The 115,343-nt window shown below is 69.0% G+C and carries 104 protein-coding genes and 2 pseudogenes (2 of these 106 cut by a window edge); 43 read left to right on the plus strand and 63 right to left on the minus strand.

What is annotated here, in order from left to right; translation table 11 throughout:
- The 4 genes in view from hypE to AC1RIF_RS18800 are tightly spaced (at most 32 nt apart) and all read left to right on the plus strand, a layout consistent with a single transcriptional unit that may run on beyond the window.
- A protein-coding gene (gene hypE / locus AC1RIF_RS18785; protein ID WP_492602881.1) for a hydrogenase expression/formation protein HypE crosses the window boundary here: on the plus strand, positions 1-545 show its end. It extends 553 nt beyond the left edge of the window; 545 of the gene's 1,098 nt are visible here — the last part of the coding sequence; the start codon falls outside the window, past its left edge; it ends in the stop codon at positions 543-545.
- Positions 546-577: 32 nt separating this feature from the next.
- Positions 578-850, plus strand: a complete 273-nt coding sequence (locus AC1RIF_RS18790) for a HypC/HybG/HupF family hydrogenase formation chaperone (protein WP_492602882.1) — start codon at positions 578-580, stop codon at positions 848-850.
- 28 nt (positions 851-878) lie between these two features.
- The gene (gene hypD / locus AC1RIF_RS18795) at positions 879-2,009 is read left to right on the plus strand and encodes a hydrogenase formation protein HypD (protein ID WP_492602883.1); all 1,131 of its coding nucleotides are present in this window, start codon (positions 879-881) and stop codon (positions 2,007-2,009) included.
- Positions 2,006-2,776: a DUF6390 family protein gene (locus AC1RIF_RS18800; protein ID WP_492602884.1), complete on the plus strand. Its 771-nt coding sequence runs from the start codon at positions 2,006-2,008 to the stop codon at positions 2,774-2,776. Before hypD ends, AC1RIF_RS18800 begins: the two co-directional genes overlap by 4 nt.
- Here the strand turns inward: AC1RIF_RS18800 and AC1RIF_RS18805 are convergent.
- The 6 genes from AC1RIF_RS18805 to AC1RIF_RS18830 all read right to left on the minus strand — a co-directional run bounded on the left by AC1RIF_RS18805 (position 2,760) and on the right by AC1RIF_RS18830 (position 7,555).
- Positions 2,760-3,515: an energy-coupling factor ABC transporter ATP-binding protein gene (locus tag AC1RIF_RS18805; protein WP_492602885.1), complete on the minus strand. Its 756-nt coding sequence runs from the start codon at positions 3,513-3,515 to the stop codon at positions 2,760-2,762. The two genes, AC1RIF_RS18800 and AC1RIF_RS18805, sit on opposite strands and share 17 nt — an antisense overlap.
- A 1-nt stretch (position 3,516) precedes the next feature.
- On the minus strand, positions 3,517-4,275 hold the full coding sequence (gene cbiQ, locus AC1RIF_RS18810) for a cobalt ECF transporter T component CbiQ (RefSeq protein WP_492602886.1): 759 nt from the start codon (positions 4,273-4,275) through the stop codon (positions 3,517-3,519).
- 1 nt (position 4,276) lies between these two features.
- Positions 4,277-4,624, minus strand: coding sequence for a PDGLE domain-containing protein (locus AC1RIF_RS18815; protein WP_492602887.1), 348 nt, complete (start codon positions 4,622-4,624; stop codon positions 4,277-4,279).
- Positions 4,621-5,295, minus strand: a complete 675-nt coding sequence (locus AC1RIF_RS18820) for an energy-coupling factor ABC transporter permease (RefSeq protein ID WP_492603140.1) — start codon at positions 5,293-5,295, stop codon at positions 4,621-4,623. The genes AC1RIF_RS18815 and AC1RIF_RS18820 overlap by 4 nt, the downstream gene beginning before the upstream one ends.
- Positions 5,296-5,420: 125 nt before the next feature.
- Positions 5,421-5,933 carry a hypothetical protein gene (locus AC1RIF_RS18825; protein WP_492602888.1) on the minus strand — a complete coding sequence of 171 codons (513 nt, stop codon included), beginning with the start codon at positions 5,931-5,933 and terminating at the stop codon, positions 5,421-5,423.
- 26 nt (positions 5,934-5,959) lie between these two features.
- Positions 5,960-7,555 carry an ATP-binding cassette domain-containing protein gene (locus AC1RIF_RS18830; protein ID WP_492602889.1) on the minus strand — a complete coding sequence of 532 codons (1,596 nt, stop codon included), beginning with the start codon at positions 7,553-7,555 and terminating at the stop codon, positions 5,960-5,962.
- Positions 7,556-7,827: 272 nt separating this feature from the next.
- Here AC1RIF_RS18830 and AC1RIF_RS18835 point away from each other — a divergent pair, with 272 nt between their 5' ends.
- Positions 7,828-8,319, plus strand: coding sequence for a beta-class carbonic anhydrase (locus tag AC1RIF_RS18835; RefSeq protein WP_492602890.1), 492 nt, complete (start codon positions 7,828-7,830; stop codon positions 8,317-8,319).
- Positions 8,320-8,405: 86 nt separating this feature from the next.
- Positions 8,406-9,005 (plus strand): hypothetical protein, encoded by a 600-nt coding sequence (locus AC1RIF_RS18840; protein ID WP_492602891.1) that lies wholly within the window; start codon positions 8,406-8,408, stop codon positions 9,003-9,005.
- 18 nt (positions 9,006-9,023) lie between these two features.
- Here the strand turns inward: AC1RIF_RS18840 and AC1RIF_RS18845 are convergent, their stop codons facing one another.
- From AC1RIF_RS18845 to abmR, 9 genes are all read right to left on the minus strand, one after another.
- Entirely contained in the window at positions 9,024-9,173 is a 150-nt protein-coding gene (locus tag AC1RIF_RS18845; RefSeq protein WP_492602892.1) for a hypothetical protein, read from the minus strand.
- Between the two features lie 7 nt (positions 9,174-9,180).
- A complete protein-coding gene (locus AC1RIF_RS18850) occupies positions 9,181-10,854 on the minus strand; it encodes an ABC-F family ATP-binding cassette domain-containing protein (RefSeq protein ID WP_492602893.1) in 1,674 nt (557 codons plus the stop codon).
- Positions 10,855-11,104: 250 nt separating this feature from the next.
- On the minus strand, positions 11,105-11,680 hold the full coding sequence (locus tag AC1RIF_RS18855) for a hypothetical protein (protein ID WP_492602894.1): 576 nt from the start codon (positions 11,678-11,680) through the stop codon (positions 11,105-11,107).
- 111 nt (positions 11,681-11,791) lie between these two features.
- Positions 11,792-12,373: a hypothetical protein gene (locus tag AC1RIF_RS18860; protein ID WP_492602895.1), complete on the minus strand. Its 582-nt coding sequence runs from the start codon at positions 12,371-12,373 to the stop codon at positions 11,792-11,794.
- A complete protein-coding gene (locus tag AC1RIF_RS18865) occupies positions 12,373-12,774 on the minus strand; it encodes a YbaB/EbfC family nucleoid-associated protein (protein ID WP_492602896.1) in 402 nt (133 codons plus the stop codon). The genes AC1RIF_RS18860 and AC1RIF_RS18865 overlap by 1 nt, the downstream gene beginning before the upstream one ends.
- A 4-nt stretch (positions 12,775-12,778) precedes the next feature.
- On the minus strand, positions 12,779-13,369 hold the full coding sequence (locus AC1RIF_RS18870; protein WP_492602897.1) for a hypothetical protein: 591 nt from the start codon (positions 13,367-13,369) through the stop codon (positions 12,779-12,781).
- On the minus strand, positions 13,366-15,009 hold the full coding sequence (locus AC1RIF_RS18875) for an alpha/beta hydrolase (protein ID WP_492602898.1): 1,644 nt from the start codon (positions 15,007-15,009) through the stop codon (positions 13,366-13,368). The genes AC1RIF_RS18870 and AC1RIF_RS18875 overlap by 4 nt, the downstream gene beginning before the upstream one ends.
- Positions 15,009-15,299 carry a hypothetical protein gene (locus AC1RIF_RS18880; protein WP_492602899.1) on the minus strand — a complete coding sequence of 97 codons (291 nt, stop codon included), beginning with the start codon at positions 15,297-15,299 and terminating at the stop codon, positions 15,009-15,011. The genes AC1RIF_RS18875 and AC1RIF_RS18880 overlap by 1 nt, the downstream gene beginning before the upstream one ends.
- 75 nt (positions 15,300-15,374) lie before the next feature.
- Positions 15,375-15,950 carry an ATP-binding transcription factor AbmR gene (gene abmR, locus AC1RIF_RS18885; RefSeq protein WP_492602900.1) on the minus strand — a complete coding sequence of 192 codons (576 nt, stop codon included), beginning with the start codon at positions 15,948-15,950 and terminating at the stop codon, positions 15,375-15,377.
- Positions 15,951-16,057: 107 nt separating this feature from the next.
- Between abmR and AC1RIF_RS18890 the strand changes: the two genes are divergently transcribed.
- The 3 genes from AC1RIF_RS18890 (at position 16,058) to AC1RIF_RS18900 (ending at position 20,146) form a co-directional block, all read left to right on the plus strand.
- Positions 16,058-17,809 carry a penicillin-binding transpeptidase domain-containing protein gene (locus AC1RIF_RS18890; protein WP_492602901.1) on the plus strand — a complete coding sequence of 584 codons (1,752 nt, stop codon included), beginning with the start codon at positions 16,058-16,060 and terminating at the stop codon, positions 17,807-17,809.
- Between the two features lie 141 nt (positions 17,810-17,950).
- Positions 17,951-19,633, plus strand: a complete 1,683-nt coding sequence (locus AC1RIF_RS18895) for an NTF2-like N-terminal transpeptidase domain-containing protein (RefSeq protein WP_492602902.1) — start codon at positions 17,951-17,953, stop codon at positions 19,631-19,633.
- A gap of 48 nt (positions 19,634-19,681) precedes the next feature.
- Positions 19,682-20,146 carry a MarR family winged helix-turn-helix transcriptional regulator gene (locus AC1RIF_RS18900; protein WP_492602903.1) on the plus strand — a complete coding sequence of 155 codons (465 nt, stop codon included), beginning with the start codon at positions 19,682-19,684 and terminating at the stop codon, positions 20,144-20,146.
- Between the two features lie 12 nt (positions 20,147-20,158).
- On the opposite strand, the gene AC1RIF_RS18905 is transcribed toward AC1RIF_RS18900, so the two are convergent.
- The gene (locus AC1RIF_RS18905; protein WP_492602904.1) at positions 20,159-21,091 is read right to left on the minus strand and encodes a VOC family protein; all 933 of its coding nucleotides are present in this window, start codon (positions 21,089-21,091) and stop codon (positions 20,159-20,161) included.
- 142 nt (positions 21,092-21,233) lie between these two features.
- Here AC1RIF_RS18905 and AC1RIF_RS18910 point away from each other — a divergent pair, with 142 nt between their 5' ends.
- On the plus strand, positions 21,234-21,845 hold the full coding sequence (locus tag AC1RIF_RS18910) for a TetR/AcrR family transcriptional regulator (RefSeq protein WP_492602905.1): 612 nt from the start codon (positions 21,234-21,236) through the stop codon (positions 21,843-21,845).
- A 19-nt stretch (positions 21,846-21,864) separates the two neighbouring features.
- Here AC1RIF_RS18910 and AC1RIF_RS18915 read toward each other — a convergent pair whose 3' ends face one another.
- Entirely contained in the window at positions 21,865-22,923 is a 1,059-nt protein-coding gene (locus AC1RIF_RS18915; protein ID WP_492602906.1) for a M48 family metallopeptidase, read from the minus strand.
- Between the two features lie 174 nt (positions 22,924-23,097).
- Between AC1RIF_RS18915 and AC1RIF_RS18920 the strand changes: the two genes are divergently transcribed.
- From AC1RIF_RS18920 to AC1RIF_RS18935, 4 genes are read left to right on the plus strand one after another with little or no spacing between them, the layout of a single operon-like run.
- Positions 23,098-24,312 (plus strand): acyl-CoA dehydrogenase family protein, encoded by a 1,215-nt coding sequence (locus AC1RIF_RS18920; protein WP_492602907.1) that lies wholly within the window; start codon positions 23,098-23,100, stop codon positions 24,310-24,312.
- Entirely contained in the window at positions 24,309-25,340 is a 1,032-nt protein-coding gene (locus tag AC1RIF_RS18925) for a phosphotransferase family protein (RefSeq protein ID WP_492602908.1), read from the plus strand. Before AC1RIF_RS18920 ends, AC1RIF_RS18925 begins: the two co-directional genes overlap by 4 nt.
- On the plus strand, positions 25,337-26,074 hold the full coding sequence (locus AC1RIF_RS18930; protein ID WP_492602909.1) for an SDR family NAD(P)-dependent oxidoreductase: 738 nt from the start codon (positions 25,337-25,339) through the stop codon (positions 26,072-26,074). The genes AC1RIF_RS18925 and AC1RIF_RS18930 overlap by 4 nt, the downstream gene beginning before the upstream one ends.
- Before the next feature lie 28 nt (positions 26,075-26,102).
- Positions 26,103-26,702, plus strand: coding sequence for a histidine phosphatase family protein (locus tag AC1RIF_RS18935; protein WP_492602910.1), 600 nt, complete (start codon positions 26,103-26,105; stop codon positions 26,700-26,702).
- Between the two features lie 656 nt (positions 26,703-27,358).
- On the opposite strand, the gene AC1RIF_RS18940 is transcribed toward AC1RIF_RS18935, so the two are convergent.
- Genes AC1RIF_RS18940 through AC1RIF_RS18950 form a run of 3 tightly spaced genes read right to left on the minus strand, consistent with a single transcriptional unit; the run spans position 27,359 to position 29,724 of the window.
- Complete coding sequence (locus AC1RIF_RS18940; protein ID WP_492602911.1) at positions 27,359-28,831, minus strand: peptide MFS transporter; 1,473 nt, start codon at positions 28,829-28,831, stop codon at positions 27,359-27,361.
- A 24-nt stretch (positions 28,832-28,855) separates the two neighbouring features.
- Positions 28,856-29,245 (minus strand): DUF3054 domain-containing protein, encoded by a 390-nt coding sequence (locus AC1RIF_RS18945; RefSeq protein WP_492602912.1) that lies wholly within the window; start codon positions 29,243-29,245, stop codon positions 28,856-28,858.
- Positions 29,246-29,295: 50 nt separating this feature from the next.
- On the minus strand, positions 29,296-29,724 hold the full coding sequence (locus tag AC1RIF_RS18950) for a DoxX family protein (RefSeq protein ID WP_492602913.1): 429 nt from the start codon (positions 29,722-29,724) through the stop codon (positions 29,296-29,298).
- 192 nt (positions 29,725-29,916) lie between these two features.
- On the opposite strand from AC1RIF_RS18950, the gene AC1RIF_RS18955 reads away from it, so the two are divergent.
- Positions 29,917-32,082 (plus strand): phosphocholine-specific phospholipase C, encoded by a 2,166-nt coding sequence (locus AC1RIF_RS18955; protein WP_492602914.1) that lies wholly within the window; start codon positions 29,917-29,919, stop codon positions 32,080-32,082.
- Between the two features lie 138 nt (positions 32,083-32,220).
- Positions 32,221-33,648 (plus strand): rifampin monooxygenase, encoded by a 1,428-nt coding sequence (gene rox, locus AC1RIF_RS18960; RefSeq protein ID WP_492602915.1) that lies wholly within the window; start codon positions 32,221-32,223, stop codon positions 33,646-33,648.
- Between the two features lie 14 nt (positions 33,649-33,662).
- Here rox and AC1RIF_RS18965 read toward each other — a convergent pair whose 3' ends face one another.
- The 3 genes from AC1RIF_RS18965 to AC1RIF_RS18975 all read right to left on the minus strand — a co-directional run bounded on the left by AC1RIF_RS18965 (position 33,663) and on the right by AC1RIF_RS18975 (position 36,698).
- Positions 33,663-34,109 carry a hypothetical protein gene (locus AC1RIF_RS18965; protein ID WP_492602916.1) on the minus strand — a complete coding sequence of 149 codons (447 nt, stop codon included), beginning with the start codon at positions 34,107-34,109 and terminating at the stop codon, positions 33,663-33,665.
- Between the two features lie 202 nt (positions 34,110-34,311).
- Complete coding sequence (locus AC1RIF_RS18970; RefSeq protein ID WP_492602917.1) at positions 34,312-34,863, minus strand: YceI family protein; 552 nt, start codon at positions 34,861-34,863, stop codon at positions 34,312-34,314.
- A 125-nt stretch (positions 34,864-34,988) separates the two neighbouring features.
- Complete coding sequence (locus tag AC1RIF_RS18975) at positions 34,989-36,698, minus strand: 2-isopropylmalate synthase (protein ID WP_492602918.1); 1,710 nt, start codon at positions 36,696-36,698, stop codon at positions 34,989-34,991.
- Positions 36,699-36,863: 165 nt separating this feature from the next.
- Between AC1RIF_RS18975 and AC1RIF_RS18980 the strand changes: the two genes are divergently transcribed.
- Positions 36,864-37,547 (plus strand): FadR/GntR family transcriptional regulator, encoded by a 684-nt coding sequence (locus tag AC1RIF_RS18980; RefSeq protein WP_492602919.1) that lies wholly within the window; start codon positions 36,864-36,866, stop codon positions 37,545-37,547.
- Between the two features lie 9 nt (positions 37,548-37,556).
- Here the strand turns inward: AC1RIF_RS18980 and AC1RIF_RS18985 are convergent, their stop codons facing one another.
- Both AC1RIF_RS18985 and AC1RIF_RS18990 read right to left on the minus strand, forming a co-directional pair.
- Positions 37,557-38,726: a lysylphosphatidylglycerol synthase transmembrane domain-containing protein gene (locus AC1RIF_RS18985; protein WP_492602920.1), complete on the minus strand. Its 1,170-nt coding sequence runs from the start codon at positions 38,724-38,726 to the stop codon at positions 37,557-37,559.
- Positions 38,727-38,754: 28 nt separating this feature from the next.
- The gene (locus AC1RIF_RS18990) at positions 38,755-40,212 is read right to left on the minus strand and encodes an adenylate/guanylate cyclase domain-containing protein (RefSeq protein ID WP_492602921.1); all 1,458 of its coding nucleotides are present in this window, start codon (positions 40,210-40,212) and stop codon (positions 38,755-38,757) included.
- A 215-nt stretch (positions 40,213-40,427) separates the two neighbouring features.
- Here AC1RIF_RS18990 and AC1RIF_RS18995 point away from each other — a divergent pair, with 215 nt between their 5' ends.
- Both AC1RIF_RS18995 and AC1RIF_RS19000 read left to right on the plus strand, forming a co-directional pair.
- The gene (locus AC1RIF_RS18995; protein WP_492603141.1) at positions 40,428-41,618 is read left to right on the plus strand and encodes an AI-2E family transporter; all 1,191 of its coding nucleotides are present in this window, start codon (positions 40,428-40,430) and stop codon (positions 41,616-41,618) included.
- A gap of 17 nt (positions 41,619-41,635) precedes the next feature.
- The gene (locus tag AC1RIF_RS19000) at positions 41,636-42,316 is read left to right on the plus strand and encodes a DUF1707 SHOCT-like domain-containing protein (protein ID WP_492602922.1); all 681 of its coding nucleotides are present in this window, start codon (positions 41,636-41,638) and stop codon (positions 42,314-42,316) included.
- A 3-nt stretch (positions 42,317-42,319) separates the two neighbouring features.
- On the opposite strand, the gene AC1RIF_RS19005 is transcribed toward AC1RIF_RS19000, so the two are convergent.
- Genes AC1RIF_RS19005 through trmB form a run of 3 tightly spaced genes read right to left on the minus strand, consistent with a single transcriptional unit; the run spans position 42,320 to position 46,526 of the window.
- The gene (locus AC1RIF_RS19005; protein WP_492602923.1) at positions 42,320-45,046 is read right to left on the minus strand and encodes an MMPL family transporter; all 2,727 of its coding nucleotides are present in this window, start codon (positions 45,044-45,046) and stop codon (positions 42,320-42,322) included.
- 11 nt (positions 45,047-45,057) lie between these two features.
- Entirely contained in the window at positions 45,058-45,735 is a 678-nt protein-coding gene (locus AC1RIF_RS19010) for an NYN domain-containing protein (protein WP_492602924.1), read from the minus strand.
- Positions 45,732-46,526: a tRNA (guanosine(46)-N7)-methyltransferase TrmB gene (gene trmB / locus AC1RIF_RS19015; protein ID WP_492603142.1), complete on the minus strand. Its 795-nt coding sequence runs from the start codon at positions 46,524-46,526 to the stop codon at positions 45,732-45,734. The genes AC1RIF_RS19010 and trmB overlap by 4 nt, the downstream gene beginning before the upstream one ends.
- 201 nt (positions 46,527-46,727) lie before the next feature.
- On the opposite strand from trmB, the gene AC1RIF_RS19020 reads away from it, so the two are divergent.
- From AC1RIF_RS19020 to AC1RIF_RS19055, 8 genes are all read left to right on the plus strand, one after another.
- Positions 46,728-47,450, plus strand: a complete 723-nt coding sequence (locus tag AC1RIF_RS19020) for a hypothetical protein (RefSeq protein WP_492602925.1) — start codon at positions 46,728-46,730, stop codon at positions 47,448-47,450.
- Entirely contained in the window at positions 47,447-48,883 is a 1,437-nt protein-coding gene (locus tag AC1RIF_RS19025; protein WP_492602926.1) for a hypothetical protein, read from the plus strand. Before AC1RIF_RS19020 ends, AC1RIF_RS19025 begins: the two co-directional genes overlap by 4 nt.
- Positions 48,884-48,918: 35 nt before the next feature.
- The gene (locus AC1RIF_RS19030; RefSeq protein WP_492602927.1) at positions 48,919-49,224 is read left to right on the plus strand and encodes a DUF6802 family protein; all 306 of its coding nucleotides are present in this window, start codon (positions 48,919-48,921) and stop codon (positions 49,222-49,224) included.
- Positions 49,225-49,520: 296 nt separating this feature from the next.
- Positions 49,521-51,350, plus strand: coding sequence for a phosphoenolpyruvate carboxykinase (GTP) (locus AC1RIF_RS19035; protein ID WP_492602928.1), 1,830 nt, complete (start codon positions 49,521-49,523; stop codon positions 51,348-51,350).
- A 235-nt stretch (positions 51,351-51,585) separates the two neighbouring features.
- Positions 51,586-52,518 carry a cysteine synthase A gene (gene cysK, locus AC1RIF_RS19040; protein ID WP_492602929.1) on the plus strand — a complete coding sequence of 311 codons (933 nt, stop codon included), beginning with the start codon at positions 51,586-51,588 and terminating at the stop codon, positions 52,516-52,518.
- A gap of 5 nt (positions 52,519-52,523) precedes the next feature.
- Complete coding sequence (gene epsC, locus AC1RIF_RS19045) at positions 52,524-53,102, plus strand: serine O-acetyltransferase EpsC (protein WP_492602930.1); 579 nt, start codon at positions 52,524-52,526, stop codon at positions 53,100-53,102.
- A 156-nt stretch (positions 53,103-53,258) separates the two neighbouring features.
- Positions 53,259-54,113 carry an SDR family oxidoreductase gene (locus tag AC1RIF_RS19050; RefSeq protein ID WP_492602931.1) on the plus strand — a complete coding sequence of 285 codons (855 nt, stop codon included), beginning with the start codon at positions 53,259-53,261 and terminating at the stop codon, positions 54,111-54,113.
- Positions 54,114-54,293: 180 nt separating this feature from the next.
- Complete coding sequence (locus tag AC1RIF_RS19055; protein ID WP_492602932.1) at positions 54,294-54,911, plus strand: hypothetical protein; 618 nt, start codon at positions 54,294-54,296, stop codon at positions 54,909-54,911.
- A gap of 64 nt (positions 54,912-54,975) precedes the next feature.
- Here AC1RIF_RS19055 and AC1RIF_RS19060 read toward each other — a convergent pair whose 3' ends face one another.
- From AC1RIF_RS19060 to AC1RIF_RS19080, 5 genes are all read right to left on the minus strand, one after another.
- Positions 54,976-56,970: an APC family permease gene (locus AC1RIF_RS19060; RefSeq protein ID WP_492602933.1), complete on the minus strand. Its 1,995-nt coding sequence runs from the start codon at positions 56,968-56,970 to the stop codon at positions 54,976-54,978.
- Positions 56,971-57,066: 96 nt separating this feature from the next.
- Positions 57,067-58,017: a cation diffusion facilitator family transporter gene (locus AC1RIF_RS19065; RefSeq protein ID WP_492602934.1), complete on the minus strand. Its 951-nt coding sequence runs from the start codon at positions 58,015-58,017 to the stop codon at positions 57,067-57,069.
- Between the two features lie 99 nt (positions 58,018-58,116).
- Positions 58,117-59,565, minus strand: a complete 1,449-nt coding sequence (locus AC1RIF_RS19070) for an aldehyde dehydrogenase (protein ID WP_492602935.1) — start codon at positions 59,563-59,565, stop codon at positions 58,117-58,119.
- 86 nt (positions 59,566-59,651) lie between these two features.
- Positions 59,652-60,539 (minus strand): ROK family protein, encoded by an 888-nt coding sequence (locus AC1RIF_RS19075; RefSeq protein ID WP_492602936.1) that lies wholly within the window; start codon positions 60,537-60,539, stop codon positions 59,652-59,654.
- Positions 60,540-60,647: 108 nt separating this feature from the next.
- Positions 60,648-61,403 (minus strand): class I SAM-dependent methyltransferase, encoded by a 756-nt coding sequence (locus AC1RIF_RS19080; protein ID WP_492603143.1) that lies wholly within the window; start codon positions 61,401-61,403, stop codon positions 60,648-60,650.
- Between the two features lie 156 nt (positions 61,404-61,559).
- Here AC1RIF_RS19080 and AC1RIF_RS19085 point away from each other — a divergent pair, with 156 nt between their 5' ends.
- Positions 61,560-62,798: a glycosyltransferase family 4 protein gene (locus AC1RIF_RS19085; protein WP_492602937.1), complete on the plus strand. Its 1,239-nt coding sequence runs from the start codon at positions 61,560-61,562 to the stop codon at positions 62,796-62,798.
- Here the strand turns inward: AC1RIF_RS19085 and AC1RIF_RS19090 are convergent.
- Complete coding sequence (locus AC1RIF_RS19090) at positions 62,715-64,490, minus strand: MmpA family trehalose lipid delivery protein (protein ID WP_492602938.1); 1,776 nt, start codon at positions 64,488-64,490, stop codon at positions 62,715-62,717. The genes AC1RIF_RS19085 and AC1RIF_RS19090 overlap by 84 nt on opposite strands.
- Before the next feature lie 32 nt (positions 64,491-64,522).
- Between AC1RIF_RS19090 and AC1RIF_RS19095 the strand changes: the two genes are divergently transcribed.
- Positions 64,523-65,725 (plus strand): polysaccharide biosynthesis protein, encoded by a 1,203-nt coding sequence (locus tag AC1RIF_RS19095; RefSeq protein WP_492602939.1) that lies wholly within the window; start codon positions 64,523-64,525, stop codon positions 65,723-65,725.
- A gap of 83 nt (positions 65,726-65,808) precedes the next feature.
- Positions 65,809-66,822, plus strand: coding sequence for an alcohol dehydrogenase catalytic domain-containing protein (locus tag AC1RIF_RS19100; protein WP_492602940.1), 1,014 nt, complete (start codon positions 65,809-65,811; stop codon positions 66,820-66,822).
- A gap of 102 nt (positions 66,823-66,924) precedes the next feature.
- Here the strand turns inward: AC1RIF_RS19100 and pgfA are convergent, their stop codons facing one another.
- Positions 66,925-68,070, minus strand: coding sequence for a cell envelope lipid trafficking protein PgfA (gene pgfA, locus AC1RIF_RS19105; RefSeq protein WP_492602941.1), 1,146 nt, complete (start codon positions 68,068-68,070; stop codon positions 66,925-66,927).
- 288 nt (positions 68,071-68,358) lie between these two features.
- Between pgfA and AC1RIF_RS19110 the strand changes: the two are divergent.
- Positions 68,359-69,288: pseudogene (locus tag AC1RIF_RS19110) on the plus strand (acyltransferase family protein); the annotation flags it as partial.
- Positions 69,289-69,356: 68 nt separating this feature from the next.
- On the opposite strand, the gene AC1RIF_RS19115 reads toward AC1RIF_RS19110, so the two are convergent.
- The 4 genes from AC1RIF_RS19115 to AC1RIF_RS19130 form a co-directional block, all read right to left on the minus strand.
- Positions 69,357-73,748: an alpha-(1->3)-arabinofuranosyltransferase domain-containing protein gene (locus AC1RIF_RS19115; RefSeq protein WP_492602942.1), complete on the minus strand. Its 4,392-nt coding sequence runs from the start codon at positions 73,746-73,748 to the stop codon at positions 69,357-69,359.
- Complete coding sequence (locus tag AC1RIF_RS19120; RefSeq protein ID WP_492602943.1) at positions 73,729-73,902, minus strand: DUF2613 domain-containing protein; 174 nt, start codon at positions 73,900-73,902, stop codon at positions 73,729-73,731. The genes AC1RIF_RS19115 and AC1RIF_RS19120 overlap by 20 nt, the downstream gene beginning before the upstream one ends.
- Positions 73,903-74,044: 142 nt before the next feature.
- Positions 74,045-75,142: an isochorismate synthase gene (locus AC1RIF_RS19125; RefSeq protein ID WP_492602944.1), complete on the minus strand. Its 1,098-nt coding sequence runs from the start codon at positions 75,140-75,142 to the stop codon at positions 74,045-74,047.
- A 55-nt stretch (positions 75,143-75,197) separates the two neighbouring features.
- Positions 75,198-75,665, minus strand: coding sequence for a universal stress protein (locus tag AC1RIF_RS19130; RefSeq protein ID WP_492602945.1), 468 nt, complete (start codon positions 75,663-75,665; stop codon positions 75,198-75,200).
- Positions 75,666-75,796: 131 nt separating this feature from the next.
- Between AC1RIF_RS19130 and AC1RIF_RS19135 the strand changes: the two genes are divergently transcribed.
- Positions 75,797-76,984, plus strand: a complete 1,188-nt coding sequence (locus AC1RIF_RS19135) for a glycoside hydrolase family 3 N-terminal domain-containing protein (protein WP_492602946.1) — start codon at positions 75,797-75,799, stop codon at positions 76,982-76,984.
- A gap of 94 nt (positions 76,985-77,078) precedes the next feature.
- On the plus strand, positions 77,079-77,672 hold the full coding sequence (locus AC1RIF_RS19140) for a TetR/AcrR family transcriptional regulator (RefSeq protein ID WP_492602947.1): 594 nt from the start codon (positions 77,079-77,081) through the stop codon (positions 77,670-77,672).
- A gap of 64 nt (positions 77,673-77,736) precedes the next feature.
- Here the strand turns inward: AC1RIF_RS19140 and AC1RIF_RS19145 are convergent, their stop codons facing one another.
- From AC1RIF_RS19145 to AC1RIF_RS19155, 3 genes are all read right to left on the minus strand, one after another.
- Positions 77,737-77,892 carry a DUF6131 family protein gene (locus tag AC1RIF_RS19145; RefSeq protein ID WP_174913263.1) on the minus strand — a complete coding sequence of 52 codons (156 nt, stop codon included), beginning with the start codon at positions 77,890-77,892 and terminating at the stop codon, positions 77,737-77,739.
- 61 nt (positions 77,893-77,953) lie between these two features.
- Positions 77,954-78,253 carry a WhiB family transcriptional regulator gene (locus tag AC1RIF_RS19150; RefSeq protein WP_492602948.1) on the minus strand — a complete coding sequence of 100 codons (300 nt, stop codon included), beginning with the start codon at positions 78,251-78,253 and terminating at the stop codon, positions 77,954-77,956.
- 104 nt (positions 78,254-78,357) lie between these two features.
- Positions 78,358-78,501: a hypothetical protein gene (locus AC1RIF_RS19155; protein WP_492602949.1), complete on the minus strand. Its 144-nt coding sequence runs from the start codon at positions 78,499-78,501 to the stop codon at positions 78,358-78,360.
- A 458-nt stretch (positions 78,502-78,959) separates the two neighbouring features.
- On the opposite strand from AC1RIF_RS19155, the gene AC1RIF_RS19160 reads away from it, so the two are divergent.
- On the plus strand, positions 78,960-79,286 hold the full coding sequence (locus tag AC1RIF_RS19160; RefSeq protein ID WP_492602950.1) for a MerR family transcriptional regulator: 327 nt from the start codon (positions 78,960-78,962) through the stop codon (positions 79,284-79,286).
- Positions 79,287-79,361: 75 nt separating this feature from the next.
- On the opposite strand, the gene AC1RIF_RS19165 is transcribed toward AC1RIF_RS19160, so the two are convergent.
- A complete protein-coding gene (locus AC1RIF_RS19165) occupies positions 79,362-80,234 on the minus strand; it encodes a MaoC/PaaZ C-terminal domain-containing protein (protein WP_492602951.1) in 873 nt (290 codons plus the stop codon).
- Positions 80,234-81,580, minus strand: a complete 1,347-nt coding sequence (locus tag AC1RIF_RS19170) for a 3-oxoacyl-ACP reductase (protein ID WP_492602952.1) — start codon at positions 81,578-81,580, stop codon at positions 80,234-80,236. Before AC1RIF_RS19170 ends, AC1RIF_RS19165 begins: the two co-directional genes overlap by 1 nt.
- Before the next feature lie 172 nt (positions 81,581-81,752).
- Between AC1RIF_RS19170 and AC1RIF_RS19175 the strand changes: the two genes are divergently transcribed.
- Complete coding sequence (locus tag AC1RIF_RS19175) at positions 81,753-83,090, plus strand: acetyl-CoA C-acetyltransferase (protein WP_492603144.1); 1,338 nt, start codon at positions 81,753-81,755, stop codon at positions 83,088-83,090.
- Positions 83,091-83,378: 288 nt separating this feature from the next.
- Positions 83,379-85,460, plus strand: a complete 2,082-nt coding sequence (locus AC1RIF_RS19180; protein WP_492602953.1) for a VanW family protein — start codon at positions 83,379-83,381, stop codon at positions 85,458-85,460.
- Between the two features lie 75 nt (positions 85,461-85,535).
- Here AC1RIF_RS19180 and AC1RIF_RS19185 read toward each other — a convergent pair whose 3' ends face one another.
- The 6 genes from AC1RIF_RS19185 to AC1RIF_RS19210 all read right to left on the minus strand — a co-directional run bounded on the left by AC1RIF_RS19185 (position 85,536) and on the right by AC1RIF_RS19210 (position 92,644).
- On the minus strand, positions 85,536-87,428 hold the full coding sequence (locus AC1RIF_RS19185) for a YhgE/Pip family protein (RefSeq protein ID WP_492602954.1): 1,893 nt from the start codon (positions 87,426-87,428) through the stop codon (positions 85,536-85,538).
- Positions 87,429-87,430: 2 nt separating this feature from the next.
- A complete protein-coding gene (locus tag AC1RIF_RS19190; RefSeq protein ID WP_492602955.1) occupies positions 87,431-88,156 on the minus strand; it encodes a hypothetical protein in 726 nt (241 codons plus the stop codon).
- A 139-nt stretch (positions 88,157-88,295) separates the two neighbouring features.
- Entirely contained in the window at positions 88,296-90,131 is a 1,836-nt protein-coding gene (locus AC1RIF_RS19195) for an acyl-CoA dehydrogenase (protein WP_492602956.1), read from the minus strand.
- 105 nt (positions 90,132-90,236) lie between these two features.
- Complete coding sequence (locus AC1RIF_RS19200) at positions 90,237-90,842, minus strand: class I SAM-dependent methyltransferase (protein ID WP_492602957.1); 606 nt, start codon at positions 90,840-90,842, stop codon at positions 90,237-90,239.
- A 135-nt stretch (positions 90,843-90,977) separates the two neighbouring features.
- Positions 90,978-91,412: a nuclear transport factor 2 family protein gene (locus AC1RIF_RS19205; RefSeq protein WP_492602958.1), complete on the minus strand. Its 435-nt coding sequence runs from the start codon at positions 91,410-91,412 to the stop codon at positions 90,978-90,980.
- A 101-nt stretch (positions 91,413-91,513) separates the two neighbouring features.
- Complete coding sequence (locus tag AC1RIF_RS19210) at positions 91,514-92,644, minus strand: glycoside hydrolase family 183 protein (RefSeq protein ID WP_492602959.1); 1,131 nt, start codon at positions 92,642-92,644, stop codon at positions 91,514-91,516.
- A 411-nt stretch (positions 92,645-93,055) separates the two neighbouring features.
- Here AC1RIF_RS19210 and AC1RIF_RS19215 point away from each other — a divergent pair, with 411 nt between their 5' ends.
- Positions 93,056-94,072 (plus strand): beta-ketoacyl-ACP synthase III, encoded by a 1,017-nt coding sequence (locus tag AC1RIF_RS19215; RefSeq protein ID WP_492602960.1) that lies wholly within the window; start codon positions 93,056-93,058, stop codon positions 94,070-94,072.
- Positions 94,073-94,150: 78 nt separating this feature from the next.
- Here the strand turns inward: AC1RIF_RS19215 and AC1RIF_RS19220 are convergent, their stop codons facing one another.
- Positions 94,151-95,095: an aldo/keto reductase gene (locus AC1RIF_RS19220; RefSeq protein WP_492602961.1), complete on the minus strand. Its 945-nt coding sequence runs from the start codon at positions 95,093-95,095 to the stop codon at positions 94,151-94,153.
- A gap of 325 nt (positions 95,096-95,420) precedes the next feature.
- Between AC1RIF_RS19220 and AC1RIF_RS19225 the strand changes: the two genes are divergently transcribed.
- Both AC1RIF_RS19225 and AC1RIF_RS19230 read left to right on the plus strand, forming a co-directional pair.
- Positions 95,421-96,206, plus strand: coding sequence for an HNH endonuclease family protein (locus AC1RIF_RS19225; protein ID WP_492602962.1), 786 nt, complete (start codon positions 95,421-95,423; stop codon positions 96,204-96,206).
- Positions 96,207-96,226: 20 nt separating this feature from the next.
- Positions 96,227-96,466, plus strand: a complete 240-nt coding sequence (locus tag AC1RIF_RS19230; protein WP_492602963.1) for a hypothetical protein — start codon at positions 96,227-96,229, stop codon at positions 96,464-96,466.
- 17 nt (positions 96,467-96,483) lie between these two features.
- Here the strand turns inward: AC1RIF_RS19230 and AC1RIF_RS19235 are convergent, their stop codons facing one another.
- The 8 genes from AC1RIF_RS19235 to AC1RIF_RS19270 form a co-directional block, all read right to left on the minus strand.
- A complete protein-coding gene (locus AC1RIF_RS19235) occupies positions 96,484-97,890 on the minus strand; it encodes a WS/DGAT/MGAT family O-acyltransferase (RefSeq protein ID WP_492602964.1) in 1,407 nt (468 codons plus the stop codon).
- 298 nt (positions 97,891-98,188) lie between these two features.
- Positions 98,189-98,365 (minus strand): hypothetical protein, encoded by a 177-nt coding sequence (locus tag AC1RIF_RS19240; RefSeq protein WP_492602965.1) that lies wholly within the window; start codon positions 98,363-98,365, stop codon positions 98,189-98,191.
- A gap of 57 nt (positions 98,366-98,422) precedes the next feature.
- On the minus strand, positions 98,423-98,728 hold the full coding sequence (locus tag AC1RIF_RS19245) for a hypothetical protein (RefSeq protein WP_492602966.1): 306 nt from the start codon (positions 98,726-98,728) through the stop codon (positions 98,423-98,425).
- Positions 98,729-98,993: 265 nt separating this feature from the next.
- Complete coding sequence (locus tag AC1RIF_RS19250) at positions 98,994-99,803, minus strand: ABC transporter permease (protein WP_492602967.1); 810 nt, start codon at positions 99,801-99,803, stop codon at positions 98,994-98,996.
- Positions 99,800-100,972, minus strand: a complete 1,173-nt coding sequence (locus AC1RIF_RS19255) for an ABC transporter substrate-binding protein (RefSeq protein ID WP_492602968.1) — start codon at positions 100,970-100,972, stop codon at positions 99,800-99,802. Before AC1RIF_RS19255 ends, AC1RIF_RS19250 begins: the two co-directional genes overlap by 4 nt.
- Positions 100,973-100,974: 2 nt before the next feature.
- On the minus strand, positions 100,975-101,712 hold the full coding sequence (locus tag AC1RIF_RS19260) for an ABC transporter ATP-binding protein (protein WP_492602969.1): 738 nt from the start codon (positions 101,710-101,712) through the stop codon (positions 100,975-100,977).
- Positions 101,688-102,746: an acyl-CoA dehydrogenase family protein gene (locus tag AC1RIF_RS19265; protein ID WP_492602970.1), complete on the minus strand. Its 1,059-nt coding sequence runs from the start codon at positions 102,744-102,746 to the stop codon at positions 101,688-101,690. Before AC1RIF_RS19265 ends, AC1RIF_RS19260 begins: the two co-directional genes overlap by 25 nt.
- Positions 102,747-102,753: 7 nt before the next feature.
- Positions 102,754-103,293, minus strand: coding sequence for a DUF4242 domain-containing protein (locus AC1RIF_RS19270; RefSeq protein WP_492602971.1), 540 nt, complete (start codon positions 103,291-103,293; stop codon positions 102,754-102,756).
- 309 nt (positions 103,294-103,602) lie between these two features.
- Here AC1RIF_RS19270 and AC1RIF_RS19275 point away from each other — a divergent pair, with 309 nt between their 5' ends.
- Complete coding sequence (locus AC1RIF_RS19275; protein WP_492602972.1) at positions 103,603-104,181, plus strand: TetR/AcrR family transcriptional regulator; 579 nt, start codon at positions 103,603-103,605, stop codon at positions 104,179-104,181.
- Between the two features lie 15 nt (positions 104,182-104,196).
- On the opposite strand, the gene AC1RIF_RS19280 is transcribed toward AC1RIF_RS19275, so the two are convergent.
- From AC1RIF_RS19280 to AC1RIF_RS19290, 3 genes and pseudogenes are all read right to left on the minus strand, one after another.
- Positions 104,197-106,593 (minus strand): cellulase family glycosylhydrolase, encoded by a 2,397-nt coding sequence (locus AC1RIF_RS19280; protein WP_492602973.1) that lies wholly within the window; start codon positions 106,591-106,593, stop codon positions 104,197-104,199.
- A 72-nt stretch (positions 106,594-106,665) separates the two neighbouring features.
- Entirely contained in the window at positions 106,666-108,888 is a 2,223-nt protein-coding gene (gene helR, locus AC1RIF_RS19285; protein ID WP_492602974.1) for an RNA polymerase recycling motor ATPase HelR, read from the minus strand.
- 367 nt (positions 108,889-109,255) lie between these two features.
- Positions 109,256-109,627: pseudogene (locus AC1RIF_RS19290) on the minus strand (MBL fold metallo-hydrolase); the annotation flags it as partial.
- 279 nt (positions 109,628-109,906) lie between these two features.
- Between AC1RIF_RS19290 and AC1RIF_RS19295 the strand changes: the two are divergent.
- Together AC1RIF_RS19295 and AC1RIF_RS19300 are read left to right on the plus strand one after the other, a co-directional pair.
- Positions 109,907-110,878, plus strand: coding sequence for a carboxypeptidase-like regulatory domain-containing protein (locus tag AC1RIF_RS19295; RefSeq protein ID WP_492602975.1), 972 nt, complete (start codon positions 109,907-109,909; stop codon positions 110,876-110,878).
- A gap of 4 nt (positions 110,879-110,882) precedes the next feature.
- Positions 110,883-111,689: a DUF7159 family protein gene (locus AC1RIF_RS19300; protein WP_492602976.1), complete on the plus strand. Its 807-nt coding sequence runs from the start codon at positions 110,883-110,885 to the stop codon at positions 111,687-111,689.
- A gap of 40 nt (positions 111,690-111,729) precedes the next feature.
- Here the strand turns inward: AC1RIF_RS19300 and AC1RIF_RS19305 are convergent, their stop codons facing one another.
- Complete coding sequence (locus tag AC1RIF_RS19305; RefSeq protein WP_492602977.1) at positions 111,730-114,387, minus strand: helix-turn-helix transcriptional regulator; 2,658 nt, start codon at positions 114,385-114,387, stop codon at positions 111,730-111,732.
- Between the two features lie 488 nt (positions 114,388-114,875).
- On the opposite strand from AC1RIF_RS19305, the gene AC1RIF_RS19310 reads away from it, so the two are divergent.
- A protein-coding gene (locus AC1RIF_RS19310; RefSeq protein WP_492602978.1) for a helix-turn-helix transcriptional regulator crosses the window boundary here: on the plus strand, positions 114,876-115,343 show its start. 1,959 nt of this gene lie beyond the right edge of the window; 468 of the gene's 2,427 nt are visible here — the first part of the coding sequence; the start codon lies at positions 114,876-114,878; its stop codon lies beyond the right edge, outside the window.

A 115,343-nucleotide genomic window follows, 5' to 3' on the forward strand; every position in this document is an offset into this window, starting at 1 on the left:
TGGGACCGGAGTACGTCCGCCCCGGGGACCGGGTGCTGATCTCCGGCACCATGGGAGAGCACGGCATGGCCGTGATGCTGGCCCGCGGCGAACTCGCGATAGAGGCCGACATCCGGTCCGACACCGCGCCGGTCAACGGTCTGGTGCACGCGCTGCTCGAGGCGGCCCCGTCGACCCGCTGGATGCGCGACGCGACGCGCGGTGGCGTCGGCACGGTGTGCAACGAGCTGGCCCAGTCCACCGGGTTCGCCGTCGTCCTCGACGAGGACGCGCTGCCGGTGCGGCCGCAGGTGCTCGGTGCGTGCGACCTGCTCGGCATCGATCCGCTCTACGTCGCGAACGAGGGCAAGTTCGTGGCGGTGGTCGCGGAGGCCGAGACGGAGGCGGCGGTGACGGCGTTGCGCGGCTGTCCGGGCGGCGAGGACGCCGCCGTCGTCGGGGAGATACTCGCCGAGCCCGAGGGCATCGTCGCGCTGCGGACGGCGTTCGGCGGCAGTCGCATCGTGGACATGCTCGTGGGAGATCCGTTGCCCCGCATCTGTTGAGTCGACGAGCGAGTCGAGAGGAGGAACCGATCATGTGTCTGGGGATCCCGGGCCGGGTGGTGCAGATGGTGGACACCGAGCAGCACCTCGCGAAGGTGGACGTCAACGGCGTTCAACGGACGATCAGCGTGCGCCTGCTGGCCGACGAGGGCCTGGTGGTGGGTGACTGGGTGCTGGTCCACGTGGGCTTCGCGATGGCGAAGATCGACGAGGCCGAGGCCGCGCTCACGCTCGACCAGGTCCAGAAGATGGGCGCCGACTACGTCAACGAGATCGACGCCTTCAACTCGTCGCGCATCAACTGAGGCGGCACCGGTACGAGGAGGTTGCAGCATGAAATTCGTGGACGAATTCCGCGATCCAGCGGCGGCTCGCGCGCTGGTCCGGTCGATCACCGAACTCGCCGGCGACGACGAGTTCAAGTTCATGGAGGTGTGCGGCGGCCACACCCACACCATCTACCGGCACGGGATCGAGCACCTCCTTCCGCAGTCCGTGGAACTCGTGCACGGACCCGGCTGCCCGGTGTGCGTGATCCCGATGGGCCGCGTCGACGACGCGATGTACCTCGCGGAGCAGCCTGACGTCGTCTTCACGACGTTCGGCGACATGATGCGGGTGCCGGGGTCGCACGGCAACCTCATCGAGGCCAAGGCTCGCGGTGCCGATGTGCGGTTCGTGTACTCGCCGCTCGACGCCCTCAAGATCGCCGTCGACAATCCGGACAAGCAGGTGGTGTTCTTCGCGGTCGGATTCGAGACCACCGCACCGTCCACCGCGGTGACGCTGGTGCGGGCCCGGCAGATGGGGGTCACCAACTTCAGCATCTTCTGCAACCACGTGACGATCGTGCCGCCGATCAAGGCGATCCTCGAGTCACCGGACCTGCGGCTGTCCGGGTTCCTCGGCCCGGGACACGTGTCGACGGTGGTGGGCCTGCGGCCCTATCGGTTCGTGCCCGAGGTATACGGCAAACCGATGGTGGTGGCCGGTTTCGAGCCCCTCGACATCCTCGCGTCGGTCTGCATGCTGCTGCAGCAGATCCGGGACGGTCGGTGCGAGGTGGAGAATCAGTACATCCGCGTGGTGCGTCCCGAGGGGAACACGCAGGCGCTGAAGCTGATGAGTGAGACGTTCGCGCTGCGCCCGCACTTCGAGTGGCGGGGACTGGGATTCATCTCGCAGAGCGCCCTGAAGATCCACCCCGACTACGCCGAATTCGATGCGGAGGAACGGTTCTCGATGCCGGGGGTGCGGGTGGCCGATCCCAAGGCCTGCCAGTGCGGCGAGGTCCTCAAGGGCGTCATCAAGCCGTGGGAATGCAAGGTGTTCGGCACCGCCTGCACCCCGGAGACCCCGATCGGCACGTGCATGGTGTCGCCGGAGGGGGCATGTGCGGCGTACTACAACTTCGGGCGACTGCACCGGGAGACGGCGCTGCTGGTGGGACGGAGACCGGAGTGACCACCGGGATCGACTCCGGCCGAACGCTGTTCGCTCGGTACGCGTATGCGCCGAATTCGCTGGGCTACTGCGGTCCCGCCGGCGCCGCGGGCCTCGCGGCGGTGGCGTGCGGGGCCGGATCCGACGTCGACGTCGGATCCGCGGCCCGACAGTTCAGCGGGGCGTGGCCGTACCAGCAGTTGCTCGCCGAACTCGCAGGCGTGGACGACCCGCTCGACGAGCGGGTGGTGCGGGGCTACTGGACCGGCAACGAACTGACCGCCGCCGTGGACCGGAAGCGGTTCGGCCGCCAGTTACTGGCCCGGTTGGGGGAGCGCGCCGGACACTACTGGAAGTACCTCACCGACGATCTGCTGCCAGAGGCCGCGCCCACCCACGCATTCCACGTGTTCGGGGTGTACCCGTGGACCCGCCTGCTCGGCACCGGGATGCCGCAACCGCTACACGTGCTGGACTCGTGCCGGATCCGCAACGGCGTGGTCCTGGAACTGCGGCCGGACACCGCCGTCGTGCGTTCGCGGGGACTGCAGTTCGACGGCGCGAAGCTCATGCTGGGCCCGCTCGAGGACCGCGCGGTGCGCCGGAGAGTCCCCGCAGGCTCGTTCGTTCCGGACCTGCGGATCGGGGATCGGGTGGCGGTGCATTGGGACCTGGTGTGCGACCGGCTCGGCACCGACGAGGCGGCCTCCCTCGAACACTGGACGGACTGGCAGCTGGGGCGGACCAACGAGCGCCTCGTCCGCGGGGCCGTCACCGATCCGGTGTAGGCGCCGGAAGGGCGAATCCCCACGGCAGTTCGAGGCGGTGCGCGGCGAGCAGGGCTGCGTCGCCGAGGACCCGCTCGATCCGGTCATCGGCGACCACGTGACCGTCGTCGAGGATCACCGCGCGTCGGCACAGCTGCGCCGCGTACGGCAGGTCGTGTGTGACGAGTAGCAGCGTGGTGTCGAGCCCGTCCAGGACCTCGGCGAGTTCGCGCCGGGCCACGGGATCGAGGTTGCTCGACGGTTCGTCGAGGACCAGCACCTCCGGTCGGCACGCCAGCACCGTCGCGAGGGCGACGCGGCGGCGCTGCCCGGCGGAGAGGTGCCCGGCGCTGCGCTGCGCGTGCTCGGCCATTCCCACGTGCTCGAGGGCGTCGGTCACGCGGCGCTCGAGGTCGTCGACGTGGACCCCGAAGTTGGCGGGGCCGAACGCCACGTCCTCGGCGACGGTGGGCATGAACAGTTGGTCGTCGGGATCCTGGAACACGACACCCACCCGGCGTCGGATCTCGCGGACGGTGCTGCGTCCCAGCTCGAGCCCACCGATCCGGACGCTGCCGGCGGTGGGGGTGAGGACGCCGTTGAGCTGGAGCATCAGCGTGGTCTTGCCGGCCCCGTTGGGTCCCAGTACCGCGACCCGTTCGCCCACCGCGACCGAGAGATCGATGGCGTCCAGCGCCCTCCGGCCGTCCGGGTACTCGAAGGTGAGCTGCCGGACGTCGATCGCTGTCGGAGCGGTCATCTCACACCATCCATGCTGTCGTCGCGATCGCCACCGCGCATACGGCAGGTGCCATACCCGCAAACCAGTACATCGGGCCCGCGGGTGTGTCCGACAGCGGCACGGTACCGGTGAAACCGCGGGACGCCATCGCCAGGTGTACGCGTTCGCCGCGCTCGTAGGCGCGCAGGAAGACTCCACCGACGCCGCGGGCGATGGCCCCCACCTGGTGCAGCGTGCGCGGGTCGTCACCGCGGGCGATCCGGGCGGTGCGCATCCGATCGATCTCGCCGGCAAGGAGGTCGACGTACCGGAGCATCAGCGTCACGACGGTGACGACGATGCCGGGCACGTGCAGTCGGGACAGTCCGGCGGGCAACGCGCGGACGGGCGTGGTGGCCGCCAGCGTCACCGACACCAGCACGCCGAGCGTGCCCTTGACGAGGATGTTCCACGCCGCCCACAACCCGGGCACCGACAGCGACATTCCGGCGACCGTGACCCGGTCACCGGACTCGGCGAACGGCAGCAGCACCGCGAGCACGACGAACGGGAGTTCGATGAGCATCCGTGGTGCCAGCCAACGCAATCCGATGCCCGCGATCCGCCACACCACCACGAGGACCCCGAGGTACAGCGCGAAGGCCCATACCGCCTCGCGCGGTGTCGCGACGATCGCGAACACCCCGACGAGCGCCGCGAGGATCTTCACCTCGGCGGGCAGGCGGTGAACCGGGGACGTGCCCTCGAGGTAGAGCGGGTGGGTGTGCGCACCCGACACGTCACGGCCCCCGGCGACGGGCGAGGGCCCGGAACAGCAGCCCGGCCACGACGAACACGGCCACCACCCCGAGGACGCCGGCTACGCCGGTGAGCGCCGAATCACCGCGGATCGAGTAGTCGGCGAACGGCGACGAGGACAGGTGGTGATCGGTGGCGTTCTGTGCGATGCAGTCGCCCACCAGCTGCTCGCCGCCGTCGGTCTCGACCACCTCACAGCCGCGCTGGGTGGTGGAGTCCAGGCCGTCGGGACTGGAACTGGCGAAATACGACAGCACGCCCGCGATCAGCAGCGCCGCGACCGCGAAGCCGACCAGGAACCCCGAGCGGGTGGCGACGGACCTGGTCATGTCGTCACCGCCGCCCGTGCCGGTTGCGTGCGCAGGAGGTACACGAGATCGGGGCGGGCCCGCGCGACCGAGACCACCGTGAAGGCGGTGATGATGCCCTCCCCGAGCCCGATCAGCGCGTGCGTGCCGAACATGTAGGCGGCGACGGTGTGCAACGAGGTCACCGACGCGCCACCGATCGCGTACTCGACCACGAACATCGACGCCGCGAGAACCGTTGCGCACCAAGCCGAGACGAAGGCGAGTATGCCGATTCCGGCGTCTCCGCGTCGAGCGAGCAAGGGCCGCAACGCGACGGCCACGCCGTACCCGACCGCGGTTCCGACGAGCGCCATGTTCGTGACGTTCGCGCCGAGTGCGGTGAGACCACCGTCGGCGAACATCAGTGCCTGGACCGTCAGGACGATCGTGATGCACAGCGCTCCCGTATACGGACCCACCAGGATTGCGGCGAGACCGCCCCCGAGCAGGTGGCCGCTGACGCCGGGCAGGATCGGGAAGTTGATCATCTGGACCGCGAAGATGAACGCTGCGACCAGTCCCGCCATGGGGGCGGTCCGCTCGTCCAATTCGGTTCGCGCACGCCAGATCGCGATGCCGACACCCGCCACGGCGACGGCCCAGAACAGGGCCGATGTAGGAGCGTCGATGATGCCGTCGCTCATGTGCATTGCGGAGTATTCGATGACCACGGTGCCCTCCTGGGGCCGGGGATCGGTACCCGCAGTCTATCGAGTCATCTGAACAGTTGAACAGGCTTTCCGGAATCGTCCGTTTCCCGTTCCTGTCGCAGGATCTATCGCGGTCGCAGCAGAATGAATGCGCATGCCAGGGTGATCGCGGTCAGTGCGAGAATCCGGAGGGATTCGGCCACTCTGACGCCGATGACAAGGGCGAGGACGGTCGGGCCGATCGTGAAGAAGACCGCGCAGAGAATCAACGGGATGCGTCTGGACGGGCGGGCGTCCTTTCGAAGATCGGTGTCGTCGGACCGCGAATCGATCCGGTCGAGATGGTCGAGATGGTCGAGACTGTTCATGGGGGGCTCTCGCACTACTTCGTTGGTGTTCGATGGAATCGTGCTGCTCGAAGGTGTTTTTCGCACTGTGCCGAACTCGATGCCAATGGAGTGCGCGCAGCCCTCCGGCCTACTTTTACATTCGTTGGCGACAGTAAATTCAACAGAAATGGTCTGTTCTTCCTCGGGACCCCCTCGGGCGAGTTCATTGGGGTCTTTCTGCTCTGGCACGGAGTTGTCCACCCGTGGCAGCAGCGTCGACAACTGCGGCCGAATGGAGACGATTGTCACTCGTGGGTGGACACCGGAATCGGGTGTCAATCGATTTCGCGGAGGCTCGAATCGTCCAGTTCGAGCCGGCGGGTGATGCCGATGTCGTCGAGGAACTGCCGATCGTGGCTGACGACGATCAACGCACCGCGGTACCCGTTGACGGCCTGCACCAGGTGCGCGAGGCTCGGCAGATCGAGGTTGTTGGTGGGCTCGTCGAGGATCAGCAGACGCGGCGGGGGATCGGCCGCGAGGAGCATCGCGAGTGCCGCCCGCAACCGCTCCCCGCCGGACAGTGTCGCGACCGCCGCGTCGGATTCGGCTCCGCGGAACAGGAATCGCGCCAGACTGCCTCGGATCTGTTCCGCCGACGCGTGCGGCGCCGCCGCGGCGACGTTCGCCGCCACCGACCGCGCGTCGTCGAAGATGTCGAGACGCTGGGGGAGCAGCGCGAACGGGACCTTCGTTCCGGTCCGTGCGATCTCCTGCAGCGCGGTGGTCTTGCCGATTCCGTTCGGGCCGGTCAACGCGATCCGTTCCGGCCCGGTGACGGTGAGGTCGACGGACTGGCCGGTGCGCAGGCGCGTGTCGGTCAGCTCGATCACCTGCTGTCCCGGAAACACCTCGGTGTCGGGTAGATCCACGCGGATCTCGCGGTCGTCCCGCACCCGGTCCTGTGCATCGGCGAGAACCCGTTTCGCGTCGTCGAGCTTCTCGATGTGGTTGCCGCGCAGCTTGCCGGCCGACTCTTGCGCCGAGCGCTTGCGCAGACCCATCACGATCTTCGGTTCCCGCTTGTTCTCGAACATCTTCTTGCCGTACCGCGCTCGACGGTCGAGCTTGATCTGCGCCTCGACGAGTTCGCGACCCTGCTTCCGGACGTCGCTGCGGGCGTCGCGCACCGCGGCGCGGGCAGCTTCCTGCTCGGCCTCGACGGCGGCCTCGTAGTCGCTGAAGTTGCCGCCGAACAGGCGAATTCGGCCGTCTCGCAGTTCGGCGATCGTATCCATCGTCTCCAGCAGTCCCCGGTCATGGCTGACGGTCAGCACGGTGCCGGGGAACTGGAGGACCGCGGCCGTGAGGAGGTCGCGGCTGTCGACGTCGAGGTTGTTGGTGGGCTCGTCCAACAGCAGGACGTCCGGCTGGTGCAGCAGTTGCGCGGTGAGCCCCAGCAGCGTGGTCTCGCCGCCGGACAACTGGCCTACGGTGCGGTCGAGATCGCCGACACCGCCGACGATGCGGTGCAGCCCGAGGCGGTGCAGCGTCGACACCGCGCGTTCCTCGATGTCCCACGCGTCGCCCACGGTGGCGAAATCGGACTCGGTACCCGCTCCGGATTCGATGCGCGACAACGCCTGCCGCGCGTCGGCGATGCCGAGGACGATGTCCACCCGAACCGTCGGATCGAGTGTGAGGTCCTGCGGCAGATACGCGACGAGGCCGTGCGTGGTGACGGAACCGCGGTCGGGGTGCAGCCGTCCGCCGATCAGTTTCAGCAGGGTCGACTTGCCGGAACCGTTGAGGCCCACGAGCCCGGTTCGGCCCGAGCCGAACACGGCATCGAGTCCGTCGAGGACGGGGGTGCCGTCGGGCCACGCGAAAGTGAGGTCGGACAGGGCGACGGACGAGGAGGGATGAGCCATGAGTACTCCGAGAGGTTGCGTGCGGTGCGCAGGCGCGTGCCTCAGCACACGCCGCGCTCTGGCGCGGGGTCACCTCTACAGGAGCAAGGGCTCTCTCCGATCGATCGGAAACATGAACAACGAACACGTTATGGGCGGTTCAACGCCCACGCAACCCATTTATTCCGCTCGCGGGGGAGTGGAAGGCTTCCGCCGATCCGTGAGCGCGACGATCATGGAACCCGTGTGCGGGTACTCGACCCCTGCGATCATCCAGGAACCGGGAGACATCGATGACGGTCACCGACGAATATCTCGAGAACAACCGACGCTACGCCGAGACCTTCTCCGGTCCGCTGCCGCTGCCGCCGAGCAGACATGTCGCGGTGGTCGCGTGCATGGACGCGCGACTGGACGTGTACCGGATCCTCGGACTCGGTGACGGCGAGGCGCATGTGATCCGCAACGCGGGCGGCGTCGTCACAGACGACGAGATCCGCTCGCTCGCGATCAGCCAGCGACTGCTCGGGACACGGGAGATCATCCTGATCCACCACACCGACTGCGGCATGCTCACCTTCACCGATGATGCGTTCAAGCGTGCCATCCAGGACGAGACCGGTATCAAGCCGAACTGGTCGGCGGAGGCGTTCCCGGACGTGGAGGAAGACGTCCGGCAGTCGCTGCGGCGAGTGGCGAACAGCCCGTTCGTCACGCTCACCGAGTCGTTGCGTGGGTTCGTGTTCGACGTGGCGACAGGCCGGCTCACCGAGGTCAGGGACTGAGCACTTCGCTGGAGCGGGCCTGGAACACCCCCGATTTCCGGTCCTCGAGCGAGGCCGGGATCGGAACGGGGCGCATACTCCTGTCCATGACAGTCGATCTCGACTTCTCGTGGCCGCAGTTCCTCTGGATCGTGTTCATCTTCGTGGGTGTGCCCACCATCTTCGTTGTGGGCATCATCCGGTCTGCCTGGCGTTCGGAGCGTGCGGGCCTGGAGCACTTCCCGGGCGGCGGGGGCTCGGTCGGAACGCAGACGGGCGGTGGCCGGTTGGGACTGTGGGCCACCGGCCTGACGGCGTTTGCGCTGGGGTTCCTGTCCTGTGTGGGGTGGTTGAGTTGGTCCGCCGACTACCGGGGCGAGTTCCGCGGCCCAGGACTGCCCGCGCCGAACCAGTTCCCCACGTGGCAGGTGGTCGCCTGTGGAGCGACGGTGGTGCTGACGTGTCTGGTCTCGGCTCACCTGTCCCGCTGGGCGATGGCCGGCGGTCTGGCCGCCGCGGCGGGCACGGCGGCCGGGTTCACGACCGCGTTCAGTGTGGAGGCCAGTACCGACGTCACCGGCCAGTCGGGAGTCGGCGTGGTGCTCTCGGAACTCGGATGGGGCATCGGTCTGGGTGTGCTGATGCTCGTCCGGGGTGCGTGGCTGACCGGTCGACGCGGCAGGCCGGTCGGTAGCCCCCAGCTGTAGTGACTGCCCGATTGCCGGTCAGGTGTGCGGCGTCAGGTAGCCGCGGGAGAACGCGGTGGCGACGGCGTTCACGAGAATCGACTGTGCAGCCAGGGCCGGCGCGCGATCCGGTGGATGCTGCAGCCAACCGATCGGTTGATGCCGTACCCACCGGATCGGCTCGAGCACTGTCTAGTCAGAGGACGAGCCGGGGCCAGCGCGCCAGGTCGGTGAGCAACTGCCGGTCGTGGGTGGCCACGACGACCGCGGCCGGGGTTTCCGACAGTGCGGTGGCGAGCTCGTCGACCAGGGACACCGACAGGTGATTGGTGGGTTCGTCGCAGAGGAGCACCGTAGGCCGGAAGGCGAGCTGCATGGCGAGATGGAGTCTGCGCTGCTGTCCCTGCGAGAGGCTCCCGACGGGGACTCCGCAGGAACGGCTCTCCAGCAGGCCCGTTGACGTCAGGGGGAGCGGATCGACTCCGAGGTGCAGGTCGAGGCTCCGGATGTGGCGGTCGTAGTGCTCGTGCGCGGTCAGTTCCAGCTCCCACGCCGGAACTTCTTGGCCGATCAGAGCGACGCGGGCGCCGGCGTGGTGGTGGACGCTGCCGGTTGTCGGCGCCAGTTCTCCGGCGAGCACGGCGAGCAGCGTCGACTTTCCCGCACCGTTGCGGCCCGTGACCAGGAGACGGTCACCCGCATCCAGGGCGACTCCGACGGGGGAGTCGACTCGACCCGCGACGGTGATCCCGTCGCAGCGGAGCAGTGGGCTCCCCGGGCGGACGGCCAGGTCGGGAAACCGTAGTCGCAGAGGTGGTTCGGGCACGGTGACCGTGTGGGCCTCGAGGTCGGATCGGCGGCGTTCGAGCGCCTGCACCAGTCCGGGTGCTCGGGACTGGCGCTGGTGCTTGCCGTGCCCCTTGTCGGGCCGCCAGCCGGTGCGGAGTCGGTCGCGGGCAGTCACGACGGCCTCCTGCAGACGTGCCCGCTCGGCGAGTTGCTGCTCGTGCTCGTGTTCCCAGCGGTCGCGCGCACGTCGCCGGCCGTCCTGCCACGCGGCGTAGCCGCCGGCGAAGAGCTGCGGCCGGTCGTCCTGACTCGGGTCCAGGTCCAGGAACTGCTCGGCGACCTCGTGCAGGAGCGCGCGATCGTGGCTGACGATCACCAGCCCACCGGAGTGGGATCGGAGGCGGTCGGTGAGGAAGTCCAATCCGCCCCGGTCCAGGTGATTCGTCGGCTCGTCCAGCAGCAGGATGTCCTGCGCGGCCCCGAGGAGACACGCAAGACGAACGCGATAGCGTTGCCCGACGGACAGTGCCGCCAATGGACGCGTCCGGTCGGTGCATGCGTGTAGCGCGGCCAGTGCGATGTCGATGCGGCGCTCCGCATCCCAGGCGTCGAGCCGGGTCGCAGCATCCAAGGCCGACGCGTAGGCGTCGTCCGATCCCGGCTCGCCGTCGGCGAGCCGGGCGGTCGTGGCGTCCAGTTCCCGCAGCGCCTGCAGGGCGGGCTCGATGGTTTCGGCGATGAGTGTGCCGACGGTCTCGCCCGTGCGAAAAGGTATGGCCTGCTGAGCGATACCGATCGCACCGATACGGCTGACGGTGCCGGCGTGCGGCTGCAGAATCCCCGCGAGCACGTGGAGGAGTGTGGTCTTGCCGCGCCCGTTCTCGCCGACGACGGCGAGCCGTGAGCGGTTCGACACCGTGACTGAGACGTCCGTCAGAACCGGTCGGGATCCGAGCGTGACGTGGACTGAGCGTGCTCGGATGTGGGCCTGCGCGCCCGCGGGAAGGTGATTGGTTGGCGAGGATGTCCCGTGTGCAGTATTGGTGGACAGGACGTTTCGATCCGTGTGGGAAGAAGACATCGATTCTCCGCAGCTCGAGATGGAGCCGGGACAGCGCGAGATTGCCGCCCGGCGTGAATTCCCGGGACGGCGGCTTCGGAGATGGTTGGAAACTCGGTCGCCGCCGTCAGCGGAGCGACCACGGCTTCATGAACCCAGTGCTGGCAAACATGTGCAGGAGAGTAGCCGAAACGCCGAACCGTCTCCACCGATTATCGGAGTCGCGATGCGGACCGGGCGTGATCGTGGCTGCTACATCGCACACCCGGTCCTAGGACGGTATCGAGTGGATGCCGGTGCCGTATTCGTGCTGTAGCCCGTTGTGCGCGATGAAGTCCTCGGCGTGTGGCAGCACCGGATGTGAGCCGATCTTGTCGACCGCCATCCGCCCGATGGTCCGGTTGAGTTTGCTCGAGGCCTTCGTGACGGCGGCCCAGTCCCAGGCAGCGGGATCGCCCAGGTCCGGATACGTTGCAGCCCAGGCAGTAGCACGCTTCGCGGTGTTGTGGTTGGTGCGACTCCAGCGCAACTCGTCGCCCCAGGGTCCGCCGTAGTCGAGCTGGATCAACCCCCAGCCTTCGCACGTGTACCGGAAGGTTGCCCCTCCATCCGCACCGGGATGAAGGTCGATCCGACGCGCTGAGGGTTCCGGCCCCGACCCTGCAACGAACAGCATCAGCGATCGGCCCTGTCGGCTGTCGGGCACGTGGTCGGCAGTCGAGAATTCCCGCAGTTCGGAGCCCGGTTCGGAATCGGCCTCGAAGACGCGGAACAGTTCCAGATCGAAAACTGTTCGGACGACCGCGGACCAGTCATCGGCGACGGCGTAGAAGCCAAGGTTCGGCACCCGCTCATTATGCGCGTCCACTCCGACTGGCCGGCTCGACGTCGTCGCGAGTCGGGACTTCGGATCCGGCAGTCCGGCGTTTGTCCCACCAGTCGAGCACGCGCGTGCCGATCAGGGTCCGGTTCGACGCCGTCGAGTGCCGCTGCCTCGCGGAAGTAGTCGGCGGCGTGGAGGATGCTGTACCGCCATCGGGACGGGTACGCGAATCGGTCGACCCAGGGCGCGACCGGCTTGCCGATCGACAGCCTGCGGAACAGCCCGCGCTCGAGTAGATACTCCTCGCCCTGACGCCGGGCGGCACGAGAGTTCGCGTCGCCGCCCCCCGGTCGCGATGTCATGAGCCAGAAGTCCTTTGAGACTGTTCAGTGTGGAGTGGAACGATGAGCGCGTCGCGTCGTCGAGGCCCCACTCCCGCAGGGAGTTGAGCGTCCACGTCGTCGCCGTCCACGGCTGCGCTCCGTCGACCGGGTCCTCGAGGTCGAAGTGGGCGGGCACGAACGAGCCGCCGGCCCACTGTCCGTCCTCGCCCTGCAGGGCGAGTAACCGCGCACCGAAGTCCTCCGCCGCCACCCGCGCCCGGGTCGCCTCCCACTTCTCGGGTGCGGCGCCGACGACGTCCCGCTCGACCTGCCACCGCCACGCGGGATCTGCGTCCAGCAGCCAGGCCGTCACCTGTCCGACGGTCTCGTTCATCAGCGTTCGAAGATGGTGCCGCCGCGCTGGTCCAGGTAGCTGGGCTCGTCGAGGCTGTCGCGGATCGGTGCCGGCCGCGGGGCGTCGGTGTCGTGGACCTGCGATCGGACCCACCGGTTCAGACCGGCGACCTGCGGGTCCTCGGTGACCTCGGCGAGTGCCCGTCGGAGGCGTGGTTGCAGGTCGGCGATCGCGGATGTGTAGGTGCTGCGGATCAGTTCGGCGAGGCGATCGGCGCCGACGTGCACGGTCTGCTGGTCGAGTTCGATTGCAGTGAGCCGATTTCCGGCGTCGACCTCGATGGTCACGCCGTCCCGGTGGGCACGGCCGCGCAGTTGCTCGACCACGTCCTGGGTGCGGCGCACCTTGGCGCCGAACTCCTCGAATCCCTTGTCGATCATCGGGTCACGGATTGGTTATGTCGGTGGGCATCGATCCCCCGTCGCGGGTCCCGCCGGGGAAACACGGTGATGTTGCGGCGATCGTCAGAATGCCCTGACCGTTGTCGGTCACCGCGAACCTGTAGCCGTCCGGGGCGAGGGCGCGAACCAGGCGCCCGGGTCTGTCGCCGGCGTTCACGAGCGGGCTCCATCCCTGGTGCTGCCACGCGTCGGCGAAGACGTCCAGATACCGCCCGGTCTCGGACTCCGGTACTCCGATCACCCAGTAGGTGACGCCGAACGTCAGATCTGCGTCGGGGCCGGAGGCCGCATCGTCGCACGGGACACTGCCGCCGCCCGAGAGCCTCGCGTGCGCGGCGAAGGGGTTCTGCAGAGAGAAGGAGATCTGTGCGGGCAGGGCCGCCAGCGTCCCGGAGAGATGGTTCTCGATGGCGGCCCGCGCATCGGCCTCGGTGAGCGGTGGACTCATGCTGTCTGCCTCCTGGGTGGTCGGGGTGACGATGGCGGCCCCGGGCTTGCTCGAGCACGCCGTGAGGCCGGTCGTCAGGACCGCTGCCGCCACGACGACGGCGGCGATGCCGGTGCACAGTCTCACGCGACCTCGTCTCCCTTCCCTGCGATGACCTGCCCCATTTTGGACAACGCGGGGTTGTCGCTGTCCCAATACGTGCTGTGCAGGTCCAGGTCGGCCCCCGCCATCCACCACGGGCCCTTCGAATCCTCGTCCGCCGTGAACACGCGGGCACCGAAATCGTCGTCGATCGGTTGCGTCAGATGCACCTGGACGGGCGTGAACCGGATCGGATCGTGGGCGTTGGTCGTCGCGAACACACGGTCGCCGGTCGCACCCGGATCGACCCCGGTGAGCGACAGATCGTTTGCCTCGAAGACGCCGATACCCGGGCTCGCGACCAGCAGGATCCGATCGGCGTCGAGGGTGTGGCCGTCGCTGGCCGCGTGCCCGATCACCGTCGTGCCGTAGCTGTGTCCGATCACGGTGTTGGATGAGGCGGCGGCACCCTCGTGTGTGGCGCGCAGCCCGTCCTGGAATCGGTCCAGCGGCTCCGCCGCGGCATCCGCATACCGCTCGAGGGGAGACTGGGTGAACGCGTTCTGGGGTGCGTCGTAGCCGTACCAGCTGATCACCGAATGCTGTTTCGTGTAGTCCGCGGCGACTGCGGCGTCGTACATCGCGAGCGAGCGATTCACACCGTTCGGCAGATCGCCCAGGTTGGCGCCGGTCCCCGGGACGAAGGTCGCCACGTTGTCGGCGGTGTCCGGGTTGTTGATCGCGACGGCGGCACGGCCGTGGTCGTCGATGAGCGTGAGGTAACGCGGAGGCTCGGTCTCGGCGTCCACCTGGCCGACGACGGTCTCGAGATCCGACAGTGTCGAGCGGGCGTCGTCGACGGCCCGATCCCGGTCGTCCGGATCGGGATACAGTGCGTCGGGAGCGTTCAGTATCCGGTCGAGTTCTCGTTGCGCGGCTGTCTGCATCTCGCCGAGGTTCTGGCGGTTGTAATGGTCGCGATCGATGTGGGGGATGCCGTCCCGGTTGCCGATGAATCGGTCGTGATCGTAGAGCGCGTCCTTTTCCGCCGGCGTGAGATGTTGCCAAAGGTCTTGCAGCTGACGTGGATCCGTCGGCAGTGAGGACTCGCCCGAGTTGATGTCGCTGACGACGCCGCCGATCGGACCGCCGTCCGGTGATCGACGCAGCTGGGACAGCTGGGCGACCGCATCGCCGATTGCGGCCGTGGCCTCGGCGTCGAGCGTGTCCACCTGGGTCAGGAGTTCGCGGATGCGGGAGCCGAACCACCCGGCCGCGTCGTCGAGCGCGCGCTGTGCGATGCCGACCGCTACGGCGTCCGGTCCGTACAGCGTCGGGGCGGTGACGGACCCGTCGTCGGCCACGGCCATCCCGGCCGCCGGCGCCTCCCGGTCGACGACCGTGAGGAGACTCGTCTTCGTGTCCTCGAGCCGGAGCCCGAAGTCGGCGAACGGGCCCGCCAGATCCGCGACGGCCGTCTCGACGTGGGTGCCGACCATCCGCTCGGACACGGCACGCAGCGCTGCCGCGGTGGCCGCGTCGCCCTGCCACCGGGACTCGACCTCGTGGACCGAACGGTCGACGGCCGTCAGCGCGTCGACGAAGGTCATGTTGGTCCGCCCGAGCGCGTCCGCGAACGCGACCATGGATTCCGGTCGGGCCGACCGGACCTGGCTGATCAGCATCAACGGCCCGCCTCGTAGCGGGAGAGTTGCTCACGGAAGGCGTGCTCGGCGGCCTCGTAACCGGTCGCGTTCGCGTCGGCGGTCTCGGCCATGGAACGGATGCTCTCGCCGAGCCCGCGATAGGCATCGAGAACAGCGGCCTCCGCATCGCGTGCGGCGGCCTCGATCCGGAAACCCGGCATCTCGGTGGTTGTGGGCACACCGATGGCACCGATGTCGGCGGAGATGTCGCGCAGGGACTTCGCCAGTCCCCGCAGCGCATCGACGTCGACCTGTAAAGGCTCGCTCATAATCCCCCCGGTTACGAATCAAGCGACACATTAACACCGCCGAATCCGGTGCCGAGGGCAGCGAGCGCACCCCGGCTAGATCTGCGGCCCCTCCGATCTGAGGTCGTCGACCTTGCGCATCGCCTCCCGCAGTTCGGCGAGCCACTCCTCCGCGTGCTGCCCCGCGAGCTTGACGGTCCACGCAAGTGCATCGGCCCGCGACCGCGCGACACCCGCGTCGACGAGCGTGTCGAGTACTTTCCGCTCGGGCTGACGCAGTCTCGTCATCACCGGAACGGCCAAATGCGTGAACAGGATTCGCTGATCACCGATCGTGACTGCCCACGCGACCTTGCGCCCGTACCGGGCCTCGGCCTCGTCCGCGATCTGCATGCGTGCGGGCCGGGTCGACTCCCGGAACCGGGCGACGCGGCCCTCCTCGGCGGCTGCGGAGTTCTCGGTCTCCTCGGCGGCCAGTTCGCCGGTCACGACGATCTCCTCGCGGTCCACCTCGACGGTCGCGGGCCCGACGAACCAGTCGTCCGGGAGCCGTCCGGCGAACCAGTCGACGGCGTCCGAGGCGTCCGGGGCGTCGGCCTGCTGCCAGCCACCGGGTCTTCCGAATCTGCGGCCACCGGGTCCGAATCCGCCGTGGCCGTGTGCTCTCCTCATGATCGTCCTCCTCGGGTCGATCGTTCTGCTGCACTGATTACATGATTACTCCGTTCGCGGAGGTGTGCCACCGTCCACGAGGTCGGTTTCTGGGGCATCATCGGGGCATGTCCGTATTGCCCTCGCGCCCCCGAACGTCACTGACCGCGCTGGTGGCGGTGTCCGCCCTCGTGTTGACGGGATGCGGAGGCAGCGACGCGCCGTCTCCGGAGCGGCAGTTCGCCGACGCGCTCGCGAGCGGCAACGTGCAGGAGGCCGCGGACCTCACCAGCGATCCCGCCGCCGCGTCCGCCGCGATCACCGCGATGTTCGACGGGCTCGGCGCGCAGGGACACTCCTTCACCGTCTCGACGGGCGGCGACGCGTTCACGCTCGACGCCGACTGGGATTTCGGCGACGGACGGGACTGGACCTACTCCACCAGCGGAACGCTCGTGAATGTGAATGGGCAACAGAAACTCTCGTGGTCTCCCGCGCTGCTCGTCCCGGACCTGGGGGCCGATTCGGCCGTCCACTTCACCCCGACCACCGGCAAGCCGCCGGAGATTCGGGCCACCGACGGCCGGCCGATCATGACCGAGCAGGTGGTCACCCTCGTGAATCTGCAGCCGACGGCCGACCCGACGGCGGTGGCGCCGTTGCTCACACCGATCGTGCCGACGATCAGCGCGGAATCGCTGCGCGGCGACCTCGCGAAGGCCGACGGTGAGTCGACCACCGTAATCACGTTGCGGGAATCCGACATTGCCCCCATCCGGGAGCGACTGTCCGCGATCCCGGGCGTGGACCTGGTCCAGCAGACGCGCCTGCTCACCGTCGACCGGGCGCTCGCGTCGCCGGTGTTCGCCGATCTCGCGAACGTGTGGCAGGAGGGCCAGGACGCCTCGGCCGGGTGGGCGGTGCAGATGGTCGGCCCCGACGGGTCGGCGCGTCGGCTTGCGGGCCAGGATGCGACACCGGCACCGACGATCGACACGACACTGGACCTGGCGTTGCAGACCGCGGCCGAGGACGCGCTCGCGGGCGTGCCGCAACCGGCCGCGATCGTGGCACTGCGGCCCTCCACCGGGGCGGTGCTCGCGGTCGCCCAGAACGGCGCGGCCGACGCGCAGGGAGCGATCGCACTCACCGGGCTGTACCCGCCCGGCTCCACGTTCAAGACCGTGACGACGTCGGCCGCGCTGCAGGCCGGGACGGTCACGCCCGACACCGTGTTGCCCTGCCCGGGCACCGAGAATGTCGAGGGCCGGCAGATTCCCAACGACGACAACTTCGATCTGGGGTCGGTCCCACTGCATTCGGCGTTCGCGCACTCGTGCAACACGACGATGGCGCGGTTGGCCGTCTCGCTGCCACCGGATGCGCTGCAGCAGGCCGCACTGCAGTTCGGTCTGGGAGTGGACTACGCGACGCCCGGGCTCACCACCGTCACCGGGACGGTGCCCTCCGCCGACACCCCGGCCGAGCGCGTCGAGTCGGCGATCGGCCAGGGGAGGGTGACGGCGTCACCGTTCGGGATGGCGCTGGTCGCTGCGTCGATCGCCCACGGTTCCACGCCGGCGCCGATGCTCATCGCCGGGCAGCCCGGTACCGCCGACCGCACCGTCGCGCCGGTACCCACGACCGTCGACGACGACCTCCGGGCGATGATGAGGGAGACGGTCACGGACGGGACCGCGAAGGTTCTGGCCGATCTCCCGAACCTCGAGGGCAAGACCGGCACGGCGGAGTACGGTGATGGCACAGGCTCACACGGATGGTTCGTGGGCATCGACAACGACCTCGCTTTCGCGGTTTTCGTTGCGGGAGCGGAGAGTTCGGGGCCCGCGCTGGATGCCGCCGGTCGTTTCCTGCGGTAGGTCCACCGGGTCGGGTAGGTCACGAGTCGGACTCGCGTGGTCACGGAGAGATATAGGCACCGAGCGCCAGTGGCGCAATCGTGACTTCTTCGTAGGCGATCCGTGCTTGTTACGCATGTGACAAACGGGAGGATTGTTGCCATGGGTTTCCGAGCCTCGCCCCGCCTACGGCGTAGCTGTGCGATCGCCCTGCCGCTCGGCCTCGTTGCCGTCCTGGCCGTCGCGCTCGTGTCCTGTGTGGGACAGAAGTCCGACGCGAGCGCGCAGTCGGTGGTCACCGGTTTCGTCCAGGCATTGAACGACCGGGACGCCTCTGCCGCAGCGTCGTTGACGTCCTATCCGAACGCGGCCGAGGAATCCATCCAGCAGATGTTCGACGGACTCGACGCGAAGGAATCCCAGTGGACCCTCGCGCAGTTCATGGAACTCAACGGCGATTCCGGCTTCTTCACCATCGATTCCGCCTGGAACTTCGGTGAGGGCAAGGACTGGAGTTACTACGTCGACGGCGGAGTCCGGAAGCTCTCCGTGGGCTGGCGGGTCTCGTGGGATCCGACCCTGCTCGCGCCGGCGCTCGGGCACGGGCGAACGCTCCGGTACGACCGCACCGATGCCGCGCCGCCGCGCGTGCTCGACGGCGCAGGTAACCCCTTGATGGCGGAACAGGCAATCAACGCGATCACGCTCGATCCGTCCTCGATGCCCGACCCCGTCGCGACGACGGATCGGTTGGCGAAGGCGCTCGAGCCGGTTGCCCCGCTCGTGACCGCAGACGTGATGCGCAAGGACCTCGCAGCGAAGCCTGGGGAGAAGGTGGTCGCGGTGCTGTTACGCGACCAGGACTTCCAGTATCTCGAACGTGACCTGCAAGGTATCCCGGGCGTCATCGTCGACAAGCAGCCCAAGCTGATCACCACCGACCGCCGGATCGTGACACCGCTCCTCGACCCGCTGCGGACGGTGTGGCAGGCGAACCGCGACGCCACCGCCGGTTGGGCGGTCAATGTCGTCGAGCCGGACGGGGCGATGCAGCAGCAAGTGGGCTACCAGGGTCCTCCCGGGCCCGACATCAAGGCCACCCTCGACTCCCAGCTGCAGCTGGCGGCGGAGAACGCCGTCGTCAGCGCCGGAACGCCCTCCGTGATCGTCGCGATCCGGCCGTCCACCGGTGCGGTCGTCGTTGCCGCACAGAACAATCAGGCGATCGAGCAGGGGCCGATCGCCTTCTCGAGCCTGTACCCGGCCGGCAACTCGGTGGATCTGGTCCGCCAGGCCGCCGCGCTGCAGGCAGGGGTCGCCCCCAAGGACGTGAGTGAGGACGACCTCGAGCGCGCCGGGCGGCAGCTCGGCATCGGCCTGAACTACGAGATGCCCGGCCTCGACCCGGAGACCGCGGTGCTCACCGCGTCGCAGTCGGGCGTCGACCAGGTGATGAAGTCGAGGAACGGGTCGGAGCCCCAGGTCAGTCCCTTCGGCCTCGCGATGATGGCAGCGTCGGTTGCCCGCGGTAGCGCCCCGATGCCGATGATCGTCGAGGGCCAGCAGGCCACCGCGAAGAACGCCGAGGATGCGCTGCCCGCGCATGTCGGCGACCAGTTGCGGAACGCGATGCGTGACAACGTCCAGACCGGGCCGGCGTCGTTCCTCGAGCAGTACCCCGACCTGATCGGGATGGCATCCGGCAACGACAGCGATCGGTGGTTCTTCGGCTCCCGCGGCGACCTGGCCTTCGCGGTGTTCGTCGCCGACGCCGACGGCGGCGATCGGGCGCTGAAGATGACCGACCTGCTCATGAGGGAAATGGCCAAGCCCATCGAGAAGTGAATGAAACGGGCCGATGGGGATGGTCGCTCTGCTCTCTATACTCGCCCCATGCCCTCCCCACGCCGCTCCGAGACGCCGCCGCTCGCGGACAGGCTCGGATACGTGTTCGTGAAGTCGGCACTGAAAGTGCGGCAGTTCTACGTCGCCAAGCTGTCCGAGGTGGGCCTGCTGCCCAATCAGCACGCGATTCTCAGCATCCTGAACGAATTGGGTCCGTGCCACCAGAAGGAACTTGCTGCGCGGGTGGTTCTGGACCCCGGGGACATCGTCGCGTACCTGGACGGCCTGCAGAAGTCGCAGGACATTGTCCGGGAGCGCGATCCCGAGGATCGTCGTCGGCAGATCGTCTCGATCACGGACAGGGGGCGTGCGACATTGGTCGACGCCGATCGGGCACTCGACGAGGTCGAGGAGACGGTGTTCGGCGGACTGTCCCCGAGCCACCGTGCTCGTCTCGGTGATGCGGTCGAACGGATCTCGCGCCTGGAGGAGCCTTCCGGCTGCCGCGACTGAGCCTTCCCGGGCTCACGGAGTCGCGGCGTTCGCGCCGGCCGGTTCGTCGACGGGGCGGACGATGCCTGGGACGCGGGAACGGCTCGACGCCGGCCGCCGATGTCCCCAGTAACTCGGTCGGTCGTACGTGCGGGCAGTCCAACTCAGGTCGTCGACGACGAGGCCGCCGTGGCCGTACTCGATCTGCAGGCTCGACGGTGAACTGATGTAGATCGACGTCATGAGGTCGTTCGTGTGCCGGCCGAGTGTCTGCACCAACTCCGTACCCGTCTCGTCGAGCAGGTCGATCGCGGCGCCGAGATCGTCGAAGTTCTCGACCTCGAGCATGAGGTGGTTGAACCCGACATACCCCGGTAGTTCCGCGAGCGCGAGCGAGTGGTGGCGGCCGTTGACGTGGTAGAAGCGCACCGTGTATCGATCGGTGGCGATGCGGTCCGACAGGCGGAAGCCGAGGACATCGACGTAGAACCGGTTGGCCTCGTCGAGATCCGGTACCTGGAACACGACGTGTCCCAGGCCCTGATCGCCGGTGACGAAGCCCCCACGCATGGTGCGTCCCGGGGTGAACGACAGCGGGGTCGCAAGCTTGCCCCATGACAGCTCGTGCCGGATCCCCCACGGATCCTCGAACCACGACAGCTCGGCGACCTGTCGCTCGGCCAGCAGGGCAGCGTCAGCGGTGTGCACGTGGACACCGCGGGTCTCGAGGTTCTCGACGAAGGCTCGCAGGTCGGTCTCGTTCGCCATTCCCCAACCGGCGTAGAGGAATTCGTCCTGCTCGCCGTGGTGGACCGCGATGCGGTAGTTGACGTCGTCCACTGCAAGCCGGACCGCGCCGTCGGGTCCGTCGTCGGCGAGCATCGCGCCGAGCTGTCGGGTGCCGTAAGCGCGCCAGTCCTCCGATCTCGGTGACGCGATTCCGATGTACGACAGTTCCTGGATCATCGGCCGATCTCCTTCGGGGTGTCGGAAGTGGGTTGACCCGAAGTTACACACGCTACCCAATAATTGGCAAGGCCAATGAATATTTGAGGTTTCGACGCAGGCGGAGTCGCGCACCGCATGCCGTCGTGAATACGGTGGGGGCATGACATCGGACGTGGCAGCGGGATCGTGGCGGCACTACGGGGACGCGGCGCTGCCCGGCCCGCTCGCGGCGGCACTGGAGCTGTTCGCCGAGCGCGGCTATGAGGGATCGTCGATTCGTGAGATCGCCGCCCGGGCCGGACTGTCGGTGCCCGGGCTGTACCACCACTACCCGTCCAAGCAGTCGATGCTCGTGGCGCTGACGCAGGTGATCATGGCGGACCTGCTCGACCGCAGCCGCCTGGCGCTCGCCCAGGCGGGACCGTTGCCGCGTGAGCAGTTCGACGCCGTCGTCGAATCGCTGTTGCGCTTCCACATGTTCCGGCGGGCGCAGGCGTTCGTCGCCTCCACCGAGATGCGCAGCATGGAGCCGGTGGGTCGCGCGGAGTACATCGCGATGCGCGACGAGCAGCAGCGCATGCTCGACGCCATCGTCCTGGCCGGGGTGCAGGCCGGCGACTTCCACACGCCCTACCCCGGCGATGCGAGCCGCGCCGTCGCGACGCTCTGTGTCGCCGTCGCCAGCTGGTACCGGCCCGACGGTTCACTCAGCCCTGACGAGGTGGTGGAGCGGTACCTCGTGATCGCGCGGGGCGCGGTCGGCGCGGTGTGACCGTCGCGGCCGGCGTTCCTCAGTCGCCGGAGTTCCTGCGCCAGTGTGAGAATCGTTCCTTGATGTCGGCCGCGACCTCGCCGACGCCGTGCCCGACGGCGCCGACGGCCTCGCCGAGCCCGCTGCCGACGTCGCGCAGGACGCGGATCAGCGGGTCGTCGGACTGGTCGAAGTTCTGCTTGTAGGTCTTGGCGGCATTGCGGAACTCGTCGCCGATCCGGGCATCGTCGTCCGTCGATCGGTGCGGGTACTCGCCGCGCAGAACCTGCGCGTACTCGCCGTCGTCCACCCACCGCTTCAGTTCGGCCGCCCGGAGCACCGAGAACGGGTGGGACAGCAGTTCGATGTTCAGCAGCTTGAGGACACCGTCGCGCAGGTCGCCGCTCGCGTCGTACTCGGCGGCCTGCGCGAGGAAGGCGTCGGGGTCGATCTCGCTGACCCGCGAACCGCCGGCCAGCTTCATCTGGACCCGCAACGCGGTGTGCACGTCCTGGCTGCACAGCAGGCCGGCCCGATCCCCCGACAGCTCCGACTTGCGCTGCCACTCCATCAGCCCGGCGATGATCGCTCGCAGGGCCCAACCGCCGACCGGCACCCAGCCGATGGTGCCGGCCAGCCGCATCAGGTGCAGCAGGATGGTGCGGTACACCGCGTGCCCGGACAGTGCGTGACCCAGCTCGTGGCCGATGACGAAGCGCTGTTCCTCGTAGTTCATGACGTCGAGCAGCCCGGTGGTCACCACGATGAACGGCTTGTCCATGCCGATCGTGAACGAGTTGACCGCGGGGGACTGGAAGACGAACAGTTCGGGGGTCTCGTCCGCCCCGAGGATCTGCACGCAGTCGCGCAACAGATCGTCGAGGTCGGGGAACTGGCGCTGGTCGACGCGTATCGAGGTCGCGAGGTACATCAGGCGGTGCTGACGCTCGCGCAGCAGCCCCGACACGGTCCGCAGGATCGTGTCGAACCCTTTCAGCGTGCGGAGCGTGACGAGCGCCGCGCGGTCTGCCGGGTGCTCCCAGGCGCGCGAGCTGATGCCGGGAAACTCGATTCGTGTGCGATCCGGGCTGGTGGTCACATCGTCCTCCCCTAGTCGATGGTTGCCACCACAGTAGCGACTGGCCGGTTTGTCTGGTTCGCGGCACGACGTTCGGCGCGGGGCTTGACGGGAAGTTGCCGCTGTGCGACGGTACTCCAGACCGACCGAGCGATCGCTCGGTAGGAAGTGGTAGCCGCTAGTCGGAGGTGTGGCGTGGCTGTTGATCTGTCGTACTCGCCCGAGGTGGACGCGCTCGTCGAGCGCACCACCGATTTCGTGCGGGACGTGGTCCTGCCGATCGAGGACGCCCACGGCGGCGACGTCGCCGCGGCGGGAGGCGACACGCTGCGGGTCGAACTCCAGGCCGAGGCGAAGGGGCGAGGGCTGCTCGCCCCGCACGCGCCCGTCGAGTACGGCGGCCTGGGGCTGGACATGAGCGATCGCGCACCGGTGTTCGAGGCGGCCGGGTACTCGCTGTTCGGGCCGACGGCCCTGAACATCGGGGCTCCGGACGAGGGCAACGTGCACCTGCTCGCCCACGTCGCCGACGCCGCGCAGAAGGAACAGTACCTGGGGCCGCTCGCCCGCGGTGAGGTGCGCTCGGCGTTCGCGATGACCGAACCCGCTCCCGGTGCGGGCTCCGACCCCGCCGCGTTGACGACGCGCGCGGAGAAGGCCCCGGGCGGTTGGAAGATCAACGGCCACAAGTGGTTCATCACCGGCGCGGACGGCGCCGGCTTCTTCATCATCATGGCCCGTACCTCCGGGACGCCGGGTGACCGCGGCGGCGCGACGATGTTCCTCGCGCCCGCCTCCGCGCCGGGCATCCGAGTGGGGCGGCACATCGACACGCTCGACCGCGCGATGATCGGTGGCCACTGCGAGGTGTTCTTCGAGGACCTGTTCGTGCCCGACGAGGCTGTCCTGGGCGCCGTCGACGAGGGCTTCGCCTACGCGCAGGTCCGACTCGGGCCCGCCCGCATGACGCACGTGATGCGGTGGCTGGGGGCGGCGCGCCGCGGGCACGACGTCGCGGTCGGGTACGTGGCGACGCGGGAGGGCTTCGGATCGCGGCTCGGCGATCTCGGGATGATCCAGAAGATGGTCGCCGACAACGAGATCGACATCGCCGCCACGCGGTCCCTGCTGGTCCGCGCGTGCTGGGAACTCGACCGCGGGGAGACCGCGTCGGACTCGACCTCGATCGCGAAGGCCTTCGGGTCCGAGGCGATCTTCCGGATCGTGGACCGCTCGATCCAGATGTGCGGCGGCATGGGAGTGTCCGGAGACCTGCCGCTGGCCCGCCTGTCCCGCGAGGTGCGACCGTTCCGGGTCTACGACGGTCCGTCCGAGGTGCACCGCTGGGCACTGGCCAAGCGCGTCGTGGGCAAGGCGAAGCGCACCGCCCGCGGAGAGGGTCGAGCGTGACCGCCGCGCGACTCGACGGGCTGGACCTGGATGCGCTGCAACGGTTCTTCGTCGATTCCGGGGTGCCCACCGCCGGTGAGCTTGCCGCCGAACTGATCTCCGGCGGCAAGTCGAACCTCACCTACCGTGTGTTCGACGACGCGTCGCAGTGGGTGCTGCGACGTCCACCGACTGCGGGCCTGACGCCGTCGGCGCACGACGTCGCGCGGGAGTACCGCGTGTGCGCCGCGCTGCAGGACTCGCCGGTGCCGGTGGCACCCACCGTCGTGCTGTGCGAGGACGAGTCGGTGATGGGCGCACCCTTCGCGGTCACCGGTTTCGTGGACGGCCGGGTGATCCGGACCGTCGACGACCTCGACGCCCTGACCGACGCCGAGATCGCCTCGTGCACCGACGAACTGGTGCGGGTGCTGGCGGCGCTGCACGAGGTGGACCATCGGGCGGTGGGGCTCGAGAATTTCGGTCGACCCGACGGGTACCTCACCCGTCAGGTAGCACTGTGGGCGCGGCAGTGGGAGCGGGTCAAGACGCGCGAACTGCCGGACCTGGAGCGGTTGCACGGTCTGCTCGCGGACGGGATCCCCGCCACGTCGCAGACCGCGATCGTGCACGGCGACTACCGGATCGACAACACCCTCGTCGCCACCGACGACCCCGGACGGGTGGTGGCGGTCGTGGACTGGGAGATGTCGACCCTCGGCGACCCGCTCTCCGACCTGGCCCAGATGTGCGTCTACCGGCATCCCGCGCTGGACGTCATCCTCGGCGAGCCCGCCGCGTGGACGAGCGCGAGACTGCCGTCCATCGACGACATCGCACAGAAGTACGCCACCGCGAGCGGCCGGGCCGTCGACCACTGGTCGTTCTATCTGGGGCTCGCGAACTTCAAGCTCGCGGTGATCGCCGAGGGCATCACGCACCGTCACCGCGAGGGTGCCACCACAGGAGAAGGATTCGCACAGGCGCACGAGGCCGTACCGCCACTGGTCGCGGCCGGGCTCGCGGCCCTGGGAGAGGGACATCGATGACGAACAGCGCACTGATCACCGGAGCGTCCCGCGGCATCGGGTTGGGCATCGCGCACCGTCTCGCGGGACAGGGCTACGCGCTCACCGTCACCGCGCGTGACCGGTCGCGCCTCGACGCGGTCGCCGCGGACCTGCGGGCCGCGGGGGCGCCCGACGTCGTGGCCGTCGCCGCGGACATGGCCGATCCCGATGCGGCCGCGTCGATCGCCGCGGCCCACGAGGACCGGTTCGGAACGATGCGCGCACTCGTTCTCAACGCCGGCGTGGGTACCGCGGGGCCCGTCGCCGACTTTCCGATGCGGCGGTTCGACAAGACCGTCGCCGTCAACTTCGCGGCCCCGTTCGCGCTGATGCAACGGTCGGTGCCGTTGCTGCGCAAGAGTGCTGCCGACAATCCGGGCCGTGGTGCGAAAGTCGTTGCGGTCTCGTCCATCACGGGCGTGTACGCGGAAGCGAACCTCGCCGTGTACGGCGCGACCAAGGCCGCGCTGATCTCGCTCGTCGAGACCCTCAACCTGGAGGAGTCCGGCAACGGGATCGCCGGGACCGCGATCGCCCCGGCCTACGTCGACACCGACATGTCGGAGTGGACCAAGGACCGCATCCCCGCCGAGACGATGCTGACGGTGAACGACGTCGTCGAACTGGTCGACGCGGTACTGCGACTGTCGGACCGGGCGGTGCTGTCGAAGATGGTCCTCAGCCGGGCGGGTACGTCGGGGTACGAGGCGTGAGTATCTGTACCGATCCCGGGGGCCGGTCGTGCAGTTGATCCTCGTCCGGCACGCGCTCCCCGAGCACGTCGTCGCCGGCGAGGGGCGCGCCGACCCCGGCCTGACCGCACACGGCCGCCGCCAGGCGCGCCGCCTCCCGGACGCGCTCGCGGACTGCAAGGTCGCCCGCATCGTCGTCAGTCCGCAGCGGCGCGCCATCGACACGGCGGCACCGCTCGCGGCGGAGTGGGCATCGACGCCCGTGATCGACCAGCGCCTGGCCGAGTACGACTTCGATCAGGACCACTACATCCCCATCCACGAGGCCCGCGAGCACATGCCGGAGGCCTACGAGCGCATTCGAAGCGGTCTGCTGCCCGAGTTCGTCGACGAGGGCGCCTTCCGCCGTCGCGTGCTGGGGGCGACCGACGCCGTCGTCGCGCAGTCCGGCCACGAGGACACCGTCGTGATCGTCGCGCACGGCGGTGTCGTCAACATCGTCCTGCAGCAGATTCTCGGACTGGCGTTGCCGCTGACCTTTCCGCTCGACTACGTGTCGGTCAGCCGCGTACTCGTCTCCCGCAACGGTTCCCGTCGGGTCGCCTCGGTGAACGAGACGGCGCACGTTCGCGATCTCCTCGTCCGCTGACACGATTCCGAAGCACGTCCGCCGGGTGTATGGTCGAGCGCAGGTGACCCCGCGCCCGACGGCTTCGACCGTCGGATCCTCCCAGTGCGCGGGGAGCGATGATGACAACCGACGCACGTCGGACCCTGTGGATGCTCGTCGATCTCGAACCCGGCTACGACCGACTCCGTGTCGGCGACGCGATCGAGGGTTCGGCGATCTGGTTCGACGCGGGCACCGAGATCCAAGACAGCCCGCTGCCCAGCGAGATCCTCTCCACCGACGTGGCAGTCGTCGTCGGGGACAGTGACGACCGACATTGTGTCCTCGACCTGGGGGCACTGGGATCGGCGTTGGCGGATGCCCGGGGCGGGGCGGGATCAGCGGCGCTGCTGTCCGGGACCCTGCTGTTCGACCGTTACGCCTGGGCGACGACCCGGCTGAACTCGCGGGTTCGAGGCCGCATCATCCGCATCGGAGTCCTGGTCCGGTCCTACCGGCCGCCTACGCGGCCCGGCTGGTACGACGGAGCCAGTCTGCGGTACGGACCGCTGAGATTCCGGTCCGTGTCGCAGTGGGAACGGGTGCAGACATTCGACCCAGGTCGAGATGAGAGCGTCGAATGGTACTGCGTGGAAATCGAACCCACAGAACCCGCTGAGGCCGGACGGCCGCGGTCAGTGCACGCCGCGCATCAGCTTTCGGATCCAGGGCGACAGGATCGCCAGGAGGACTCCGGTGCCGATGGACGCCAGTCCCACCGTGGCGAAGTACGGGATCTCGTTGCTCTCGTCGTAGTAGCCCGACAGTGTGCCGGCGAGACTCGAACCGAGGGCCACCGACAGGAAGAACAGAGCCACCATCTGAGTGTGGAACACCGCCGGGGCCAGCTTGGTGGACAGGGACAGTCCGACGGGGGACAGCAGCAGTTCGGCGAAGGTGAACAGCAGCAGGATGCCGGCGAGGCCGAGTAGCGGTGCGCTGTTGGGGCCTCCGCCGGACATCGGGATGAAGCACAGGAACGCGACGCCCATGATGCCGGTGCCGAGCGCGAACTTGATCGGCGACGACGGCTGCCTGGAGCCGAGTTTGGTCCACGCCGCGGCGAACACCCCGGCAAAGACGATGATGAACACCGGGTTGATCGACTGCACCCAGGTGGGCGGGAACTCCCAACCGAACAGGTTGCGGTCCAGTCTCTTGTCGGCGTAGATCGCCACCGTTGTGAACTGCTGCTGGAACAGCGACCAGAACGCTGCGCTGGCGATGAACATCGGGATGAACGCGAGCACCCGGCTGCGTTCGGTGCCGGTGATCCGACTGCTCGTGAGGATCACGGCGAAGTAGGCGACGGCCGCGACGATCGTGAGTGCGACGACGATCTCCGACAGGTTGCCGGTCTTGATCACGCCCGTCACCGACAGGATCGCGACGACGACGACGGCCACGATGCTCAGCACCATCACCCGCGGGCGGTCGGCCGCGGGCAGGGGATTGGGTGCGCTGGCGCCGATCCCGTGCAGGTGCTTGCGCCCCAACGTGTACTGGATCAGGCCGAGCGCCATGCCCACCGCGGCGAGCGCGAAGCCGACATGGAACCCCCAGTTCTTCTGCGCCCAGCCGGTCAGCAGCGGGCCGACCAGCCCACCCAGGTTGATGCCCATGTAGAAGATCGAGAACCCCGCATCCCGGCGCTCGTCGTCCGGGGCGTACAGATCGCCGACGAGAGAAGTGGCGTTCGCTTTGAGCCCGCCGCTGCCGAACGCGATCAGTACGAGCCCGACACCGACCCCGGCGAGTCCCGGGATGAGCGCCAGGCTGATGTGGCCCGACATGATCAGGCACGCGCTGTAGAAGAGCGTCCGCTCCGACCCCAGTAGTCGGTCCGCGATCCACGCGCCGACGATCGTCGACAGATAGACGGTGCCGCCGTAGGCGCCGACGATGCTCGTCGCGGCGCCTTCGTCGAGGCCCAGCCCGCCCTGGTCCGCCGCGTAGTACAGGTAGTACAGCAGGATGCCCTGCATGCCGTAGAAGGAGAAGCGTTCCCACATCTCCACGCCGAAAAGGTTGGCCAACGCGAACGGTTGTCCGAAGAACCCGTGATCGGATTCGGTTCTTCCGGAATGCGGTTCGACCTTCGAACTCATCGGGGCCTCTGATTCATCCGTGCGTCACGCAGCCTCGGAGTCAGCCTGGCTGCGACGTCGCCTGACTGTTTGGTAGATCGCTCGCCAGCCGATGAGGAACAGCGCCAGGAACGACGCGGCGACGAGGATGAACGAGAACGCGGTGCCCTGATCGCTGACCACGCGCAGCAGCATGCCGAGCACCAGCGTCGACACCCACACGATGACGCCGGTGGGGAACGCCAGAGTCGCGTCGAACTTGTCGCGGTAGAGCAGGAACGTGATCAGCCATCCGGCGGCCAGACCGGCCAGGAACGGCCACGCCGTGGTGAGCAACCCGCTGAGAACGGCTTCCTCGTGACTGCTGCGGCCCGCCGCGGCGAACCCGAGGACCAGCACGATGTCGACTACGGCGGCGGAGACCAACTTCTTCACGACGACCAGCCTATGCCGACGCGAGATCCGTCATGCCGGACCCTGAGGAATCAGCCGCGGACGAGCGGCATGATCGCGCGGACCCGCGCATCACGCAGGTACAGCCCGCCCCACACGAAGATTCCGACGTACACCGGGGACAGGATCGTCGACAGCAGCGGCTGCTCGGTGAGGATGTTGCACGCAACCGCCCCACCGAGATATCCGGTGAGCAGCACGGCGCCGAGAATCGACGTGACCGGTACCAGATACAGCGCCAGGCACACGAGCATCACCACGCCCATCACGTAGGGCGCGTAGTCGGGGAAGCCGTACTCCGCCATCGAATCGCGGACCGGCTCGATGTTCGCGAGGTGGATGCCGGCGTCGAACAGCAGAAATGCCACCACCAGAGCAGTGACGACGAGCCCGACGACGCGGGCCCGCGACGACACGGTGGCGGCGGGGGCGGTGCGGGTGTGGGGGACTGCGGCGGTCATGGCGAGCTCCGTTCGTCGGGACGTCCCGCGCCGGATGCGCGGAGCCTTTGCCCTACAGACCGGACCTCCGCCCGAAACTCATCGCGAACTCATCGCGAACGCGTCGCGGAACCAGTCGATTCGGCTCCGAACCGCACACGGCTTCGATAGCCTCCGCCCAACCGCGTCCGATTCGCCTGCTCAGGAGGTTCTGTGACGTTCGAGATGTCCCGTCGCCGGTTCGTGAGACTGGGCGCGGGCGCCGTCGGCGCTGCCGCGGTGGGATCGCTCCTGCCGCCGTCGCTGCAGGCTGCCCTCGCCTCGCCGGTTCCACCGGGTGGGCTGGAGTCGATCGAACACGTGGTGCTGCTGATGCAGGAGAACCGCGCCTTCGACCACTACTTCGGCACCCTTCGGGGCGTTCGTGGCTTCGGCGACCCCAACGCGCTGACACTGCGGACGGGACGGACCGTGTACGAGCAGCCCGACCGGGACTCCGTGGTGGTGCCGTATCCGATCCGGGACGCCGCGGACGCGCAGCGGATGGACACCCAGAACGTGGACGCGCTCGACCACGAGTGGGCCGGTGGGCAGGCCGCCGTCGCGGGCGGCTGGCACGACGGCTGGATCCCCGCCAAGACCGCCGCGACGATGGCGCACTACGACCGGCTCGACATCCCGTTCCAGTTCGAGCTCGCCGAGTCCTTCACGGTGTGCGACGCCTACCACTGCTCGGTGCCCACCTCGACCGCGCCCAACCGCAACTACTGGATCAGTGGCTACACCGGATTCGAGGCCGACGGTTCCCGCGCGGTCACCAACGACTCGTACATGCCGTGGCACGGCGGCTACACGTGGACGACGGTGCCGGAACGGCTCGAGACGGCAGGGGTGAGCTGGCGGACGTATCAGGAGTGGGACAACTTCACCGACAACAACCTCGAGTACTTCGTGCGGTTCAAACGGATCGTGCACGCGCTGCTCGGGCATCCCGTGCTGGTGCCCTACCAGTTCCCGACGCTCGCCGCGCTGTACGTCGCGTTACCGCTGCTGCCGACGGACGTGCAGAACCTGCTGTCGGGGTGCCTCGACGAGGGGGTGGCGCGACTCGACGCATCGGACCGCCGACTGTACGAGCGGGCGCTGCGCCGCGAGCGGCCCGGCACCCTCGCCGACGTGTTCCGCGCCGACGTCGAGGCCGGCACACTGCCGCAGGTGTCGTACCTGGTGCCGTCGACCGTCGACTCCGAACATCCCATGGGGTCGTCGCCGGCCGCGAGTGCCACGCTGGTCTACAAGGTGCTCGATGCGATCGCCTCCGACCCCGACACCTGGGCGAGGACGGTGGTCCTGCTCAACTTCGACGAGAACGACGGCTACTACGACCACGTGCCTCCGCCGCTGCCCCCGCGGGACGTCGCCGACGAGTACGTGGGCGACAAGCCACTGGGCCTCGGGCCGCGGGTGCCGATGACGGTGATCTCGCCGTGGACGGTCGGCGGGTACGTGTGTTCGCAGGTGTTCGACCACACGTCGGTCACCCAGTTCCTGGAACGGCGCTTCGGGTTCACGCAGCCGGAGATCGGCGGGTGGCGGCGTACCGTCGCGGGCGACCTGACGTCGGCGTTCGACTTCGACAACCCGCGGGTCCGGCCGCCGCTGACCCCACCGCCGCCCGCGCCGCCGCTCACCCCGCGCTGGAAGCCGGCACCGCCGGAGAAGCAGCGAATGCCTCTGCAGGAGAGTGGAACCCGCCCCGCTCGCGCGCTGCCGTATCAGCCCGACGCTGACGCCGTGTTCGACGCCGGATCGCGGGAGGTGTCGGTTCGGATGCGCAACACGGGTGCCGAGAGTGCGCATCTGGCGCTGTACCCGTACGCGGGCGAGTTCGAGCTGCCCCGGCACTACGACGTGCTCGGCGACCGCGCCGACACCGTCCCGGTCCCGGGAGAGCGCTACGACCTGACAATCCTGGGCCCCAACGGTTTCCGCCGTGAGTTCGGCGGATCGTTGGGCGGACCCGGCGCGGCGGTGCAGGTGGTCACGTCGGTCGACGCCTCCGGGCGAACACTGCGGGTGACCGCGGCCAACTCCGGCCCCGCCGGTGTCACGGCAACGTTCGACGGCACCTCCGTCGTGCTCGCGGCGGGTGCGGAACGCTCCTGGACCGTCACGTCACGACGGGGGTGGTACGACGCCGCCCTCACGATCGCCGAGGACCCGTCCTACCGACGCCGATGGATGGGACACATCGAGAACGGATCGGAGAGCGTCAGCCAGGAACCGGTCGAGGTCGCCGCGACCGGGGACCTGACCCTGCTGCCGCAGCCGCCCGCAACCGGTTCGGTGGGCCTGCCGACGTCAGGCCTCGGGTCGTAGGTCACACGGGAAGTCGGGAACGGGATCGATATCGAATCCTCTCCACTTTCAACGTATAACGCAGTGGGGGCCTTGTGGCAAGACCCCGGTCGTGTCGCAGAATCGTCCGCCGGAAACGTAAACGGCGGAGGGGGAAACATGTTCGACGTGATCATTGCCGGGGCCGGGCCGACCGGTCTGATGCTCGCCGCAGAGTTGCGACTGCACGGCGTGCACACGCTCGTGGTGGAGAAGCAGCCGGAGCCGGCCGCATTCGTCCGGGCGCTCGGTCTGCACGTGCGCAGTATCGAAATCATGGACCAGCGCGGTCTGCTGGAGCGGTTTCTCGCACACGGCAAGCAGTTCACCGTCGGCGGGTTCTTCGCGGGACTGAGCGACAAGTGGCCCGGCGATCTGGACACCGCCCACTCCTACGTCCTCGGCATTCCGCAGCCCGTCACCGATCGCATCCTGGCCGAACGGGCGTCGGAGCTCGGCGCCGAGATCCGACGCGGCTGCGAACTGGTCGGACTCGGTCAGGACGACGACGGCGTGACCGTCGAACTGGCCGACGGGACACGCCTGCGCTCACGGTATGTCGTCGGCTGCGACGGCGGCCGCAGCACGGTGCGCAGACTGCTCGGCGTCGGCTTCCCCGGAGAGCCCAGCAGGGTCGAGACGCTGCTGGGGGAGATGGCGGTGTCCGTGCCGCCCGAGACGCTGACCGCCGCGGTGGCCGAGATTCGCAAGACCCACAAGCGATTCGGCTTCATGCCACTCGAGGACGGGCTGTACCGAGTCATCGTTCCCGCCGCCGGCGTCGCCGACGACCGCGATGCCGCGCCGACGCTCGAAGACTTCCGAGGGCAGTTGCACACCATTGCCGGAACCGACTTCGGCGTGCACTCACCGCGTTGGCTCTCCCGATTCGGCGACGCCACACGCCTGGCCGAGCGCTACCGGAGCGGCCGGGCGCTGCTCGCCGGCGACGCGGCCCACATCCACCCGCCGACCGGCGGGCAGGGACTCAACCTCGGCATCCAGGACGCGTTCGACCTCGGCTGGAAACTGGCCGCCGAGGTGGACGGCTGGGCGCCGGAGGGGCTGCTCGACAGCTACCACGACGAACGGCATCCGGTGGCCGCCGCGGTGCTCGACAACACCCGCGCGCAGATGGAACTGCTGTCTCTCGAGCCCGGCGCCCGGGCGGTCCGGCGGCTGGTCGCGGAGCTGATCGAGTTCGACGAGGTGAACCGGTACCTGATCGAGAAGATCACCGCGATCGGCGTCCGCTACGACCTCGGCGACGGACACGAACTGGTCGGCCGGAGGCTGCGGGACGTGCCGATGGCGCAGGGTCGGCTCTACGAGCTGATGCACGGCGGACGCGGCCTGTTGCTCGACCGGACCGGCCGCCTTTCGGTGGCGGGCTGGGCCGATCGGGTCGACCACGTCGTCGACGTCGACGCAGAACTGGACGTGCCCGCCGTGCTGCTGCGGCCGGACGGGCACGTGGCGTGGGTCGGTGACGAGCAGCGGGACCTCGCCGACCACCTGCTGCGCTGGTTCGGGATACCGGGCGACTGAACTCCGGCGAACCGCTATGTCGTCGCGACGAAACGCATGTCCATCCATCGGATCCAGCTGCCGGAGTCGTCCTGCCGTTCCCACCGCGCCGTCATGGACGATCGGTCCGTGGACGGCCACAGGGTGCTGCGCATCCCGTCCCCACGGAACGTCCAGGACCCGTCCGCGTTCAGGTGCGCGGTCATCGTGCCGTACGCGCCGGAGCCGTCGAACGCACGCATGGCGTACGTGTCGGTCACCGCGTCGTGCTCGCCGATGAGCTCCAGCGCATGCACGTGGTCGTCGCCCATCATCACGTCCACACGATGGACGATCCATCTCCCGCCGGGCATCCATTCGTACTCGTCGGTGCCGTCGATCCTCGAGACAGCCTTCCCGTCCTCGTCGAGCACGGTGCCCGAGGTCTTCCACCGTCCGATGATGGTCTCGAACGGGCGCATGGTCTCGGTTGTCACTGTCATGGAGGTCCTTTCGTGGTCGAGCGACGTGGCACCCCAGTGCACACGGCGATCGGCGGTTCACTCGGGTAGACCGGCCGACGGTGGAAAACTCATCGGTCCGAACTCTGCCTCATGACGCCGCCCATGTCCGCTGAACCGCATGGAAAACGCACCCGCTGCGACCGGGGGAGGTGGCCGCAGCGGGTGCGTCGTATGGGGGAGATCAGGCCTGGAGGCCGGCCTCGATCTCGAGGTTGATGGCGATCTTGTCGCCGACGACGGCGCCGCCACCCTCGAGCGGCATCTCGATGCTGATGCCGAAGTCCTTGCGGTTGATCGTGGTCGAGGCCTCGAATCCGGCGACCGGACCGTTGCCCATGCCCGGGTTGACACCGAGGAACTCGAGCGCCAGCTCGACGGGCTTGGTGACACCGTGGAGCGTGAACTCGCCCTCGACGACGAAGTTCGAGCCGGCCGGGCGAACGGCGGTGGAGACGAACTTCGCGGTCGGGAACTGCTCGACGTCGAAGAAGTCGGCCGACTTGATGTGGCCGTCGCGCTGCTCGTTGTTGGTGTCGATGGATGCGACCTGGATCTCGGCCTGCACGGACGGGGTGCCGTCCTCGGCGACCGTGATGGAACCGCTGAAGTCGTTGAACGTGCCACGGACCTTGCTGACCACCAAGTGGCGGACCATGAATCCGACGGTCGAGTGGGTCTGGTCGATGGCCCAGGTGCCGGCGGACAGGTTGGGCAGGGCGATGGCGGTGGTCATGTGTGCTCCCGAATGCAAGTAGTTGAAACTTCAAAGACTGTGGTTACAACGGTGGCAGCGGTTCACGCATTCCGCAAGTGGACGTGAGGCCGGTCACAGTCGCGTCCGGGGCCTCGGGCACACGGTCACCTCGGTCGCGGAGTGTTCGTGCCGGTAGCTGCCGCCAGCACGGCACGCAGCGCGGACGCCGTCACCGACTGGTCGAAGCCGACACCCCAGCGCGTCGTCCCGTCGCCGTTGCTGCACTGGGCGAAGGTGACGGCTCGGCTGTCGCTGCCCGAACCCACCGACTCCTGCCCGAGCGAGAGCACCTCCACGGTGCGGCCGTGCGCGGCCAGGATTCGGGTGAGCGCCTCGACCGGCCCACTGCCCGAGGCCTCGCCGGTCACGGTGGACCCGTCGAATTCGGCCCGCACCCGCAGGTGGTCGCCGCCCTCGTGGTGCTCGATCGACCACTGGCCGAGCTTCCCTCCGAAGCCGTACTCGGTGTGCAGCAGTTCCCACAGCTGCTCCGCGGTGATCTCTGCACCGCTGTCGTCGGTGGCCCGCTGGACGCGCTTCGCGAAGTCGATCTGCAGCGGTCGCGGCAGGTCGATGCCGTATCCCGTCTGCAGCAGGTACGCGATCCCGCCCTTGCCCGACTGGCTGTTCACGCGGATCACCGCCTCGTAGTCGCGTCCCACGTCGCGTGGATCGATCGGCAGATACGGCACGTCCCACGGCGCTTGGCCCGGGTCGATCTCGGCCGCCTCGGCCGCCGCGTAGTGGTGCGCGAACCCCTTCTTGATCGCGTCCTGGTGGGTGCCCGAGAACGCGGTGTACACCAGGTCGCCGCCGTACGGGTGCCGCTCGTGCACGTCGATCCGGTTGCAGTACTCCACCGTTCGCTTCACGGCATCGATGTCGGAGAAGTCGATCATCGGATCGACGCCCTGCGCGTGCAGGTTCAGGGCGAGCGTCACCAGATCGACGTTGCCGGTGCGCTCGCCGTTGCCGAACAGGCAGCCCTCCACGCGTTGCGCGCCGGCCAGCACGGCCAGTTCCGCGCACGCCACCCCGGTGCCCCGGTCGTTGTGCGGGTGCACCGACAGGATCACCGAGTCGCGCCGCGCCAGGTTCCGGTGCATGTACTCGATCTGGTCGGCGTACACGTTGGGTGTCGAGATCTCCACCGTCGCAGGCAGATTGTGAATCACGGGGCGATCCGGCGAAGCATCCCACAGCTCGGTGAGGCTGTCGCACACCTGCAGCACGTAGTCGGGTTCGGTCAGGTTGAACACCTCCGGCGAGAACTCGTACCGCACTCCCGGCTGGTTCTCGCCGCAGCGGGCCACGTCCTGGGCGGCGTCGAAGATCAAGCGGTGCAGCGCGTCCCGGTCGTGGCTCAGTACGACGTCGCGCCACGTGGGGGCCGTCGCGGTGTACATGTGCAGCACGACGTTCGGCAGTCCGCGCACCGACTCGAAGGTGCGCTCGATCAGATCCGTTCGGGCCGCGGTGAACACGACGATCGTGACATCGTCGGGCACCAGGGACTGCTCGGCCAGATCGCGGACGAAGTCGAAGTCGGTCTGGCTCGCCGACGGGTAGCCGACCTCGATCTCCTTGTAGCCCATGGCGACCATGAGGTCGAAGAAGCGTCGCTTGCGGGCCGGATCCATCGGTTCGGCGAGGGCCTGGTTGCCGTCGCGCAGGTCGACCGGCACCCAGAGCGGCGCGACGGTGGTGCGGGCGGTGGGCCAGTGACGTTCGGTGAGCGGCACCGGGACCCGCTCGGTGTACGGGCGGTAGCGGTGGCTGGGCATGGACGACGGGCGCTGGCGATTCCAGTTCATGGCGGGACTCCTGTGCGGATCGAATCGGTCGACCGGCGCGACGGAACCCCGCGGCGGGGTGCCGGTCCGGTCAGACCCCGCCGCGGCAGCCGAGGAGCAGTCCGCGATCAGTCATGCAGGCTAAGCTAGACCAGAACAACTTGTCTGACAACCTGAGGAGTTTGATTGGCTGCCCCACTGAGCCGAAGCCTGCTCGCCGATCAGGCAGCTGACCAGCTACGACGCCGGCTGCAGGCGGGGGAGTGGGCGATCGGCACGAAGCTGCCCGGCGAGACCACGCTGGCGGCCGAACTCGGCATCGGACGGTCCACGGTCCGCGAGGCACTTCGGATGCTCGCCGGGCAGGGGATGCTGCGGCCGAAGCAGGGCTCAGGGGTGTTCGTCGAACGTCTCGAACCCGAGGCCGACGGCTGGGAGGCGGTGGTGCGGACCGAGGCGATCGCCGCCGTCGTCGAGGTGCGCACCGCGATCGAGGTGGAGGCCGCCCGGCTCGCGGCCTCGCGCGCCACCGCCGCCGACATCGTGGTGATGCGCCGGGCCCTGGACCTGCGTGCGGCCGCTGCCGACGCACCCGACCGGGAGTTCGTCGACGCCGACATCGAGGTCCACCGCGCCGTGGTCGTGGCCGCACACAACCCGGTGCTGACGGAGCTGTTCGAGACGTTCACGCCGCGTCTGGCCGAGGCGCTGGTCGACATGATCGGGCTGCTGGGGCTGCGGGATCGGCACGCCGAGCCGAACGCCGACGAACACCTCGCTCTCGTCGACGCCATCGCGGCAGGTGACGTCGAGGAGGCCGTCCGGGTCAGCCGCGCGCACCTCGAGGCGATGGCCGCCGATCTCGGCTGACGGCCGAGGTCACTCGCCGGGCGGCCGCGACCGAGGCGTCTCGACGTGCGGTTCGCGAATCGACGACGTCGGATCCGTGGCGATACCGCGCTCCGGCAACGCCGTAGTGTCGCGCTGTTCGAGTTCGGCGTCGAACCCGGAATCCTCGTGCTGCCGATCCCGGAAGAGGAACAGGAAGACGATCCAGCCGACGATCGCGACGAGGATGAAGCTCACGCCCCGGTAGACGAACGCGGCCGCCACTGCCTGCGACGCGCTGATGCTCGCGGCGGTGGTGAGGGTCGCGATCAGCGTCGCATCTACGTAGACCAGGCCGCCCGGCGCGCCCGGAATCGTCGCGACCGCCTTGCCCGCCGCGAACGCGATCAGCAGCCCCGGGAGCAGCGGCTCGGCGCCGATCGCGAAGCACGCCGCGCCCAGGCACACGACGTCCGCGATGCGATGGATCGCCGACCAGCTCAACGTCAGTGCCGCATCACGCTTACCCAGCTGGACCGAGTCGAGCTGCTCGATCGTGGTCCGCACCGCGTCCATGCCCGTGTCCGCAGGCTTGCCGCGGAGTCGGTTCACCCTGACCAGCACCCACCGCGCCGCAGCCCCGATCGAATCGGGATGCGCCGAGACGTACCGGCCCGCGTACAGCAGCGCGACCAGCCCGGCCACCGAGAAGATGAGCGTGAACGGACTCACCGACCCGCCGACCAGCAGCGCACCCGACACCCCGATGAGCGCGAGCCCCGCAGCGGCGATCACGCCCGAGATCGCGAGCTGCCACGACGCCACCACCGGGCTGGCGCCCCACCGTCGGGTCTCCTTGTAGGTGAACGCCGTGGAGAAGACCTGCCCCGCGGGCAGCGTCAACGCCATAGCCGTCGACCCGTAGATCACCGCGACGGACTTGCGCTGGCTCACCGCCACGCCGCCGGCATGCAGCAGTTGCTTCTGCACTCGGCCGTAGCCGCTGAGCGACACCGCCTGCGCGACGATGCACAGCGCCAGCCAGCCCCAATGGATCTCCGACAGCGCCTGCCACGACTCGTGCAGCCGCGGCCACAGGTAGATGCCCTCGCCGATCAGCAGTGCCAGCAGTAGGACGCCGGCCACCCACTTGACCCACCAGAAACGACCGCGCGGCCGACTCGTGTCGCCACCTCGGGGGTCGGGCTCCGGCTGTGCCACGAGCCCAGCGTAACCATGCTTGCTCACATCACTCCGGATACAGCACCGGCCACGCCAGATGTGTGTTGCGGCGACGGCCGCGCAACTGCACCTGATCACCCAGCTCCCAGTGCGCCTGCTCCTCGTCGTCGGCGAAGTACAGGGCGCTGGTCGAGGCGAGGACCCGGCTCGGCCGCAGCTTCGCCAGCTCGGTGAGACGGGCCGCCTCGTTCACCGGGTCGCCGATCACCGTGTACTCGAACCGCTCCGCGGCGCCGATGTTGCCGGCGACCGCGAGGCCCGCCGACACCCCGATGCCGATGTCGAGGCCGGTGATCTCGTTGAGCGCGAACCGTAGCTCGCGTGCCGCCGCGAGCGCCGCGGTCGGCGCGTCCGGCCGGTCCAGCGGGGCGCCGAAGATCGCCAGCGCCGCGTCACCCATGAACTTGTTGACGAAACCGTTGTGCCGGTCCACGACGTCCACGATGACCCGGAAGAACTCGTTGAGCAGCTCCACGACCTCGCCCGGCGGACGCTCGGCCGCCGCACCGGTGGAACCGACCATGTCGACGAACAGGACCGCGACGAAGCGGGTCTCGCCGCCCAGCTCGGTGCCGAACTGCAGCGCACGCCGGGCGACGTCCTCGCCGACGTGCTGTCCGAACAGCTCGCGCAGCAGCTTCCGCTCGTCGGACTCGCGCATCATCCGGTTGAAGCCAACCTGCAGGCGGCCGATCTCGGAGCCGTCGAACACCTCCACCCGCACGTCCGTCTCGCCGCGCTGCACCCGCTCGATCGCGCGGCGCAGCTGCCGGATCGGGTCCGAGATCTGGCTGGCGGTGAGCATCGACAACGCGAACGCCTGCCCGATCGCCATGATCGACAGCAGCAGGATCGCCCACGCCAGCGCGCCCGGCGAGAAGTTCAGATCGGTCGTGAGCTGGGTGACGCACAGCAGGATGATGCCGATGACCGGCATCAGCGTGCCCAGCCCCCACGTCATTGCCAGCCGGGTGCCGACGCCGGGCGCCATCGTCCGGTCGAACTGCCCCTCGCTGAGCGCCTGCGCCGCGACGGGACGCAGGATCCGCTCGCCGAGCATGTACGTGAAGCCGAACGTCGTCGTCGCGGCCATGCAGACCGTGACCACCACCGCGATGGAGAGCTGCGGCATCTCCTCGACCGTCAGGAACACGAAGATCACGCCGCCCAGAAACCACAACACCAGGTGCACGATGGCCTGGCGCAGCGGCGCGTGCAGCGCGGCCATCTGCTCGCTCCGCGTCGGCGGGCCACCCCGCAACTGCCAGCGGATCACCGAACGCAGCATCATCGCCGCGGCCGTCAGACTGACGGCACCCGCGAACACCAGGTACATGCTGAAGACCGCGAAGTTCCGGACGTGGTCGTTGATGATGGCGGCAGACTCCGGAATCGGGATGCCGTAACGGACGAACGCGAACACCAACACCGCGCCGATCAGGTTCGCCCCGAGCATCGAGAGCATGTAGAGAGGCCAACGACTACGAATCGTCAGCGCCACTGCTCGGTACGAAGCCCACACGACCTCATAATTTAGCGGGACATACTTCGCGACCCTGCAGCGCACACGGTTGCCGCGCCGGACGGTCGTTTCGCCGCCACCGACGGTCGTCCTCCCGATACGCTCGCGCGGTGAGCGACAAGGAGCCGGAAGAGGCCGCCGCACCGGCGGAATCGGCGGTGTCCGCGGCCCCGGGGACCGGCCCGGCACGGCCGGCGTCGGACTCGGTCCATCCGCTCGTCCGGGTGGGTGCCGCATGGACGTGGCGTCTGCTGGTGCTGTTCGCCGGCCTGCTCGCGCTTGGGTTCGTCGTCTCGAAGCTCGAGACGGTCGTCATCCCGGTCGCGATCGCCCTGCTCGCGTCGGCGCTGTTGGTGCCGGCCGTCGACAGGATGCACCGCCGCGGCGTGCCCCGATCCGCGGCCGTGATCATCGCGGTCGTCGGCACGATGGGCGTCGTCGGCGCGATCCTCGCGTTTGTCGTGGAACAGTTCGTCGAGGGCCTGCCCGGCCTGAGTGACCAGTTCACCGCCAGCGTCACCACGGTCCAGGAGTGGCTCACCGAGGGGCCGCTGCACTTCAGCGAGGACCAGATCCGGCACGCCGGCGACAACGTCGTCAAGGCCATCCAGTCCAACCAGGAAGCGCTGACCAGCGGCGCGCTCACCACCGCGACCGTCGTCGGGGAGATCTTCGCCGGTGCGTTCCTCACCCTGTTCACGCTCATCTTCTTCCTGTACGGCGGCGACCAGGTGTGGGAGTTCGTCACCCGACTGGTCCCCAACAGCCAGCGCGGACGCGTCCGCCTCGCCGGACGGCAGGGGTTCAACTCCCTGGTCGGCTACACCCGGGCGACTGTCGCCGTCGCCGCGGCCGACGCGATCGGTATCGGCGCCGGACTCGCGATCCTCGGCGTGCCGCTGGCCCTGCCGCTCGCCTCCCTCGTCTTCATCGGCGCGTTCATCCCGATCGTCGGCGCCTTCGTCACCGGCTTCCTGGCGGTCCTGGTCGCGCTGGTGACCAAGGGCCTGCTCACCGCGCTGATCGTGCTCGGCATCATCATCGGCATCATGCAGCTCGAGGGGCACGTGCTGCAGCCGCTGCTGCTGGGCCGGGCGGTCCGCCTGCATCCGCTGGCCGTGGTCCTCGCGATCACCACCGGCATCGTGCTCGCCGGCATCGTCGGCGGTCTGCTGGCCGTCCCGATCGTCGCGTTCCTGAACACGGCGGTCCGCTCACTGTGCGCCGAGGACCAGGAGGAGGCGTACGCGTCCCTCGCCGATACCGACCCCTCGGTGCCGTTGTTCCCGGCCGAACCGGACGAACCGGACGACGGAGACGTCGGTCGCCCCGCCACGCCACGCGACTGAGAACTATCCTTGCCGGAATGGAGGCAAGAGATCTGCGGGTGTCGGACGCGGAACGCGAACACGTCGGTGAGTTGCTGCAACGTGCGGTGGGGCAGGGAATGCTCTCGCTCGGCGAGTTCACCGAACGGATGGACACCGCGCTCGCGGCGAAGACCCGGGGCGAACTCAACGCGGTGCTGGCCGATCTGCCGGGAATGCAGATCGACCCGACATACCTCGCCGGTCAGCACCCCGGGACGGCACCGGCACCCGTGGCGCCGGGTTCTCCGCCCGCGCCGGTCCCGGTCGCGGGTCCGCCGGCCGGGCAGATCGCCGGACACTCGGCGCAGCAGCCCCTCGTCATCCGCAGCCGCATGTCGACGATCACCCGCAAGGGTCGCTGGCACGTTCCCCCGAACATGTTCCTCGACTCCCGGATGGGCACCTCGACCCTCGACTTCACCGAAGCCGTCATGCAGACCCAGGTGGTGCATCTGACGGTCGACGACTACTGCGGGTCGATCACGCTGGTCGTTCCGACCGAGGCGACAGTCGACCTCAACGACGTCGACGCCGTCGCGGGTTCGGTGTCGAACAAGGTCCGGACCGGTCCGCCCTACGGGCCGCTGCACCTAGTGGTCCGCGGCCGGGTGCGGTTCGGGTCGATCACCGCACGCCACCCGTACGGCACGACGTTGCGCAAGATGCTCGGCAGCTGACGGTCAGTCGTCGTCGCGGTGGCGGGCGAGGAGTTCGCTGACGCTCACCGCGACCCCGTCACCGCGACGATGACGCCCGGTGTCGGTGTCGGACACCTCGTCGTCCGCGCCGTGCCGAGGCTGGGGCTGGGGCTGGGGAGCCTGCCGGGGCTCGGGCTCCGGGGTGGATGATGCGGGTTCGGGATCGGCAGCGGGCGTCACGACCGGCATGGCAGCCGTGTTCGGTGCTCGCAGCGCGGCCAGCCACGCGACCTCTCCGTCGTCGTCGGAGGTGGACGGGCGCGGACGACGGCTCTCCGGCTTCGGGGCAGAGGCAGAGGCAGAGGCAGGGGCAGGGGCGGCGGCCGGATCGGTGGTCGCCGGCGTGGTCGGATTCTGCGGCTGCTCGGGTCGTGCGGAACCGCGACGTGGCGTTGCCGCACGGGCCCGGGGGGCCGTCGCGATCCGGGGGATCGGCTGCGTGAGGGGGTCGGCGTCACGAGTCGACGCGGCCGGGACCATCGCGTGAACCTGCTCGGGGTTCGGCCGAGCGGCCGGTGCATCCGTCGCCGTCAACTCGGGCACGTCGCCCGGGAGACGTTCGTCGTCGAGGATCGGCTCGCCGAGCCCGATCCTCTCCTGGATGCGCTTCATCCACGCCGGTGCCCACCAGCAGTCGTCGCCGAGCATCTTCATCACTGCCGGCACCAGGAACATGCGGATCAGCGTCGCATCGATGACGAGCGCGGAGATCATGCCGTAGGCGATGTACTTCATCATCACCAGTTCGGAGAAGCCGAATGCGCCGGTGACGACGATGAGGATCAGCGCGGCCGCGGTGATGATCCGGCCGGTGTGGGCGGTGCCGATGCGGATTGCTTCGGTGGTGCTCGCGCCCTGCGATCTGGCCTCGACCATGCGGGAGAGCAGGAACACCTCGTAGTCGATGGACAGGCCGTAGATGATCGCGACGATCAGCACCAGGACGGGTGATGTGATCGGGCCGGGTGTGAAGCCCAGCAGGCTCGAGCCGTGGCCGTCGATGAAGATCCAGGTGAGGATGCCGAGGGTCGCGCCGAGACCGAGCGCGCTCATCAGCACCGCCTTGATGGGCAGCACGAGCGATCCGAATGCCAGGAACATCAGCAGCGTCGTGATGGTCAGGACCGTGACGATCATCAGAGGCAGGTTGCCGAGCAGTGCGCTGATGCTGTCCTGCTCGATCGCCGGGGTGCCCCCGACGAGGACCTGCACGCCGTCCGGGATCGGCATGGCCCGCAGGTAGTCGATGGTCTCCGCGGAGTCGTTGCGGTCGACCAGGCCGGCCTTGAGGACCTGGACGCCGTCCTTCGCCGGTCCGGTGATCGAGAACTTCTCGACCAGGCCGGGCGCGCCGCTGGCGGTCTTGAGGATCTGGCCGACTTCCGCGCCTTCGGCGCCGGTGATCACCAGTTTCACCGGTTCGGTGCGGTTGCCGGGGAACAGTTCGTCGAACTGCTCCTGCGCGACGCGCGTCGGGTTGTTCGTCGGCAGGTAGTTCTCGTTGATGCCGCCGAACTTGATGCCGGTCAGCGGGATGATCAGCAGCAGTAGACCGACCACGATGGGGATCGTGACCTTGAGCGGATTGCGCATCACCCAGCGCGTGAGACGGCCCCAGATGCTGGACTCGATCTCCTCGGTCGATTTGATCTGGCCGAACCGTTTGAGACCGAATTTGTCGATCCGCCGGCCCAGGATGCTCAGGATCGCCGGCAGCACCGTGACCGAGGTGAACGCCGCCAACAGCACCGTCGCGATCGCGCCGTAGGCGACGGATTTGAGGAAGCCCTGCGGGAACAGGATCAGGCCGCCGATGCTGACCGCGATCATCGTGGCGGAGAACAGCACGGTGCGGCCCGCGGTCATGACGGTGCGGCGCACGGCGTCGCGGGTGTTGCGGCCGTCGCCGAGTTCCTCACGGAACCGGCTGACGATGAACAGGCCGTAGTCGATCGCCAGACCCAGGCCGATCAACGAGACGACCGATGCGACGAATGCGTTGACCTCGGTGAAGTGCGTGATCAGTCGCACGATGCCGTTGGCGCTGATGATCGTCAGGCCGCCGACGATCAGCGGCAGCGCCGCCGCGACCACGCCGCCGAACACGAAGAACAACAACACCGCGACCGCCGGGATCGCGAGGATCTCCATGCGTTTGATGTCGTTGGCCATCGTGTCGTTGATCGCGCTCGCGACCGGCTGCATGCCGGCGAGCTGGACCTCGACGCCGTCGATGGCGAACGAGTCCTTGATCTCACGGAAGTTGTTGGTGATCGCGGTGTCGTTGTCGCCCTTCAGCGCGATGCTGGCGATCGCGTGACTGCGGTCCTCTGTCGCCAGCGCCGGGAGCCGTGGCGTGTTCGGCAGTGCGAAATAGCTGCCGTTGAACTTCGCCACCTGGTCGGGATGTTGCTCCAGCAGGCCCTGCAGGCTGGCCGAGACCTTCGCGCTGAACTCCGGGTCGTCGACCGTCTTGCCATCGGGGGCGGTGTACATCGCGACGACGTCACCGTTGGTGTCCCGGCCGAACGTCCCGTCCGCGAGCTTCGCCGCGGCGACGGACTCGGAGCCGGGGTCGTCCCATCCGCTCTGACTGAGGTGGTCACCGAGACCGGAACCGTAGGCGCCCAGCGCCAACAGTCCGGCCACCATCACTGCGATGACGGTGAATCGGGCTCGGTAGACCAGATCTCCCCAGCGAGCAAACACGTATGGACTCCTCAGCGCCCGACGAGCAGGGCGGAAAGCGGGCGGAACGGCTGCAACCAGGCGCCCTCGTCGGGCAGGGACTCCAGGCTCACCCGTGGCAGCGGCTCACGGAAGACGCCGGGAATGTCCTCGAGATCGACGAAGTCCAGGATGTCGGACGAGACCGCCCAGCTGGCGTGCTCGCGGAACCCGAGAACCTGCACCGGCACGCCGGTTGCTGCGATGTCCTCCAACGGCTCACGGAAAGCCTGTCCGTCGGCGGAGGCGACCATGACACCGGCCAGACCCTCACCACGGCGGAGCTCGATGTGGTGGAGCATGTCGGCATCGACGTCGCTGTCCTCCTCCACCTTGGGCTTGGCGAACACCGCGAAACCCACATTACGCAAGGCCTCCACCCAGGGGCGGACAACATCCGCGCTACCAGGGGCGATGTTCGTGAAGACCGTTGCCTCGGGCTCGAGTGCGGCCGTTTCGGTGGCGGAAAGCTCGGCCGTACGGGACAGCAGCCAGCGGCCCAGCGCGTCGAACCGCGGCCGGTACGCGGCGGTCGGTCGACCGCCGAGGATTGCGCCCAGGCCCATGTCGAGATTGGGGGCGTCCCAGACGAGCAGTACCCGCTTGTTACGGACCTCGCGACCGTTGCCCTCGGGGGAGTTGGTGGCCGTGTCCGGCGTGCTGAGACTCATGACTTGATCTTCCCCCAGATGAGTTCGGTGATGGCGCTTCCGACCTTGTGTGCCTTGTCCTCGAACTTCGTGACCGGTCTCTCGTGGGTCATCGGCGACTCCCAGTCGAGTTCGGTGAGCAACGGCTCCGCGTTTCCGGCCTCCGCGATCGCTTCCGCGTACTCGGCGTGATCCGTCGCGACGTGCAGCACGCCACCCGGCTTCAACCGGCTCGCGATCAGCGCGAACGTGGGCGCCTGCAGCAGTCGGCGCTTGTGGTGGCGGGCCTTGGGCCACGGGTCCGGGAAGAAGACACGGACGCCGGTCAGGGACTCGGGCGCGACCATGTTCTCGAGCACCTCGACGGCATCGCCGCGCAGCACCCGGACATTCGGGATGTCCTCACGCTCGACCGTCTGGAGCAACTGCGCCAGACCCGGCCGGTACACCTCGACCGCAATCAGGTTCACGTGCGGCTCGGCCTTGGCCATCGCGGCCGTTGCGGTGCCCGTTCCCGAACCGATCTCGATGATCAGCGGGGCCTCGCGGTCGAACCACGCCGTGGTGTCGAGCAGTTCGTCGCCCACCTCGGCGCCGATCTTCGGCCACATCCGGTCCCACGCGCCCTGCTGCGGGTCCGTCAGCGAACCGCGCCGGGACCGGAAGCTCGTCACCCGCGGGTACAGGCGCGACCCCCGCGACTCACCGGTCGTCTCGTCGGCGGCGGAGTCCGCGCCAGAGGTGTCGATGTCGTCGTGCGGGATCTCGGGTGCGTCCTGATCGGCGTCGTTCACCCGACCATTGTCACGTATGTCCACGACCACGGGCCGACTCGGTCGGCAGATAATATGGACACTTTGGTCTGGTTCGGTGGCGGGGATACCCCGAAATCCAGGCGTTCCCGCTGGTAGTTGTCGGTATTCTCGGCGGCGCAGAGACCGGACGGGTGAGCGGGTCGGGTGGGGGAGGTAACGGTGGGGAACGAAGCCGTCGTGGGGAACAGAGCCCCGAGAATGCCGAAACCGGCGCAACTGGACCGGTTCGCCGCAGCTGTCGGCGGCGCACCGCTGCGTGCGCTGGACGAGTACCGGAAGCCGATCCGGATCCAGGTCGTCGGCCGTGCCGGTTCCGGACGCACCACGACAGTCCGACTGCTCGAGGGCGCCGGGTTCACGGACGTAGGGGAGTCGACAGCCGTCGACGCCCCCGGATCGGTGGATCCCGCGTTCGACGGCGACGTCGTCGTCTACGTGCTGGCCGGTGCTCCACGCACGCCCGACGTCGAGGCGCTGCGGCGCGCACCCCGCGATGTCACCGTCGCGGTCCTCGGCAAGGCCGACACGCTCGGATCCTGGGCGGTGGCGGTGCGTACGGCGATCGAGTGCGCCGCGGAGACCGGGGTGCGGACCGTGCCGATGGTCGCCGGCCCGAACACCTCCGCCACATCCACCACCTCCGTCGGCGTCGACGACGTCGTGGCCACCGTCGCCGACACGGTCCGCGGCGCGCAGGCCGCGCGGACCCTGACCCTGCTGCACGCGCTCGCGGAGGCCGCGGCCCGCGGTCCGCACCGGGATGCGGTCGAGCAGTACCTGCGCGGCGACGAGGCGGTGTACGCGGCGGCCCGGGCCACCGCAGCGCTGCCCGACGGCCCCGCGAATCGACGACGGGCCGAATCGGCTGCCCGTCGCGCCCGCGTCCGCGACGCCGTGCGGTCCCCGGCGGGGCACCCGTGACCCGGATCGACGGGATCCCGCCCGACGCGCAGCGGATAGTCGAGCGGTGGAACCCGGAGGATCTGCGCGGTGCGCTGGACGGTGCACGGGGCAGGGCCCGGTGCGTACACGTGGTCGCGGTGCGGGGAATCGACCCGGGACCGGTCCTCGAGGCCCTCGCGCCGTTCGCGCCTGTGATCGACGCGCCGGACGGCGCCGCCGTCGTGGTGATGGTGCTCGACGTGGCGTCCGTCCTGGGGCGGGACGAACTCGCCGCGCTCGACGCGACCGCTCACGACGTCGAACATGTCGTCTTCGTATCGAGCGGCGCCGGTGATCATCCGGACCGGGAGACGGTCCGGGAGCGGGACGAGGCGCTGCTGCGGGCGCACTCGGCCCGCTTCGCCGACGTCCGGATCCTGTCGTCGCCGGACCGGTCGGCCGCGGCGGTACGTGCGGCGCTCGCCGAGGACCCGGAGACCACCGCCCGCCGCAACGCGCGCCGCGGAGCGGTCTCGCTGGTGGAACGGACGTGCCGACAGATCGTCGCCACCGCGCGGGCCCTGCGCGACGGCAGTGATGAGGCCGCCTCCGCGCTGCGTGCGCGCCGGAGCCGGCTAGCGAGGGAGCGGGACGGGGGACGGGCCGAGCGGCTCGGCCGGCTACGGGCCGACATCCAGCGCGCCCGCGTCGACCTGCTGCACGAAGCCGGCGGGCGTGTCCGGGCGGTGTCGGCGGCGGCCCGGACGGAGATCGACCGCGCGGGACGCCGCGAACTGGCGGCCTTCCCGACTCGGATGGGGGACCTGGTCGATGCGGCCACCGCCGAGTTCGACGCCGCCGTCGAGCGGCACCTCGGCGAGCTGATCCGGCGGGCCGGGGTGCCCGACGTCGCGCCGCCGGTCGCGGGTCGGCCGGCGACCCCGCCGCCGGGACCGGAGCCGCGTCACCGCGGTGTCGAGGACGGGATGATGGTCGTCGTCGGCGCATCGGCGGGCGTGGGCCTCGGACGTCTCGCGGTGGCGCCGATCTCGATGGTGCCGGCGCTCGACATCGCGACCATCCCTCTCGCCCTCGCACTCGGTGGCGCCGCGGCCTGGTGGCTCGCCCGGTCCCGGCGCCTGGTCGCGGACCGGGCGCACCTGCGGCAGTGGGCGTCGGACACCACCGCGCAGCTGCGGTCCGAGCTGGAACAGCGGGTGCTGGGCCGGATCCTCGAGACCGAGGCCGCGGTGGGTGCCCGCATCGTCGCGGACAGTCGCGCCGCCACCGTCGCCACCGACGAGGAGTTGGCGGCCCTCGACGTCGAGGTGCGACGCCTCGCGACGGAACGCAGCGGCCGGCTCGCGTCGTGCGAGCGGGACCATGCCGCCCTCCTCCGGGTGCTCGACGCACTCGGGGCGCCGACGAACGCGGTGGAACCGGGTGGGGTCGCGGTGCGTCCAACGTCGTAGCCACAGTTGTAGTGGCACGACCAGTGGGAGGCATCATGATCAGCACCGACGATGTGACGGGAATCCAGCCGGACGTCGATCCGGACTCGTTCGGGGCCGACTCGGGTGTGGTGCACCTGACGGGGCTCGCGCACGACATCGACGGTGACGGCATCCTCGACACCCAGACCTTCGAAGTCGACGACGCGATGATCGTCGCGACCGATCTGGACGGTGACGGCGACGCCGACCACCTGACCATCGTCGGCGGCCACGGCGACTACTCGTCCTGGGAATTCCATCGGGACGCGGACGGCGGTGAGCGGTGGGAACGCACCGACGAAGGGACCCTCGGCGGGTAGCGAACACGCAGGCCCGTCGCCACGGCCGGATCCCGTCGGCGTCTGAATCGTTCCTGTGACCGAACCGACGACACCCGGTTCCCCCAAGCTGGACGCGCGGCGTTAACCTCTATAGCTAGGACACCCGGCACCCGTGTCCTTCGTTCGTTGTCCACGGTGACGTACGTGAGCAGCGGCGGAGTGGGCGGGCTGCACCCCGCCGAGAGGGGGAAATCGGTTCGGCTTACCTCTCAGCCCCGTCATGTGCGGGGCTGACGTGGTTGGATCGGTTCCCGGCCCCACCCCAGGAGAGTTTGATGACCTCAGCGACCATCCCCGGTCTGAACGGAACTGACGGCACGCCCCCCACTGAGCACAGCGAGCTGCTCGCCTGGGTGCAAGAGGTTGCCGAGCTGACCCAGCCCGACCGGGTCGTCTTCGCGGACGGCTCCGACGAGGAGTGGGAGCGCCTGACCGATCAGCTCGTCGAGGCCGGGACGTTCACCCGTCTCAACGAGGAGAAGAAGCCGAACTCGTTCCTCGGCAACTCCGACCCGTCCGACGTTGCGCGCGTCGAGTCCCGCACGTACATCTGCTCGAAGGAGCAGATCGATGCCGGCCCGACCAACAACTGGATGGACCCGACCGAGATGCGGGCCCTGATGACGGACCTGTACCGCGGCAGCATGCGCGGTCGCACCATGTACGTGGTGCCGTTCTGCATGGGCCCCCTCGGCGCCGACGACCCGAAGCTGGGCGTCGAGATCACCGACTCCGAGTACGTCGTCGTCTCGATGCGCATCATGACCCGCATGGGCAAGGCCGCGCTCGAGAAGATGGGCACCGACCGCCCGTTCGTGAAGGCACTGCACTCCGTGGGCGCACCGCTCGCCGAGGGTCAGGCAGACGTCCCGTGGCCGTGCAACGACACCAAGTACATCACCCACTTCCCCGAGGACCGCGAGATCTGGAGCTACGGCTCCGGCTACGGCGGCAACGCACTGCTGGGCAAGAAGTGCTACTCGCTGCGCATCGCCTCCGCGATGGCGCACGACGAGGGCTGGCTGGCCGAGCACATGCTGATCCTCAAGCTGATCTCGCCCGAGGACAAGGCCTACTACGTCGCCGCCGCGTTCCCGTCGGCATGTGGCAAGACCAACCTCGCGATGATCCAGCCGACCATCCCGGGCTGGCGTGCCGAGACCCTCGGTGACGACATCGCGTGGATGCGCTTCGGTGAGGACGGCCGCCTGTACGCCGTCAACCCGGAGTTCGGTTTCTTCGGCGTCGCGCCGGGCACCAACCACGGCTCCAACCCCAACGCCATGAAGACGGTCGAGGCGGGCAACACCCTGTACACCAACGTCGGCCTGACCGACGACGGTGACGTGTGGTGGGAGGGTCTCGAGGACACCCCCGAGCACCTGATCGATTGGAAGGGCAACGACTGGACCCCCGAGTCCGGCACCAACGCTGCCCATCCGAACTCGCGTTACTGCACCCCGATGTCGCAGTGCCCGATCCTGGCTCCCGAGTGGGACGACCCGCAGGGTGTGCCGATCTCGGCGATCCTGTTCGGCGGACGTCGTAAGACCACGGTTCCGCTGGTCAGCGAGTCCTTCGACTGGCAGCACGGCACCTTCCTCGGCGCGACGCTGTCGTCCGAGCAGACCGCGGCCGCCGAGGGCAAGGTCGGCGCCGTGCGCCGCGACCCGATGGCGATGCTGCCGTTCCTCGGCTACAACGCCGGCGACTACCTGAACCACTGGATCAACCTCGGCAAGAACGCCGACTCGGAGAAGCTCCCCAAGATCTTCTACGTGAACTGGTTCCGTCGTGGCGACGACGGCCGCTTCCTGTGGCCCGGTTTCGGCGAGAACTCCCGCGTGCTGAAGTGGATCATCGACCGCATCGAGCACAAGGCCGACGCCGTCAGCACCCCGATCGGCTACGTCCCGACCGCCGCCGACCTCACGCTCGACGGCCTGGACGTCGAGGCCGCGGATGTCGACGAGGCCCTGACGGTGAACGTCGACGAGTGGAAGGCCGAGATCCCGCTCATCGAGGAGTGGCTCGAGTTCCTCGGCGAGAAGGTTCCGTCGGGCGTCCGCGACGAGTTCGAGGCCCTGAAGCAGCGCCTGGGCTGATCTCCCCGCTTCGACCGAATGTCACATCGGTTCAGTTCGACTGAACCGATGTGACATTCGGCGTTTCAGGGGGTGATGGTGGAAGGATGCCGCACCGGATAGTGTCGACGTGCGTATACGTTCGTACCTGTGCGGACCCGGTGGAGTTCCGTTCACGGCAGGATGGTGCAATGAACCAACCTGACAGCAACCGACACCGACCAGGCTGCCGACGTGGCCACGAGGAGGATCCGGCATGGGGATCTACAACAACGTCACCGAGCTCGTCGGACGCACCCCACTGGTGCGCCTGAACCGTCTCACCGAGGGCCTCGGCGCCCAGGTGGTCGCGAAGCTCGAGTTCTACAACCCGGCCAGCAGCGTCAAGGATCGCATCGGTGTCGCGATCATCGACGCCGCGGAGGCATCCGGTGAGCTGAAGCCCGGCGGCACCATCGTCGAGGGCACGTCCGGCAACACCGGCATCGCGCTCGCGATGGTCGGCGCGGCCCGCGGCTACAAGGTCGTTCTGACGATGCCGGAGACGATGTCGACCGAGCGTCGCGTCATGCTGCGCGCGTTCGGCGCCGAGATCGTCCTCACTCCCGGCGCCGAGGGCATGGCCGGCGCGGTGAAGAAGGCCGAGGAGCTCGTCGCGCAGACCGAGAACGCCGTCCTGGCACGGCAGTTCGCGAACGCCGCCAACCCCGAGATCCACGCGCGCACCACCGGCGAGGAGATCTGGGCCGACACCGACGGCGACGTCGACATCTTCGTTGCCGGGATCGGCACCGGCGGCACCCTGACCGGCACCGGCCGCACGCTGCGCAAGTACAAGCCCGAGGTCACGATCGTCGGCGTCGAGCCGGCCGACTCGCCGATCCTCAACGGCGGCCAGCCCGGTCCGCACAAGATCCAGGGCATCGGCGCGAACTTCGTGCCCGAGGTCCTCGATCGGGAGATCTACGACGAGATCATCGACGTCGAGTTCGACGACGCCGTCCGCGTCGCCCGCAGCCTCGGCACCGACGAGGGCATCCTCGGCGGCATCTCGTCGGGCGCCAACGTGTGGGCCGCGCTCGAGCTGGCCAAGCGTCCCGAGAACGCCGGCAAGACCATCGTCGTCGTCGTGCCGGACTTCGGTGAGCGCTACATCTCCACCCCGCTCTTCGAGCACATCCGAGGCTGAGCATTGTGAGTGTCCTGCGCACGATCCGGGAGGATCTCCAGGCAGCAAGGGGCCAGGATCCGGCCGCGCGCAGCAACGCCGAGAACGCCGTCGTGTACTCGGGCCTGCACGCCATCTGGTCGCACCGGGTGGCGCATCGCATGTGGGCCAAGCCCGCACTGCGCGGCCCGGCCCGGATGCTGGCCCAGTTCACCAGGTTCCTCACGGGCGTGGAGATCCACCCGGGCGCCACCATCGGGCGGCGGTTCTTCATCGACCACGGCATGGGTGTCGTGATCGGCGAGACCACCGAGATCGGCGACGACGTGATGATCTACCACGGCGTCACGCTCGGTGGGCGCTCGCTCGCGAAGACCAAGCGGCACCCCACGATCGGCAACCGCGTCACCATCGGCGCCGGCGCGAAGGTACTGGGCCCGGTGGTGATCGGTGACGACAGCGCGATCGGCGCCAACGCCGTCGTGACCCGCGACGTCCCCGCCGACGCCATCGCGACGGGCATCCCGGCATCGGTGCGGCAGCGCAAGAGCCACGAGCAACTGGTCGATCCGACGTCGTACATCGATCCGGCCATGTACATCTGAGCTCGGCTACCCAGCTGAAGGGTCCCTTCATGCGCTGACAGCGACTGAAGGGACCCTTCAGCTTTCCCGGGCGTCCGCGTACCGTGTCGATCTTGGCGACGGCCCCGCCGAGGACGGTCCTCGGTACCGGTGAGCCGTCGGGTGGGGAGGGCGTCCGTGGGCGTCTATGCGGTCAGCGGTTCGGCGTCGGGCATGGGGCGTGCGGTGGTGGACAGGCTGACGGCCGCGGGGCACACCGTGATCGGTGTCGATCTCGCCGGGGCCGAGGTGGTCGCCGATCTGTCGACCGTCGCGGGGCGTAGTCGCGCTGTGCGGGAAGTGTTGTCGCGGTCCGGAGGCAGGCTCGACGGTGCGGTGCTCGCCGCGGGAGTGGGCCCGGCGCCCGGCGCCGACCGGCTGCCCCTGATCGGTGCCGTGAACTATCTGGGTGTCGTCGAACTGCTCGACGGGTGGCGCGCTGCCCTGGCTGCGTCGGGCGATGCCAAAGTGGTTGTGTTCGGAAGCAATTCGACGACAGTGACGCCCGCGGTGCCGCGACGTACGGTCAACGCCTTCCTGTCCGGTGATGTGGACGGAGCGGTGCGGTCGGTGCGCTGGTTCGGGAAGGGCTCCGCACCGATCCTCTACGCCGGATCGAAAATCGCTGTCACCCGGTGGGTTCGCCGGCACGCGACGGGCGCGGGGTGGGCCGGAGCCGGGATCCGGCTCAACGTCCTCGCCCCGGGTGCGATCATGACCCCGTTGCTCGAGAAGCAACTCGCGACACCGGCGGAGGCGAAGACGGTCCGACGCTTCCCCGTGCCGGTCGGCGGCTTCGGCGATGCGGGGCAACTCGGGGACTGGGTTGTGTTCATGCTCTCGGACGCCGCGGACTTCCTCTGTGGGAGTGTCATTTTCGTCGACGGCGGATCAGATGCCTACTTCCGCGCGGATTCGTGGCCTCGGCCGGTCCCGGTGACGCGCATCGTGCGCTACCTGACGCGGTTCCTGCGGCATCCCGGCTCCCGGTGATCAGCTGAAGGGGCCCGTCATGCGCTGGGCGGGCGTGACGGGCCCCTTCAGCTCTTTCGGGGTCCCGACGCGGCGCGATGTGGTTCGGTGATCGTGGCGTGGGACGATCAGTGCGCTGATCTTGTTCGGTCTCGGACCGAAGCGAGTTCGGTTGGCGTCACATCGTGAACTGGAGGAAACGTGAAGCTTCGCGGGATGAAGAAGGCTGCTGTGGGAGTGGTTGCGTCGACGGCCATGGTTGCCGGTCTCGCACTGACCGGGACCGGTACGGCGGCGGCCGCCGAACGGTACGACGGTCCTACGTTGAGGGTCGAGCAGGGCGACTTCGGCGGCAAGAACCTCGAACTCACGCTGACGAACCCGAAGAAGGCGTCGGGTGCGTTCAGTGAAACCAGCTGCACCTCGGCACTGCTCGACGGTGCGAAGGGCCTCGAGGCATTCGTCGCGTACAACAACAAGGATTTCGGCAAGCTCGTCGAGATCATGTTGTCGCCCGGTCTGCGCGTGGGACCCTCCGCGAGCAACAACCTGCTCAGCCCCGGACCGAACACCGATACCAAGACCGTCCAGGTCGACAACGGTGTCTATATCTATCTGGGTACCTGCGGCGGGTGGAATTCGATCCTGAACCCGAGCGACGTCGGCGTGTCGATGGTGCCCGTGATCGTGCCGGGCGGCCTCGGGAGCCTTTCTCCGGCAATGGCATTCGGTAGCACGGCACTCGAGGCCGGGGTCGGCAGCGCGAACCTGCTCCCGCTGCTCGGGTCGCTCGCCGGAGCCGCAGGCGGCGCTAGCTAGTTCTGCCCGGTTTCACGAATCCTGAAGGGTCCCTTCGTTCGCTGACAGCGAGTGAAGGGACCCTTCAGCTGTTCGGGGGCGGAGGCGGCGGGGACCGGAGGACGCCGGCGCGGCTGGACGCGTCGAACGGGACGATGATCGCGACGGCGTGGGGGACGTCGCTGATGGCTTTGGCGATGCGGTCGGCGGTGTGGTCGTGGAGGACGCGGCCGAGGGGCGAGCCGTAGATCCGGCGTGGCAGCAGCACACTGATCTCGGTGCGGGGCGCGGTGGCGCGGGCGATCATCTCGAGGACACCGTGGTTGAGGCGACGGTCCGGGCATTCGACGAGTTCGAGGGGTACCACGAGATCGCTGTTCTCCCACTGTCGTTTCAGATGCGCGGCGTGTGCGCTGTCGAGGACGAAGTGCACGGCGCGCAGTTCGCTGGGCCGCAGGCTGCGCCCGTAACGCAGTGCTTCGATCGTGGCGAGGTCGAGGGCGTCGACCAGGACGATGACGATGTGGTGCGAGTACACGGCCTCCGTGTCGGCCTCGGCGTCGCCGAGTTCGCGGAGTTCGGCGGCCTCGTCGCGGTACTCGCGGTTGAGCCGGATCAGCAGCAGCACCAGGATCGGGAACACGATCACCACGACCCACGCGCCCTCGGTGAACTTCGCGATCGCGAAGATCGCGACAACGATCATCGACGTGATGCCCGCGGCGAGGTTGATCGCGAACCCTCGCCGCCAGTGCGGACCGCGGGTCTTCTGGTGGTGCCGGGCCATGCCGAGGCCCGCCATCGTGAACCCGGTGAACACGCCGATCGCATAGAACGGGACGAGCGCGTTGACCTTGGCGTCGGTCACGATCAACAGGACGACGGCGACGGCGGTGAGCACGATGATCGCGTTGGAGAACACCAGGCGGTGCCCGCGGCGCCGCAACTGGCGCGGCAGGAAGGCGTCGTCGGCGACGAAGCTGGCCAGGAACGGGAAGCCGTTGAAGCTGGTGTTCGCGCCGGTGAACAGGATCAGCGCGGTCGCCGTCTGCACGACGACGAACAGGACATTGCCGAGCGTGCCCGAGCCGAAGACGATCCGCGCCTCCTGGCTGATCACCGACGGGTACCCGGCGGCGTACGGGGTGGCGTGCGTGAGATAGGCGAGCAGGGCGACGCCGGCGACGAGGAACGCGAGGATCGACGCCATGATCACCAACGCGCGTCGAGCGTTGGGACCCTCCGGTTTCTGGAAGGCGCTGACACCGTTGCTGATCGCCTCCAACCCGGTCAGTGACGTGCCGCCGTTCGCGAAGGCCCGCAGGATCACCAGCACCGTCGCCCCCATCACCAACCCTTCGCCGTGGGCGATCTCGACGGTGCCGTCGAGCGTGGTGGGATCGATCCGGTCCAGATTGCCGGTGAGGGCCTGGATCACCCCGACGACGATGACGATCCCGATCGACACCGCGAAGAAGTACATCGGGAAGGCGAACGCGCGTCCCGCCTCCTTGAGGCCGCGCAGGTTGCCGTACGCGAGGAGCAGCACCGCACCGACGGTGATCTCGAGGCTGTACGGTCCCAGCGCGGGGACCGCCGACACCACCGCGACGGTCCCGGCGGCCGACTGCACAGCGACCGTCACCACGTAGTCGATGAGCAGTGCGACCGCCGCGACCTGCGCGGTCTTGGGGCCGAAGTTGTCCCGCGCGACGACGTACGAGCCTCCGGCGTGGGTGTAGAGCATCACCACCTGCCGGTACGAGAGCGTCAGCAGGATCAGGATGACGAGGACGACGCCGGTGATCGGCAGCAGCAGTGTGAACGCGGCCAGCGCCGCGAACGGCAGCAACTCGATGAGCACCTGCTCCGGGCCGTACGCGGACGACGAGATGCAGTCGGGCGAGAGCACCCCGAGCGCGGTGGTCTTGGACAGCCGCTCCTGGTGCAGTCGCGCGGTGGTCAGTGGCGGCCCCAGGAGCCGGCACTTGATGCGGTAGCTGAGCCTCTCGGGCAGGACCGGCTCGAACGTTCCGCTCGCACCGGCCTCCCGGGGGGCCGAACTGGCGGGAGGGTCCATGGGTGCTCCGGGGGTTTTCCGGGGTGTTTCCGGGTCCGTATCGGCCGACGCCCCTTCAGTTCTACTCGCCTCGCGTCGCGGACAGGCGGCAGACGATCACACCGACAGGCTCGGTTCCTCCGACGTCGAGAGCGTGAGCACGGCCTTCCGGACGGCGGCGGTCTCGGAGGTGATCCGGTTCTCGAGGTCGCGCAGGGTGTGCGCGACACGGGACTCGGCGTAGTCGCCGGTCAGGTCGACGCTGGCCACCAGGTACACCTGGTGCGGTCCCAGGAACTCCATCCGCACGTACGTCACCCGCTCCACCTCGGGGTAGCTCAGCAGTTTCGCGACCGCCTGGACACGCAGTTCCGGGGTGCCGGGTTCGCCGACGAGGAATCGACGGTTGCGGTCGAGCAGGACGATCGCGATCACGCCGAGCAGCACGCCGACGGCGATGGACCCGATCGCGTCGGGGATCGGCGATCCGGTCAGTTGGTGGGCGAGCACGCCGGCGAAAGCGATGACCAGGCCGATCAGTGCGGCCGCGTCCTCGGCGAACACCGCGCGCACCGTCGGATCCGACGTCAGCAGGGCGTGTTCGAGGACCTCGCGGTGCGCGTCGTGTGCCTCGCCTCGCAGCTGCTTGAACGCCTGCCGGAAAGAGATGGCCTCGAGTACGAACGCGATCCCCAGCACCGCATAGGCGACCCCGAAGTCCGATGCCGGCGCGGGATGCACCAGCTCCTGGATGCCGTGGGTGATCGAGACGCCGGCGCCGACCGCGAACAGACCGAGCGCCGCGAACAGCGACCAGATGTACGCCTCCCGGCCGAAGCCCAGCGGGTGCTCACGGTCGGGGTCCTTGCGGGCGCGACGGTCGGCCACCAGCAGCAGGATCTCGTTGCCGGTGTCGGCCCACGAGTGCGTCGCCTCGGCGACCATCGACGCGGATCCGGTGAGCACCGCTGCCACCGATTTCGCCACCGCGATCAGCGCATTCGCGACGAACGCCACCACGACGGTGAGGGTGCTCTCGCCGGACGGGCTCGGAGGAGAGGTCGCCATCGCCTCAGGCTAGGCGTGGGGAACGCGGCCTGCCCGGCGAACGCGTCAGGCGCGGACCCGAAACGATCGGGTCCGCGCCTGACTGAGGAACAGTGATGCCTACCCGGTGTAGCCGGGGGGCATCAGGACGGACTTGAGCTCGCAGTACGCCTCGAGGCCCTCCGGTCCGCTCTCGCGGCCGATGCCGGAGTTCTTGTAGCCACCGAACGGCGAACCCGGATCGAACGCGTACCAGTTGATGGCGTACGTGCCGGTGCGGATCTGCTTGGCGATCTCGAGGCCCTTCTCGATGTCGGTGGTGTGCACCGAACCGGCCAGGCCGTAGTCCGAGTCGTTGGCGATCTTGATGGCCTCGTCGACGGTGTCGTAGGGGATCACCGACAGGACGGGGCCGAAGATCTCTTCGCGGGCGATCGTCATCGAGTTGTCGACGTCGGCGAAGATGGTCGGCTCGACGAACCAGCCCTTCTCCAGACCGGCCGGGACACCGCCGCCGAGCACGACGCGTGCGCCCTCGGCCTTGCCCTTCTCGATGTAGCCGAGGATCTTGTCGCGCTGCTTCTCGGTGATGATCGGGCCGAGCTGGGCGGCCGGGTCGTCCGGCATGCCGACGGGCATGAACCCGGCGAACTGGATCATCGCCTCGATGATCTCGTCGTAGCGCGAGCGCGGCGCGAGGATGCGGGTCTGGCCGACGCACGCCTGGCCGGAGTTCATGAGGCCCGACATCACCAGCATCGGCATGGTGGCGGCGACGTCCATGTCCTCGAGCAGGATCGCGGCCGACTTGCCGCCGAGTTCGAGCGAGCAACGCTTGAGCTGCTCGGCGGCGATCGCGCCGATCTTGCGGCCGATCGCGGTGCTGCCGGTGAAGGTGACCTTGTCGACGTCCGGGTGCGAGACGAGGTACTCGCCGGTCTCGGCGCCGCCCGGCACGATCGACAGCACGCCCTCGGGCAGGCCGGCCTCGGTGAAGATGTCGGCCAGCATGTTCGCGTTGAGCGGGGTCTCCGGCGCCGGCTTGAGGACGACGGTGCAGCCCGCGAGCAGAGCCGGGGCCAGCTTGTTCACCGCGAGGAACAGCGGGACGTTCCACGCGATGACGGCGCCGACGACACCGACCGGCTCGCGGTAGACCTTGGTCTGGCCGAACGCGCCGGTGCGGGTCTCCTCCCACGCGAACTCGGTGGCGAGACCGGCGTAGTAGTTGAGGGTCGCGAGCGACATGATCTTCTGCATCGTCTCGACGCCCGACGCCGGCGCACCCATCTCGTCGGAGATGGTCGAGACCAGCTCGGCGCTGCGCTCCTCGATGAGCTTGGCGACCTTGGCGAGGATCTCGCCACGCTGGGCCGGTGTGGTCTCGGCCCACGGACCCGACTCGAGCGCCGCACGTGCCGCTGCGACGGCGGCGTCGATGTCGGCGGGAGCGGCGACGGGGACACTGCCCACGCGCGCCTCGGTTGCGGGGGAAAACACCTCCAACCGCTGGTCGGTGGCCGGCGCGACCCATCGTCCGCCGATGAAGAGTTTGTCGTAGTCGGTCATCAGTCCATTCCTCGCTCTTGTGGAGTGCCCTGGGTCACACTAGAACACGTTACAGGTAACTGGAATAGGCGAGGTCCGATCGCAGGTCAGAGGTGGTCCGTTGCGAGCAGTCCGGCGCCGGTGAGGGTGCTGAGGACACCGAGGTCGGCGGGCAGCAGTCGAAGGTCGCGCAGGAAAGACAACCGTGCGTGCCGCGCCGCCGCCGTGATCATGGGATCCCACAACGCGGGGCCGGCCTGCGCGAAACCGCCGCCGACGACGACGAGGTCGATGTCGAGCAACGCCGCCGCCGACGCGAACACCTGTCCGAGTGCGGTGCCGGCCCGTTCGAGGGCGTCGGCCGCGGTGGGCTCTCCCAGTGCGGCGTCGACGGCCAGATCGGCAGCCGTCGCGCCGACCCACCCGTTCGTCCGTGCCCACCGCAACGCGGCCGGCCCGCTCGCGACCGTCTCGAGGCAGCCGAAGGCCCCGCATCCACACTGTTCTGCGCCGCCCGGCACCGCCATGTGCCCGACATGGCCCGCGTTGCCGGTCCGCCCGCCCACGATCCGGCCGCCGCGGATCACGCCGCCGCCCACGCCGGTCGAGACGACGACGCCGAGCAGGTCGGCAGTGCCGCGGCCCGCGCCCAGTCGGTGCTCGGCCAGCGCGGCGGCGGATCCGTCCAGAGCGAGGCGCACGGTCGCGGACGGGAACAGGGTCCGGACGGCGTCCACGATCGGGAAGCCGTCGTGCCACTCGGCGATGTTGACGGGCGCGACCGTGCCCGCGGTGGTGTCGACCGGGCCCGCGGACGCGATGCCGACCGACGTGATCGGGTCACCGCCGGCCGCACGCTCGAGCAGCGCTCCGCACGTGTCCCACACGTCGGTAGGCGGCGTGAGCGCCGTCAGAGGCGTCAGCGGTCGGCCGTCCGCACCGACGAGCGCCGCCGCCAACTTGGTACCGCCGATGTCGAGCGCGAGTGCCGTCATGCTCCGAGATTAGGTCCTCGTCGGACGGGGCCCCGCCGCGATTTGCGCACGCAGCGTTCTTCATCCGGATCTGGAAGCGCCGATAAGTGCGCAAATCGCGGAAAAGTGTCAGCGCTTGCGGATCACCAGGACCAGGTTGCTCACGAGCAGTTCGCGCAGCACCGGGATCCGCACCATCCACCACGCCCAGCGCGGGTGGTAGCGCGGGAAGGCGGCCAGGACGTCGCCGCCGGTCTGCGTCTGCGCCCACCGCAGTCCGTCCCCGGCGCCGATGTCGAACAGCGAGACCCCGAACCGGTTCTTCGGTTCCTTGCCGTGCGTGCGCGCGTAGCGGCGGGCCGCGTACTCGCCGCCGAGGTAGTGCCAAGGGCCGGTCTCGTGGCCGCCGAACGGACCCCACCACAGCGTGTACGACAGCACCATCAGCCCGCCGGGCTTCGTCACCCGCAGCATCTCCTCGGCCATCACCCACGGTTGCGACACGTGCTCGGCGACGTTCGACGAGAAGCACACGTCCACCGAGTCGGTGCGGATCGGCAGCGCCAGCCCGGACCCGCGGATCGAGTCGCCGACCGTCAGCCCGGCGGCGTGCATCTCCGACGGGTCGGGCTCGACCGGGATGTAGCGGGCACCGGCCCGCCCGAACGCGTCGGCGAAGTACCCGGGGCCACCCCCGACGTCGAGCACCGTCGTGCCGGTCAGATCGGCGTCGGTGAGGCCGCGATGGAGGTCGCCGATCAGTTCGACGGAGTCGCGGGCGAGGGCGCCGTAGAACAGGTCCGGGTCGGTCTGCTCGTACCGGAAATCGCTCAGCAGTCCGACGGACCGCTTCAGGGTCGCGCGGCGGGCGAAGTGGCGGGTCACGCGTGGTGATCGGGCGCGGGTCACGGGAGGAACCTTAGCGATCGGACATACCGCGCTCCCGTTCGCCGGTTTCCGCTACTGGACGGTAGGGCGCGACGCCTCCAGCCGATAAGGTGTGTCGCAGGCAACCGTCCGAGCCAGTGAGGGGGCACGCACGTGCGAGAGGTTCTCCTGCTGTGCTGGCGTGACACGGGTCATCCCCAGGGTGGCGGCAGTGAGCGATACCTCGAGGAGGTCGGGGCGGGGCTTGCGCGCCGGGGCATCGCGGTCACGTTGCGGACCGCGGGCTACCCGGGTGCGCCGCGCGAGGAGATCGTCGACGGCGTCCGGATCAGCCGTGGCGGCGGACGGCTGACGGTGTATCCGCGGGCGCTCGGCGCGATCGCCGCCGGGCGTCTCGGACTGGGTCCGCTCGCCGGACTGCGCCCCGACGCCGTGATCGACACCCAGAACGGCATCCCGTTCTTCTCCCGCACGGTCGCGGGCGCGCCGGTCACGGTGCTGGTCCACCACTGCCACCGCGAGCAGTGGCCCGTCGCCGGCCGGCTGATGGGGCGGGTCGGATGGTGGATCGAATCCTGGCTGTCTCCGCGCGTGCACCGCGACAGCCAGTACCTGACGGTGTCGCTGCCGTCGGCCGACGAACTCACCGACCTCGGCGTCGAACGGGACCGAATTGCCGTGGTGCGCAACGGTGCCGACGCGATCCCGGCCGGGGTCGCGCCGGGCGACGATGCGACCCGCACGCCGCACCCGAGTGTGTGCGTGCTGTCGCGGCTGGTGCCGCACAAGCAGATCGAGGACGCTCTCGCCGCCGTCGCGCAGCTGCGCCGGACCATCCCGGAACTGCACCTCGACGTCATCGGCGGCGGCTGGTGGGAGCAGAATCTGCGCGAGCGCGCTCACGAACTCGGCATCGGCGACGCGGTCACCTTCCACGGCCACGTACCGGAGGACCGCAAGCACGTGCTGCTCGCCCGATCCTGGGTGCACGTGATGCCGTCCCGCAAGGAGGGCTGGGGGCTGGCGGTGATCGAGGCCGCGCAGCACGGGGTCCCCACCGTCGGTTACCGCAGCTCCAAGGGGCTCACCGACTCGATCATCGACGGGGTGACCGGGTTGCTGGTCGGCGGAGACTCGGACGACACGGCGACCGATCGGGCCGGCACGGTCCCGGCGCTGGCGTCGGCCGTCGAATCGCTGCTGCTCGACGCCGAACTGCGCGCCGATCTCGGCCGCAAGGCCCGGCTCCGGGCCAACGAGTTCTCGTGGGAGCAGACCGCGGCCGGTGTGCACGCGGTGCTGGCGTCGTCAGCCTCGGGACGGCACGTGTCGGGGCTGATCACCGGCGCCGAAGCCGTGACGATTGCGCCGTCCGGCCTGCAGGACGCCTAGCCCGCCGCCCACCAGCAGCGTCGCCCACAGCAGGTGCGCCGCGAGGGCTTCCCCGCGACCTTCTCGGGGATCCGGGGGGATGCTCCCGGGGACCCGGTACAGCGCGAGTTCATCGTCCTCCCAGATCTTTTCGAGTCGGTCGAGGGTGCGCTGCGAGTCGCCGAGCGGGCCGGGGGTGGTGCGTTCGACCAGCACCCAGCGGACGTCCTCCTCGGCGAGCGCCTCCGGGCCGGCGCCCGACAGCAGTAGGTGCTCGACACGGGTGGCGCGCGCCCCCTCTCCGCCGACCGTGGCGGCCTGCCCGACGACGAGTTGCCCGGTCTGGAGCACGTCCACCGGCAGCATCCGCGGCGCCGGGTCCAGGACGGGCGCGTCGCCGCTGTACGGGAACTTGCGGAACATGCCGGCGGGTAGCACCGCGACGTCGCCGGCCTCCTTCGACGTGTCCAGGTGGTTCACGACGACCTGCCACGACACCGGGTAGTGCACGGGCTTCAGTGCACCTCCGACGCCCCACACGAGGTCCGGCAGGGCCAGCACGACGGCGACGATCGCCGCGGCGGGGACCGCGCCCGGCAGCGCGACCCGCGACGACAGCGTCCGCACTCCGGCCGCCGCGGCCAGCGCGTAGAAGGGGGCGGCGAGTGCCACCCATTTCTGGGTGTCGCGCAGCAGTCCGGCGCCCGGCACGTGCAGCACGGACCACTCGCCGACCGCCAGGCCCCACCCGGTCGCGCCGAGCGCGGGTAGCAGCACCGCGAGTCCGGCGAGGACCGCGAGCGCGACGATCGCCGGATGGCGTCGCCGCCGCCACAGCGCGGGGAGCCCGCACGCGACGACCGCCAGCAGCAGCACCGTTCCGGCCAGCGCCCACAGCGATGTGCGCGATCCGGGGACGGCGGCCGAGTTCCAGATCCCGCCGAGCCCGGCGAGACTGCCGATCGTGCCGAGACCGGGCTCGGCGCGGGAGGCGAACGCGGCGACGCCGGCCGGATCCGACGTCCCACCACCACCGGACAGTGCGGTCGCCGTCAGCCACGGCGCCGACGTGGCCAGGACCAGCAGGAGGAGGCAGCAAGCTGCCCGTGCGCACTTTCGGTAGTTCCAGCCACCAGAAGGGCACACGAGCAACGCCGCCGCGAGGACCGCCGCCAGGATTGCGCCGGTCGGTGTCAGACCCGCGACTGCCAGACACAGCGCCGACGCCGCCCAGCCACCCGGGCGCCCGCGCCGGATCGTGACGGCCGCGCACACCACCCACGGCAGCGCCGCATAGCCGGTGAGCAGGCTCCAATGTCCCTGCAGCAGACGTTCGGCCACGTACGGGTTCCACAGCATCACCGTCGACGCCACCAGTTGCGGACCCAGCCCGACGCCGGGCAACACGACCGTCACCATCCGGGCCGCACCCCACCCGGCGAGCCACAGCGCCGCGAACAGGATCACCTTCACCACGACGCCGCCGTCGACGACGGACCCGAGCACGGCGACGAGCCAGTCCTGCGGGACCGCACGGGCCGCCGCGTCGGTCAGGCCGAGCGCCGAATCGGTCACATACGACCGCGGCGTGCTCACCGCGTCGCGCAGCAGCAGGTAGCCGGGGCCCAGCAGCGGACCGAGGATCAGCCCCGCCAGCACCAGGCTGTACAGCGACGGCGCGGCGCGCACGAGAATCCGGTGCCGTGACGTCATGAGCGGGACTGTACGTGGTGCATCATGATCGGATGCCACGCCAATCGCTGACCGGCTCCACTGTCGCCGGGATGACGATGGTGACGGCCGGTTCGATGACCGCGAACGTCGCGGCCTACGTGCTTCAGCTGCTCGCCCTGCGGTGGCTGGGCCCGTCGTCGTACGGCGAGTTCGCGAGCCTGCTCGCCGCCCAGCTGGTGCTGGCGGTGCCCGCCCTGGCGTTGCAGAGCGTGGTGGCGCGGGAGCTGGTGCACGGCAAGGGCCACGCCGAGCTGCGTGCCCTCGGCTACCGGTGCGCGGCCATCGTCACGGCCGTCGCGCTGCTCCTCGTCCCGGGCATCTCGTGGGCGCTCGACACGAGCCTGACCGCCACACTGTGGGCCCTCGTCGCGGCCCCGCTGCTGGTGCTGCTGGCCACCGAGCAGGGACTGCTGCAGGGCGCCGGCCGCTTCGCGGACCTCAGCGTGGTGCTGGCCGGCGCCGGTGTCGCGAAGGTGGTGCCCGCGGTCGCGGTGCTGGCGATCGGCGGGGGACCGGGGCCGATGTTGCTCGCCGGGGCGGTCGGCACCGCCGTGATGGTGGTCGTCGCGCGGCTTCTCGAGCGGCGCCGAGGCGAGCGCGTGGTCGGCGGCGCCGACGTCGGGGTGGGCACGGTGCTGCGTGCGTCGCAGGTGCAGCTCGCGATGATCGCGTTGTCGTCGGTGGACCTGCTGATCGCGCGCGTCGTGCTCCCCGAGGCCGATGCCGGCATCTACGCGGCCGGTGCCGTCGCCACCAAGGCCGCGTTCTGGCTGCCGCAGGCCATCGGGGTGGTGCTGTACCCGCGGATGGCGAACCCGGCGCACTCGGCCGGCGCGGTGCGGTCCGCCCTCGCCGTGCTGACCGGGCTCGGGGCGATCCTGGTGATCGGGGCCGCCGTCGTCGCGCCGGTCGCGACGATGCTGTTCGGCAACGACTACGCGCCGGTGCAGGGCATCCTGTGGATGTTCGCGCTCAACGGCGCGGCGCTCGCGGTGCTGCAGGGTGCGCTGCTGTCGGCGATCGCGGGGGAACGCACGCATCTCGCAATCGTCGCGTGGGTGGGCCTGGCGATCGAGGCGGTGCTGATGTTCACCGTCGCCGACACCGTCCGGCAATTCGTCACCGTCGCCGCATCCGTGGCGGTGCTGACCGCCTGCACGGCGGCCGTGCTGGCGCTGCGGAGCGCCCGCACCGACGACGTCCCGGCGGGCTGACCCCTTGCCTCGGGCCGCACCGGGGAGTTTGACTGGAACGTGGGCCCGATCGTCCGGGGCAGCCACACATCGTGAGGATGCAGATGCCTACTCATCGAGCTGTGCACGTCCGGTCCGCCGGTGAACCGTTGACACTCGTCGACGTCGACACGACCTCTCCCGAGCGCGATCATGTGCGCATCGCGGTCGCTGCCTGCGGAATCTGCGGCACCGACCACGGATTCGTCGAAGGCGGATTCCCCGGGATGTCCTGGCCGCTCACACCGGGCCACGAGATCGCCGGGACGATCGCCGAACTCGGACCGGGCGTCGACAACTACAGCGTCGGCGACCGCGTCGCGGTCGGCTGGTTCGGCGGTTGCTGCAACCGCTGTGTCCCGTGCCGGCAGGGACACCTGATCTACTGCGACAACCTGCAGGTGCCGAGCTGGCAGTACCCCGGTGGCTACGCCGAGTCCGTGACGGCGCCCGCGAACGCCCTCGCCCGGATTCCGGACGAACTGTCCTTCGCGGAGGCGGCACCCATGAGCTGTGCCGGTGTCACCACGTACGACGCGCTGCGCAAGTCCGGGGCGCGGCCCGGTGACCGCGTCGCCGTCCTGGGGCTCGGCGGCCTCGGCCACCTCGGCGTGCAGTTCGCCCGGGCGATGGGCTTCGAGACGATCGCGGTCGCCCGCGGCGCCGGCAAGCGCGACGACGCCCTGGCGCTCGGCGCGCACCACTACGTCGACTCCACCGCCGGCGATGTCGGGGAGGCGCTGCGGGCGATCGGCGGCGTGACGGTGGTTCTGGCGACCGCAGCGAACTCGCAGGCGATGGCCGACACGATCGGCGGGCTCCGACCGCAGGGTGAACTCGTCGTGATCGGTGTCCCGTCGGAGCCGCTGCCGATCAGCCCGGTGCAGTTGGTCCTGCCCGGGATCGGGGTGCGGGGGCACGCGTCCGGGACCGCCCGCGACGTCGAGGAGGCGATGCGGTTCGCGGTGCTGTCGGGGGTGCGCGCCCGAATCGAGGAACGTCCCCTGGCCGCTGCCGCGGACGCATACGCCGCGACGGTCGCAGGCCGCGCGCGCTATCGCATCGTCCTCACCATGTGACCGCCCGGTACCGGGGAACCCGCACGCCGTAGGGGCCAGGAACGACGGAACCCCCGCGCGGTGGTCCGCGCGGGGGTTCGCTACGTCTTCAGTGGGCGCCGGTCACTGCTGGCGCGGCGGTTCGGTGAAACCGCCCTTGCCCATGTCGACCGTGGGGAACTCCTCGGTCTTGTCCGACGTCCAGTCGTGGTCGCCGTTGGGCGCCTGACCGGATCCGGTGGGGCTCGCGGGACCACCGGCGGTAGCACCCTTGTTGCCGCGGCCGCCGCGCAGGCCGAGCACGATGCCGGCGATCAGCGAGATGGCGCCGAGGATGCCGGCGACGATCGGCAGCGTGCGGCCGAACAGCGACAGCTTGTCCTGGCCGTCCTTGGCCTGGGCGATCTGGTACTCGATGGTCTCCTCGTCGAACGGGAGCGTCACCTTCAGCACCGTGACCTCGGGCTTGGCCTTGTCGCGGGCGTAGTACTGGTACAGCTTCTCCTGGCCCTTGACGACGACGCCGGTGATCGGGTCGACCCACACGTCGCGCTCGTTCTGGTACCAGCGGACCATGGTGACCGGCTGCTGGTCGCCGGGGACACCCCACGTGGCGGCGGGCAGCGTCAGCTTGTTGGTGGGCGCCGGCACGACCTTGGACAGGTCGACGGGGTCGATCTTCTGGTTGTAGTGGTACACCTTCATTCCGTTGATCTCGGTTTCCTCAACGAAATTGATGTCCTGCGTGCTCCGCGAGTTCAGGTCGAAGTAGGGGTAGCTCTTCTTCTCCGCATCGAAAGGCCACTTGTACTGCAGACCCGTGTGCGAGACCTCTTCGGCCGGCTCGTTCGACGCGGTCTGGATGGTGCCGACGGGCGGCTCGACCGGCATCGAGCTGACACGGTCGAGGGTGACGCGGTCGACGGTCGCGGTCAGCAGACCGGAGTCGCCCTGCTTGTCGGTGCGGATCACCGATTGTCCGGCCTGGACCGAGACGACCTCGGCGTCCGACGGCTTCTCGGTGATGACGTACCGCTGCGCGACGATCGGCACGTTCGTGTTGACCTCGGCCTTGCCTGCGAGGAGGGCCTTGGAGTCGAGAACGTCGCCGTTGCCGGTGGCGACGGTGGTGACCTCGAGATCCAGCGGCGTCTTCTTGAGCTTGTCGACGGTATACGCGGGAATGAGGACTGCCACGGCCAGCAGGAAGGTCCCGAGGCCTACCAGAATGCACGCAAGTATCCGGCTCGGGCCTGAACGCTCGGCCATGCTGTCTCCTTACTCAATGTTCGGAATTGAGATACCCCCACCGGCAGCGTGCCCGCTGCACGGGTCGCACGGTGCCTTCGAACCTGACACCACGTGAGCCCAGACACTAACAGTCCTGTTGTCCCATTTGCGTCAGCGCACCGTTTTCGGTCGCGTTCCCGTCGCTCCTGGTGTGCTCTTTCGGATTCACGGGCGGTCCGGGCACACTGAACGACGATGAACAGCTCCCACCTCGACACCCCCGCCCCAGTCGGCAATCCGCGGGCTTTTCTTCCCGCGCTCGAGGGCATGCGCGGCGCCGCGGCGCTGGGCGTACTGGTGACGCACGTGGCGTTCCAGACCGGTGCGGTCGGCGATCCGGTCGTCGGACGGATCTGGGGGCGATTCGACCTGGCGGTGGCGGTGTTCTTCGCGCTGTCGGGCTTCCTGCTGTGGCGTCCGCACGCCGCGGCGGCCCGCGGACTCGGCACCCCGCCGACCATCGTCAAGTACTGGATCTCCCGTGCGACCCGCATCCTGCCCGCGTACTGGGTACTGGTGTGCCTGGTTCTGCTGTTCCTGCCGGCCGCCGGTGGGGGCTGGAAGGTGTGGGTCGCGAACCTCGCGCTCATCCAGGTGTTCGTGCCGCTCACACTGACCGAGGGCATGACGCAGCTGTGGAGCCTGTCGGTGGAGGTGGCGTTCTACCTGATCCTGCCGATCATCGCGCTCGTCCTGGTGCGGCTGCGGGGCCCGGCGGCGCGCTTCCGCATGCCGATCCTGCTGGCGACGGCGACGGTGAGTCTCGTGTGGGCGTTCCTTCCGATCCCTGCCCCGGACGGTATCCACCACGACAACTGGCTGCCCGGCTACATCCCGTGGTTCGCCGCCGGGATGCTGTTGGCCGAGCTCGCGATGGTGAGCGGGACCTGGGTGCACCGTCTGGCGCAGCACCGAGTGGTGATGGCGGCGATCGCGGTGGTCGCGTTCGGGCTGTCGACGACGTGGCTCGCCGGCCCCGAGGGCCTGGTGCGGCCTGAACCCTGGCAATACGCCGTCAAGATCGGCCTGGGCGCGGTGATGAGTTTCGCGCTGCTCGCGCCGCTCGTCCTGAGCGCGCATCGCCACCGGATCCTGGCGAGCCCGGTGGCGCTGGCAGTGGGTCGCTGGTCCTACGGCCTGTTCATCTGGCATCTCGCGGTGCTGTCGATCGTGTTCCCGATGTTCGGCATCGCACCGTTCAACGGCAGCTTCTGGTTCGTCCTAGTCCTCACCACCGTCCTGAGCATCGCGGTCGCGTCGGCCAGCTACGCGCTGGTGGAGGAGCCGTCCCGCCGGGCGGTCCACCGCTGGGAGAAGCGGCGCCACATCGGCGAACGAGACAGCGGCAACGCCGAGACCCCCACACAGACCACCCCGATCAGCGCGAACAGCTGAATCAGGAACGAGTGCCCGACGTAGCCGTCGGCGGCCCGCCACGGCCCGGTCGAGAGCAGGACCGCGGCGAGTACCGAGGAAACACCTGCGACGCCGACGAGTACCCGTGCCGCGAAAACACGCCCCCGCCACCGTGACAATCCGAGCGCGGCGGCCGCGACGAGCACGGTGACCAGGGTGCCCACCGGCCCGGCGACGACGGTCGCGACGGCCACCACACCGAGAGCCGCGCCGACGACACTCCGCCACGGTCGTGGCGCGGGTCCGAGGTCGTGGGCTCGCCGTCGCGGGACCAGGGCCAGGAGCGCGAGTGGGATCAGCAGCGCGAGGCCGAACGCGATCCCGGCGCGGTACCAGCGGTCGGTCGCGAACTCGAGGGTCACGACGCCGTCGGTGCCCGCCGGAACGATCCAGCCCTGCTGCCACCCGCTCACGATCACCGGTTGCAGTTCGGTGCCGCCGGGTGCCGTGGCGACCCAGCCGACGTTGGTGCTCTCGGGCACCACCAGCAGTCGGTCGGTGTCGGCGGCGGCGACGTCGAGTTCGCGGAGGTTCTCGGTCCACCGGCCCACGGTCGGCGACGCGGGCGCGGCGGCGGGCGTGGCCGGGACCGCGTCGAGGCGCAGGCTGTCGACGGTGAACGCCGGTCCCGGCGCGACCACCACGTCCTGACGTCCGGCGGGCAGCGCGGTGGGCGTGGCCGGGGCGCACGCGGTCGCGGTCACCGGCGACCCCGACGCCAACTGTTCGACGGTCGCGGTGATCGAGGTCCGCACCAGGGTGCCGCCGATCGAGACGGTCGGTCCCACCTCGCAGCCCACCGTCACGGTGCGGTCGGTTGCCGCGGTCGCGGTTCCGGGGACGGGGCCGTCCTCGCCGAGCGCCACCACCTCGGACAGCCCGGCGGGCTGCAGTTGCAGGAAGCCGAGCGCGGTGCGGTCGAGCACCTCGTGCCAGCGCACGAGGGTCAGCACGATGGTGTCGGTGACGTGCGGTTCCAGGGTGATCGTCTGCGGCGCGGACGGGTCTCCGTCGTCGTCGAGGTCACGGGTCTGCGGTCCGTTGCCGAGGTTGACCGCGACCCGGCTTGGGGACGCGGGCAGGTTGCCGGGGCTGGGCGTGACGGTCAGCCCGGTGACGAGGGTCGGCTGCGGCAGCCGGATCGTCAGGGTCGGCAGTCCACCCTTGCCCTTCGCGCTGTCCGCCGGGGCCGTCCAGGACGTCGCGAGGTCGCCGTCCACGGCGGCGCCGGCGGTGCCGCGCAACTCGACACCGTCGGACGGTCCTGTCGCCGACACCGCGGCCGGGTCGGCGACGAGCGCCTCGAGCGCGGCGCCGGGCCGCGGCCGCAGCGTCAGCTCGGGCGCGACGGCGGTGGCCTCGGGTACCGACAGCGTCCGGGTGAACGGGCCCGGTTCCTCCGGCGGCAGGACCAGTGATCCGCTGCAGTGCACCCGGTCCGGGCCCTCGGCGCAGCCCGACCGCCCGGGCAGTTCCTGCCCCAGATCCCAGCCGCGAACCCGGGCGCCGTCGGGCGTCGGGGGCAGCACCGTGCGGTGCACGATCGGGACGGGCACCGGGGTGCCGCTCGAATAGTCGTCGACGGTGAGATCGCTGATGCCGAACTGGAAGCCGGGGGAGCCGTCCTCGGTGTGGGTGGCCATGATCCGCAGCCACGGTGTGGTGCCGGACGGCAGCGACACGTCGATCGGTTTGCCGGGCTTGTCGATCTTCACCGACGTCGAGCCGTTCGGCGTCTCGATCCGCAGCCACTTGACGGGGGTTCCGAATGCCGCCGGACTGGTCGTCAGGTGCAGCATGCCGCGGGTGATCGGGGTGTCGAAGTCCAGTCGCAGCCACTGACCGCGCGCGGTCTCGAGTCCGTTGCTGAGCCAGGCGGTGGCCGGATCGCCGTCGACGGTGGCCGCCGGACCGCTGCCGGGTGCGGTGCCGCCCAGCTGGGTGGCGTCGGAGGCGGCACTCGACACGGTGATCGTCGCGCCGGACCACTCGCCCTGCACCAGCGGCGCGTCGGGCACCGGATAGTCCGGGACGGCGTTGTGGGTGCGACGCGGGTCGTCGGGGCTGCGCAGCGCGGAGCTGTGGTTGTCGACCTGCCCGAAGTCGGTCTCGCGGTCGGTGGGGGTGTCGGTGACGGTGACCGATCCGACGTCGATCCCGGCGCGGGCGGCGTCGGTGGCGAGCAGCGCGGGCCCGGTGACCGTGCCGTTCTCGGCGAGCCGCAGCAGCGACTCGGGTCCGCCCTGCACGACGGGCACCTGGTCCAGGTCGACGGTGTACGGGCCTGCGGGCGGTGTCGCGGCGCCGGGCGCGGTGACCCGGTAGATCTCGATCGCCGGGTACGCGGGACGCAGATCGCTGTCGACGACCACGTCCTCGGCGGCGTCGGGCGCGATGTCCTCGCCGAACTGCGCCACCTTCTCGAAGCCGGGCGAGCCGTCGATCGTCTGGTGCACCAGCAGCGGCCGGGCGGAACGGGACGTCTCGGGGTCCAGGTCGTTGCGGACCACGACGTAGCGGATCCCCTGGGCGAGGAGGGTGTCGGCGAGTCCGTCGGAGGGGCGGCCGTCGGAAATGAGCCGCTGCACCGAGTCGAGGGCGCGGATCGCGCCGGGCGGGACGAGCGGGACGGCGTCGCGCACCGCCCACGGCGTCGACGCGAGCGGCTGCAGCGGCTCGTCTCGGGTCAGGCCCCACACCTGGGAGCCGAACGGGGCGCCGGGCACCACCAGGGCGCGTTCGGCATCCGCGGCGGAACCGTCGCCGCCGCTGCCCGCCGCGTTGTCGGCCAGCCACTGTGCGGCGTCGTGCCAGTACGACGGCACCTCGTCGTAGGCGCCGCGCGGGGCGAGCCGGCCGGACCACGCCAGCGACGTCGTCAGCGTGAGCGCGACCAGCAGCAGGCTGGTGAGGGCCACCATCGGTTCGCGTTCGGGGTGCGCGAACGCGCTGCGCCAGCGTCGTAGCGGCACCGACCCGGGCAGCGGGACCTTGGCCAGCAGGTGTGCGAGGCCGAGGACGAGCGGGAGCCGGACCAGCGGTTCGAGCTTGTGCACGTTGCGCAGCGGGGCACCGGTGCCGTCGAGGAAGGAGCGGACCTGTTCGGCGATAGGGGAGCCGAGTTCGCCGACGTAACCGGCGCCGAGTCCGGCGATGCCGACCAGCAGGATCAGCGTCAGCCGGCCCTTCGCGGGCATCGACCGCATGCACAGCCCGGCCAGCCCGGCGGCCGCGATCAGGCCGGTCGCGACGACGGCGACGGGCTGGGTGACCAGGACGGTGCCGGCGACGCGTTCGGGGGACACGAACGGGGTCCAGCTGTCGGTGCCGCGCAGCACTTCGGTGAGCGACGTCCACTGCGTCGTGACGCCCGCCGACTCGATGTAGTCGAGGAACGGCGGGCTCACCCGGCCGAGCAGCAGCAGCGGGATGATCCACCACAGCGTCGCCATCAGCAGGAACGGGATCCACCAGGCGGTGAACACCCACCAGCGGCGGTTGGGGCGGTGCGCGATCCACCACAGCCCGGCGATCAGGCACGCGGCCGCGGTGGCGACGGCGTTGACGGCGCCCATCAGCCCGACCGCGAGTGCCGACTGGGCGGCCAGCGCCCGTGCGCCTTTCTGGTAGCCAGAACCACCAGAAGGGCGCACAGGCGACGAGGTCACCAGGATCACCGGCAGCAGCACCCACGGCGCCAGCATCATCGGCAGCGACTCCGACGAAATCGATCCGATCGTCGTCAGCACGCGCGGCGACAGCGCGAACGCGATCGCCGCGACGATGCGGGAGCTGCGGCTGCTGATGCCGAGCGCCTCGGCCACCCGGATGACGCCCCAGAAACCGGCGACGATCAGCAGCGCCCACCAGAAGCGCTGGGTGATCCACGGCGGAATGTGCAGGAGTTGCCCGAAGGCGAAGAACACGCCGTGCGGGAAGAAGTAGCCGTAGGCCTGGTTCTGCACCTGCCCGAGTGGGGCCTGGCTGTTCCACTGGTGTGCGGCGCGGGCGAGGAACCCGATCGGGTTCTCGGTGAGGTCGTACTTGGTGTCGGCGACGGTCAGGCCCGGCGACTGCAGCAGGCACATGACCAACGCGACGAGCCCGGCGCCGATCAGCCAGCGCCGGGTCAGGGGTTCGGTCGAGGGTTCGACGGAAAGCCCCCCGTCGGCGGGACCGCCGGACGAGGGGGAGGTGCGGGAACGCGCGATACCAGCGGGCTCAGCGGCTGCCGTACTCAACCTGGTTCAGCAGAGAGGAGTTGGCGTTACCGGAGCGGTCGATGTCGGGGAGCGTGTTGTCCTGCACGGCCGCGGTGACCCCGAGGATGGCACCGGCGCCGACGACAGCGCCGATCACAGCGCTGACAATGCCGGGGACAAGGAACTTAGCCATCTCTGATCTCCCATGATCAAGCCGCCGGGTACGCGGGGTACTACTCGTGCGTACGTGATGTCCGGGTCAAGGTATCACCCGCAACGTCGTGGACGGCTCCATTCGCGGCCCGTGGCGGCGGCCTTCCCGGTGTCGGGCCAGGTCACGCGGGTTCACGAGCGTCGACGCCGAGCGCGCCGAGCAGCGTGCCGAGCTTGGTGGTGGTCTCGTCGAGCTCGGTCTCGGGGTCCGAGGCCGCGACGATGCCACCGCCTGCCCACGCGAGCGCCGTGGTCCCGCCGGCGTCGATCTCGGCGCACCGGATCGTCACCACCCAGTCGCCGTTGCCGGCCGCGTCGCACCAGCCGACCGCGCCGCCGTAGAAGCGGCGGTCCCCTTCGAGTTCGCGGATCGCGTCGAGCGCGCGGGCGGTGGGTGTGCCGCACACCGCCGGGGTCGGGTGCAGGAGGGTGGCGAGTTCGAGCGAACCGACGGACGGGTTGCGTAGTTCGCCGCGGATGGGGCTGGCCAGGTGCCACAGTTCACCGGTCCGGGTGAGTTCGGGCGCGGCCGGCACCTCCAGCTCCCCGCACAGCGGGCCCAGGATCTCGCGGATCCATTCGACGACGAACGCATGCTCGGCCAGATTCTTCGACGACGCCAGCAGCTCCGCCCCCTCCGCGCGGTCGGCGTCCGGGTCGCTGTGGCGCGGCGCCGACCCGGCCAGTGGTCGGCACGTGACCGTGCGGCCGCGTCGGCTCAGCAGGATCTCGGGGCTCGCACCGACGAGCGTGTGCCCGACGTAGCCGTCGCCGGCGGCGCTGAGGTCGACGGCGAACCCGTTGGCCGCCGCGTGCCGGGTGACCATGCGTGCGGCCAGCGTCTCCGCCGAGATCGGCTCGCCGGCGGCCAGCTGTACCGCCCGGGCGGCGACGACCTTGTCGAGCTCACCGCGGCGCAGCCGCTCGATCAGCCCGCGGACCCGGTCGACATGCACTGCGGTGCTGGGAATTTCGCGCTCGATCCGGACCTTGGGTAGCGGCGGACCGGCCTCCGGGCGCCACGGACCGGGCATCCACGACACCGTCTCGGGGACGGTGAGGGCGGCGCACGCGGCGGGATCGAACGGCAGCGCGCCGACGACCAGTTCGGCGCGGGCGGCCGCGAGAGCCGCTACGGCCGCATCGGTGTTGTCGAATCGTTCCCGTGTCCCGGTGGTGCGGAGAGTGCGGTCGGGGCGCGAGAGGAGAAAGCCGTCCATGGTGAAGCCGACGATAGTCGGGCCGCCCGGCCCGACGCCGTCTAGGTTCGCGCCCTCACTTGCCGGGCGGCACGATCAGCACGGGCCGGTGACTGTGCCGCAGCACGTGGTCGGCGACGCTGCTCTGGAGCAGTGAACGCAGGCCCGTCGTGCCGCGGGTGCCGGTGACGATGATGTCGGCATTCAGCTCGTCGGCAGCCTCGACGATGGTGGCCCAGATCGCGGTCGCGGATTCGCAGCACCGGCCCTCGGCGTTGAGGCCCGCCGCGAGCGCCAGGTCCAGGCCCTCCTCGTTGGTGGCCTTCGCGTCGGTGAGCGCGACGTCCTCGGAGGCCTCGTCCGGGACCCACTCGGGCTGCATCACGCCGGACAGCCCGGACATGCGCGCGGCCTGGCGGACCATCGGCTCCCAGGCGGTGACGACGACGGCGCGATTCGCGGCCAGGAAGCGGCCGGCGTGTTCGATCGCCCGCTTGGCGTTGTCGGAGCCGTCGTATGCGATGAGCATGAGATCTGCAGGCACTGTGACCTCCTGAAATCGGGGTCGACCGCGGTCGGCGGCCTTCGGCTTCCGTTCTTGAAGATTACCTTGCCATTACCCCCGCCGCTCGGCTCGAAAAACGGCTCGAAACGATGTGGACTACCGTCGAATGCATGCGAATCCGACATGCTGTGGCCCTCGCGCTGTGCGCCGGACTGGCCGTCGGCTGTTCGTCCGGCGACGGCGGCGACACGTCCACCACCTCGGCGCAATCCGCGCAGTCCTCGACGACTCAGACCACGTCGCAGACCACGTCGGCACGGCCGTCGCTGCCGGGGTTCGGGGGATCCGCGGTCTGCGGCCCCGCCTTCCTGGATTCGCTCACGCAGCGCGAGAAGCTCGCTCAGCTGCTCACCGTCGGGGTCACCGGCACCGCGGACGCGCTCGACGTCGTGCAGTCGGAGGGGATCGGCGGCATCTTCATCGGCAGTTGGACGGACGAGTCGATGCTCGCGAACGGCGAGGTGGCGCAGGTCGCGGACACCAGTGCGATCCCGTTGATGGTCACGATCGACGAGGAGGGCGGCCGGGTGTCCCGTGTGGACGAACTGTTCGGACCGGACCCGTCGGCGCGCGAGGTCGCGCAGACCATGACGACGGACGAGACGTATCAGATGGCGCTCGAGCGAGGACGCGAGCTGCGGGGCCTCGGCATCACCGTGAACTTCGCGCCGGACGTCGACGTCAGTGGTCAGCCTGACGACTCGGTGATCGGGGACCGGTCGTTCTCGGACGATCCCGAGGTGGTGACGCAGTACGCGGAGGCGTACGCACGGGGCATGCGGGAGGCCGGAATCCTGCCGGTGCTCAAGCACTTCCCGGGACACGGCTCGGCATCGGGGGATTCGCACACCGGTGCGGTCACCGCGCCGCCGCTGAACCAGTTGCAGACGTCCGATCTGGTGCCGTACCGCAATCTCGTGGATACCGAGGTCGGGGTCATGCTCGGGCATCTGAGCGTTCCGGGGCTGACGACCGACGGACTTCCGGCGAGCCTGAGCCCGGAGGCGGTCTCGTTGCTGCGTGAGGGCACCGGCTACGACGCGCCGCCGTTCACCGGGCCCATCTTCACCGACGACCTGAGCGGGATGAAGGCCATCACCGACCGCTACGACATCGCGCAGGCGGTGGAGCAGGCGCTGAAGTCGGGCGTGACGGTGGCGTTGTGGCTCACGACCGACGAGGTCCCGCGGGTTCTGGACCATCTCGAGCAGGCGGTGTCGTCCGGGCGTCTGCCCGAGGCTCAGGTCGATTCCTCGGTGCTCACGCTGGCGCGCGCGAAGGGCGCGGTGACCTGCTGACCCGGATCTGGGTCACAATGGAGCGTCCTGTCGTGACCGTCGATCTTCTTACCATCGAGTAAGATGGCACTTCTTACCTGTGGTTGGAGGAATTATGGCTGGTGGCACCAAACGGCTGCCCAGGGCCGTCCGTGAGCAGCAGATGCTCGACGCCGCGGTCGAGGTCTTCTCCGACAACGGGTTCCACGACGCGTCGATGGACTCGATCGCGGCCAAGGCGAACATTTCCAAGCCGATGCTGTACCTGTACTACGGCTCCAAGGACGAGCTGTTCGCGGCGTGTATCCACCGTGAGGGGCTGCGGTTCGTCGAGGCCATCTCGCCGGCGGGCGATCCCAACCTGCCGCCGCGGGAGCAGTTGCGTGCCGCGCTGACGGGTTTCCTCGGCTTCGTCGACGAGAACCGCAGCTCCTGGATGGTGCTGTACCGGCAGGCTATCGGTCAGCAGGCGTTCGCGTCGCAGGTCGGGAGCAGTCGTGACCGGCTGATCGAGCTGACGGCGAAACTGCTCGAGTCCAGCACCAAGGACCCGGAGCCCGCTACCGACTTCTCGATCATGGCGGTCGCGCTGGTCGGCGCGGGCGAGGCGGTTGCGGACCGCGTCGCCGGCGGCGAGATCAAGGTCGCCGCGGCCGTCGAGTTGCTCGAGAACCTCGCGTGGCGCGGTCTGGCCGGCAAGAAGAGGTAGTCACAGACCCTGCGGACGGGCCCCGGGCGGAGTTTCCGTCCGGGGCCCGTTGCCGTGTCGGGTGTCAGTACCAGTGCTTGCGTCCGCCGACGGCGCGACCTGCCGCGCCGAGGATGAGCAACACGGCGCCGACGATCAGTGCGATGACACCGAGGGTCCACAGGATCGGGATCTTGATCAGCAGGCCGAGGACGAGCAGGATGATGCCGAGGGTGATCATGTTCCGCCCCTTTCGTTATCGATAGACAGCCGTTCGCGGTGGGCGGTGGTGTGGCGGGTGGTCAGGCGGCACCGCGTTGCGGTGCCCGGCGCTCCCGGAGAAGCATCGCGCGCTCGGACTCGCCGACGCCGCCCCACACTCCGAACGGTTCCGGCACAGCGAGGGAATGCTCGAGGCACTTGTTCACGACCGGGCAGGACGCGCAGATCGCCTTGGCGCGGCGTTCACGCATCATGCGGGCGTTGCCGCGCTCGCCGGTGGGCGGGAAGAAGATCGATTCGTTCATGCCCTGGCAGCTGCCGTGCTGCTGCCATTCCCAGGTGTCGGCCAGGGGTGCGAGGTTCGGTCGGATTCCGGTCATCGAATGCTCCTCGTGAAGGTTCGTCGGCCGCCGATCGCGTCGGTGCGCGGCTCGGGGCCTCGTGAAGGCGCGCGCCGGTGGGGCGCTGCGCTGGCTGCGACCTGTCAGGCGGCGCTGAGCCTGTCGTCGGCGGACGGTGTGGCCGGGTCGCCTCCGTACATCTGCTCCAAGCGGCGCTTGATTTCTTCGGTGCTGAGCGACCATGTCGCAGACGTGCGGCCTGCAAAGGTCGGGCGATGCGCACTCACGTGTGGTCATCCTTTCTTCTCTGATACGGCCCACCCGTAGCCGGTGAAACCTCTCGGTTCGCCGCTCGGGCTCGGAAGACCGGTGGGTGGAGTGCGCCTGCCTGCCTCGTTCGGCGTGGGCTGACTTCTCCGTCTCACTCTTCTTCGCTTGCATCTGGAAGCTTTGACTTCCCAACCGTACAACAAAATCTATGTCTGCCAAAACAGATATGTTGAATCGTCCAGTGGATCAGATCTCCAGTGCAGGTAGGGGGGGTGATTCCCGGAATATCGCGGACCGAGGTTCGGGTGTGTCGCTGATCCGTGTCGAACGTGTGAGGGAATCTGATTCAGCTGCCGCACATTCGGTATGGTCCCGGTGATACCGTGGTGCAGAGAAACCGCTTGCAGAGGCCGCTCGGGAGTCGGTACGGGGCCACCTGCGGGCGTGAATCCGACGCGACCCACCTCGACGCGATATGAAGGCCACGATGACGCAACAGTCTCCGCCCCGATCGACCCGCGGAGTCTACGGAATTTCGGTGACTTCGGAGTTGACCGGAATCGGCCCGCAGACTCTGCGGCTGTACGAGCGTCGCGGGCTCATCGCGCCGTCGCGTACGGGCGGCGGCACGCGCCGCTACAGCGAAGAGGACATCTACCGCCTCGCGCGGGTGTCCGAGCTGGTCGATGCCGGCGTCAATCTGACCGGGATCCGGCAGATCCTCGATCTGGAGGCTGCCAACGCCGAGCTCGTCGCCGAGAACGGGCGTCTGCTGAGCGAATTGGACGGCCGGCAGGCCTGATACCGCGCCGACACAGACGCCCGGGTGTGGTCGAGGTAGCTCGAGCACGCCCGGGCGTCTGTGGCCGTACCGGTCCTACCGCAGGGTGGCGGTGAGGTGCGGGTAGCCCTTCTTGGGGTTCTTCAGTGCCAGATCCCAGCCGTCGGGCGTCTTGTCGGCGTACAGGTTCACCGTGGCCGGCAGCACGATCGGCTTGCCGAAGCGGACGCTGTACGTCACTCGGTCGGGGAGGCGGCCCTCGAGCGGTTGTAGCGCGGCCGCGGCACTCCACATGCCGTGTGCAATGGTCCCCGGGAAGCCGAACGCCTTGGCGCCCAGTGAGGTTACGTGAATCGGGTTCCGGTCACCCGACACCGTCGCGTACCGGCTGATGATCCGCTGATCCACCCGCAACGTGCGGGTCGGTGGCGGCGGGACCTCGGCCTTGTGTTCGGTCTTCGCCTCCTTCGGCGCGTCCGTCGGGTGCATCTTCAGGAACGTGCTGAGCTGACGCCACACCAGTTCCCGGCCTACCGAGATCTCGCTGACGAAGTCCACCTGCGTGCCCTTGGTGTGCGGGCGCAGATTCTCGGCGCGGACCGACAGGTCCAGCGGCTCGCTCATCGAGATCGGGCGCAGTTGCTCGATCACGTTGTCGGTGTGCACGGAACCGATTGCGGGGAAGGGGAAATCGCGCGACGTGAGCAGTCGCATCACGCTCGGGAAGACGAGCGTGAACGGGTACGTGATCGGCAGTGTGTCGCCGAACCGCAGACCGCACACCTTGGCGTAAGCCGCGAGGTTCGCGCTGTCCACCCGAAGCCCCTGTAGGGCGAGGGTCTCCTTCGGCAGGCTGCGCTTACCGGACGGCTTGGTGAACGGCAGTGCGCCCAGCGCCGCGCGTGCGTAGTTGTCGAGGGTCCCGGGCTGCTCGCGCAACTGCACGAGGGTGCCCTTGCGGCCGGTCATCACGCGCCCAGCAGCGACTGGCCGCACACACGCACGACCTGGCCGGTGACGGCGCCCGACGCCGGGCTGGCGAAGTACGACACCAGTTCCGCGACGTCCACGGTCTGACCGCCCTGCAGCAGCGAGCTCATCCGGCGTCCCGCCTCGCGGGTCGCGAACGGGATCGCGGCGGTCATCGCGGTCTCGATGAAGCCGGGGGCGACGGCGTTGATGGTGATCTTCTTCTCGGCCAGCACCGGTGCGGTGGCCTGGACCAGTCCGATCACGCCGGCCTTCGACGTACCGTAGTTGGTCTGTCCGCGGTTGCCGGCGATACCGGCGATGGAGGACACGTCCACCACGCGGCCACCCTCGCGGAGCACGCCCTTCGCGACCAGGGCGTCGGTGATCTTCTGCGGGGCAAGGAGGTTGACGCCGATCACGCTGTTCCAGCGGGACTCGTCCATGTTCGCGAGCGTCTTGTCGCGGGTGATGCCGGCGTTGTGGACGATGATGTCGACGCCGCCGTGGCGCTCCATCAGGTGCTCGGCGAGCTTGTCGGCGGCGTCGGCGGCCGTGACGTCGAGTGCGAGGGACGTGCCGCCCACCTTGTTGGCGGTCTCTGACAGCGCCTCGCCGGCGGCCGGGATGTCGGCGCACACGACCTGTGCGCCGTCGCGGGAGAGGACCTCGGCGATGGTGGCGCCGATGCCGCGCGCGGCACCGGTCACGACGGCGACCTTGCCCTCGAGCGGGCGGTCCCAGCTCGCGGGAGCGACCGCCTCCTCGGCGCTGACGCGGATCACCTGGCCGTCGACGAACGCGGACTTGGCCGAGAGCAGGAAGCGGAGGGTGGACTCGAGGCCCGACAGTCCGGTGGCGGCGTCGGGGGAGACGTAGACCAGCTGGGCGGTGGCGCCACGCTTGATCTCCTTGCCGACGCTGCGGGTGAAGCCCTCGAGCGCGCGCTGGGCGATCTGCTCGTCGACGCCCGACGCGAGCTCCGGCGTGGTGCCGAGGACGACGACGCGGGCGGACGGCGCGAGGTTGCGGATGACGGGCTGGAAGAACTCGAACAGCTGCACCAGTTCGGTGACCTGGCCGATGCCGGTCGCGTCGAACACCAGCGCGCCGTAGCGGTCGTCGTGCGGCTGTGCTGCCGGGTAGTCCGACAGCAGCTCGCGGATCGGCTCCACGAGACGACCCTTGCCGCCGATCAGGACCGGGCCTGCCAGGGGCGGCTCGCCGGCCTTGTAGCGACGCAGCTTCTCCGGCTGCGGCAACCCGGCCTGCTTGGCGATGAACGCGCCCGGCGCGGACGAGAGGAACTGTGAGTAGAGGTCGGGAGCGCCCTTGCTGGCTGCCACGGTCCACCTTCTTTGTCGCAATCGGGCACCCGTACATCCGGGTGCGGTGTCGACATTGAACTTACTCTGGAGTAAGTTCAATGTCGAGTGCAGAACCCACCGCCGAGGCGGATCGACCATGCGGATCTCGAGCAGCTTCCAGCGGGATCCCCCCACCTACATGGAGACCGACGTGACCAGCAGAGCCCGTAATCGCAGCGCCAAGCCGGCACCCGCACCGCAGTCCGGTGGTCGGCAGCTTCGCCCCGTCGCCATCGTCGGCGGCAACCGCATTCCCTTCGCGCGCTCGGATCGGGCGTACGCGCACGCGTCCAACCAGGACATGTTCACCGCGACGCTGGACGGGCTGGTCAGCCGCTTCGGGCTGCAGGGTGAACAGCTGGGCATGGTCGTCGGCGGCGCGGTGCTCAAGCACAGCCGCGACTTCAACCTCATGCGTGAGTGCGTGCTCGGCAGCGCGCTGAGCCCCTACACCCCGGCGTACGACCTGCAGCAGGCGTGCGGCACCGGTCTGCAGTCGATCATCGCGGTCGGTGACGCCATCGCGGCCGGCCGGATCGAGGCCGGCGTCGGCGGCGGTGTGGACACGACGTCCGATGCGCCGATCGGCGTGAACAACGAGCTGCGCGAGTTCCTGCTCTCGATGAACCGCGCGCGCTCCACCGCGGACCGGGTGAAGCTGCTCGGCCAGGTGCGCCCGTCGATGCTGGGCATCGAGATCCCGCGCAACGGCGAGCCTCGCACCGGGCTGTCGATGGGCGACCACGCCGCGATCACCGCGAAGGAGTTCGGCGTCCGCCGCGAGGATCAGGACGAACTGGCGGCCGCGAGCCACAAGAACATGGCTGCCGCGTACGACCGCGGGTTCTTCGACGACCTGGTCACCCCGTTCCTGGGCCTGACCCGCGACGACAACCTGCGCCCCGACTCCAATGTCGACAAGCTGGCGACGCTCAAGCCGGTGTTCGGCACCAAGCTGGGCGACGCGACCATGACGGCGGGCAACTCCACCCCGCTCACCGACGGCGCGTCCGCGGTGCTGCTGTCCACCGACGAGTGGGCCGCCGAGCGGAACCTGCCGGTGCTGGCGCACCTGGTGGACTCCGAGACCGCCGCCGTCGACTACATCCACGGCCCGGACGGGCTGCTGATGGCGCCGACGTATGCGATCCCGCGCCTGCTGGCCCGCAACGGTCTCACTCTGCAGGACTTCGACTTCTACGAGATCCACGAGGCGTTCGCGTCGGTCGTGCTGGCGACCCTGCAGGCGTTCGAATCCGACGAGTACTGCAAGGAGCGCCTGGGCCTGGACGGGGCACTGGGCAGCATCGACCGGTCCAAGCTCAACGTCAACGGATCGTCGCTCGCGGCCGGTCACCCGTTCGCGGCCACGGGCGGCCGCATCGTCGCCTCGCTCGCGAAGATGCTGGCGGAGAAGGGTTCGGGTCGCGGCCTGATCTCGATCTGTGCGGCCGGCGGCCAGGGCGTCACCGCGATCGTCGAGGTCTGATCGCCAGGTCGGGACAGAAATCCGACCGACCTGGAACCGAGGATGTAACGCGGCCCGTAGGGGAGCGATAATCCAGTCGGCCCCGTGTTATTGCCTGACCCCCGACCTGGCAATCACACGGGGCCGCTCTACGTTCTCTACCCCTTCGGGTGGACGGAATGATGCGAGTGGTGGCTGCCGACCGGGATTCCCCGGCGGTTGCCTGGAGTCCCGAGGACTAGGCTGCACGGGTAGAAACACGTAATGCGACGGCCCGGCACGGTGTCGATTCGGCAGGAGGGCCCATTGATGAGTGACGAGCGCGACGGCAAGAGCGGTTCCGAAAACCATCCGGACGGTCCGGCGCCGGACGAGAACCCCACCGAGATCATGCCGGTTGTGCCGTCGGAGCCCGACGATTCGACGCCGGATGTCGCGCCCGAGCCGACACCGGATCCGCCTTCCGAGACGGCGCAGGAGCCGACACCGGAACCCGCGGCCGTGCCGGTGCCGGACGTCTCGTCCGAGGCCCCCACCGAGGTTTTCGCGGTCACGCCCGCAGATCCCGAACCGGCGGCTGATCCCGCTCCGGAGCCGCCTGTCGACCCCGCGACGGAGCCCGACTCGAAGGCAACGACCGAGTCGGCGTCGCCGGGGAGGCCGGGCTGGGTGAAGTATGCGGCGATCGCCGGCGGCGTGGTGGTCGTGGCGGCCATCGGGTATGCCGTGGACTGGGTCGTCTCCGCCGACCGGGTGCCGCGCGGTGTCACCGTCGCCGGTGTGGAGATCGGTGGCGAGAGCATGTCGTCGGCCGAGGCGACGCTGCGCGCTCAACTCGGCCCGCGCGTGGACAGCCCGGTGCCGGTGCTCGCCGGGACCACCGAGAGCACGATCGTGCCGGCGCAGGCCGGTGTCGGCGTCGACTGGGCCGCCACCCTCGACCGTGTCGGTGAGCAGCCGGTCAACCCGTTCACCCGAGTGGCGTCGTTGTTCACCAATCGTGAGGTCGGGCTCGTCTCGACGGTCGACGAGAACGCGCTCGACGGCGCGATCGCCGGCGTGCAGAAGGAATCGGATCGGGCGCCCCGTGAGGGCAACGTCGTGTTCGAGGGTGCGGCCCCCGTTGGGATCGCGCCGTTGCCGGGGCAGAGCCTGCGGGTGGACGACGCCGCCGACACGTTCGTGGCGGACTGGGCCTTCGGCACCACCGTGGACCTGCCGGTCGACGTCGTCGACGTGACGGTGACGCAGGCCGGAGTCGATGCCGCGCTGCGCGAGGTCGCAACGCCCGCGGTCGCGTCGAACGTCGTGGTCACCGGGCGTGACGGTGCCGTCGCGGCACTGCCCCGGGACCAGGTCGGCAAGGTTCTGACGTTCGTTCCGGACGGCGGCGGCGGTCTGTCCCCGCAGTACAACGTCGAGGCGGCCACCGGAATCCTGGCGCCGCAGCTCGCGAGCACCGACATCAAGCCCAAGGACGCGCAGATCAGTCTCGCGAGCGGGTCGCCCCAGGTGATCCCGTCGGTGACCGGCGACATGGTGCAGTGGCCCAAGACGCTCGAGCCGTTGCCGGCGCTGCTCGCCGCGCCCGGTGAGCGAACCACTCCCGCGATCTACGAGCCCGTGGAGCCGGCACTCACGACCGAGGGCGCGAACGCGCTCGGCATCCGCGAGGTGATCGGCGAGTACACCACCGGAGGGTTCGAGTACGCGTCCGGCGTCAACATCCGGCTCGCGGCCAGCCAGATCAACGGTGCCCTCGTCAAGCCGGGAGAGACCTTCTCGTTCGACGCCTACACCGGTCCCCGTGGCGCGGCGCAGGGCTATGTCGACTCGGGCATCATCAACAACGGCCGTCCGGACAAGGCGGTCGGCGGCGGCATCAGTCAGCTCGCGACCACCCTCTACAACGCCACGTACTTCGCCGGCATGGAGGACGTCGAGCACACCGAGCACAGCTACTACATCTCCCGCTATCCGGCGGCCCGCGAGGCGACGGTGTTCGAGGGCTCGATCGACCTGAAGTTCCGGAACCCGTCCAAGACGGGCGTGATGATCCAGACCATCGGGACCAGTTCGAACATCACGGTGCGCGTCTGGGGCACCAAGACCGTCGATGTCGAGTCGGTCACCGGCGGCCGCACCAACCAGACGTCACCGAACACGATCACCCTCCCCGCCGGCCCGCACTGCGTGCCGTCCGGCGGCGCACCGGGATTCACCACCAGTGACACCCGGATCATCACCGACGCCAAGACCGGCGCCGAGATCTCGCGCAACACCCGGACGGTCAGGTACGACCCGGTCCCGATCGTGAAGTGCGTGTCGAACGAGCCGGCCCCGAGGCCCTCGGAGGAGGGCGCGCCGCCGGCGCCGACCCCCGGCGGGTAGTTCCCGTCCCAGCTGAAGGGACCGTTCATGCGCTGACACTCATGAACGGTCCCTTCAGCTCATCGAGCGCGGCCCTCACACCTCGATCGGCGGGTGCAACCGCATCAGCGTCCAGGCCCGGTCCCGCCGCACCGAGAGGGCACTCGCGAGGAGTGATGCCAGCAGCAGTCCGAGGAGCACCGCGATCGACACCCACAGCCGGGAGTCGATGCCGCCGACGGTGAGTTGTCGTAGGCCGTTGACGGCGTAGGTCATCGGGTCGAACGGGTGCAGGATCTGGAACGGTTTCGCGGTGGTCTCCACGGGGTAGATGCCGCCGGACGACACGAGTTGCAGCATCAGGAACGCGAGCGTCACGACGCGGCCGACGGCGGGTCCGAAGATGGCGTTGAAGGCCTGGATCAGGGCCATGTAGGTCAGGCCGACCAGTCCGAGGAACGCGATGGTGCCGAATACGTAGACCGGCACCAGCCCGACGCCGAAGTGGACCACGACGTACATGACGAGCACCTGCGCGATCGCGATGAGCGCGGCCGGCCAATACGACGCGAGGACGACCCGCATCGCGCCCAGCCCGGTCGAGATCGGCCGGGTCTGGACCGGCCGCAACAGCATCCACGTGATGATGCCGCCGACGAACAGTGCCAGGGGCAGGAAGAACGGCGCGAAGCCGGTGCCGAACGTCTTGGCCTTGTTGTCGTGGTGCTGGTCCAGGGCGACGGGTGCCGACAGCGTCTGCGCGACGGTGGTGCGCTGCTGCGGATCCCAGGCGGGGACCTGTTCGCTGCCCTCCTTCAGCTGGGACGCGAGTTCGTCGGATCCGTCCTTCAGCTGAGTGGTTCCTGCGGCGAGCTGCCCGGCGCCCTGCGCGAGAGTCTCGCCGCCGCTCGACAGCTGGGCCAGACCGTCGTCGAGGGTGCGGGCGCCCGACGCGGCCTGCTGCCCACCGGTCTGCAGTTGCGTCAGACCGTCCCGCAGCTGTCCGGCACCGCCGACGGCCTGGGACATTCCCGACCGGTAGGGGCTCGACGGGTCGCCGAGCTGGAACGCGAGTTGCCATGCGCCGTCCTCGAGTTGGGCGAGCTGTCCCCGCATGGCCGGGTCCAGTGCCGGGCCGAGGGCTCCGGTCACCTGTCCGACCAGTTGGGTCACTCCGGCGCTGAGCGCTCCGGCACCGTTCCCGAGTTGGACTGTGGCGCCCGACAGCTGGTCGAGGCCTGCGGACAGCGCGGACGCCCCACCGGATGCGGTGTCGATGCCCGCGGAGAGCTGCGCCGTGCCGTCGGCGAGGGCTGTCGAGCCGGAGTGGGCGGTGCCCAGGCCGTCGGCGAGCGTGCGGGAGCCGCCCGCGAGTTGCTGTGCGCCACCGTCGGCCGCCTGCACACCGGCCGCGAGCTGTCCGGCGCCGTCGGCGGCCTTGCGGAGTCCGTCGCCCGCCGCGCCGAGGCCGACGAGTGCCTGGTCCACTGACTGCTCACCGATCTGCGCGCCGACGACGTTCAGGATCTGTTGCGCGGCGTTCTGCCCGATGACGGTGCCGAGGTAGTTGTTGGCGTCGTTGTAGGTGAAGATGAGCCGGGCCTTCTGCGGATCCGGTCCGGTGGGCGAGGCCACGGACTTGCTGAAGTCGCCGGGCAGCGTCACCGAGAAGTAGTAGCGTCCGTCCGCGACACCGGTGGACGCCTCGTACGCGCTCACCTCGTGGAAGTCGAGGTCGCCGGAGTCCATCAGGCCCTGCGCCACCTGGTCCCCGGCGTTGAGGGGTTTGCCGTCCACGACGGTGCCGTGGTCGCTGTTGACCAGCGCCACCGGAATCTTGCCGGTCTGGCTGAACGGATCCCAGAACGCCCACAGGTACAGCGCGCCGTACAGCAGTGGCATCAGCACGATCGTCACGAGGGCGACCCGCGGCATCAGCCCGCGCGAGAACCGCTTGAGTTCGGTGCCGAGCGACATCCCTGCCAGCATGGCTACTCCTCGCTTCCGGGGGCCGAGCCGTTCGCGGCCGCCGCCGTGTCGGCCAGCGGGTGGAACTCGTGGGCGGGCGAACCCGGTGGCAGTGGGTTGACGGCGGACGCGATCACCGTCTGCCTGGCGCCCAGTGCCGCGAGCCGGTCGACCAGCACAGCGCGGTCGTACTCGTCCCGCACCTGTTCGAGATCGTCGACCAGCAGTACCGGGGGAACCTGGGTGTCGGCGACGGCGATCCGCAGCAGCATCGCATCCAGTTCGTCGAGATCGCTGACGTAGTCGGTGAGCCGTGGCAGCGGCCGATCCCCGAACACCGGCGCACATACGTGCTCGAGCTCGCGCCGGCCGGCTCGGCGGATCAGCCGGTACCACGTTGCGTCCCAGCGGATCTGCTCGGTGATCAGGTCGCGTACCGTCACCGATTCGGAGATGGTGTCGATGCCGGCGAATCCGGCGATCGCGGACACCGCACGGATCTGGGCAGGCTTGGTGCGTCCGAGGACCGTCAGCGTGCCCGACGACGGTTTCATCCGCCCGCTCAGGGTGAGTAGCAAGGACGTGCGTCCCGAACCGGCGAAACCCTGGATCACGGCCAGCCCGCCGAACGGAATCCGTAGGTCCACGGGGCCGAACACCGGTCCCAGGGCGCCACGACGGGTCAGGCCCTGGGCGAGCACGGCCGGTGCCGGAGCGGGCGGCGAGTACGGGTCGTCATTGCTGGTCACTGCTGGTCACCAACCTCGGGTCCGGTGGCAGGGCGTCAACACGAACAGCCAAACACACCAGCGCCGTCCGCGCCCGGGCACCGAACGAAAGAACCCCCGCGCACGCGATGTGCACGGGGGTTCTTCGTCGATCAGGGAATCAGAACGCGGCCTCGTCCAGCTCCATGATGTCGTTGTCCAGGTGCGAGAGGATGTTGCGGGTCGCGGTCAGCTCGGGCAGCACGTTCTTCGCGAAGAACGACGCGGTCGCGACCTTGCCCTCGTAGAACGGCTTGTCCTTGTCGGTGACGCCCTCGTCGAGCGCCTTGATCGCGATCTCGGACTGGCGCAGCAGCTGCCAGCCGACGAGCAGGTCGCCGACGGACATCAGGAACCGCACCGAGCCGAGACCCACCTTGTACAGCTCGGTGGGCTGCTCCTGGGCGCCCATGAGGTGACCGGTGAGGACCGCGGCCATGCCCTGGACGTCCTCGAGGGCGGTCGAGAGCAGTGCCCGCTCGGTCTTGAGCCGGCCGTTGCCGGCCTCGCTGTCGATGAACTTCTTGATCTCTCCGGCCACGTGGGCCAGGGCGACGCCGCGGTCACGAGCGATCTTGCGGAAGAAGAAGTCCTGCGCCTGGATCGCGGTGGTGCCCTCGTACAGCGAGTCGATCTTCGAGTCGCGGATGTACTGCTCGATCGGGTAGTCCTGCAGGAAGCCGGAGCCGCCGAGGGTCTGCAGGCTCTCGGTCAGGTACTGGTAGGCCCGCTCGGAGCCGACGCCCTTGACGATCGGCAGCAGCAGATCGTTGACGCGGAACGCGGTCTCCTTGTCGGCGCCGGAGACCAGCGCGGCGACCGCGTCGTCCTGGTGCGCGGCCGTGTAGAGGTACACCGCGCGCAGGCCCTCGGCGTAGGCCTTCTGCATCGCGAGGCTGCGCCGCACGTCCGGGTGGTGCGTGATGGTGACGCGCGGGGCGGTCTTGTCCGTCATCTGCGTCAGGTCGGAGCCCTGGACGCGCTCCTTGGCGTAGTCCCGCGCGTTGAGGTAGCCGGTGGACAGCGTGGAGATGGCCTTGGTGCCCACCATCATTCGAGCGTGCTCGATGACGTCGAACATCTGGGCGATACCGTTGTGGACCTCGCCGACGAGCCAGCCCTGGGCGGGAACGCCGTGGCCACCGAAGGTGAGCTCACACGTCGTGGATGCCTTGAGGCCCATCTTGTGCTCGACGTTGGTGACGAAGACGCCGTTGCGGTCGCCGAGTTCGTTCTTCTCGAAGTCGAAGTGGAACTTCGGGACGAAGAACAGGCTCAGGCCCTTGGTGCCCGGTCCGGCGCCCTCGGGGCGGGCCAGCACCAGGTGGAAGATGTTCTCGAACAGGTCGTCGGACGTGGCGGACGTGATGAACCGCTTGACGCCCTCGATGTGCCAGGAGCCGTCGTCCTGCTTGATGGCCTTGGTGCGGCCGGCGCCCACGTCGGAACCGGCGTCCGGCTCCGTCAGAACCATGGTGGCACCCCAGCCGCGCTCGACACAGGTTGCCGCCCACTGCTTCTGCTCGTCCGTGCCGTTGTGGAAGAGCACGTCTGCGAACGACGGGCCGGCCTGGTACATGAACGCGGCGGGCTGTGCGCCCAGCAGCATCTCGGCGATGGCCCACACCACGGCGCGCGGAACGGGAACGCCGCCGATCTCCTCGCTCAGGCCCATGCGGTACCACTCGGCGTCCCACATCGCCTTGAACGACTTCTTGAAGGGCTCCGGGAGGGTCGCCTCGTGCTTCTCGGGGTCGAACACCGGCGGGTTGCGGTCGGTGTCGGCGAACGCCTCGCCGAGCGGGCCCTCCGCGAGGCGCGCGACCTCGGACAGCATCTCCTTGACGGTGTCGGCGTCGAGATCCCCCCACACGCCCTCACTCAGCGGCTTGTCCAGACCCAGTACCTCGAAGAGGTTGAACTCGAGGTCGCGGACGTTGCTCTTGTAGTGGCCCATGTTTGCTCTCCCTGAAGTGGCACTGCGTTGGTGCGGTCTTGCATTCCGGAGTACCGCCCAAGTAGCTACTCGTCGGTAACTTAGCCGATGTTACCCGTGATTAAGTTAGCTGCCAAGGGCGGGCTTGCGGGCGACGAGGAGCGCGTCGATCGCGGTGCCGCCCTCGACGTCGCGATAGCGCCGTTCGGCCACCGTGACGTCGAGGCGTCCCTTCAGATCATCCTTCAGATCGTCAGGGGTGTAAAGGATTTCGGGATCGGGCGGGCCGCCGACGCCTCGGGTGGGATTGAGGGCGTCGTGGCCGAGAATCATGAGGATTCCGTCAGGTTTGAGCGAGTCGATGACGCGGCTCACAAGTGCGCGCCGCTGTGTCGGCTCGAGGTGGACGAAGATCATGAGGACCAGGTCATAGTCCGACACATCCGCTGTCGTGATGTCGCCGCAGACGTAGTTCAGGCGCTGTTGCACCGAGCGGGGGGACTGTTTCGCGATCTCCCGGGCCTTCTCGATCGCGACGCTCGAGTAGTCGACGCCGGTGGTCTCCCAGCCCCGTGTCGCGAGCCACAGCGCGTGCCGGCCCTCACCGCATGCCAGGTCCAGTGCCCGCCCGGCCGGCAGCGACGTCGCGAACTCGACCACTACCGGGTTCGGCGGGGTGCCCCACACCATGTCGGCCTGTGAATAGCGCTCGTCCCAGTCCTGTGCATCCATGGGGACGACGGTATCGCCCGGCGGGGGTGGCCTCTGGGTGTCCTCGCGATCGTTCATCCCCCGTTCGCGATTTGCGCACTTGTCGATCTCGCGGGGGCCTCCACATCAAACGACAAGTGCGCAAATCGTGGGGCGTCAGCCGACGGTGATGCGCCGGTGGGCGAGCTTCCAGCGGCCGTCCTCGTATCGGTGCGTGTCGTCGTAGCGTCCGACGCCCGCGAGGCGGGGCTCGCTCGTGGTGTCGCGGAAGAACAGCCAGTACGCCGTCGACGACGCCTCGACGTCCGAGTCGAGCGACACCGAGACGGTGGTGATGACGTGCCGGCTGGACGTGCCCGGCCCCTGGACGCCGCCGGCCCGCCGTTCGCGCACGCCCTCCTCGATCGACGCGACACCCTCGCGGAGCTGCGCGGCCATGCCCGTCACCGGGTTGGGCTGCGACTCCCAGATCGCGTCCGCGCTGAAGTTCGCCAGGTAGTCCTCGACGGTCCCGTCGTCGGCGAGCTGCGCGATGCGGGCCAGGAGGTCCTGGATCTCACCGCGGGGGTCGGTGCTCGTCTGCTGGTCCACGCCTTCTCCTCAGCTCGCCACCTGGTTGGTACCAAGTGTTTGCTTGGGACGTTAGCAGTGGGCCGACGTGATCCACGTCGCGATTCTCGGTGGGGTCCCGGTCACCGCTGCAGCGTCGTGCGCATCAGCAGGACGTTGTAGTTGGAGTGCACGGTGGTGAGGAAATAGAGGTCCGGGCCGGACGACCACGGGTGGATGTACGCGCCGTACATCGAGGCCAGTTCGCTGCCGTCCACGAGGATCTCCGCGGCGCCCCACGGTCCGGTGGGGGCAGGTGCGCGGCGCATCACGACGGAGTTCCGGTTGTCGGTGGTGAGCAGCACGTACTGCCCGAGGAACGAGTTGTACTGCACCGAGATCTCGCCGACGCCGCCGAAGACGACGGGCGCGGCCACGTCGGGGTTCTTCGGCACCCATTTGCCGCCGTCCCAGTACTCGTAGGCGCCGAGATCGCGGATCTGCTCCTCGGGGACCCGGGCGAGGTAGACGAGTCCACCCCGGCCGGCGGGCGTGCCGTACTGGTAGACGAAGCTGCCGTCCTTGACGAACGCACCCATCTGGAAGTTGGCGTTTCCGCCGACAGGGGGACGTCGGGTCTCGGGCGCCTCCGCCCAGTTCTCACCGTTGTCGGTCGAGAACGCGAGTTCGGAGTAGTTGGTCTTCCACCTGCCCGGCTCGTCCCACTGCTTCACCGACATGAGGCTCATGTACTGCACGCCGTCGGCGGCGACCCCGGCGGTCGGGATGCGGCTGATCTCGACGAACGGGATCTTCGGGCTCGGCACCAACTCCTTGGATTGGCCGAGGATGTCGCGCGGGGAACTGTCGAAGGTCATTCCGTCGGCGAGATCGCGGTCGCCGCTGCGGACGAGGATGTTGCTGCGCCAGGACCACAGGCTGCCTGCGAGCAGGTTCGGGACACCCAGCCCCGCCGTGTCGCCGAATGCGGTCAGTACCTGGCCGTTGCCGTTGTCCCACATGATGCCGAGGTCGGTACCGAGCACGTTGTAGTCCTGGGTGCGGTTGGCGCTGAGCAGGCCGGTGGCCTGCGCCACGGCTTGGCTGCGCCCGTGGAGTATCGGCAGCCCCGTCGTTCCGTTCAGTACCGGAATCGGATTCACCGTATTGGGATCGGCCGCGGCGGGGCTGGAGAATGGGACGAGAAGTGCGGTGGCGCAAAAAGCACACACGATGACGGCTCGAAATCGGGTTCGTCTCACGGGTGTTCCCATCTTCGGTGGAAATTTGCCCCTGCCTGGTGTTACGGCCCGGCCTCGGCTGCCGGGGTGCATCGGTGAGCGCGTAATACGCTAGCAGGAATGATCATTCCAGAAATGGGGAATTCGGTGTCCGGGTAAATGACGTGAGGCGATATCGCCATTGTCTGAATTGGAAAAGCTGTCGTGTATTTCAGGATTGTCGGGTGGTTCCGGAGCGGTGCGCACGGTGCCGCATCCGGCCCCGGGGGCCGGATGCAGGCCGATCGGTGGAGGACGACCGGCGACCCACCACGAGCAATTACAGGGACCCGAGTAACGCAACCTGCCGGTGGGGCGAAGTACCGTGTCGTGGGAGACGACGCCGCTTGGGCGTCGTCGCGTGGCGTTCTTCGTCGCGAGAGTACGCAGTAGAGGAGACCAAACATGGGTGCGCAGATCTCGAACTCCACCGAGGTCCGGCAGTCCGCCATCCTCGGTCTGGGTGTTTACCGCCCGCAGCGGGTCGTGAGCAACGAAGAGATCTGCGAACTGATCGACTCCACCGACGAGTGGATCCAGTCGCGCTCCGGCATCAAGAACCGGCGATTCGCCAACGAGGAGGAAAGCGTCCTCGCGATGGCGATCTCGTCCGGTCGCAAGGCGCTCGAGGCGAGCGGTCTCACCGGCGAGCAGATCGGCGCCGTCATCGTCGCGACCTCCACCTACCCGTCGCAGACGCCGCAGTGCTCCGCGATCGTCGCCGACGCCCTCGGCACGGGCGGCGCCGCGGCATTCGACGTCACGGCCGGCTGCGCGGGCTTCTGCTACGCGCTGTCCGTCGCGTCCGACATGGTCCGGATCGGCACCTCGCAGTACGTCCTCGTCATCGGCGTCGAGCGGATGTCCGACAGCACCGAGCCCACCGATCGTTCGGTGCGGTTCATCTTCGGTGACGGTGCGGGCGCGGTCGTCGTCGGTCCGAGTGACGTCGCGGGCATCGGCCCCGTCGTCTGGGGATCCGACGGATCGCAGTCTCAGGCCATCCGCCAGGAGCCGGACTGGCTCTCGTTCGCCAACGACCCGTCGCAGCGTCCGTGGATCAAGATGGAGGGCACCTCGGTGTTCCGCTGGGCCGCCTTCGAGATGGGCAAGGTTGCCGCGCAGGCACTCGAGCGGGCCGGTGTCGCGATGGAGGACCTGGGCGCGTTCATCCCGCACCAGGCGAACGGTCGCATCAACGAGGTCATCGCTCGCAGCATCAAGCTGCCGGAATCGGTGCCGGTGTCCGACGACATCGCCGAGACCGGCAACACCTCCGCGGCGTCGATTCCGCTGGCGATGGAGGAAGTGATCCGCACGGGCAAGGCGAAGCCGGGCGATCTGGCGTTGCTGGTCGGCTTCGGTGCCGGTCTGTCGTACGCGGGCCAGGTCGTCACCCTGCCGCCGCTCGCGGAGGACTGACGCTCCACGACCGTGACGGTGGGCCCGCTCGAACGAATCGAGTGGGCCCACCGCGTTTTCGGGGCCACTCGATTCGGCTCAGTGCTGTGCGAGGAACCCCTCGATCAGCGCCATTTCGTCTTCGTCGAGCGGACGGCGCAGGTGCGAGGTGTTCCGGGCCACCTGGGCGGGGGTGGAGCAGCCGATCAGCACCGACGCGACCTGTGGCTTGGCGTCCAGCCACGCGACGGCGATCTCGGACAGCCGGCGGTCGAGTTTGCTCGCGAGCGTGAGCAGTTCCTCGACGCGGGTCAGGGCCGCGTCGGTCGCGGTGGCGGCGAAGTACTCCGACTTGTCGAAGCGCGAGCCTGCCGGGAACTCCGTGTTCCGGCGGTACTTGCCGGTGAGCAGTCCGGCGGCCAACGGGTAGTACGGGATCACCGCGAGGTCGAGGTCCGTGCAGGACGGCACGATGGCGGTCTCCACCTTGCGCTCGAGCATGTTCCACTCGATCTGGGCGGCAACGAAGCGGGCGAGTCCATGTTCGCGGGAGGTGTCGACCGCGTCGGCGATGTTCTGTGCCGAGTTGTTGGAGCATGCGATGTAGCGGATCTTGCCGGCCTGGACCAGTTCGTCGAGCGCGCCCAGGGTGTCCTCGATCGGGACGGTCGGGTCGGGCATGTGCTGGTAGTAGAGGTCGATGTGGTCCATCCCGAGTCGGCGCAGGCTGGCCTCGCAGGCGCGTCGGACGTAGTCGGGGGAGGAGCCGCGGTCCTCCTCGCTCATCGGTCCGCCGAACTTGGTCGCGATGACGGCCTGGTCGCGACGGTTGCCGAGCGCGGCGCCGAGGAACTTCTCGGACTCGCCCGCTGAGTAGATGTCCGCGGTGTCGAAGAACGTGATGCCGTGTTCGAAGGCGGCGTCGACGACGGCCTGAGATGCGGACGCGTCGGTCCGGAATCCGAAGTTGTTGCAGCCCAACGACACCGTCGAGACGACGAGGTCGGTTCCGGGAAGGGTCACGTACTGCATGTTTGTGGACATCGAACTCCTGACACTGGCAACCGAGCGGGCGGTGAGCGGCCCGGTGCGGACACTACGCCCGGTTCCGGCAACCGCGCGAGGCCGAATTCCGGTGTGTGGTAACAGGCGGCAGGCCGATTTTCCGTGCCGTCTAGGATCTTCCCTGCGAACATATGTACGAGAGAAGAGGATCCGAGTCGCCCGTGAGTGCAGTGAGAATCGACGAGTCATGGACGGCCGCATCCGCTGCTGTCGCGCCTGAACAATCCTCCGAGACAGCTGAACCGGCAGCGCCCGAGCGCGTGTTCGGTGCGGCGACCGGTGCCGGGCTTCGTGGAGCGACGTCGTGAAGCGGGCCTTCGCGCGCGCGTCCGGCCCCGTGCGCCGGGCACTCGCCGTGGGGGCGTCGGTCTTCTTCGCGGTGATCATGGCCGTCGGGTACGTCCTGGTCGACGAGTGGTTGAGTGTCGATCGCCCGGAGTCGGGTTCGCCGAAGGACACTGTCGCCGTCGGTGAACTCGCCGAGCTGCTCGCGCAGGTGACCGTCGCTCCCGAGTTGCCGATGGCGGGGTACAGCCGGGAAGAGTTTCCGCACTGGGATTCGAACCGGCCCGAACACGGCTTCGGACCCGAGTTCGAGCAGTACAGCCGGTGCACGACGCGGGACGTGATGATGTTGCGCGACGCGGAAGGCTCGGTACGGCTCGATGCGAAGAGCTGTGAGCTGTCGATCGGTTCCGACGGCGGGTGGCGGGACGAGTACGGATTTCTCGATCGCAAGACCGGTGAACTGAAGCCGTACAGGTGGATGACCGAGTCCTCGGCGGTCGATGCCGAGCACATCGTCGCGTTGGCGGAGGCGTGGCGTTCGGGCGCTGCGACCAGCGACGAGGACACCCGTCGCCGCATCGCCAACGACGCGATCAACCTTGCCGCATCCGATCCGTCGGCCAACCGGTCGAAGGGCGATCAGGACGCGGCGAACTACCTGCCGCCGGGGAAGTTCCGCTGCTCGTACGTCGATCGATACCTGCAGATCAAGGTAAAGTACGGGCTGGCCGTCGACACTGCCGAGCAGGCCGCACTGCGCACCGCCGTCGATGACTGTGTCCGTCAAGGAGGGTCCGTATAAGCGACATCGTCGAGATCTCCGTGAGCGCCGCCGTCATGACCGAGGAGGAAGGGACGGTGTCCGGCGCTCTCGATGTCATGGTCGACGGACAGGGCCGGGGGCTCGTCCGCTACCGCGACACCGAAACGTGGTTCACGATCGGCAACCTCGATGACGAGCCGCCGGCCACGTGGGAGTCGGTCAGCGACCTCGCGACCGCGATCGTGGCCGGAGTCGGGGCGCGCGACGCCGCCGGCAATGTGATTCCGTTCGAAGCGTGACCGTGTCCGCGCCGCTGTCAGATGCCGACGGCGCTCTCGAGGGCGGCCAGTTCGTGGTCGAGGTGCGCGAGGATCGGTTCGAGATGCGGTACCGCGCGGCGGCACCCGGTGAGGCCGAACGCGATCGACTCCTCGGTGCTGGTGCACGTGATGTTGAGTGCCTGGCCGTCGAGCGGGATCGACAGGGGGTACAGCGCGTCGAGGCGGGCGCCGTTCCAGTACAGCGGCGCGTTGGGACCCGGCACGTTGGAGATGACGATGTTGTAGGGCGGACGGACGGGACCGTGGTGTCCCAACAGCATGTCCAGGGCCAGCGGTGCGGAGCCGAGCGCGCTCATCGCCACGATCTGGGCGGTGCTCATTCCGCGCAGCGCCGCCTTGCCCTCGGACATGGACCGGTGCACGCGCGCGAGTCGGGCGCCGGCATCGGGGAGGTCGGTGCCGAGGTTGCACATGAGCGTGCCGATCTCGTTGCCGCTCTTGTCGTTCGAATCGACGATCGACTCGGGACGCTCCCGCGGGTCGCGCAGCGACACCGGGACCATCGCGATCAGCGAGGCGTCGGGGAGCATGCCTCTCTCCGTCAGGTGGCTGCGTAGCGCACCGGAGCACATGGCCAGCACGACGTCGTTGATCGTGGCGTCGGCGTACTTGGCGACGAGTCGGAGGTGGTCGAGTGACCAACTGCGCGCGGCGAATTGGCGAGCACCGGTGATCGGTACGTTCAGGGCGGAGTGCGGCGCGGCGAACGACACCGGCCCGCCCTGACGCCGCAGCGCGCGCAGGACCGTTCCGGTCAGCGCGGGGACAAGGCCGGTGGCTTCCCCGAGGACGTCGACGGCGGTGCGAACGGCCGCGAGGGGGACGTCGACGAGAGCGGGGTCGCGGGTGGGGAAGTCGCTCCGGATGCGGGGTTCCCACGGTGCGGGCATGTCGCGCTTGTCGGCGTCGATACTGAGCGAGCGGCGCAGCAACCGCATCGCGCCCACGCCGTCGGTGACGCTGTGGTGGATCTTGGTGTAGACGCCGTAGCGGCCGTCGGCGAGGCCTTCGATCAGGTGCATCTCCCACAACGGCCGATTGCGGTCCAGCAGCGTCCCGTGCAGGCGTGCCACCAGCGCCGACAACTCGCGCATCCCGCCGGGCCGCGCGAGCGCGTCGTGCCGGATGTGGTGTCCGATGTCGAACTGGGCATCGGGCTCCCAACTCCACTGTCCCAGTGACGAAACGGACCTTCGGGGGCGACGACGCAGCATCGGGGTGACCTCGTTGCGCGCGACCGAGTCGTCGAGCATCGCCCGGACGTCGTGGGACTCGGCGCCGTCGGGTGGCTGGAGCAACACCAGTCCGCCGACGTGCATGGGATGTTCGCGCGATTCACCGAGCAGGAAGACCGAGTCGGCCGGGGACATGGGAAGCGGCATCCAGAGCACCCTTCGTAGGTGGTTGCCCACGGGACCCCGGGGCGTCGTGTGCTGCAGATCACGAATGTGCTGTCAGTTGTACTGGATCGACGACGCCTGCGCTACCTGTGCGAATGTCCAGGTGAATGTGTGTTTTTGGGCTATTGTCCGGTGCCGGAGTCGAATTGTCCGGTAGATCCCTGATTCAGCATCGAAGGATGCCGCCCTTGCCGGATTCCGGTGCGCGAAAACCACTCTCGCCCCGCACCAGCTCGAGTGGACGTCGGCCCGAGTGCGTCACGTGACCGGGCTCGCCAGGTCAGTGCCGTGAATCGCGTGGATGCTCCGCGTCCTCGGCGTCGAGGTCGGCGGGATTCCAGTCGAGCGTCGACCCGAGCTCCTCGCGGTCGGCACGACGGATCGACCGTCCCATCAGGACGGCCGCCCCGCAAGCGAGCACTATCCACCCGCCCAACACGACCCACAGCCACAACATGTTTATTTTTCTAGCATCGGAGCCTGTGAAAAAACCAAGGTTGGGCTGAGAGTCAGCTCACGTCCCCGACAGGACTCCGACCTCGGCCCGGAAGCGGGTGCGTGCGTCGTGGACGGTGAGGACGGGGATCTCCAGGGCTCGTACCTGCACCAGCAGGGCTGCCTGGGCCGCCGTGCAGATGCCGTCGAGGATGTCGTCGTCGACCACGGCGTAGCCGATGCTGCCGTCCAGGGTCTCCGCGCTGCGGTGGCCGAGGATGGCGGCCAGCGTCCGCGCGTCCTCGAGCGCGGCCGAACTTCCGATGAACACGACGTCACCCGTGACGATCGCGGCGGTTGCCGGATTCGCGAGCTCGTTGTTCATGTGACTCCTTTGCGGCTTGTGGCGACGCGGTGCCGTGCACCAGGTGAGGTGCTCGGCGGAGACTGCCCGGCGGATCCGAGGGGTTCGTTGCCCTCGTGGTCCACGGGCCCGGTGTGATCCGGGCCAGGGCAGGGGTGCGTCGACATGCTTCGACCGCGCGCACGCACGGTTGGGCTCTCGCATCATATGGTGCTCGGTGCATCCGGGTAGGACGAGGCGACACTGCATCGGTCAAGGTCACAACCGTCGAACCGAGTCGTCGGGGCTATACGAGGGCGGGATCCGCGGCGGCGACTGTGCGCGTCTTGCGGCGTCGGGCGGTGAGCAGTCGCTGCGCAGCGGAGTCGAGCAGGTATCCGAGTACACCGATCACGAGGATGACGGCCATCACCTGGTCGTACGCGAGTTGGTCGCGAGCATTGAGGATCTGGTATCCGAGGCCCGACTGCACGCCCAGCATCTCGGCGGGCACCAGCACCACCCATGCGATCCCGAGCGCGACGCGCAGGCCGGTCTGCAGGTGGCCGCGGATTGCGGGCAGGATGACTGCGGTGAGCCGCTCGGTGCGGGTCGCCCCCATCGAGCGGGCGACCAGCAGGTGGCCGGGATCGATCGCGTGGACGCCGGCCGCAGTGTTGATCACGATCGGCCAGACCGCGGCAGCGGCGATGAGGAAGAACACCGGACGATGTCCGATTCCGAACAGCGCGACCGCGATCGGTGCCCACGACAGCGGCGAGATCATCCGCAGGAACTGCGTCACCGGTCGGACCGCGCGGTCGACCGTCGGGTTGAGCCCGATCAGCAGACCCAGCGGGATACCGATGACGGACGCGACGAGCAGACCCACCAGTAGCCGCCACATGCTGGCCGCGACGTCGGGGAGCAGGACGCCGCGCTCGATCAACCCGGTGAGTGCCGGGAACACCTCCTGCGGCGCGAACTCGCGGATGAGGGAGTCCGGGGCCGCGAGGATCGTGGTCGCGAACCACCACAGCACGACGGCGACAGCGATCGCGGTCAGGGGCGGCCACCATGTCGACCATCGGGTACGGGAGGGCGGCTGACTGCTCACGTGGGATCCACTTCCTCGGTTCGGGTCAGGTCGGCGAGCAGTCCGAACGCGGCCGGTCCGCCGCCGCGGTACAGCGATTCGCGGACGAATCGGTCGTCCACGAGGTCGGCGTGTACGGCTCCGGGGTCGAGCCGGGACAGGAACCGTCGGTCGCCGTCGACCTCGGTCTCGTGCATCGCCTCGACGAGCGCCTGCGTGAAGCTGGGGAACGGGAACGGCTGGTATCCGATCCGCTGGGGTTGCCAGTCGTGATGCGCGATGCGGTAGCCATCGGCCGGGTAGGTGAGTGCCTTCGTGATCGCCGGGAGAGGTTGGGGCAGGTAGCGCCCGGACTTCAGCATCTCCGCGGCCTGCGTGCGGTCGGTGTCGATCCGCAGCTGCGCGGCGGTCACCGAGTCGGTGAGCTTCTGCACGCCTGCGGGGTTACGGTCGATGACGTCCTCGTGGACGAGGAGCGCGCAGCAGGCGTGGTCCCGCCAGACGTCGCCGAGGAATCGGTGGATCCGGCCGACGCCCCTGATTTCCGCCGCGGCGTTGAACGGGTCGGCGACGGTGTAGCCGCCGATCGCACCGTTCGCCAGTGCCGGCAGCATGTCGGACGGACTCATCACCACCAGACCGACCGTGTTCGCGGACTTCGACGGCGCGGTCCGCACCACGGGCCGGAGGCCGTTGGCGCGCAGCAGCTTCTGCACGACGATGTTGTGGATGGACCACCAGAACGGGATCGCCACCTGCCGTCCGGCGAGTTGTCCGAGGTCGGTGACGTCCGGTGCGACGGTCAGCGCTGAGCCGTTGGTGTGGTTCCACCCGAGCACTCGCGCCGCCCCGCCGAGCGAGTAGCGCAGTTGCACCGCCATCGGCATCAACAGGTGCACCACGTCGACGTGTCGGCTCATGAACGCCTCGGCGAGGCTGGACCAGCTCCGGAACATCACCGGCTGGGTGGTACTCATCGGAGCGCCGTCGAACAGTCCGGTGTGGTGAGCGATCAGCAGCGGCGCCGCATCGGTGATCGGCAGATAGCCCACACGCAGCTGATCGCTCGTGTTCGTGCGGTCGGTTCCCGCCGTCCGCGCCAGGTCGACGATGCCGGCGAGGCCGCCCGCCGCGGCGAGCCCGGTCGCTCCCCGCAGCAGCGTGCGGCGGCTGAGAAGTCCTCCGCTCATGGTCAGGGTGTCCCGACCAGGGCGGACGTGCGATACGCGGACAGGATGTCGGCCCGCAGTGCATCGTCGGCTGTGCTTGTCGCGCAGTCCCATTCGCGTCGAACGGTGCCGCCCTCGCCGATCAGGACGATGCGGTGGCCGAGCACGATGGCCTCGTCGATGTCGTGCGTGACGAGCACCGTCGTGCACCCGAGGTCTTCGGCGACGCCGGCCAGCCAGCGCTGCAGATCACCGCGGATCGCGGGATCGAGCGCGCTGAACGGCTCGTCCAGCAGCAGCAGTTGCGGCCGGATGGACACCGCGCGGATCACCGAGACACGTTGCGCCTGACCGCCCGAGAGCTCGTCGGGGTACGAGTCGGCCACCTCGGCGAGGCCGAACCGTTCGAGGAGGCCGTCGGCGTACGACGGGTCGAACGCGTCCCGGTTCGCGGCGAACCGGTCGCCCAGACGCACGTTCTCGCGCACCGTCAGCCACGGCATGAGCAGCGGCTTCTGGAACACCACCCCGGTGCGGGGCCGCCCATCGCCGCTCACACCGTCCCAATCGACGGTGCCGGCGTCGAGATGGTCGAGTCCCGCGATGATCCGGAGCAGCGTCGACTTGCCGCTGCCGCTGCTGCCGACGATCGCGAGCATCTCGCCGTGCGCCACATCCAGGTCGACGCCGTCGAGGATCGGGCGGCGTCGACCGCTGAAGCTCTTGTAGCCCTTGCTTACCGAGACCGCGCGAGTTCCCACCGCAGTTGTCCTTCCGATGGGGACTGGATGGGCAGGAAGGCGGCCTCGCGGAATCGGCGGTTGGTCGGGTGCTGTGCCGCGTATCCGGCACCGCCCCGGAGGGTGGCCTCGAGCCGGGTCGCGGCCACCGCGACGTGAGAGCCGTCCAGCCGGAGCTGGATCAGCTCGCGCACGGGCACCTCGTCGATGCGGGAGGCGAAGTCGTGCAACCGGGTTCGCAACGATTCGTACTCGGCCACGAGTGCCGTGTACTCGTCCACGAACTCCTCGCCGAGACCGGTGAGCAGTGCGCCCGCCTCGGTGAGCGACGTGCCGGCGATGCCGCTGCAGAAGGACGTCTGGAGCGTGAGGAAGGTCGGCCGGATGTCCCGGCAGAACACACCGAGGTCCGTGCTGATGATCTGCGCCTCGGGCACGTACACGCGGTCCAGGACGAGGGAGGTGGACGATGTCGCCCCCAGGGCGAGGAGTTCCGGTGCGGGGTTGATGCGGACCCCCGACGAGTCAGCATCGATCACCGCGACGCAGGTGGAACCGTCCTCGCCCCGGGCGGGCAGCACGATGACCGCTTCCTCGAATACGTTGGACGCCCAGCGGATCGGGCCGCTGATCTCGATACCGCCGTCCGTGCCCCCGACGGGTGTCGCGATCAGTGGCACCTCGCCCAGCCCGGCCGCCTGTCGGAGTCCGGCCGCCATCGCGGTGACTCCGATGGTGGCGCCGGACGCCAGTCGCGTCCGGTAGGCGGCGCGCACGCTCTCGGGACCACGGTCCACGTACTCGAGCGCCATACGGTGAGCCCACACGCCGAATCCCGCGCTGAGACTCTCCGCCGAGACGTCCTCGATGACCGCGACCATGTCCGTGAGCGGGCTGCCGTCGAAGCCGAACTCGAGCAGGCCCAGTGAACCGAGTAGGCGCACGTCCTCCCTGGTGTCGGTCTCGCACCGGTCGAGTCGGGTCGCCCGATCTCGAACGAAGGCGCGAGCCTGTTCTTGCTCTTGGGATTTCGTTGCATCGATGGTCGCGATCATGATTGTTCTACCGTTCGGTGTCGAGCTCGTGCAGGCGGCTGACGGGAGTGCTGACGACCTCGCGGGCGCGACGGACGGCGGCCTCGTCGGGAGCGTCGTAGAAGCACAGGCACTTGGCGGTGTCCTCGCGGACGTAGGTGCGCAGGAAGCTGACCTCGGGGATGTCCGCGTACAGCGGCGACTTCTCCTTCTTGCGGGTCAGGTAGGTTTCCATGTCGATCTCGGCCGGGATGTCCCACTCCACCAGGTAGCCGGCCTCGGGCCGGGCTGCCTTGATCTGCTCGATGTCGGCGCCCACGATCCGAACCTGGTGCGGCCCATCGAGTTCGGCGGCCTGTAGGGCGTCGGCCTCGATCAGCGGTGCCGCGCAGCCGTCGAACTCGGTGATCGCGAAGATGCGCTCGCCGCCCTTGGTCACCTGGGTCTCGATCAGCTCGCCGCCCGCGGCGACGGTGCTGGCGTCGAACTCCTTGATGACCTGGTCGAGCTGATCGCGACGCTCCGTGCTGGGCGCGATCTCGTACAGGTACAGGGTCTTCGAAGACATGACGGAACCTTCCGGGAGTGGTGGGTGGACACCGCCCAGCGCCCACGCCGAGTGCCGCCGGAGTGGCGGAGGCAGTGGTCTACGAGGGGACGCAGGCACGTCCGGCGTGCGTGCGGTGGGGAGGCGGGTCCGGGGTCGCTGGGATCAGCGCATCATGGGACGACGACACGCAGCGCCGGCGACCCGCACCAGATCAAGGTGCAGGCGGCGGGTCAGGAAACTGCGGGTCACGCGCAGCAGTCTATTCATAGACAGAACTGTCTGTCTACTCCTCGGCGGGCCGCACGGCGTGATCGCTACGCTGTGCTGGTGCCCCAACCCCTCCAACTGCGGAATCCGAAGGCGTCGCCTGCGGAGCGACTCCTCGCGACCGCGACCGAACTGTTCGCCGCCAACGGGATCCGCGCCGTCGGGATCGATCGCATCCTCGCCGAGTCGGGTGTGGCCAAGGCCAGCCTGTACTCGACGTACGGGTCCAAGGACGGGTTGGTGCAGGCGTACCTCGAGGCGCTGGACGTACGGGACCGGACCCGCTGGGCGGAGGCCGTCGAGTCGATCGCGTCGCCGATCGACCGCATCTACGCGTTCTTCGACCTCGCGGCCGGGTCGGCGCCGGTGCGGAACTTCCGCGGCTGCCAGTACCTCAATGCCGCCACCGAGTTCCCGGGCGACGAGGTCCCCATGCTCGCCCCGGTCCGCGCCCATCGGGTGTGGGTGTCGGATCGGCTGTCGGATTTGCTCGCCGAGGCCGGATTCGACGATGTGGCCGCGATGTCGGCGCGCGTCCAACTGATCTACGACGGTGCACTCGCCGGGTCCAAGTTCACCCACTCCGAGGAGCCCATCCACCTCGGGCGCCGGATGGTCGCGGAGTTGTTGGGGCGGTGAGGGACCCCGAGGCCCTCAGGCGTCGGCCGCGTGGATCTCGTAGTCCCCGGTGACGCATCCGGTCAGCAGCGTGCCGCGGCCGAGTGGCGTCATCGCGATGTCGTCGATCCCGAACGTATCCACGATCGATGCGCCGGTACCGACCGAGTGGGGGAACCAGACCTCGAGTCGACAGCTGCCGTCGCCGGCGCGGCCGGTCAACTCCAACCGGTCCCCGTCCGCCGCGAGATGCGTGATCCGTCCGGGCGCGAAGCGCGGGTAGGCGCGGGTGAGCTGGTCCAGCAGTGCGGTGTTCGGTGGTGCGTCGGCCCCGGTGCTGCACACGATCGGGACGAGTCCGTCGCCCAGTTCCTGGATGCCGTTCTGCGGGTCCCCGCACGACTGCTTCCACACCCAGTACGCGCCGCCCTGCACGTGCGCGTCCTGTTCCCTCGCGAAGCGGGTCGCCTTGTCGACGAGCCCGTCGCCCCAGTAACCGTACTCGCCGCTCCAAACCGGGACGCCGTACTTGTCCGCGACCCGCTCGGCGAGGGTGAAGCCCCGTTCGATGCCGACGATCACCGGCAGGCCGAGCGAGGCGTCCATCGTGATCGACTCCGCGTACAGGTGCGGGGAGAAGACGATGTTGCGGTCGTCGGTGAAGTCGGCCGGGGGCCCGCTGTCGAAGCCCAGACCCGACCACAGGATGCTCGGCTCGAAGTAGACGATCTGCTCGGCGCCGGCCGCTCGGATGGCGTCGATGGCCCGGTCGTAGAAGCGGCCCAGCAGCAGCGACGAGGTGAGTGGTGCGGACTCACCGAAGTTCGGCTCGTTCAGCAGGTCGTATCCGGCCACGGCGGGTTCGTCCTTGAACTCGCCCGCGAGCATCGCCCACGCCCGCACCAGGTGCTCCTGCACGTCGTCGGTGTCGTAGTAGAAGTTGTCGAAGGCGCGGCCACCCGCCGGCGAGATGTCGCGGCCGGTGAACTGGCAGCGCGGTGCACCGTCGGTGATCGTCGCCCACTCGGGTGCACCGTCGTAACCCCACATGGGCGAGGTGCCGGGCCGGCAGTCGACGTCGTCCGGTGACGGGGCCGCCGACCAGCCGTCCTGGTGCATGTCGAGCACGGTGTAGACGCCGTGCGCCTTGGCCTGCGCGACGGCGGTCCGGATCTGCTCGACGTAGGCCTCGTCGTAGCGTCCGCGTTCCGGTTCGAGGGCCGACCACGACAATGCCAGACGGACCACGTTGAACCCGTGGTCGGCGATGCCGGCGAAGTCCGCTTCGGTCAGCGGCAGGGTCGACGGGACCTCGGGCCGTGGCGCGTAGAAGTCGACGAGCTGGTTGACGTTGACACCGCGCAGCAGCACCTCGCGGCCGGCGGAATCCGCGATCACCTCACCCGAGACACGCAGGGGGAGAAGCCCCCCGGTGTCGGCAGCCTGCATTGCCGCGGGGGAGGTCACCGGAGCCGGCGCGGCGTCGGGCCGGGTGAGGAGCGGAACCGTGATCGCGACGGCGAGCAACGCGACGGCACCGACCCGCACCGCGGAGCGGGGGATCGGCACCGGCTGCTCCCGGCGGCGGTACGACCAGAGCGCGGCGAGCCCGACGATCCAACCGGTGCAGGCGCCGTAGGAGAGGCCGTCGGCGAACCGGATGTATCCGGACATCAACGGCCACAGGTCACCGGCGAATCCGTCATCGGAGAACAGGCCGACGATCGTCGCGGTGAGTGCGAGTACGGCGCCCGCCCCCATCGCTGCGAACCACCCGGCGAGGAAGGCCGCGACGGCGCCCCCGGACATCCGGCGGCCGAGCACCCGATGGCAGGCGATCGCACCGAGCACGAGGACGGCGACGCCGCCTACGGTCGCGATCGCGCCGTTCGCCGGGTTCGGTGCCGGCATCCACCGGTCGTAGGGCGCTCCCGACCACCACTGTCCGGCCAGTACGGGGGCCACCGCTCCGAAGGCGAGTGCTCCGATCCACACCCGGGGTGCGGCGGCGGGTACGTCGGGGACCACCCGCTTGCGTCCGGCCACCGCGACGACGCCGGCGACGATCAGTGCCGCCGGTAGCGCCTTGGCCACGGCGAAACCCGCGCCCCACGCGGCGGTTCCGATGTCGCGCACCGCCACCAGCGACATGGCGAACTTCGCCAGCATCACCGCGAGCACGACACCCGACGTGGCGGCAGCGAACAGCCAGCGTGAAGCCGCGGTCGAGCGCACCGTCCACCACGTGACCCCCAGCAGAACCGGCAGATAGACGACGAACGGCGCGATCTGCCACGGTGCACGGACCGGCCACAGGTCGGCTCCGGTCCACCCGACCAGGCTCAGCAGCCCGCTCGGGTCCGCGGCGGCCTGGACGACGACCAGCAGGCCCAGGGTGAGACTGGCGAGCCAGGCGAGTCGCTGTGGGGGCACCGGTACATCCGTTCGATCGGGGGACGACGGGCCAGCCTAGATGCCGCCGCAGCCGCGCACTCCCGAAATTGGTCAATTGTCCAAGTGGTGGGTGGGTGCCCCGGTTTCGGCGAGACCGCTCAGGGCTCGCGGCAGTGGGTCCCGGTGCAGCACACCGAGGCGCTGGGTGGCGCGGGTGAGGGCGACGTAGAGTTCGGCGGTGCCGCGGGGGCCGTCGGCGAGAATCCGCTGCGGCTCCACGACCAGGACGGCGTCGAACTCCAGGCCCTTGGTCTCGGACGCCGCCACCGCGCCCGGTACCCCCGGTGGCCCGATCACCACGCTGGTTCCCTCGCGACCGGCCTCGTCCCGCACGAATTCCTCGATGGCAGTGACCAGTTCACTGTCGGTGACCTGCCTGGACCACGGTCGGACGCCGCACGCGCGGACCGATTCCGGTGGCTCCGTACCCGGCGCGATCTCGGCGAGCAGTGCCGCGGCGACCGTCATGATCTCGGCCGGGGTGCGGTAGTTCACCGACAGCGACCGGTAGACCCAGCGTCCGGGCACGTACGGCTCGAGCATCGCGTCCCACGAGGTCGCTCCGGCCACCGACCGGCGTTGGGCGAGATCGCCCACCACGGTGAAGGATCGGCTCGGGCAGCGCCGCATCAGCACCCGCCAGTCCATCTCGGACAGTTCCTGGGCCTCGTCGACCACCACATGTCGATAGGTCCAGTCCCGGTCCGCGGCAGCACGTTCGACGAGTTCCCGAGTGTCGTGCTCGACGAACCGATCGGCCAGATCCTCGGCGTACAGCAGATCCGTCGCGAACAGGTGGTCGTCGTCGTCCATGTGGTCCTCGCGGCCGACCATGAGGTCGAGTACACCGGCCGCGTACGCCGCCTCGGCGCCGGCCGCGGCCTTCCGTGCGCGTTCGACGGCCTGCCGGGCGGACGGGTTCGTGCCGAGCAGGTCGACCAGTTCGTCGAGCAGTGGGACATCCGACACCGTCCAGGCGTCACCGTCGGCCCGCCACAGCGCCGGGTCGGCGCCGGCCGCGCGCAGCCGTTCGGGGGACGTGTACAGCTGTGTCAGAAGCATTTCCGGCGTCAGCACAGGCCAGAGTTCGTCGATCGCCGCGGTGAAGGTGTCGTTGCCGGCGAGTTCGGTGACCAGGTCGGTCCGCAGTTCCGCCCACGCCTGTTCGTCCTTCCGGGTCAGCCACCCCCGGCCGATCCGCGCGATCGCGCGTTCGGTGAGTACGTAGGTCACGATCTCGGTGAACACCGCGCGGGCCTCGTTGTGCGGCCGTCCGCTCGCGCGCGCCTCCTCCCTGGCCCACTCCGCGGTCTCGACGTCGATCCGCACCGTGACGTCGGACAGTTCGATCGGAAGCGGATCCTCGGGCAGTCGCTGCCGATCGGCGACCGCCGCCGCGAGCACGTCCAGGATCTCGAGCGAGCCCTTGATGCGCGTGGCCTGCGGGCTGTCCTCGGCGGTGACGCGCAGACCCGGCACGAAGTCGCCCGTCGTCATGAAGACCACGTCGGACTCGCCCAGCGACGGCAGGACACGGCCGATGTGGTCGAGGAACGCGGGGTTGGGACCCACCACGAGCACACCGTGGCGTTCGATCCGCTCCCGCTGGGTGTAGAGCAGGTATGCGACGCGGTGCAGCGCCACCACGGTCTTGCCGGTGCCCGGGCCGCCCTCGATCACCAGCACCCCGGGGTGGTCGAGCCGGATGATCCGGTCCTGTTCGGCCTGGATCGTCGCCACGATGTCGCGCATCCCGGCACCGCGCGGCGCGTCGACCGCCGCGAGCAGCGCCGAGTCGTCCCGGGCCGGGCCGTCGGCTCGTCCGCCACCGTCGGGCCGCCCGAGGACCTCGTCGGTGAAGCCGACCACTCGACGCCCCCGCGTGTGGAATTGGCGGCGCCGGCGCATGTTCTCCGGGCTCGCGGCGGTGGCGACGTAGAAGGCTCGCGCCGCCGGTGCCCGCCAGTCGAGGAGCAGCGGTTCGAACTCGTTCTCCTCGTCGAACAGGCCGATGCGGCCGATGTACGACCGATCGCCGGTCACGGAGTCCAATCGGCCGAAACACAATCCGTTGTCGGCCACGTCCAGCCGCTGCACCTCGGTCGCCAGCGCACGCACCTCGGCCTCCCGATCCACGAGTGTCCCGTCGTGCCCCCTCAGCGTGGCGCGATAGCGGCTCTTCACCCGTGCACGTTCGGCGTCCAGGCGCGCGTGGAGCCCGGTCACGTAGTTCTGCTCGAGCTGCAATTCGTCGTCGTGTCCCTGCATTGACATGTGCACCCCGGTACTTCCGTCTCGCTCGGTTCCTGACCTCGGCCAGCGATTCTGCGGCATCACCGGGGCCTTGCCGCAAGACCCCCTCTGCGCTATAAGTTGAAAGTGGAAAGGAGCGGGAAACCGTCCTTTCCACTTCCGCGGTCCTCCTCCGCACACCCCCGACCGGGAATTCGATGGTCCGTGGCGGTCGACGGGAACGCCTCGCCTGGTGGGTTTCAGTGCACGCGATCCCGCGCCTGCGCGACGGCTGCGGCGATCGGCATGGACAGCGAGGGGCCGTGCCCCGGAAGAATGGTCTCCGCTCCGAGCGTTGCAGATGGTCGAGAGCAGCCGTGGTGTCCGCGGTCCCGTGGTCGAAGACGGGCGGGAGTAGCTGCGGGCCTGCCAGTTTCGACAGTGGGTGCGCCGTGACCAGGGCGTCCCCGGTGACGATCACGCCGTGCTGCGGCAGGTGGTACGCCGTGTGCCCCGATGTGTGGCCGTGGGTGGCCACGGGGACCGGGGCGCCGGGAATGTCGAGGGGACCCTCCGACGGGAAGGTGTGGGCGTCGTCGAGGGAGAGGGGTTCGGTCGCCCCGGCGCGTGCGATGCGCAGCAGCCACGGCAGCACCCCGTCGTCCTGGGGACTGCGGCCGAGTGAGCGGATTGCGCGCTCGACGGCGTCGACGTCGCCGGGAACGCCGTCGGTCGATGCCCGCGGTGGCCTCCATACTCGCCGCTCTTGTCGGGTCGCCACGCTTCGATTCGAACCAGATCGTCTTCGAGGTATTGCTCGCCACCTCGAGAAGGAACGGGACAAGTAGCGCTGCGTCGCTATCTCCGGCAGCGTTCTGTGACCGGGTAGTCACAACTTCACCCTCGGCTCATCCCTTTTGTCGCAATTCACCCGACTCCTCATCCTCTCGGCACCAGTCGGGATCGTCGGCACGGGATTCGATGGAGGTGGTCAACCTTCTCCACCGAGATCCCTCGCGCATCGGGGGCGGGATCCTCGGACCGCAGCAAAGGAAATGTCTTGAAGTCGTCCCTGCCCGCGCGTCGCCGCGGATCAGTCGTCGTCGTCGCGCTCACAGCGGGCGCTGTCGCCACGGCGCTGGCAGTCGAAGGATTCGGTACCGATCGCGCCGAATTCGAGAGCGCGTCGGCTGTCTCTCAGTCACCGACCATTGCGCTCACCCAGATGGACGGCACACCACCGTTCGATTCCAGCGCCGGCGTCGGCGGGGATTCGGGCCCGTCGAACGGCAGCGTCCGGTCGGGGGACCGCGTCGCCTTCGTCGTGGACATCGATCACGGTTCCGCCGGAATCGCCGACGCCACGGTGACACTCCCGATCTGGAAGGGCCTGACGCTCGACGCCGTTCCCGATTTCTGCCGACCCGACTCCAGTCTCGTCGATGTCGGTGTCATGAGCGTACTCACCTGTGCCCTGGGTGATCTCGCGCCGTATCAACGGACGACCCAGGCCGTCTCGGTGGGTGCTTCGTCGGATTCGGTGGCACCCGGAGCGGCGATCACCACATCCGCGACGTTGAGTGGAACGGCCCCGCTCACGTTCGTCAGGTCGAACTCGACACGAGTGCAGTTCGCCCAGAGGCCGGCGGGTTGCGATCCGCGCGGCGTCGCCGGGGTGCTGGACCCGGCGATCCGCCCGAACCCGAATCCGGTGCAGGCCACCGGTCAGATCAGGGATGTCGTTCTGGACGAATCCGGTGCTCCGGTGCCGGGTGCGGTCGTCACCCTGACCGGCGAAGATCAGTGCGGCGATATCATCGATCGGCAGGTCGCCACCGGTGAGAACGGCAGTTTCGCGTTCGTCGGACTCGTTGCCGGCTACTACCGCGTGACCGCCTCGGCGCTCGACTCTCCGGAGCCGCGACCGAAACGGACAGTGGCCGTTGCCCTGTCGGAGCCGAACATGATTGCTTCGGCGCTGGATCTGCGTCTCACCTCCGCGGATGCTCCCGCCCCGACAACCTCCAGGTGACGTCATGCGGGAATCGATCGGCATCGCTGTCGATGCCACCTCTGTCCATTCCGTTCTGCTCGACGCGCACGCACCGGAACTCGGCCCGATCGATCGACGGAGCGACAGCCCTGCATCCGATATCGGGTTCGACGCGGTGGTCGAGACAGCGACGGTCATGATCCGTCGCGCCCGGCGGATCGGACTGGGTCCGAGGATCACCGGCGTCGTCTCGTCGGACACGAAGATGTCCGCGGCTCTCGCAGCCACACTCCAACCCCACGGCACCGGAATCGTCACCTTGGTCAGCGTGACCGACGCCCGGATCGCCTATGTCCAATCGATGCCGGAACTCCTGGAGACCCGCACCGCGATCGTGTTCGCCGCGGAAGGCTCCGACATCGTGGCGGTGTCGCTGGACCTGCGGACCCGAGCCATTCACCACGCGTTCCGATACCCGGCCACCTACATCGGAAACGACGCCGCCGGGGACATCCTCGACGAACTCTTGCGGCGACTGCCGTGGGGACGAAAGACGGTCGTCACACTGGGGCTCGACGCGGCGCTGAAAACCCGGCTCGCACAACAATCGAGCGAGCGCCGCATCGACGCCATCTCCCCGTTCGATGCACGATGGACCCTCGCAATCGGTGCCGCCGTCGTGGCCTCCGAACGGTCGGTCGTCCGAGTCGAGCTACCCGCAACCCGTCGACAAGGCGACTCCGGATCGGCGCGCCATTCACGACGAGGTCGATCAGTTCGTCGGAGGAAGCCGAGCGTCTGGTCGATCATCGATCGATCGGAAGGCGAACTCGGCAAATCCCTTCCGTGACGCGAAGTGGTTCCGATCGGCTGCGTGGTTCACCGCCTCGTCAACGCGCCCCGCGACGACGGACAGTCTGTGTCGCCGCGGGTGGCGTTGCGGCTGCGCGGGGGACGCGGAGGCGCTCGTCCGCGCGTCGGTGCGGGCTGTTCATCGACGTCGATGTGATTGCGGCATCGAGGATTCCGAGTTCACCGGCGACGGCTACCGCTTCACTACGGGTGTGAACGCCCATCTTCTTGTAGAGGGTCCGCCGGTGAGACTTCACGGTGGATATCGACAACAGCAGCGCCCGGGCGATCTCACCGGCCGTGAGTCCCTGGGCGAGTCCGCCGAGCACGGAGCGCTCACGTTCGGTGAGCTCGGGGAAATGGAGGGCGGACGGGTAGGGCTGCGCGGTCCCTCCTGCCAGGACGGCGGACACTTCGGGGGAAGGAGCGCCGGCGGCGGCGTCGATGTCGATCGCCGCTTCCCGGGGAATACCGGTGAACGAGCTATGGATTCCGGTTCGTTCGGCGATGGCACACGCACGCCGCCACGTCGCGGCGGCGTCGTCGGAGTTGCCGAGTGCCCGCTGTGCAGCAGACTCGATCACCAGTGCGTCGAGGTGGAACCGAATGTAGGGTCCGCCGTGCCAGTCGTATCGGTGGCAGATGCTCGCCACCGGCGTGTAGCTGCCGGTGAGTAGATGCGCTCGCGCGGCGGCCACGGTTTCCCACGGGTGTTCGCACGTGACAGCGTCGGCGAGGGCGCGGGCCTGGCCCGCGTTTCCCAGTGCGAGATGGGTTTCGATCCGGGCGGCATCGAGCAGCGAATCGACGAAGGGGCCGCGGACTCGATGGCGTGTGTCGCAGTCGGCAAGTACCGCCGAGCTCAGATCGGGCCTTCCCGACATGATCTCGTGGCGGCACCGGGTGTAGGCGACGAACGGCCAGAGCTCCACGACCGGCGGCAGACTGTCGAGATGACCGAGCGCGACGCCCGCACCGGTCGTGTCGATACGGTCGAGTGCGGTCAGTGCCTGCGCCAGAAATCCCCCGATGCCGACGAGGGCGTCGGTCCAGTCGTCGGCCGCGTTCGTGGCGTGGGCCAGCGCGAGCCACTCGTGGACCCGGTGCATGTCTCCGGCCATCGCCCAGTTCAGGGCGGAGTTCGCGGCAGCGTTCCGAACGATGTAGTCCTGTTCCCGCGCCGTGCCGAGTTGATGGGCCATGCGCAGCTCGGCGTTCGACTCGGCGAAGCGACCTGCCAGCTGGTACGTCAGGCCCCACTGCATCCGCAGGAAGGGGAGGAACTCCGCCAACTCGTCCGGTCTAGACGTCATGAGTGAACTCGCGGCGGTTCGGAGACGGCCTGTGAGAGCGGCTGCCGAGGTGTAGTCGCCGGCGAGTCGAATCAGAATCGACCTGTGCGTGGTCAGGACGACCGCGGCTGCGTCGTCCAGCACACTCGCCCCCGCCGACTCCGACATGATGTCGAACAGTGGGGTGCCGTCGAGGTGGGCGAGCAGGGACCGAGCCGCGCTCAGCGCAGGACGGGTCTCGACGAGGTACGTCGGTAGCGCTCGCAGCGCGGCTGCGAGGAGGGTGAGATGTGGGCCGGCGAGATCCGGAAGGTGCTCTTCGACGAGGGTGGCCACGAGCGCCCACTGTTCGGCTTCCGTCGCGCAGTGCAACGCGGCCCCGTAGTCCCTGCGGTCGACGTGGTGGTGGGCCAACATTGCCAGCCTCGACTGTCGATTCAGGCCTGCGTCCTGTTGCAGGTCGAGTAGGGCCCGGCGAACGGCAGGAGGGAAGGACCAGGTTTCGGTGCTCTCGGCGTAGTCGACGAGGCCCAGAGATTCGAGAGTTTCGAGACGCTCGCGTGACATGTCGCCGCCACCGAGGAACTCGGCCACGTCGATCGTGAGTGTGTGGGCAGTGGACACATCCACGAGGAAGTCGTGGTGCTCCGACGCTTCCGGTGTCCCGAGGAGAACGGAGTTCACGTGTGCCGCGATCGCCTCCTCGATGCAGTGTTCGAGGATTCGTCGGCGGCGAGGGAGTCGGGGGAGGGACGTTGCGACGTCCAGCACGACCGGAGTAAGCGACGGCAGCCCGCCCGTGCAGTGGTGGATGAACTCGAGTTCACCAGGATCCAGCCGTGCCCCAGCCTTGTCAGCCAATTCGCGCAGATCGTCGGCGGTGTGGAGCAAGGCCTCGCTACCGATCTGGATTATCCGTGGGTCCATCAGGGTCGAGTCGCGAAACATCGATCGGCCCGACACCGTGACGACCACGTCGACCTGAGGGCACGAGTCCACCAGGTCCAGGACCTGCCGCTCCACGTCGGCGTCGCCGATCCGGTCGATCCGGTCGAGGGCCAGCACGATGGGCCGACGCGCACGGCTGAGCTGATCCCGGAGAACGTCGACCACCGACTCCGCCGACCGGCACCCGTCGACGGGATCGACCGCGCCGATCGCAATCGCCTGCGCGGTGACCGACCGCCACAACTGGCTCACGCTGGACGCCGCTGAGGGGGCGACGCGCACACCGGCGGTCCGGGTGGGGTCGAGGGATTCGATGCGGGCCTGGGCGAGCGCGGACTTTCCGAACCCTCTCGGCGCTCGGATCACTGTCAGCGGTGCGTCTCGGTCGACGAGCGCGAGCAACCTCACGGGTACGGGTGCGAGCTCGACTGGGTTGCCCATCTCCGGGTCGATCATCTACCTCCTTGTCGAGCCAGGGCGTGAGTGCGGCAACGACACTCGCGGTCGCCGACAGTGCAGTGCAGCGTCTACATCAATCCAGGTGGGCGGGTTGTTTGCAAGTCGCACGGCCGGGTCGGTCACTCGACCTCGTTCATCACTGCCGCCGATTCCTCCAAACAATCAACTGATCGGGAGCGGATCGAACGCGACGGCGTGCGGATGCCGATGGCCACGCGAGCTCCCGGTTTGAAATGATCAACCTCGACCAAGTTGATGAAACGGAAGTGTCGGCTCCCTCGGGTTGACACGGTGGGATGCGACCGAGGCCGAGTCCGGGGTGGTGCGTGATGAGAGAGCGTCGGGACGTTCGCGGCTCGGGCACGGCACCGAGACGAGATACCACGTGGGGGCCGGCGCGCCGGCGGCTGTTGACCCGCCTGGATCGGCGGGCCCCGCTTACGGTCATCCGAGCGCCCCTGGGATGGGACAAGACCGAGTTGGTCGTGACTTGGTTGGAATCGCCGGGCACTGACTTCGGTGCGGTGCTCTGGATTCCCGAGCCGGCCGACGCCGGCGATGCCGAGAGTTACTGGCGTACGGTCTCGGACTGTATCCGGGTGTCGGGTGCGATTGCCGGGGAACAGGTTCTGAACGTCCCGGCACTGTCGACCGCCGAGCAGGTGCGAGAATGCCTGGCCCTCAGCAGCACTCCGACCCTGCTGGTCCTCGCTCGTGTCGACCTGGTGAACGACGACCGGATCGAGTCCGACATCCTCGATCTGCTCGCGCGGTGCCGCAGCGTCACTGTCGTCGTGACGGCGTGCCGGTCCTCGCTGTTCGCCGACCCGGCCCCCGTGGAGCCTGCTCACGAGCTGATCCTCGCGGACGATCTGTTGTACACCCGCGAGGAGGTCGAGGATCTGTTCGCGCACGCCGAGATCGTGCTCGGCCCGGGCGAGTTGGACTACATC

Source organism: Prescottella sp. GW823-FHT02E09, from assembly GCF_058797375.1.

Coding starts and splice junctions, on each gene's coding strand:
- AC1RIF_RS19235 (WP_492602964.1), bottom strand. CDS start 97,890: ATGCCGCTTCCCATGTCCCCGGCCGACTCGGTCTTCCTGCTCGGTGAA.
- AC1RIF_RS19150 (WP_492602948.1), bottom strand. CDS start 78,253: ATGACCGGAATCCGACCGAACCTCGCACCCCTGGCCGACACCTGGGAA.
- AC1RIF_RS19255 (WP_492602968.1), bottom strand. CDS start 100,972: ATGAGCGGAGGACTTCTCAGCCGCCGCACGCTGCTGCGGGGAGCGACC.
- AC1RIF_RS18975 (WP_492602918.1), bottom strand. CDS start 36,698: ATGAACTGGAATCGCCAGCGCCCGTCGTCCATGCCCAGCCACCGCTAC.
- AC1RIF_RS19010 (WP_492602924.1), bottom strand. CDS start 45,735: ATGAGTCTCAGCACGCCGGACACGGCCACCAACTCCCCCGAGGGCAAC.
- AC1RIF_RS19160 (WP_492602950.1), top strand. CDS start 78,960: ATGAAGGCCACGATGACGCAACAGTCTCCGCCCCGATCGACCCGCGGA.
- AC1RIF_RS18940 (WP_492602911.1), bottom strand. CDS start 28,831: ATGAGTTCGAAGGTCGAACCGCATTCCGGAAGAACCGAATCCGATCAC.
- AC1RIF_RS19140 (WP_492602947.1), top strand. CDS start 77,079: ATGGCTGGTGGCACCAAACGGCTGCCCAGGGCCGTCCGTGAGCAGCAG.
- AC1RIF_RS19215 (WP_492602960.1), top strand. CDS start 93,056: ATGGGTGCGCAGATCTCGAACTCCACCGAGGTCCGGCAGTCCGCCATC.
- AC1RIF_RS19210 (WP_492602959.1), bottom strand. CDS start 92,644: ATGGGAACACCCGTGAGACGAACCCGATTTCGAGCCGTCATCGTGTGT.
- AC1RIF_RS18880 (WP_492602899.1), bottom strand. CDS start 15,299: ATGAGCGAGCCTTTACAGGTCGACGTCGATGCGCTGCGGGGACTGGCG.
- AC1RIF_RS18835 (WP_492602890.1), top strand. CDS start 7,828: ATGACGGTCACCGACGAATATCTCGAGAACAACCGACGCTACGCCGAG.
- AC1RIF_RS19035 (WP_492602928.1), top strand. CDS start 49,521: ATGACCTCAGCGACCATCCCCGGTCTGAACGGAACTGACGGCACGCCC.
- hypD (WP_492602883.1), top strand. CDS start 879: ATGAAATTCGTGGACGAATTCCGCGATCCAGCGGCGGCTCGCGCGCTG.
- AC1RIF_RS19265 (WP_492602970.1), bottom strand. CDS start 102,746: ATGATCGCGACCATCGATGCAACGAAATCCCAAGAGCAAGAACAGGCT.
- AC1RIF_RS19270 (WP_492602971.1), bottom strand. CDS start 103,293: ATGTCTTCGAAGACCCTGTACCTGTACGAGATCGCGCCCAGCACGGAG.
- AC1RIF_RS19100 (WP_492602940.1), top strand. CDS start 65,809: ATGCCTACTCATCGAGCTGTGCACGTCCGGTCCGCCGGTGAACCGTTG.
- AC1RIF_RS19120 (WP_492602943.1), bottom strand. CDS start 73,902: ATGGCTAAGTTCCTTGTCCCCGGCATTGTCAGCGCTGTGATCGGCGCT.
- helR (WP_492602974.1), bottom strand. CDS start 108,888: ATGTCAATGCAGGGACACGACGACGAATTGCAGCTCGAGCAGAACTAC.
- AC1RIF_RS19020 (WP_492602925.1), top strand. CDS start 46,728: ATGCCGAAACCGGCGCAACTGGACCGGTTCGCCGCAGCTGTCGGCGGC.
- AC1RIF_RS19125 (WP_492602944.1), bottom strand. CDS start 75,142: ATGGACGGCTTTCTCCTCTCGCGCCCCGACCGCACTCTCCGCACCACC.
- AC1RIF_RS18890 (WP_492602901.1), top strand. CDS start 16,058: ATGTCCGTATTGCCCTCGCGCCCCCGAACGTCACTGACCGCGCTGGTG.
- AC1RIF_RS19165 (WP_492602951.1), bottom strand. CDS start 80,234: ATGACCGGCCGCAAGGGCACCCTCGTGCAGTTGCGCGAGCAGCCCGGG.
- AC1RIF_RS19305 (WP_492602977.1), bottom strand. CDS start 114,387: ATGATCGACCCGGAGATGGGCAACCCAGTCGAGCTCGCACCCGTACCC.
- AC1RIF_RS18850 (WP_492602893.1), bottom strand. CDS start 10,854: ATGTCTTCTTCCCACACGGATCGAAACGTCCTGTCCACCAATACTGCA.
- AC1RIF_RS19095 (WP_492602939.1), top strand. CDS start 64,523: ATGCCACGCCAATCGCTGACCGGCTCCACTGTCGCCGGGATGACGATG.
- AC1RIF_RS18865 (WP_492602896.1), bottom strand. CDS start 12,774: ATGATCGACAAGGGATTCGAGGAGTTCGGCGCCAAGGTGCGCCGCACC.
- AC1RIF_RS19145 (WP_174913263.1), bottom strand. CDS start 77,892: ATGATCACCCTCGGCATCATCCTGCTCGTCCTCGGCCTGCTGATCAAG.
- cysK (WP_492602929.1), top strand. CDS start 51,586: ATGGGGATCTACAACAACGTCACCGAGCTCGTCGGACGCACCCCACTG.
- AC1RIF_RS19300 (WP_492602976.1), top strand. CDS start 110,883: ATGCGGGAATCGATCGGCATCGCTGTCGATGCCACCTCTGTCCATTCC.
- AC1RIF_RS18900 (WP_492602903.1), top strand. CDS start 19,682: ATGCCCTCCCCACGCCGCTCCGAGACGCCGCCGCTCGCGGACAGGCTC.
- AC1RIF_RS18970 (WP_492602917.1), bottom strand. CDS start 34,863: ATGACCACCGCCATCGCCCTGCCCAACCTGTCCGCCGGCACCTGGGCC.
- AC1RIF_RS18905 (WP_492602904.1), bottom strand. CDS start 21,091: ATGATCCAGGAACTGTCGTACATCGGAATCGCGTCACCGAGATCGGAG.
- AC1RIF_RS19060 (WP_492602933.1), bottom strand. CDS start 56,970: ATGGACCCTCCCGCCAGTTCGGCCCCCCGGGAGGCCGGTGCGAGCGGA.
- AC1RIF_RS18820 (WP_492603140.1), bottom strand. CDS start 5,295: ATGCACATGAGCGACGGCATCATCGACGCTCCTACATCGGCCCTGTTC.
- AC1RIF_RS18965 (WP_492602916.1), bottom strand. CDS start 34,109: ATGACAGTGACAACCGAGACCATGCGCCCGTTCGAGACCATCATCGGA.
- AC1RIF_RS18815 (WP_492602887.1), bottom strand. CDS start 4,624: ATGACCAGGTCCGTCGCCACCCGCTCGGGGTTCCTGGTCGGCTTCGCG.
- pgfA (WP_492602941.1), bottom strand. CDS start 68,070: ATGGCCGAGCGTTCAGGCCCGAGCCGGATACTTGCGTGCATTCTGGTA.
- AC1RIF_RS18990 (WP_492602921.1), bottom strand. CDS start 40,212: ATGCTCTCGATGCTCGGGGCGAACCTGATCGGCGCGGTGTTGGTGTTC.
- AC1RIF_RS19065 (WP_492602934.1), bottom strand. CDS start 58,017: ATGGCGACCTCTCCTCCGAGCCCGTCCGGCGAGAGCACCCTCACCGTC.
- AC1RIF_RS18910 (WP_492602905.1), top strand. CDS start 21,234: ATGACATCGGACGTGGCAGCGGGATCGTGGCGGCACTACGGGGACGCG.
- AC1RIF_RS19180 (WP_492602953.1), top strand. CDS start 83,379: ATGAGTGACGAGCGCGACGGCAAGAGCGGTTCCGAAAACCATCCGGAC.
- AC1RIF_RS18895 (WP_492602902.1), top strand. CDS start 17,951: ATGGGTTTCCGAGCCTCGCCCCGCCTACGGCGTAGCTGTGCGATCGCC.
- AC1RIF_RS19030 (WP_492602927.1), top strand. CDS start 48,919: ATGATCAGCACCGACGATGTGACGGGAATCCAGCCGGACGTCGATCCG.
- rox (WP_492602915.1), top strand. CDS start 32,221: ATGTTCGACGTGATCATTGCCGGGGCCGGGCCGACCGGTCTGATGCTC.
- abmR (WP_492602900.1), bottom strand. CDS start 15,950: ATGAGGAGAGCACACGGCCACGGCGGATTCGGACCCGGTGGCCGCAGA.
- AC1RIF_RS18840 (WP_492602891.1), top strand. CDS start 8,406: ATGACAGTCGATCTCGACTTCTCGTGGCCGCAGTTCCTCTGGATCGTG.
- AC1RIF_RS18805 (WP_492602885.1), bottom strand. CDS start 3,515: ATGACCGCTCCGACAGCGATCGACGTCCGGCAGCTCACCTTCGAGTAC.
- AC1RIF_RS18860 (WP_492602895.1), bottom strand. CDS start 12,373: ATGAACGAGACCGTCGGACAGGTGACGGCCTGGCTGCTGGACGCAGAT.
- AC1RIF_RS19070 (WP_492602935.1), bottom strand. CDS start 59,565: ATGACCGACTACGACAAACTCTTCATCGGCGGACGATGGGTCGCGCCG.
- AC1RIF_RS18930 (WP_492602909.1), top strand. CDS start 25,337: ATGACGAACAGCGCACTGATCACCGGAGCGTCCCGCGGCATCGGGTTG.
- AC1RIF_RS18875 (WP_492602898.1), bottom strand. CDS start 15,009: ATGCTGATCAGCCAGGTCCGGTCGGCCCGACCGGAATCCATGGTCGCG.
- AC1RIF_RS19000 (WP_492602922.1), top strand. CDS start 41,636: ATGGAGGCAAGAGATCTGCGGGTGTCGGACGCGGAACGCGAACACGTC.
- AC1RIF_RS19135 (WP_492602946.1), top strand. CDS start 75,797: ATGCGAATCCGACATGCTGTGGCCCTCGCGCTGTGCGCCGGACTGGCC.
- AC1RIF_RS18830 (WP_492602889.1), bottom strand. CDS start 7,555: ATGGCTCATCCCTCCTCGTCCGTCGCCCTGTCCGACCTCACTTTCGCG.
- AC1RIF_RS19090 (WP_492602938.1), bottom strand. CDS start 64,490: ATGACGTCACGGCACCGGATTCTCGTGCGCGCCGCGCCGTCGCTGTAC.
- AC1RIF_RS19195 (WP_492602956.1), bottom strand. CDS start 90,131: ATGGGCCACTACAAGAGCAACGTCCGCGACCTCGAGTTCAACCTCTTC.
- AC1RIF_RS19240 (WP_492602965.1), bottom strand. CDS start 98,365: ATGTTGTGGCTGTGGGTCGTGTTGGGCGGGTGGATAGTGCTCGCTTGC.
- AC1RIF_RS19200 (WP_492602957.1), bottom strand. CDS start 90,842: ATGGATGCACAGGACTGGGACGAGCGCTATTCACAGGCCGACATGGTG.
- AC1RIF_RS19185 (WP_492602954.1), bottom strand. CDS start 87,428: ATGCTGGCAGGGATGTCGCTCGGCACCGAACTCAAGCGGTTCTCGCGC.
- AC1RIF_RS18950 (WP_492602913.1), bottom strand. CDS start 29,724: ATGACCGCCGCAGTCCCCCACACCCGCACCGCCCCCGCCGCCACCGTG.
- AC1RIF_RS19075 (WP_492602936.1), bottom strand. CDS start 60,539: ATGACGGCACTCGCGCTCGACATCGGCGGTACCAAGTTGGCGGCGGCG.
- AC1RIF_RS19245 (WP_492602966.1), bottom strand. CDS start 98,728: ATGAACAACGAGCTCGCGAATCCGGCAACCGCCGCGATCGTCACGGGT.
- AC1RIF_RS19220 (WP_492602961.1), bottom strand. CDS start 95,095: ATGTCCACAAACATGCAGTACGTGACCCTTCCCGGAACCGACCTCGTC.
- AC1RIF_RS18790 (WP_492602882.1), top strand. CDS start 578: ATGTGTCTGGGGATCCCGGGCCGGGTGGTGCAGATGGTGGACACCGAG.